The sequence below is a fragment of the Pseudomonas mohnii genome (assembly GCF_900105115.1).
Taxonomy (GTDB): Bacteria; Pseudomonadota; Gammaproteobacteria; order Pseudomonadales; family Pseudomonadaceae; genus Aquipseudomonas; species Aquipseudomonas mohnii.
Genome location: NZ_FNRV01000001.1, coordinates 1 through 115,343, shown reverse-complemented (window position 1 = coordinate 115,343; position 115,343 = coordinate 1). Strand labels below are relative to the sequence as shown.

The window sequence follows — 115,343 nt, the reverse complement described above, 5'->3', positions numbered from 1 at the left end:
CATGCAACTGCGCTTGCGCACTGTCGGGCGGCATGCACCAGATCTCGGCACCGAGCACGCAGCCTTGAGCATCGACCACCAGGCGTTTCGCCGCCGCTTGCAGCAGCGGCCGCGCCCCGGCACGCAAACACGCGGCCTTGAGGTGGCCATACAGCACGGCTCCGCACTGCCCCTTGCCGACGGTACGATGCCCCCGGGGTGCCGGCGGCAATGGCCCGCCGTGTTGCGGGACCAGCTCGTTGCCGGAGTAGTAGAGAAAATAGCCATCCGGCGGGTACGAGGTCTTGCCTCCCGGGGGCATCCGGTGACCATAGGGCGCTCCGTGACTTTCCAGCCATTGGAGGTTGCTGACGCTGTCGGCACAGAAGCGCCGCAGGGTGTCGTCGCTGACCACATTTCGGGTTTCATGCTTGAGGTAATCAAACATCGCTTCGGGGGTGTCGTTATAGCCCGCGGCCTGCTGATGCCGAGTGCCGCCACCGGCGTAGACTACCCCGCCGCTTTTAGCGCTGGCACCGCCACCGGTAAAGCGGTCGGCAATCAACACATCCGCGCCCTGGGCACGTGCCTCGAGCGCCGCGCAGGCCCCGGCTGCGCCCCAGCCAATAATCAACACATCACAATGCTCGTCCCACACCAATGCACCGCTGTCGGCGACTTGCAAGGGTGTCTGGATCGGGGTGCAAAAGCTGTCATCGAACGTCGCCATACCCCCTCCTATCGCTGGCTGGCCAAGTGGTTGGCGGCCACATAAGCGAAGGTCATCGCCGGCCCCAGGGTGCCCCCGGCGCCCGGATAGCTGGTCCCCATCACCGATGCCGAACAGTTGCCGATCGCGTACAGCCCGTCGATAGGCGCGCCGTCCTCGCGGACCACCTGTGCATGTTCGTTGGTCAGCAAACCACCCTTGGTGCCAATGTCTCCCGCATCCAGGCGCATGGCGTAGTAAGGTCCCTTGCGCAACGGTGCCAGGCACGGATTAGGCTTGATGGTGCTGTCGCCATAGTAACGGTCGAACACATTGCCGCCGCGCCCGAAGTCCGAGTCCTTGCCCGTGCGCGCGTACTCGTTGACCTTGACCACGGTGGCTTCGAGACCGACGGCATCGACACCGATCTGCCTCGCCAGCCCGGTCAGGGACTCGTCCTTCCAGTACAGGGTGTTCAGCCATTCCTTGCGCAAGCGGCTGTCGGGCATGATCTGCGCCGGCATCAACGGTCCCATCGCATAGTTGAAACGGAAATGCCCGTCGAAAATCACCCAGGCCGGAACCGACTTGCCACCGGTGAGTCCGTTGTCGCGGTACATGGCATCGACGAATTCGAGGTAGGGAGCGGCTTCGTTGACGAAGCGCTGCCCCAGGCTGTTGACCACGATGGCGCCAGGGAACGCGCGCTCGGCAAAGATCCCCCGGGGTTTTTCCTCGCCCGGTACGGCGATGGTCGGGGCCCACCAGGCCCAATCCATCAAGGCAGTGGCCGCCCCCTGCGCCAGCCCGGCCTCCAGTGCCGCGCCGGTGTTATTCCCCGGAGGGGTTGCACTCCAGGCCATGCGGGTCGGTTGCGGCAGATATTTTTCACGCAGTGCCTGGTTCTGTTCAAAACCACCGGACGCCAGGATCACGCCATGGCGCGCGTGCAATTGCATCTCGGCCCCGTTACGCCGCACAGTGACGCCGTTGACCCGCCCGCCTTCGGTGAGCAACCCGGAAAAATCGGTGTTGAGCCACAACGGCACATGGCGGTCCATCAGCGAGCGTCGCAGCGACGCCACCAGCGAACTGCCCAGCGAAGCACGCCGATCTATCTTGCTTTTACGACGCCATTTGAAGTCCAGTTTGTATCGCAGCATCAGGCGCATGATGAGCAGGCGCCAGCCAAAACTGCGCGCCATGACCTTGTGCGCATCGCGGGCGGTCCAGGCGATGCACCCCATGAGCAACGTCGAGGGCGATGGTTTGCGCAGGTTGACCAGTTCGTCACCCAACAGGCTGGTATCGAAGAATTCCGGATCCAGCGTCCTGCCGCCCGGCAAGGCGCCCGGCAGGTGCGGGTAATAATCGGGGTATTTGGAGGCCACCGCGTAGCGCACCCGGCTGGTACGGGCCAGCGCTTCGATCATCTTCGGTGCGTTGTCCAGATAGGTGCGAAGGCGGATTTCCTCAACCTGATCGCCCGCCGCGGCCTTCAGATAACGCAACGCCGTGTCGTAATCGTCGTTGCCGTTCAGGCGTGCAAAATAGTGGTTGTTGGGGATCCAGATGCCGCCGCCGGAGATCGCCGAGGTGCCACCGTACTTATCGCTTTTCTCCACGATCAGCACGCTGAAACCCTGGTCGGCGAGGAACACCGCCGACGTCATTGCACCTGCTCCCGAACCAACGACAATCACGTCGTAGTGGGTCTGAGACTGAACTTGAGCCGTCATTATTATTGTGCCATTAGCTGAGGTCAGAAATAACCGCCATCGACGCTGCGCGAACGCGGGCGGAGTGCAACCCATGATCGGGGCTGCACGGGCCGTGCTCATCGTCAAAGCGGACTAGGAAGGCGTGTGTGCGTAGGGCGCTTGCTGGTGCTGCGAGGGATGGCTTGGGGTGACAGCGCTTTTTTGTGGCGAGGGAGCTTGCTCCCTCGCCACAACAGGTGTGCGTTGTCTCAGAGGACTGCGCGCCTTGCCGCCCAGGGGCGGTCTTGTTCCAACTGGTGGGCCAGACGCAACAGTCCATCTTCACCTCCCAGGCGGGCGGTGAACATCATGCCCACGGGCATGCCGCTGTCGCTCTGTCCCAGGGGCAGGGAAATGGCCGGTTGCCCACTGACGTTGGCCAACACGGTGAAACCGGCGCTACCCATGGCGTGATGGGCATAGCTGTCCCAAGGCTGATCCAGCGTCAACAGGCCCAGTTGCGGGGTCAGGTTGGCGGTCACCGGTGAGAGGATCACATCGAAGCGCTCGAAGGGTTGCTCCATGGTCGCGCCGATGCTTTCGAACGACTGCCGGGCGCGATACAGGGCTTCGCCGGTGGTCATCTTGGCTCGCCCAAGGTTGACCAGGGTGATTTGCTCCAGGTCCTGCGCGGTGGCAGCCCGCCCCAGCACTTGTTCACGGTCTTGAATGGCCGTACGCAAGGCTGTGCCAATCACCGCGCCGTGAGCGCCGAACAACTGGCCAGGGTCGATGTTCAGCGTCAGTTCCTCGACTTCATGCCCCAGCCCCAGCAACTGCTTGATGGTCTGATCCAGCGTGGTCGCAATCGCCGGTTCCAGCGCGGCACCGGTCAGCGACTGGCGAACCACGGCGACTCGCAACTTGCCCGGTTCGCGCTGCAATTCTTCGACATAGGGCCGCAACAGCGGTGGGCTCCAATAGGCACTACCGACCTCATGGCCCTGGCCCGCGTCGAGAAACAGCGCGGTGTCACGCACCGAGCGCGAGACGACGTTGGCGACACTGGCACCGAACCAGCCTTCGAAATGCCCCGGACCGCTGGGGGTGCGATAGCGGCTGGGCTTGAGTCCCACCAGACCGCAATAGGACGCGGGAATGCGGATCGAGCCGCCGCCGTCGGTGGCATGGGCGACGGGCACGATGCCGGCCGCCACTGCGGCCGCCGCGCCACCGGAGGATCCGCCGGCGCTCATGGCCAGGTTCCATGGGTTGCACGTCTGCCCCCACAGCTTGGATTCGGTGGTGGTGGTCAGGCCGAACTCGGGACAAGTCGTCTTGCCGAAGGGCACGGCGCCGGCCTGTTCGTAGCGGGTGATCAGGGTACTGGTCCGGGGAGCGGGCGGCGCGTCCTTGAATAAACGGCAACCGTTGCTGGTCGAGGTGCCTTGCAGATAGGTATTGAGGTCTTTGATCAGTACCGGAACCCCGGCCAGCGGGCCCTGCTTTTCAGTACCAGCGGCGCGACGCTGGGCCAACAACGCCCTGGCGTAGTCCTCGTGCAGCATGTTCACCGCCTTGACCCGGCCATTGACCGCCTGGCAGCGCGCCAGCGCGGCCGCCAGCAAGTCGGCCGGTTGCAGCTCGCCACTACGGATCGCCTGGCCCATCGCCCAGGCGTCCAGCCCCTGGTAGTCACTGTTGGACAGTCCTTCGGAGCGGGCATCGGCGAATCGCCCGAGGAGGCCGACCCCCACGGCCAGGGCGCCGGCCTTGAGCACGCTCCGACGGGGCCAGCCACTCTGCGCAGCGTCGCAAGCAGTGGATGGCTGGGCAGTCATGAATCGGTATTCGTCGTTTTGCATAATGGTCTCGCGCCCTGTCAATTATTGTTTTAGGGGTGATTAAACGGCTTTTTTCTTTCGGCGAACAACCCTGTCCCGCCAGGCATTCAAACCACATTGAAGCGTGACGACAGCTGATCCAGCTCTTGCGCCAGTTGTTCCAGATCCAGCGCGGCAATCGCACTTCGCCCGGCGCCGGCCGACAGCGCGCCGGTGCCCGCCGAGACACTGTCGACCCGCGCGACCATTTCCCGGGTCACCCGCACCTGTTCAGTGATTACCGTGGCAATGGTGTCGACACTTCGGATCACGTCATCGGTGCCACTGCGAATCTGCGCCACCGAGTCGCCAGCTTGATGCGCCAGGCTGACCCCGTCATTCACCCGGTCCACCACCCGGCCCATACCGTCGACCACCGCCAGCGTACCTTCCTGGATGCGTTGCACCGTCAGATCGATCTCGCCAATCGAGCGGGCGGTACGCTGCGCCAACATCCTGACTTCGTCGGCGACCACGGCAAACCCACGCCCCTGCTCTCCCGCCCGCGCCGCTTCGATAGCGGCGTTCAGGGCCAGCAGATTGGTTTGCTCGGCAATGCTGCGAATCACATTGAGCACATGGCTGATTTCACCGGAAAAACCTTCCAGTTCGCGAATATGCACCGCGGTATCGCTGATCACATCGCTGATACGGTTCATCTCCCGGGCCATGTCGCGGATAAAATCTTCGCTTTTGCCCGAACGCGCCGCCGAGTGTTGGGTGATGCTGCGCGACATGCCCACATGATTCTCCACTTCGCCAATCGACCCCGACAGGTGTTCGACCGCGCTGGAGATGCCGCGCACCGCATCAGCCTGCTGCCGGGTGGCCAACGAGGCCAGTTCCGCCGACTCGGCCATGTGCCTGGCCTCAGAACTGACACGTTTGACCAGCACGCGCATTTGCGAGATCAGCCTGTGCAGGTTGTCACGCATCGCCGCGATGTCACCCAGCATCCGCGAGAACTCGTCATGCCCCTTGACCTCGATGGTCCGGGACAAGTCGCCAGCGGCGATGGCGCGGACACTGGCACCCGCCTGGGCAAAGGCACGCTTGAGCCGGGTCAGGGTGGAAAACGCGGTCAGGCTGCCCGCGAACACACCGAACAGGGCCAATGCCAGATACGCCATCAAGGTCGAGCGATAGCGTTGCTGCGCCGCTTCATACGCGTGCTCGGCCGCCGCCTGCTGGATCGCTTGCAACTTGCCCAGCTCAAGCACGGCGGCATCGCCCTCAGGCTCGGCCATGCGCAGGAATGAAAGAATGCCCGGCAATCTGAAGTCGCCGGCTCGAAACGTTTCCAGAAGGATTTGCAACTCGTCCTTCCAGGCCTGGTAATGCGCGGCAAAGGCGTCGGCCGCCTGTTGTTCCTCACTGCTCAGCGTGCGCTGGCGGTACTGCGCCCAGCGTAGATCAAGCGTCCGGTTGCTGGTCTCGATTGCGCTCAGGGTGGCTTCGACGGGACGGTCGAACGCCGCCACCAACGGGCCCTCGGGGTCTTGCTGGATGGCGAGCAGGACCTGGCGCCGGCTCTCATCGAGGCGCTGCCGGACCTCGCCAAACATCAGCAGCGTCGCCAGGTTGTCTTCGTTGATCGCTCGCAGGCTGTCGCGCGCCTGTTGCAGGCCGTGGGCGCCAAAACCGACCGCCAGCACGAACAACAAGGTGGCCAACAGCGCCCAAAGCCACAGACGCTGAGCGATCGTGATTGTCTTGAACATGAACAATGGCTTGTCTCGTGCAGCGTGCGCAGCGCCGGAAGCGCCCCGCACGGGGTCAGTCGGCAGTCACGCTGGCCAGCATGGCCGTCAGGAAGTGCTCGCTGTACGGCGGCAAGAGTCCCCATTCGCGACGCGGGTCATGGGCCGGCGCCTTGAACACGGTGCGCTGGTGGCTGAATTCGAGGAATCCTTCGTGGCCATGGTAATGGCCCATGCCCGAAGCGCCGACGCCGCCGAACGGCGCGTCGTGCATCGCCGCATGCATCATTACGTCGTTGACGGTGACCCCGCCGGACACGGTGCGATCCAGTACGTATTGCTGCTCTTGCGGGTCTTCGCCGAAGTAATACAGGGCCAGCGGACGCGGACGCGCATTAATGTCGTCCAGGACACAGTTGAGCTCGTCATAGGTGAGTACCACCATGGCCGGGCCGAAAATCTCTTCGCGCATGATCACGCTGTCCGGCGCCGGGTCGACTACCACGCGCAACGGACGGCGCCGATCATCGGCATTGGCCGCCACGGGTTCAGGCACGCTCTCGATGCGGGCGCCCCGGGCCTGGGCATCCAGTACATAGCCTTCGACCCGATCCAGATGCCGCTGGTTGACCACCGCCACCACGTCCGGGTTGCCAGCCACCGAAGGGTTGAGTTCGCGGTAGGTTGCACGCAGTGCGTCGAGGAACGATTCGAGCAGCGCCCTGGGTACGTACACCAGATCCGGATTGATACAGATCTGCCCGCCATTGCAGGCCTTGCCCACGGCGATGCTGAAAGCGGCTTTTTTCAGGTCGGCGCTGGCGGTCACGATGACCGGCGACTTGCCACCCAGCTCCAGCGTCACCGGCACCAGGTTCAGCGCAGCGTTGCGCATGACCAGCCGCCCGGTCGCGGTACTGCCGGTGTACACCAGGTGATCGAACGGCTGGGCGCTGAAGGCTTCGGCCAGTTCGACGTCACCGGTGACCACAGCGATCTCCAGCGGGTCGATGTGTTCGGCGAACAACTGCGCCACAAGCTCGGCGGTGCGCGGTACCACGTCCGACGGCCTGAGGATTGCCCGGTTGCCCGCTGCCAGTACCGAGGCCAGGGGACTGAACAAGGTATACAACGGCGCATTCCAGGTCCCGAGAATGCCGACCGTGCCCTTGGGTTGATGCATCACCCAGGCCTTGGCGCCGAGTTGATCGTAAGGCGCGAATGGCGCACGCGGTTCATCCTGCATCCAGTCTTGCAGATGGTCCCGCGCATATTTGAGCGAAGCCAGGGCACCCACCACGTCATTCATCAGCGTGAAACCGGCAGGCCGGCCGCCGAAATCCAGGTCGATCGCCTCGGTCAGCGCCCCATGGTGGCGCACCAGCAGATCGATTACTTGCTGAAGTCGGCGTCGGCGGGTATCCGCGCTCACAGCACCGGCGCTGGCGAATGCGTTTTTTTGCCGGGATAACAGGCTGGCAAGCCCCTCGACGGATGATGTGACGGAACTCATTCGTGCCCCCTTGCAGGTACTGGCCCCATGGCCGGGAAGCGCCCGATGCGCTTGCCATCACCCTAGCCCCGCCTGCCCCCGCGCCGCCTCGTCCGATCGGACGAGGCACGCCTGAATCTGTTAGTCCGTTGAGACGATGTTTAATAGCGTGCCGGAACCAATACTGGCCCTACGAAAATCCAACTCCATGAGGCCAGTCATGGCAACGCCAAACGTCAGTTTCGATCCCCAGGCTTTTCGTGCCGCACTCGGCACCTTTACCACCGGGGTCACGATCATCACTACCCAGTCCGAAGACGGCTCACCCGTGGGGATCACGGCCAACAGTTTCAATTCGGTTTCGCTCAACCCGCCACTTGTGCTCTGGAGCCTGTCCAAGCAGGCCCGCAGCCTGCCGGTGTTCACCAGCGGCAAGCACTGGAATGTCCACGTGCTGTCCACTGAACAGGAAACCCTGTCGGGACGCTTCGCCACCCAAGGCGAGGACAAGTTCTCGGAAATCCAGCTGGACAATGGCGTCAGCGAGGCGCCGTTGCTGCAGGACTGCACAGCGCGTTTCCAGTGCCGCACCGCGTTCCAGTACGAAGGCGGCGACCATGTGATTTTTGTCGGCGAAGTGCTTGCGTTCGATCACAGCGACCGCGCGCCACTGGCGTTCCAGAGCGGCCAATATGCCCTGGCGACCCGCAAGCCGCGCAGTGAGCTGCGTCTGGCCACCACACCGCCGCCTCCGGAATGCAGCTACACCGAGGACTTGCTCGGCTATCTGTTGGGTCGCGGCCACTATCAGGTGCTCAATGCCCTGCGGCAGATGCTGAGTCATCAGCAGCTGGACGAAATGGCGTTTTTCATCCTGTCCATTCTGTGTATCCGCGACAACCTGTCCCTTGAAGAAATCAATACCTTCGTGGCGTACACCGGCCGCGAAGTCACCCTGGCCAGCATGCGCTTCCTCGAACACCAGCGCCTGGTGGCGATCGAGGGGACAACCGATGCCTTGCGTTTTGTCCTGACCGCGCAGGGCCGGGAGGTGTCGCTGCATCAACTGGCACTGGCCAAGGCTGTCGAGGAAGACCTTTCGGTCAAACTCGGCGCCGCCGATGCACAAGCCTTGAAGGTCTTGCTCAAGCGTCTGATTGTGGTGAGCGACCCTGGCTTGCCGGATCTCTGGGCACCGCGATGAGCGCGAACCCGAGGAGCACGCTGCCACCGGCCAGGGTCGGTTGGCGCAGCCACGGTTTGCTGTTGCTGCTGGCCGTGGTGTTCGCCGACAACTTCGTCGGGCGACAGATACTCGCGGTGATGATCGAACCGATCAAATCGGAATTCGGCGTCGGCGATACGGCCATGGGACTGATTTCCGGCCTGGCGTTCGCGGCGGTGTATGCCCTCATGGGATTGCCCGCGGGACGGCTGGTCGATCGCATGCCACGCACCCGCTTGCTGGCCATGGCTTGCCTGCTCTGGGCAGGGGCGACCATGGCCTGCGGGTTGGCGGGGAGTTTCCTGGCGCTGGCCATTGCGCGCATGCTGGTGGCCGTCAGCGAATCGCCGACCACCTCGGCCTCGCTGTCGGTGATTGCCGATTTGTATCCCCCGCAACGGCGCTCCTTGGCGATCAGTTGCTTCACCAGCGCCCCCACCTTTTCTTCAATCATCGGCCTGAGCATCGGCGCCTGGGTGGTCGAACACTACGGCTGGCGCGCCGGGTTCATTGCCCTTGGCGCGCCGGCCGTGCTGTTCAGCGCCCTGCTCGCCTTTGTCGTCCGCGATCCACAACGAGGCCGCTGGGACCTCACGCCCCACGCACAAGCGCCTTCCCCGTTGCTGGGCATGAGGGCCGAAGCCCGTGAGCTCTGGGCTTTTCCGGCTTATCGCTGCCTGATCCTCGCCGGCGGCCTGACCACACTCAGCTCCTACGCCGTCGGCATGTGGAATACGAGTTTCCTGGTGCGCTCCCACGGCTTGTCGTTGCAACACGCCGGGCTACTGGCCGGGGTCATTTGCGGTATCTCGGCCGGGATCGGCGGGCTGTTCAGCGGTTGGCTGAGTGATCGCCTGAGCCGCCGTCACCCGCACTGGCAATTGTCCATTCCGGTGTTGGGCCACCTGACGGCGCTCGGTGCGCTGATACCCTACCTGCTCTGGTCAGACTCGGTGCTGATCCGCATCGGCGATGTGCCCATCCCCACGGCCATGCTCTGGTGCGCCCTGTACGCGTTCTTTGCCGTGTGGTGGGTTGCGCCGTCGTACAACCTGGTGACCCAACTCGTGCCCCCGGGTCGGCGCGGGAGTGCCATGGCCCTGCAAACCATCATCAGCACCCTGCTCGGAGTCGGTGTCGGTCCGCTGGTCGTCGGCCTGTTCAGCGACCTGCTGCTGCCGGTCTATGGCCAGGAGTCACTGCGTTATGCGCTGATGCTGGTAAGCCTGCCAGTGCTGGGCTCGGTGCTGTTGCTGGTACGCACGGCAAGCCATGCGGCCAGGACTGAGTACCGTCATGCGGTGACGGTTTCGTAATCGCCAGTGGTGCTCGGGATGCTGTTCACTACGGTGTAGATATCCGTGTCTTCGGTGATCGCTACTGGCGGCTTCGCTTTGACAGCGAGTGACTTGGAGAAGCGCCAGGCAACCAGGCGCTTTGGCGCCTGTCGTTCGGTGCCTCGCTCAGGTCCTGCCCCGTGAGCCCGCTACCGCTGCGGCGACAAATTCCCCCCTTCGATCCGGCCAACGCTCTAAACCTCGGCTATCTCAACCGCATCTACCGGACATTCAAGGACGCTATAGATCTCAGAAATCACCTGCATCGTTGCGTCTTCGATCGTTCCTTCATTACGGCATAGAACCCAGCCGTGATCCGCAATCGCTCGTTCGAACGCGTGGGTACAAGCGACCTGTTCTTCCAGCTTATGGATGACCGTACTGCTCAGCCCGCGCTGTCGTGCCGCTGCCCTGGCCCATGAAATATCAGGGGCGGTGACAACCCCGACATGCAGGTCTGGCACTCGCACGTTTCGCTCAATGTTTAACTGTAGAATTTCTGCAAACGGGATTATCCGGCGAAACGCCGCATCAGACGGGTACCAGCGATCAATCAAGATGATGCTGCCCGGTGGCTGTTTAGTCAGCACATGCCGGGAAATCCAGGCACGGCTATCGGCAAAGCGCTCACAAACCCCCCACTCCAACTCCCGGCCGGGATTTCTGACGAGCTGGTTGACGAGGGCCATTGTTTCACCCCTGCAGGGATCGCTTTTTTTCTCACAAAGCCGGATCACCATTTTATTGTCGGCCCTCAGTACTTTCGTAACGGCCTCCAACAGCGTGGTTTTGCCGGTTCCCTTGGGCCCATCGAGTGAAACAAACAGCGGACGATTCATTTTTCAAATAACGATTGATAGACGGTTTTTTTGCCCGGTTCGTTCGCTGGAAACGCTTGGCGCGACGATGCGAATCGAGTGGAGGGACCTTATGAACAGACATTTGATGAACACTCTAACCCGGTTTCCGGTTGACGGGTCTCAAATCCAGGGTCCGGTTCTCTTTCAACCCGCCAAACCTGCGTTCAATGATGTTGCGCTGGTCGCAATAGCGTCGCAGGTACTCAGCGCGGTAGCCCTTGTCCGCTTGCGACCAGCCTGGTCCATCGTGCGATTCCGCCGCTTCAGACTCGAGCGGGCGACACGATGATTTTGACGTTGTGCTCCTTGTTGTTGACCAGTTCCTCGAAGCCCTGCCCCACGATCTGCTCCAACTGAATGCGCCCCGTCACCAGCGGCGTGATATCCAGCCGACCATCAGCGATAAAGGCGATCACATCGGCGAACTCACCGTTATAGGCCAGCGCACCCAGCACCTGTTTTTCGGTAGCCACCAACTCGAAAAAGTTGAACTCGCTGGGCTCCTCGAAGATCCCCACCAGTACGCACTTGCCGGCCTTGCGGATCAGGTCGATTGCGAGCTTGGCCGTGTGTTTGTTGCCGATGCATTCGAAGCTGACATCCGCCCCGAGCCCACCCGTCAGGCGTCGCACTTCAGCCAAGGCATCGCATTCCTTGGGATCGAGCACATGGCTCGCCCCCACTTCCAGGGCCTTGGCCTTGCGCGCGCCAGACATTTCCAGAGCGATCACCTGAGCCGCACCGGCAGCCTTGGCGCACATGATGGTGCACAAGCCAATGGTGCCCGCACCCACGACGACAACGTTCTGACCGAGCAGGCTCCCGGCTTTTTTCACCGCGTGCATGCCCACCGCCAGAGGCTCGATCAGTGCCCCGGCTTCTGCTGGAAAGTTCGCCGGCAACTTGTACAACAGATTCGCCGGCACGTTGACCAGTTCGGCGAAGGCACCATTATTCATCAGTCCGGTGAAGGCCAGGTTCTCGCAGATGTTGTACAGCCCGTGGGTGCAGTAGTAGCAAGTGCCGCAATGTTGGCAGGCATCGGCCGCCACCGGTTCGCCGACGCTGAAACCCTGGACCCCGGCACCGAGCTCGACGATTTCGCCACAAAACTCGTGACCGAGAATGCACTGGCCCTTGATCCCGGTCAGGGGGTGCGGTGCGTCAACCGGTATGAACACCGGTCCGGCCACGTACTCATGCAGATCGGACCCACAAATTCCGCACCATTGCACACGGATCTGCACCCAGCCGGCCGGTGGCGCCACTGGCAGCGGAACGTCTTCGACACGGATATCGTGACGGCCGTGCCAGACAGCGGCACGCATACTGCGTTGAGGATTGATTGGAAGGCTCATAGCGACATCTCCTTGAAATAGTTGCTCCTGGCAGCCCGCGAGAGGCCACCAGGAGGGGCGTCAGTGCTGTTGCACAAACTTTAGAATCAATGGGTTGACTTGCTCGGCCGCTTCCATCTGCACCATGTGTGCCTGACCAGGCAGGACCTCGACCTGGGCCTTCAGCCCGGTGCTATGGTTTACTGGAATAATCGCGTCGTCACTGCCCCAGATCAGCAATACCGGCTGCTGGCCGTCCTGCACCACGCCCCGCAGATCGAGCTGTTGCGATCCATCTTTGAACAAGCCTGATACCAGCAGGCGCAGGGCCGCGCCCACGCCTTCCAGGCGCTTGTACTTGAGCATGTCTTCGAGCATCTGCCGGTTGACCAGATCGGGATTGGAGAACAGTTTCACCAACTGTGGCTTGAGGGCATTGCGGTTGGTCGCCTCGACAAAACCTTCCAGGTAATCACCGTTGATGCCCTCCCCCAGACCCGCGCTGCCGATCAAGGTCAAGGTCCGTACCCGTTGCGGTGCCAGACGCGCCAGGTTCAGCGACACCGCTCCGCCCATGGAGTGACCCACCAGATGCGCGGCGGGAATGTCCAGGTGATCAAGCAACGCGAGCACTGCGCTGCTCAGCTCATCCAGGTCTCCGCGCTCCAGCTGTTTGGTCGACTCGCCATGGCCCGGCAGGTCCAGAGCAATCACCCGACGCCCGGCGGCCAATGCTTCGTGGTTGAACATCCAGTTGTTCAGGTCACCGCCAAAGCCGTGCACCAGTACCAACGGCACCCCGCCTTCGCCGCGCTCGAAGTAACGGATCAACCGCCCGTCCAGCTCGACCTTTTGCGGCTTCGGCCCCAGGTCTTCCTCGGCACTGCCCCCGGGCACGAACGTGGCCTGAAACTGTTCGATAACCGCATCGATCTCGACCTCGCTGGCCTCGCCATCGACCACGATACCGAGCAACGCCCCCACCGCGAGGGTTTCATCCTGGCGGGCGATCTGCCGACGAAGCACCCCGGAAAAAGGCGCTTCGACACTGCTGGAGATTTTGTCGGTTTCGACGTCCAGCACTTCGTCGCCCTTGGCGATGGCCTGGCCCTCCTCCTTGAGCCAGACATCGACCCGGCCCTCAGTCATGGACAGGCCCCACTTGGGCATGGTCAACGTATGGATCTGGCTCATGAACGCTTGCTCCACTCGATCAGCTTGAGCACGGCGTTCTCGATCTTCGCCGCGTCGGGAATGTAGAGGTCTTCCAGAGCGTCGGAGAACGGAACCGGCGTATGCGGTGCAGTCACCATCTCGATCGGTGCCTTGAGCGAGGCGAATGCTTTTTGCGCCACCAAAGCCGAAATATCAGTCGCCATGGAGCAGCGCGGGTTGGCTTCGTCGATGACCACCAGGCGTCCGGTCTTCTCCACACTTTCCAAAATACTGTCTTCGTCCAGCGGGCTGGTGGTGCGCAGGTCGATCACCTCGCAGTCGATGCCACGCGCGGCCAGATTGCGGGCGGCGTCCATTGCGGTGTTGACCGTACGGCCATAGGAGACCAGCGTCACATCCTTGCCGTCACGCAGGAAATTGGCTTCGCCGAAAGGGATGGTATAGAGCTCTTCCGGTACTTCACCCTGCATGCTGTAGAGCATTTTGTGTTCACAGAAAATCACCGGATCGTTGTCGCGGATCGCCTGGATAAGCAACCCCTTGGCGTCATAAGGAGACGACGGGCAGACCACTTTCAGCCCCGGAATGTGGGTCCACAACGAAGTAAGCATCTGCGAGTGCTGGGCGGCGGCCCGCAACCCGGCACCGACCATCGTGCGGATCACCAGTGGCGTGGCCGCCTTGCCACCGAACATGTAGCGAAACTTGGCCGCCTGATTGAGGATCTGGTCCAGGCAGCAACCGGCGAAATCGACGAACATCAACTCACACACCGGGCGCACGCCACAGGTCGCGGCGCCCACGGCTGCACCGACATAGCCCAACTCCGACAAAGGCGTGTCCAGCACGCGCCCGGGGAATTGGTGATAGAGGCCCTTGGTCACGCCCAGCACCCCGCCCCAGGCATCGTTTTCACCGGGGGCACCGGCACCGCCGGCGACGTCCTCCCCCATGATGAATACGCTGGGATCGCGGCGCATTTCCTGGGCCAGCGCTTCGTTGATTGCCTGCTGATAACTGATTTTTCTCGCCATGATGAAGGTCTCGATTCTTGTTATAGGGGGCGTTCAGGGATAGGAAACGTAGACGTCGGAAAGCAGATCGGCCGCGCTCGGCTTGGGGTCGGACTTGGCCTTGCGCACGGCGTTCTCGATCAGCAGGTCCACCTCGCTGTCGATCTGGTCCAACTGGCTGGCCTGCACCCGCCCGGCGCGGGTGACGCGGTCACGGAACTGCATCAAACAGTCGTTGTGTTCGCGGAAATGCTTGACCTCGTCCGGCGCCCGATAGGTCTGGGCGTCGCCCTCAAAGTGACCGTAATAGCGCGTCAGCTTGACCTCGATCAGCGACGGCCCCTCCCCAGCCCTGGCCCGCTCCACGGCGGCACCGGCGGCTTCGTGAACGGCGAAGAAGTCGAAGCCGTCCACGGTGACGCCGGGCATGCCGAAGCCGGCTGCGCGGTCGGCGATGTGGTCGCAGGCCACCGACCAGTTGGAGGCCGTGGCTTCGGCGTAACCGTTGTTCTCGGCAATGAACAGGCACGGCAGATTCCACACCGAGGCCATGTTCATCGCTTCGAACACCGCCCCTTCGTTGGAACCACCGTCACCAAAGAACACCACCGCAACACTGTCAGTCCCCTTGAGTTTGGCGGCCAGGGCCGCGCCCACGACCAGCGGCGCTCCGGCCCCCACAATGCCGTTGGCACCGAGCATGCCCTTCTCGAAATCGGCGATGTGCATGGAGCCGCCCTTGCCTTGGCAGACCCCGGTTTTCTTGCCGTAGATCTCGGCCATCATTCCGTACACATCGACGCCTTTGGCGATGCAGTGGCCGTGACCACGGTGGTTGGAGGCAATGCAATCGTCATCACCCAAGTGGGCCATGACCCCGGCGGCCGAGGCTTCTTCGCCGGCGTACAGATGGACAAAACCGGGAATCTCACCGGTGGCGAATTCCACGTGCAGGCGCTCTTCAAAGACGCGGATGGTGCGCATCACCTGATAGGCATGCAGCAATTGATCAGCGGTCAGCTGTGTCGACATTTTTATTCTCCAGGGTGTCTTGTGGTTCAAGGTTCAGAGGGTGTTGCGGGTGCTCGCGGCCGATGGCCAGTAGTCGCTGTTGCGCGGCATGGGCCAGGGTCGCATTGACATCGATGCTCAGCGGACCGCCGGCATCGAGCGTGACCGTGGGCCGGTCATGGGCGTTGAATTCGATCTCGCGCTCGCCATCCAGGGCGAGGGTTCCGCTGGCCAGGCACAGACGATGGGCGACCCCGGGTTCAAGACTTCCAGCCGCGAGCACACCGCAGCCTTGCAGCAGGCCCGGCGCCAGCGGCACCAGCAGCGCTTCGGGCGATCGCGCATCAAGTCGCATCCAGGCCCCGCCAGGCGCCTGACGTGACACGGGGAACCACAAGCCGCAAAGGGCCGAGATGCCAATGGATTGAGGTTCGGCGAAAGTCACGAACACCTCGGCCAGATCGGTCCCGCGACTGATGGCCCGTGCGCCGACAAAGGGCAGCGAGGACACCGCCACGTCCACCAGGGCCATTTCGCACAGGCCACGACTCGGCTCGCGCACCAGCAAGCGTTTGTTGCGGCGCAAGGCGATCCCGGGCGGAATCCGCCCACTGACAAACAGTCCGCCGGCCAACCCGGCGCTGGTGGCTTCACGTAATTCCGGGAAGGCGTTATTGGTGCCGGTGGACAGCGTCAGCAGCGGAATGTCGCCCACTTCAGCGGCCACCGCCTTGTGAGTGCCGTCACCGCCCAGCACGGCAATCAGCGCAACGCCGCGTTCGGCCATCCAGCGTGCCGCGAGGCGGGTGTCCTCGACGCTTTGGCGCAGGGTCAGGTCGAGGAACTCCAGGGCCGGCCAGTGACTGCTGCGCGCCTGGCGGCCGTGGCTGTTTTTCAGCACGGCGGCGGCAATGCCCGTCATGTCCGTGGGCATCAGCACCCGATCGATACCCGTGGCGCCAAAGGCCGCCAGCAAGCGCTGGATCACCGAGACCTTGTCGGTACTGGAAAACAACCCGGCGTTGGCGGTCAGTCGCCGCACGTCGCGGCCGGAGGCCGGGTTAGCAATGATGCCTACGGTCTGCGGCGCACGACTCATGACGCCACCAACGGCAGATCAGGGAAAGGGTTTGGGCAGGACATCGGGCACCTCTTTTTATTATTGGGTGGCCAGTCGGGCTGGTTGCCAGAGCAAGAGCAAGGCCGGTGCCAAGTCTGCAAAAACGCCTGCATAACCGCGCCGTAGAGCGTTCCGATGGTCACCCATGGATGACCGGAATCCATCCCGGATGAGACGCGTCATGTCAGGCTGCACGAGGTGGCGGCGAGACCGTGAGACGTCGCGTCTCACCGCCGGCCCCGGTTGACCCAACACTTGTCTGTGGCCAATGAACGGCGCTTAATAGCCGCACAACTAAAAGAAGATGGAACCGGAGGCCTTAATGCTTTCCGCACACTCAAAGGCGCATGTGGATTGCGTCAGCCGTGTTTTGAAGAATGCCGGGCACCTGCCGCAACTGCCCGTGTCGGACCTGATTCTCGACTCCTGGCGGCGCTCCATGGAGCAACACCACCTGGATCCCGGCTCGCTACAAGGACCACGGATCCTCTCGCAGAACGTGTTGCAGGAATGCCGCGAGCGCTCCGAGTTGTTCTTGCGCATCGCCAGTGAAGAAGTCGCCCGCCTCCACGGTCGGGTCCGCGATGCCGACTACTGCGTCCTGCTCACAGACGCTCAGGGCCAGACCATCGACTACCGCGTCGAAACCTCCATCCGCAATGACTGCCGCAAGGCCGGTCTTTACCTCGGCACCTGCTGGTCGGAGGGTGAGGAAGGCACGTGTGGCGTGGCGGCGGTACTGACTGCGCGAACGCCGGTCACGGTTCACAAACGCGATCATTTTCGCGCCGCGTTTATCGGACTCACCTGCTCTGCCGCGCCGGTCTTCGACCCCAAGGGCGAACTGCTCGGAGTGCTCGATGTGTCGGCGGTGCGCTCACCCGACGACCGCCGCTCCCAGCACCTGATCCGGCAGATGGTGGTGCAGAGCGCGCGTGAAATCGAACAGGCATTTTTCATGAGCAGCGCCCAGGGTTACTGGGTGCTGCGGGCCCACGGCAGCCCGGGCTACGTCGACAGTCAACCCGATTACTTGCTCGCCTGGGACGACGATGGCTGCTTGCAGGCCTTGAACCCCGCTGCGCGGCAATGGCTGTTGCACAGTTTTGGTCAACTGCCGGAACACATTGGCCAGGTGTTCGATCAGCAGTTGCTGCATCGGATCAGTGACGAGTCGCTGTGCCTGTTGCACAGCCAGGTTGGCCACACGCAATTGCACGGTCGCCTGAACGTGCCACGGCGGGTGAAACGCAACGCTCCGCGACTGGCACTGACACCCGCCGAACTCGACCCGCGACTGGAAGAAAGCCTGCGCCTTGCCGTGCGGGTTAAAGACCGCAACCTGCCGGTGCTGATCCAGGGCGAGACCGGCTCCGGCAAGGAAGTCTTCGCCCGTCAGCTGCACCAGGCCAGTCAGCGCCGCGAGCGGCCGTTCGTGGCGGTGAACTGCGCGGCGATCCCCGAGAACCTGATCGAAAGCGAATTATTTGGCTATGTCGCCGGTGCCTTCACCGGTGCCTTGAGCAAGGGCATGCAAGGCCTGCTGGAACAAGCCGATGGCGGCACTCTGTTTCTCGATGAAATCGGCGACATGCCCCTGCCCTTGCAAACCCGGCTGCTGCGGGTGCTGGCGGAGGGTGAGGTGGCGCCTCTGGGAGCTTCACGCAGCAGAGCGATCGACCTTCAGGTCGTCTGCGCGAGCCACCGCGATCTGGAAGGATTGGTCGCCGCGGGCGAGTTTCGCGAAGACCTCTTCTTTCGTTTGAATGGTGCACGCTTCCAGTTACCGCCTTTGCGCGAGCGCAGTGACCGGCTGGCGCTGATCAACCGGATTCTCGCTGAAGAATCGACGCTGTGCGCGGAACGGATGCAACTGGGCGGTGCGGCTCTGGAATGCCTGCTTGGCTACCGCTGGCCAGGTAACGTTCGCCAGTTACGGAACGTACTGCGTTATGCCTGTGCGGTGTGCGATTCAAACCTGATTCAGGTCAGCCATTTGCCCGAGCAACTGCAGCATCACAGACTTGATGGCCCCACCATTGATGGCTGCACGAGCCCGGAACGCCAGGCGCTGCTCGACGCCCTGGTCCGCCACCGCTGGAAACCCACCGCCGCTGCCAAGGCATTGGGCATTTCCCGGGCAACCCTGTATCGGCGGGTGCATCAACACGGCATCGACATGCCTGGCAGAAGCCAGGTGTAAAGCCTGGGTGTCCTGGCAAACCGCTGTAACGAGCGCTGTATCGACCCGTTCAACGGACATGCGCTCATCACTGCCAGTGCGCACACAGTTTGACCAGCTCATCGACCGCCTACCTGACCTTCGGCCGCAGATGCGACACCTTGAGCCACACGGCATGCACGCTATAACAAGAATCCGGCCGATCGCTGGCTTCGCCAGTTGATGTTTGAGCTGTTTTCCGATCAAGACGCCTGAGCCGCGACGCCGACGCAGGATTTTTGTTCAAAAGCGATGCGGCAGCCATTGGGTCCCACCCGGGTGCTCGAACTGTCGAAAATAGGCCTTGGTGCCGTCGATTTCATCCAGCAACTCATGACTCGCTTGTGCCCTGATACAGGCTTCAGTCGCGTTAGCGAGCGTATCGCGGGATGTTGGTTTTTGATCCGGATCGGATGCTGCCCTGCACCTTTCAGCCGCAAACAAATCAATTCTGGCTATCCCCTGAGGCAGCAGTCGATCACGTTGATCAAAAGCAAAGTGGGCCGACACAACGAGTATGCCTGCTGCCAGAGCCAACCCGCCCATTAACGCGGGACATGACGCCAGGTGCGCAATCGCTTGCCATCGTAAACGACGCATTTTTCACTGCGCCTTTCGCTGAACAGCGGCCTCTGCGCCTGCGATACGTCCCAACACCGATCCCGATGTCAGCCCCGCCCCGCCGGCGTACTTGACGTAGTAGAGATTGCCCACCAACTCGCCTGCGGCGTAGAGCCCGTCGATCGGTCGATCCTCTTCGTCCAGCACCTGAGCCTGGCTGTTGACCTTCAAACCGCCGAACGTGAACGTGATGCCACAGGTGACCGCGTAGGCCACGAAGGGCGGACGATCCAGGGGATTGGCCCAGTTCGACTTGGGCAATGCCAGGCCTTGCGTCGCTCGACCGTCACGAATGGCCGGATTGAATGGCACATCGAGCTGCACGGCAGCGTTGTAGGTCTGCAGTGTTTGCAGCAGCGCGTTGCCGTTGACCCCCTCCATCTGCTCGACCAGCCCTTGCAGCGTGTCTGCCTGCAGGCGCGTCACCTGACGGACCCGATACTCATCGGGCAGCAGGTGGTGGCTGTGCTGGTCAAAGATCTGCCAGGCCACGCCCCCCGGTTGCGCCATGACGCTGGCGCCCATGCTGGAGTAGGTGTAGTTGCGAAAATCCTGGCCCTCATCAACAAAACGTTTGCCGTGCGCATTGACCACTACACCCAGGTGGAAGTAGTTTTTCTGCTGGTTCAGGCGGCTGAGGTCGCCCATCTGCGGCGCGTTGACGTCATAGAACACTGCATGGCAACCGGACCAGTTTCCGTGCGCGACGGCGCCCACCTCCATGGCCATGCGAATCCCGTCACCGGTGTTGTAGCGCGACCCACGGACTTTGGCCAAATCCCATCCCGGCCCCAGGTACTTGGTGCGCCACTCCAGGTTGGCATGAAAGCCGCCGGTGGCGAGGACCAGCGAGCGTGTGCAAAACTGCCGACCGTCCGCACAATCGAGTTGCCACAAGCCGTCTGGGTGGCGGCTGATGCGCTGAGTACGGCAGCCGTAGAAAACCTCCACCGCTTCCTTTTCGACGCGACGAAACAGGGCGTCGACCAAGCCCAGGCCACCGCCGGAAACCTCGATGGTCAGGCCACCCCAAAAGCGATACTTACCCTCGACCATGAATGCCTGACGCCCATAGATCGGCATGAAACGTACGCCCTTTCCGGTCATCCAGTGCAAGGTTTCCAGGCTCTGCGACACCACCGTGTCCAGCACTTCGGGATCGGAGCGGTATTGACTCATCGAGGCCAGCTCGGCAAAAAAATCATCCTGGCTGTAGGCACCGAAATCGCTGTTTTGCACCTCGGAATCCAACAGGTCCGGCATCAGCCGGCGCAAGTCGTCCACTCCCCGGTAGGCCACGCGAAACGCGCCGCCGGTATGGGCCGAGTTTCCGCCCCGCTGTTCCTGCGGCGCACGTTCGAGCAAGGCCACTCGGGCCCCTTGCTCGCAGGCTGAAAGGGCCGCGCAAAGCCCGGCATTGCCACTGCCCAGCACGATAACGTCATAAGGCTGCATATCCGCTCCTGATCATTGAAAGGCGTGCGTGATTATCAACAGAAGCGTGCGAGCGGATTGAGCCCGCACGGTCAAAGGGGCTTTTCAGCAAAACCGTAAAGTGGCGCACGACTCAACGTGCGCAGGCAGCGGATTTATGGCGCGGGCAATGCGTCGGGAAGCAACAGCAGTCGATCCCCGGCAAACGCTCCGACGAACACATCCCGACCGACCTGCAGTGCTGTCGACGCGCCGAACAACACCCCCTCTTGAACGCGCAGCAGTTCATGGCTGGTGCCATTTCGCGGATCGATCAACGCCACCACCGATGCACTGGGGCAGAACTCGTCGTGGCTGAGGAAACACCGGCGAAACGTCTGCGCATCCGGCACGCCCGCCGCCAGCAAATGCCCGTCCAATGTCCAGCTGAGGTTGTCAGGTAGAAAGTCCAGTGCGACCTTGCGTACGACTTTTTGCTGTTGCAGGTCGTACTGCCAGACTCCGTTGCCAGGCCAGGCCGAAAACCATACCGATTGGCCGTCCTGGCTGACTTGAACGCCGTTGGGCGCGGGAGCTTCGCTGGCAGTCAGGCGATGTAGCCCATGGGCGGAACTCCAGGCGAGCAAGTGTCCCGTCGCGCGACCATCCAGCAGCTGTTCCAGATGCGGATCAGCCTTCATGGCACTGAAGCTGAACATCGCCGTCACCACGAAACCGCCGTCAGGGGTGGCGGCGACATCGTTGAGCATACTGGCGTCGTGGCTCTCCACGCAGCCGCGCCAGATAGCCTTCCAGCTGTTGCCATCGCGCACCGGTTCTAGAAACTCCACCGACTCGCGACCGTTATGGTTGACCACCAGCAACTGCGCGCGGCCATCGGCTCGCGTGGACAGGTGAATGCCGTGAGCGCCCAGGGCAGCCAATGGCGCCTTGCACGACGCCTCTCCCCAACCCGGCTCAATCTGAGACTCGATGAGCATGTCGCTGACCTGGCGTGAAGCAAGGTCCATGATGCGCAGCCGACTGCGATGGCTGTTGGTCAAGCCGGGCGTGGTGCTAAGAAACAGGAAGCCGCCGTCCGGCGACCGTTCCAGATCCTCGGGCGGTGCCATGCCGCAGATCGGCGTGTAACCGTTTCCCGCCGCACAGGCGGGTACCTGCTGTGTGGCATGGGACGACACACTGGCAGCTAAGGCCAGGGCAACGCCCAACCAACGTAATTGAGTCATGGGCAAACCCCGATGTTGTTTGAGTCATGGGTTCGTTGGAGGCGCAAAAGCGAGGACTTTCGAAGGGCTGTCGTTGACGCCTTGCCTCTCGCCGCGATGGTAGCGAGAGGCAGGCCTCACGATTTAGTGCTTGAGGAAATCGATCACCAGTCGGTTGAACGCATCAGCGTGCTCCCACTGGGCCCAATGGCCGCATTGACTGAACACATGCAGGCGCGCGTCAGGCAGGCCGTTAAGCAGCTTCAGGCTCCAGTCGATCGGTACGAAGCGGTCGTCGCGGCCCCAGGTAATCAGGGTCGGGTGCTTGATGTCGGGCAAGTTGGCAGTGAAATCGCCCATCTGGAACTTGCTCAAATCGATGCTCTTGAGAAAATTTTCCAGGTGTTGAGGGTTGGCCAGAATACTTTTGTGACGCAGGTTGATCAGTTCCTCGGTGAGGGCGCTGGAGTCGTAGACAAACACGTCGAGCATCTTCTTCAGGTTTTCAAGGCTCGGGTCGCGGTACACCCCGAACAGCAACTTGATGCCTTCCATCGGCAGTGGCGTGAACAGGCTGGTGCGCCCTACTCCGCCCGACCCCATCAGGATCATCCTGTCCAGGCGCTCCGGGTATTGCACGGCAAAGCCCAACGCGCTGCCGCCGCCCATGGAGTTACCCACCAGGTGCGCCTTATCGATGTCCAGGGCATCCATCAAGGACTTGATCGCCCGGGCGTTGATGACAAAACGTGGTTCGGCCGTCACCAGCGGATCGGACTTGCCGAAGCCTGGGCAGTCCATGAGGATCACCCGGTAGCCTGCATCGACAAAAGCATCGACGTTGCGGTGGAAGTTGGCCCACCCGGTTGCACCGGCACCAGAGCCATGGACCATAATCACGACCGGCCCTTCACCGGCCTCGTTGTAATGCATTTTCCACTCAGGGGTCTGCACGAATTTACTGGTGTTTTCTTGGGTGAATCGACTCATGGAAATTAGTCCTTGTTATTGGGGGTGAAGTGGCAGCGAACACCGCGCAACACGCGGATGTCCTGGGAAAAGCTGCCTTTGTATTTGAAGAGAGCAACGACTGTGCCAGTCCGTTTGCGGAGCCTGATAATTAGAATAAATCCATATTTATCAATTAATTAAGCGTGGGCACCGCAACCTCTAAAGCACTGTCCGGTGGGTTCGCCTCGCGAACGAATTCAGAAGTTTTTGAAGGTTCATGAAAATCGACATGAAAAACATGAATCCGCCGAACTCGCTGTTGTTATCTCAATCAGGAGTGAACCCTGTGGGAGCGAGCAGGCTCGCTCCTATAGTTTTTGAGGTGCTAACGCTTGAGCAGATCCAGCGCCACGTCGACGATCATGTCTTCCTGGCCTCCCACCATCCGGCGCTTGCCCAGCTCGACGAGGATGTCGAGGGTCTTGAGGCCGTACTTCGCCGCAGCGATTTCGGCGTGGCGCAGGAAGCTCGAATAGACCCCGGCATAACCCAGGGCCAGGGTTTCGCGGTCGACCCGCACCGGCCGATCCTGCAACGGGCGCACGATGTCGTCCGCCGCGTCCATCAGCGTGTACAGGTCGGTGCCGTGGTTCCAGCCCAGGCGCTCGGCGGCGGCGATGAACACTTCCAGCGGCGCGTTACCGGCGCCGGCGCCCATGCCGGCGAGGCTGGCGTCGATGCGGTCGCAGCCTTCCTCGACGGCCGTGATCGAGTTGGCCACGCCGAGCGACAGGTTGTGGTGCGCGTGCATGCCGGTTTCGGTTTCCGGTTTGAGCACGGCTTTAAAGGCACGGAATCGATCACGGATGTCCTGCATGTTCATCGCGCCGCCCGAGTCGGCCATGTACACGCAGGTCGCGCCGTAGCTTTCCATCAACTTCGCCTGGGCGGCGAGCTGCTCGGCGGGGATCATGTGGCTCATCATCAGGAAACCGACGGTGTCCATGCCCAGCTCGCGGGCGTATTCGATGTGCTGTTTCGACACGTCGGCTTCGGTGCAATGGGTGGCGATGCGCACCACCCGGGCGCCGGCGTTGTAGGCCGCCTTCAGGTCATGCACCGTGCCGATGCCGGGCAGCAGCAACGTCGTGATTTTCGCGTGACGGATCACATCGGCCGCCGCTTCGATCCATTCCAGATCGGTGTGCGCGGCGAAGCCATAGTTGAAGCTCGACCCTTGCAGGCCATCGCCGTGGGCGACTTCGATCGAGTCGACTTTCGCCTTGTCCAGGGCGCGCGCAATGTCCTGCACGTTTTGCAGGGAATACTGATGACGCACCGCATGGCTGCCGTCGCGCAGGGTCACGTCGGAGATGTAGATTTTCTTACCGTTCATGTCGCTCTCCTCAGGCCTGTTGCATCGACTGCGCCATGCGCTCGGCGGTGGCCAAGGCAGCGGAGGTCATGATGTCGAGATTACCGGCGTAGGCCGGCAGGTAATGGGCGGCGCCTTCGACTTCGAGGAACACCGAGGTCTTCAGGCCGGAGAATGTTCCGAGGCCGGGGATGTTCAACGGTGCGTCGTCGGGAATCACGTCGAACTGCACTTTTTGCTTGAGGCGATAACCCGGCACGTAGGCCTGCACGGCGGCCGCCATTTCGACGATGGACGCTTCGACCAGTGCCTGATCCGCCGCTTCGGACAACACGAACACCGTGTCGCGCATGATCAGCGGCGGCTCGGCCGGGTTCATCACGATGATCGCCTTGCCCTTGGCCGCGCCGCCGATGACTTCGATGGCCTTGGAGGTGGTTTCGGTGAATTCGTCGATGTTGGCGCGGGTACCGGGACCGGCGGATTTGCTGGCGATCGAGGCGACGATTTCGGCGTAATGCACCTTGGCCACCCGCGACACCGCCGCGACCATCGGGATGGTCGCCTGGCCGCCGCAGGTGACCATGTTGACGTTGAGCTGATCCAGATTCTGCTCCAGATTGACCACCGGCACGCAGTACGGGCCGATGGCGGCGGGCGTCAGGTCAATCAGGCGGATGCCGGGGTTGATCGAGCGCAGGAACGCATCGTTCTTCACGTGGGCGCCGGCCGAGGTGGCATCGAAGACGAAGTCGATGTCCTTGAACACGTCCATGCGGGTCAGGCCTTCGACGCCTTCGTGGGTGGTGGCCACGCCCATGCGCTGGGCGCGGGCCAAACCGTCGGAGGCCGGGTCGATGCCGACCATCACCGCCATTTCCAGGTGCTTGGCGTTACGCAGGATCTTGATCATCAGGTCGGTGCCGATGTTGCCGGAGCCGATGATGGCGACTTTGAGTTTCTTGTTCATGATCGTGTAAACCTCAATCAAAACGCACTGAACAGCTGCCAATTCCCGCGATGCTGACCCGCAGGTTGTCTCCCGCCACCACCGGCACCATCGCCGACAAGGCACCCGAAAGAATCACTTCACCGGCCTTGAGGCTCATCCCTAAACGGCCCAGCGTATTGGCGAGCCAGGCCACGGCGATCGCCGGTGAACCCATGGTCGCGGCGCCTGCCCCAGTGCCGACAATCCGGCCGTTTTTCTCCAGCACCATGCCTGTGGTGTAAAGGTCCAGATCCCGTGGGCTGACCAGCCGATCGCTGAGCACAAACACACCGCACGAGGCGTTGTCCGCCACGGTGTCCTGGATCTTGATTTTCCAGTCGCGAATGCGTGAATCGACAATTTCGAAACACGCCATCACGCCTTCAGTGGCGCGCAATACGTCGGCCACCGTGATGCCCGGTCCGGTCAAGTCGTGCTTGAGCACAAAGGCGATTTCGCCTTCGGCTTTGGGCTGGATCAGCCCGGCCATGGCCACGCTAGCGCCCGGATTGACAACCATGGCGTCGGTCAATTGACCGAAATCCGGCTGACGCACGCCGAGCATGTCCATCACCGCTTGACTGGTCACACCGATTTTCTTGCCAACGATTCGCTCACCGCCGGCCAGGCGGCGGCTAATGAGGTGTTGCTGGATCTGATACGCCTGCTCGAGGGTCAACTCAGGATGGCTTTCGGTCAAAGGCGCGATGGCCTGTGCCTCGATCAAAGCGTTGAACAACTGGTCACCCAGGTGCTGCGGATTGAGTGTTGATGGGTTCATGGAACGACTCCTGACAGTAGGCAAAATTATCGGCGCAGGTGTTGGGTAATGGCGTCGTAGCCGGCCATCGCACATTCGCAATCCTGGTCTTCACTGGCGCCGGAGACACCGATTGCACCGACCAGGCGGTCGCCCAGTTGCAGCGGCAAGGCTCCGCCCATGGGCACCAGTCGCGGCCGCAGAATCAAACATTGGCGGACATGCTCGGGGGCATCACGCAAGCGCTTGCCGACATCGGCCGTGGGCAAGGCGAAAGAAACCGCGGTCAGGGCCTTGTCCTGGGCCAGATCGATGGTGTGCAACGGCGCCCCGGCGCTTCGACCGAACGCAAGCAGGTGCCCGCCAGCGTCCAGTACCGCAACGCTGACTCGCCAGCCATGTTTGCCGGCATACAGCAGGGCCGTATCCAGCGCCAACCGGGCAGCCGCCATGCTTAACGGGTCGGCCAACTGGGTATCGGCAAACGAAGTGTCCAGACTCATACGCAGATTTCCTTGAGAGAGGTTGCCGGCTGCGCGATCGGTTTCGCCGGATGGAGCAGGTAGCACGCCAACGCCGGTACCAGGACCAGTGCCACCAGCATGTTGCACAGGAACATGAAGGTCAGCAGCACACCCATGTCCGCCTGGAACTTGATCGGTGAGAAGACCCAGGTGACGACCCCCAGGGACAGCGTCAGACCGGTGAAGACCACCACCCGCCCGGTGAACATCAGCGCCTGCCGATAAGCCATCGCCAGGCTCTCGCCACGGCGTAACCAGAAGAGCGTGACGCTAAGGATGTACAACGCGTAGTCCACGCCGATCCCTACGCCCAATGCCACCACCGGCAAGGTCGCGACCTTCAGCCCCATGTCCAGCTGGACCATCAGCGCCTCGGCCAGCAATGACGTGAGGATCAACGGGAGCACCGCGCACAGCACCGCGCGCCATGAGCGGAAGGCAATGAAGCACAAGAGCGTCACCGCCAGATACACCCCCAGCAGCATCCGCGTGTTGGCGCTTTTCACCACAATGTTGGTCGCGCTTTCGATCCCGGCATTGCCGGCGGCCATCAGAAACGTGGTCTGCTCGTCGTTGTATTTTTCAGCGAAGGCGGCGCTGGCCTTGACCACGGAGTCGAGGGTGTCGGCCTTGTGATCCTTGAGGTAGGCATAAATCGACAGCAAGCTGCAGGTGCCGTTGAACAGCTCGCGCGGTGAACGCATGGCGGCGGCGTTGATCATCGATTGGTTGGGCGGCAACTCATCCCATTTGAAGTTGCCTTCGTTCATCCCGACGTTGATCTTGCGCGACAACCCGGCGATGGATTTGGTGGTTTCAACGCCGGGCAGTTCGCGCAGGCGCCATTCCAGCTCTTCGACCTTGCGCAAAGTCGAGTAGTCGACGCATCGGCCGGCCGGGGTTTCGACCATGATGACGAACACGTCACTGCTGGCCTGGTAGTGCTCAATGATGAACCGGTTATCAAGGTTGTAGCGCGAATCGGCGCGCAGCTCTGGCGCCCCCGGATCGAGGTCGCCAACCTTCAAATCCTTGCCCATCCACAATGCGCCGAGCCCGACGGCTACCGCCACACCGATCGCCACGCCTGCCGAACGCCGATGGGTGAAATGCCCGAACAGACGCACCAGGAGTTGCGGCGCCTGTCCTGCGACCGGGGTCTCATGCTTGAGACTGCGGGCGGCCGCGCGCGGTGAGACACCGGTGAACGAGAGCATGATCGGCAACAAGGCGAGGTTGGTGAACACCAGGATGCCTACACCCAGACTGGCGATCAGCGCCAATTCCTTGATCACCGGCACATCGACGATGGACAGCACCGCAAACCCCACAACGTCGGCCAGCAGCGCGGTCATCCCTGCGGCAAACAAACGGCGGAAGGTGTAGCGTGCCGCGATCAGCTTATGAGTGCCGCGCCCAACATCCTGCATGATGCCATTCATCTTCTGCGCACCATGGCTGACGCCAATGGCGTAGACCAGAAATGGCACCAGAATCGAGTACGGATTCAGTTCATAACCCAGCAGCGGCAACAGGCCGATCAGCCAGATCACGCCGATCAGCGTGCAGCTCTGCACCACCAGGGTACTGCGCACGCAACGGGTGAATTGATAGAGGATCGCGCTGGTGATCAACACCGCCGTGGCAAAGAACGCCAGCACCGCATACAGGCCATCGATCAGGTCGCCCATGACTTTTGCGAAACCGATGATGTGGATGTCCACACCCCGTTGTTGATAGGTGTCGCGCAACGTTTCCAGGCTGTCGGAAAGTTGCTTGTAGTCCAGCGCCTGACCGGTTTTCGGGTCTATTTCCAACAGTGGCAAGTAGATGATGCTCGAACGCAGGTCGCCCGCCACCAGTTGGCCGATTTCTCCGGAGCGCTCGACGTTGGCGCGCAAGTCCTCCAGGCTTCGGTCGTCGCCGTCAAAGCCGTCGGGAACCACGGGCCCACCGTCGAACCCTTCTTCGGTCACCCCTTGCCAGCGGGTCGCCGGGGTCCAGAGCGAACGCATGAAGGCTCGGTCGACACCGTTGAGCAGGTACAACTCGTCGTTGAGCTGGCGCAGGGTTTCCATGTAACGGGCATTGAAAATATCGCCCTCATCACGCATCGCCACTGCCACTCGTAACGCATTGCCGGTGCCTTTGAGGTCGCGGGCATGCTCCAGATAGTTGAGCGTAAAGGGATGGTGCGCGGGGATGGTTTTCAAGTAACTGGCATTGAGCCTGACCTGGCTGGCGGCAACGGCCAGCAACACCGTGACCATCAGGCAGAAGCCGACCACCAGGAACCGGTGATTGAACAGCACGCGTTCCAGGCGATTGCCTGAATACTTGTCGAAGTCCGACAGGGAGGCGATAGCGGTAAAGCCATCTGAATTGCTGATAGCCATTGTCAGTTTCCTTTTTCTATACCGCCCGACTCAGCGCAACGCGCTCGGCGGGAAACGAGTGATGCCCTGGGTACCGACAGCCAGGCTGCCGCCATCGGGCAAGGCCAACAGCGCGATCAGCGGGAAGCGTTGCTCAGGCGCCACCGGCCGAAAGCTGCGACCGTCGTCATGACTGAGCCAGCCTTGCCCCGACTCATCCGCCAACAGCAGCGAGCCGTCGCGCAATTGAGTCGCCGCCGTCAGGCTCTTGCTCGATGCCACGGCCACCGACTGCCAACTGGCGCCCTGATCGCTGGAGCGGAACACATGCCCGCGCAGACCAAACGCAAGCAGGCTGTTGTTACGCGTGGCCAATAGGCCAAAAAAGCTGCCGTCATAAGGGCTGGCGAAACGCTTGAATCCTTGCAGGTCATGGTCGACGCGCATCAGAGCGCCCTGCTCCCCGGCCAGATAAATCCGCCCACCCAACGCTTGCACCGCGTTGAGGTGTTGTGACTCGCTGCCGTTGAGTAACGCCAGCGCAGGCTGCCAGCTCTGACCAGCGTTTTGTGTGCTGAAGGCCAAGCCGTAAGCCCCCAGGGCCAACACGCGTCCATCGCCCAGGCACTGCACGGCCAGAAACGGTTTGTCGGCGCCTTCGACCACCAGGCGGCGCGCTTCATCAATCTGCCCGGGGTCCTGGCGCACCTGCAAAATCGCCTGGGCGGCTTGCTCACCCTGCAGTTGCCGGGCCCAGTGAGCCCCACCATCGCGGGTGGCGAGGATCACCCCGCGATGGCCGACAGCCCAACCATTGAGGGCATCGGTAAAGCAAAGCCCGGTCAGGCTGACCGAGACCGGAACACTGGCTTGCTGCCAGTGCTGGCCTTGATCATCGGAGTAAAGAATGGCGCCCCGCATGCCGGCGACGACCAGTCGCTCGCCGGCCATCGCCGCGGCATTGAGTGAGGAATGGCTGGCCAGCGTTGAGAGTGGCGCGTTCTGTTCCAGCGTGTCGGCCACCTTCCTGCTACCGGTGCTGTTGGCAGCTGATGCCAGTTCACCAATCACGCCCAGGAGTAGCAGGCACGCCAACGCATATTTGTGTGTATTCACCGCATACCTCCGGTCAGACAGGCGAGCCCCGCCGCGAAGCCAGGGCTCGCTAAGAACATCAGCGTGCGCTCATCTTGGTCAGCGACTCGGGCGAGAAGAAGCTTTCACGACGACGATCGGTGATTGCGTATTGCTCGTTACCCGCATCCCCCAGCGCGCAGTTGTACATCCAGGCCTTGGTACGATGGTCATGGAAGAAACCGGTGCAGTAGTTCACAGTCGCCGGGATGTCCGGAGCCACGAACGGCGTCGTCATGGACGTACGCCACAACGTGCCTTCGGCGTCCCAGCCGTCGATGATCGCGTTACCCCAGTTGTCTTCGTCGTAGTAGAACTTGCGCTTGGGCACCGCGTGACGTTTGCCCGCCTTGAGGGTCGCCTCGACCACCCAGACCCGGTGCAATTCCCAGCGCATGTAGTCCGGGTTGACATGACGCTGTGCCATGACTTTCTCATCGGCGTTGGCCAACAGCTGGTTGCTGTTGTACGGAATGAGCATTTCCTTCTTGCCGATCAGCTTCCAGTCATACCGTTCCGGCGAGCCGGACCCGCCAAAGTTTTCATCGACGAAGTTGACGCCAGAGGCCACGGGGTTAGGCGTGTCGAAGTTGATGCTCGGGGCACGACGTACCCGGCGTTGGCCCGACAGGTACTGCCACAACGTTCGACCCTGCACGTAGTCCGTCACGTTGTGAACCATCAACGCCTCGCCCGCACGGAAGGCCGGAGCGTATGTCAGCTGGATGGCCATCATGTAGTTGATGCCCGAAGACTCCGCCGAACCCTCCTTGAAGTAGTAGGGATACTGGGCTTCGTCTTCGGCTGCCGTGGCCAACACTCGCTGGCCGTCGGCAGTGGTGGTCCAGACCTTGTACTTGCTGTGGGTCGACTCGCCACGCCACAGCAGTTGGTGATTCCACTGCACTTCTATACCGGACTTGGGGATCGGGAACGGCACACCGCCGTAAGCCCCGTGAACCACCAGACCGTCACTGTCGAGCGTGGCGTTGGTCGCGTTTTTCAGGGTGTTGTCGTACACCCACTGCGGAGCCGATGCGGTGCGACGTGTGGGGAACACGTCGATACGGAAAGTCTGCGGATTGTCCTTGAACAGCTGGATCACGCCGTCGCTGAGCTTGTCCTGATACTTGGCCAGGTTGGCTGCGGTGATGGTGTACAACGGCTTGTCCTGAGCGAACGGGTCGAATGTTCGATGGCCCTGTTGAAAGCCCGCCGGCACCGTAGAGTAGCCACCGGTCCAGGCTGGAATGCTGCCATCCGCATTGCCCGCACGCTCGGCGCCCATCGGCGTCAGTGTGCTTTTCAGTGCCTGGGCGTCCACCGCGCTGACAGCTGCACAGGCAGTCATGGCAGACAGGGAGAGCGTGAAACAGGTCAACAACTGAGCGATTTTATTGTTATGCATTGTTCAATCCTCAGAACGTGTGGGAGACGCTGAAGGACACGAAATCCCGATCAGCATTCGTCTGTTTGTAGGTTTTGATGCCGTTGATGTTGATAGGCGCTGAAGCACCGTAATAGCCGTTGTAAGCCAGGGTGAAGGTGACCGACTTCAGGTAGTCCGCCGTCAGGCCGATGTTGTAATCGCCGCCTTTGGCCTGGCTGAAACCGCCGACCGCTGATGAGCGCCCGTCTATGCCGTAGCTCAAACCCATTGGCACGGAGAGGTCGACGCCGTTCATGACCTGGAAGTAGGTCGGGGTAAAAGCGACACGAATAGCCGTGGCATCGCGCGTGGCATTGGGGTCAAGGTTGTCGAGATTCTTCTGGACACTCAGGGTGCGGTTCCAGGCCAATTCTCCCAGCAGGCTGGCGGTATCCCAGAACGCACTGGTCGGCATGATGTAAATCATGTTGACCTGGGCGTGGGCGGTGCGGCCCACGGCATAGAGCGGGTTGCCGTCGTTATCGCCGTCGCCCGCCAGGTCGGTCATGGTCAGGCTGACCAGCGGTGCGTTATCGCGCACCGAGGTTTCAAACCCGATGTTGACGTCACCAAAGCCGCGATTGGCGCTGAAGCCATAGGCGCGGATGTCCTCGGGAAACACCAGCATGTATTCACCGATCTGGTCCGGGCGCCCGCCCGCACCGATACCCGGACGCAGTTGGGTCTGGAAGCTCTTGTCGTGGTAGTTGATGGCGTACAGGCCGAAATCGGTGTCCAGGGCCTCGGAGCGGTAGCGCAACTGCACGCCCCACTGACCGCTGTCACGCGCTTCGATGTCTTTACCGCGATAGAAGGAAGCCGCTGGTACGCCGTCCGGCAGACGCCCCACGACGATCCTTTCACCGCCTTCGTCGAGCAGGTCGGCCGGGCTGAAATAGCTGCCGGCCCCGGGAATGCGGGTACGTTCCCACTCGAACTGGTAGTAACCGCCGACCGAGATCGTTGGAGTGATCTGCAATTGGGTGGAGAACTGTTTGACCGGTAGCGCAAGCTCCTTGAACTGAGAGTTTGGAACAGTCAGCGCACGCACCGCATCGATCGGTTGCTGGCCTGCGGCGATGCCGTTGTTTCCGTAAAACAGGCTTTCGCCATAGATCAACGAGTGCTGGCCAAGGCGCGACACGCCCCACATTTCATCGCCGATGTCATAGTTGGCGTAGACAAACGCATCGCGAAACTCCGCGTCTCGCCCGTGCAGGTCGCGGGTATCCTTGGTGAACTGGTCGTAACGCACGCTGTAGGAGTTGACTGTACCCGGTGAGGCGTTGTCGTTGCCCTTGTTGTACACATCGTCATACCAGGCCGCGCCGGTGACGCGCGCGCCGACCTTCTGGTAAGAGACGTCAAACTCCGAGAACAGGTCCAGGCGATTGGAGATAAGGCCTTTGTTGAAATTTCGGTCGCCATCATCCAGGTTCGCATCCGCGACCAATTTGTCTTGCCGGTCCTTGACGCGCCAGGCGCTGGAGTATTTGACGTTGGTATCCAGGCGAACCTTCAGGTCGGGACTGCCGGTGTCAAACTCCATCGCGTAGGCGCTGGATAACACTGAACAGCCGAGCAAGGTCGCCGTCAGGCGAGTAAGCCGTAGGCGCTGCTCAACCGCCCGCTGGGTGCCGGGCACTTGTTTTTGATGTTTAGACATGCAAAGACCTCTGCGACAGTAAGCCGTTTTTTGTTTTTATGAGTGACCGCCGAATGAGCGGAAGTCGGGTCCCGCCGGGAGGAGCACGCCCCCTCCCGGTCCAGCGACTCAATCGTTGAGCGATACGGGCTCCAGACCGAACAGCATCGGTGGCAACTGTTGCCCCAACAGATAAGCCCCGAGCATGCCCGCCGTGTCATCCGCGTTCTGGGTTATGTGGTTGGCCGCGGCGATGACGTCGCGCAGGATTCGCTGGAGTGGATTGCTCAGGTAAATGCCACGGGCCGATGTGGCCTTGAACAGCAGCATCACCGCCTCTTCGCAATCGCGACCGACACGGGCGATGTCGAGCATGTAATGCACGCGGTCAGAGACCGGCACCAGTTCGCGCCGCTCGACATAGGCGCTGCTCTCGGCAAGCATTTGCAGCAGCCGCGCACGGGCAGAACGCACCCGAACCACCGCGTTACCCAGGCGATCCTTCACATACGGGCTCAGTGCCGCGCCCGCGCCGTCGGTGGTGTTGGTGCGCACACTCATCTGGCGCACATACTCATCGATCCCACCCTGGGCGATGCCCACGATCAGCGCCGAAACGGCACCGAAGAAGATCTGGTTGAACGGATACAGGTAGTTCGCCGGACGCTCGCTGTAGGTGTACTGAATCAGGCTGTGGGCGCGGTGATGGGGAACGAACGCATGCTTGATCACCAGGCTCTTGCTGCCGGTGCCCGCCAGGCCGAAGGTGTGCCAGTCGTCTTCGATCACCCATGCGGAGCTGGGCACCAGCATCGACAGGCGATCAATCACCTGACCGCTGGCATCACGCCGCAGGCCTCCGAGGAACGCCCATTGGCCGTGATCGCAACCGCTGGAGGTTTTCCAGGTACCGCTGATATTGAAGCCGCCTTCGACTTCCTCAACCTTGCCGAACGGCGGGTAAGACGAGGCAGTGATCACCGCGTTGTCTTCGCCCCAGGCATCCAGGCAAGCCTGTTCTGGCAAGGAGCCGTATTCCCACTGGTGGATGCCCAGGATCATCATGTTCCAGGCGCTGCTGCCGCAGCCACGACCCAACTCCATCAGGACTTTGTAGAACACCGCGGGATTCATCTCCCAGCCGCCATATTGGCTGGGTTGGAGGATCTTGAAGAAACCGGCGTCAACGAACGCCGCGATGGTCTCTTTGGACACCATGCGGTTCTGTTCCACCGAATCGGCTTTTTCCATCAGCATCGGGATCAACCCGCGCGCGCGCTCCAGCAATTGCGCTTCGCTCGGAATCGCTTGGGTATCCACAGGCTCGGTTGGCGTGACGAAGTTGTTCATAGGTCTGTGATCTCTTGTTTATTGTTGTATTTGCATGTCGCAAGTGGTCAGGTTTCACTTGAGCGCAGCGAACCTGCTGTTGAAGTACACCAAGGGGCCGTCCTGCTCCTGTTGCCCCCGGACGCCGACCACTTCTCCGATGAACATGTCGTGAGTACTGGCCGGAATCACTTGTTCCAGCCGGCACTCGAAACTCACCAGTGCGTCTTCGAGCAACGGCACGCCGGTGACCCCCGACTCCCAGCAGCCTTCGGCAAAACGCGCTTCGCCGCTGACGCCCTCGACCATCCCGGCAAAGCGCTTGGCGATGAACTCCTGGTCATGGGCCAGCACATTGATGCTGAACGCGCCGGACCGTTGAATCACTTCATGGGCGCGAACATTGCGGTTCACGCAGATCAGCAGGCGCGGCGGGTCGGCAGTGATCGAACACACCGCCGTGGCGGTCAGCCCGGCTCTTTCGCTGTCACTGCCGCTGGCGATCACGACGCAGGCACCCGCCAGATGGCGCATGCCTTTACAGAAGTCAGCGGTAGCGACTGTGGGCGCAATCACCGATGGCGTACCGCTCGATTGAATGGCGTTTAACATCTGGAAAACCTCGCTGTTGCGCAGCCACGGATGGCCTTGAATGCTGTTCACTGCACGGTCAGGCCGGCAGCTCGCTGCTGGTCAGAGAACGATGTTGCGTTTGTGACCCCAGTCGCTCATCTTGCTGAACGCCTTGACTTCCCAATGCCGGTCGTCGATGACCACCCCGCCCCAACCCATTTCGAAGTTGAAACCCGAAGGGGTCTGGGCATAGAAAGAAAAGGTCTTGTCGTTCGGGTGATGACCCAACTCAAGAATGATCGGGACACCCGCCTTGACGCAGCGGTCGTAGGCCATGCCAACGTCGTCCATGTTCTGGACCTGCACCATGAAATGGTTCAGCACCTTCGGCGCGGGGGCCTGAGCGGTGGCAATGGAGTGATGGCGGCCTGTGGCGGTGTGAAAGAAGGTGGCGTCGACCACCATGCCAGGCTGTACTTCCTCGCGGATGTAATCGCTGACTCGCAGCTTCAGCACATCGGTGTAGAACTTCACCGTCTGCGGGCCGTTCTTGGCAAACGGCAGGATGTGGCCAATGCCCAGTTCGCCGGTGACGAAACCACCTTTGAGCACTGTCGAATGGAACACATCATTGAGGCCCGCTTCGGCGTGACCGAAGAAAAACTCGTGGGTGAAGCCGTTCGGGTCCTGGCAGCTGTAAGCCTTTTCGACCCGACGACGTTGCAACAGCTCCCTGGAGAGCGGCTCAATCTGGACGCCTTTGTCGCGCAATTCTGCGACATAGCTTTCCAGCTCCTGCTCCGAGCGCAGTTGCCAGCCAGCCACCAGAATGTCGTCAATCGGATTCTTTTCCAGGAAGAATCGCTGGGCGTATTCATCCATGCGCAGGGTCAGACCCTGCTCATCGCGGCTGGCGACTTGCATGCCGATAATGTCTGTGGCGAGCCACTGCCATTTATCGAGATCGCTTACACCAAATCCTGCATAGGCCAACGAGTGAATTTCTGCCACTTGCCTGTACCTCTTGTTGTTTTTGTCGTGCTGCCCTGGCGGGGGAGTTCCCGTTGATGAGCAGTGGTGACAGGACAAGAGCAAGCGCTGTGCCAGACGATGAAATTCATTCAAACCAATTAAATACTCCTTTATATTCAATGCATTAAACATGGTTCTACGAGTTTCAAGCTCATCAAGTGCTGTGCGGGCGAACCCTTCGGGCAATACGAAAATTCAGAATGTTATGAATTTCATGTAAGGATTTTCGTGATTTGCCCTGGTTCAAAGAAAAACCTTGCGAGAACCCCAGTAAGCGATACCGTAGCAACCATCTCTAGCATCAGCGCCGGCGGCTATTGGCGAGCGCCTGGCATCGAGTTTGCCTTCAATAAATAAAAAACATGGGCTCATCAGATGACGACTTCCCCGATCGATGACACCGAGGCGCCACGCCAATCACGCAGCCGACACGGCATCAACATCATCACTGACCTGCGCTTTCCGGACATGCAGGACCTGGTTGATCGACTCTATTTCAACCCCAAGGAAGGTTTGATCTGGCTGGGCGATAAACGCATGATGCTGATGCACGTCGAATCCTTTGGGGCGTTGCGTCAGGAACTGCTGGAAAGCAACGGCGTGGAATTTACCCGTGGTCTTTTGACTCGGGTCGGTTACCTGACAGGCCAACGTGATGCTGACCTGGCGATCCAGGCCCGTGGCACGGGCAATGAACTGGATATCTGCGCCGCAGGCGGCCAGTTGCATGCCCTGTCGGGGATCGTCGAAGTCGAACCGGTGTGCATCGAGTTCGATCAGGCCAAGGGCTACAAGTACGGTGAATTCACCTGGAAACGCTCAGTCGAGAGTGATGTGCATATCGCCGCCAACGGCGTCAGCACTGACCCCATTTGCTGGATGGAAGTCGGCTACAGCTCGGGCTTCATGAGCCGCCTGATGGGGCGCCACTTGCTGGCCCGGGAAATGGAGTGTCAAGGCTGCGGGCATAGCCGCTGCAGGGTTATCGTCAAGCCGGTCGAGGACTGGGATAACACTGAAGACGATCTCAAGTATTTTCAGCCAAGGGTCACCGATCATCGCCGCGCGCAGCCGACCAGACCGGTCAAGGCCACCACCCTGCCCACCCCCTCGCCCTTCGGCCTGGAGGACAGCGGAACCGCGCAAACCGATTTCGACCGCCCGGTGGGCAGTTCCTCCGCCTACCACATCGCCATGCACAAGATCCTGCGGGTGGCAGGCACCAACGCGACGGTATTGTTGCTGGGCGAGAGTGGCGTGGGTAAAACCATGTTCGCCCACGAGCTGCACCGCAACAGCCTGCGCGCCAACACGCCATTCGTTGAAATCAACTGCGCGGCGATCCCCGAGCAGTTGATCGAGTCAGAGTTGTTTGGTGTGCAGCGTGGCGCTTATTCGGGGGCGACCGATCCCCGACCCGGGCGTTTTGAAATTGCCGATGGCGGTACGATTTTCCTCGATGAAGTCGCCACCTTGAGCATGACGGCCCAAGGCAAACTGCTGCGCGTACTGCAAAGCGGTCACCTGGAGCGCCTGGGCAGTAACAAAACGATCAAGGTCGATGTCCGGGTGATCGCGGCCACCAACGAAGATTTGGCCAGCGCGGTCAAGGCCGGGCGCTTTCGCAGCGACCTGTTCTATCGCCTGAATGTGTTCCCGATCACCATCGCCCCGCTGCGCGAGCGCAAGGATGACCTGCCGCTGCTGCTCGACAGCGTCATGCGTCGGCTGAGTACCCGGCATGGTCGGCAACTGGCCGGTGTGACGCCACGTGCCCTGCAAGTGATTCTGGACTATCACTGGCCAGGCAATATTCGTGAATTCGAAAACGTCATCGAACGCGCAATCATCCTCGCCGATGACGGCGACTTGCTGGATATCCGCCATCTTTCGGGGCTGGACGCCCTGGGTGGGCAGCTCGAGCGCATCGGCACAGTGAGTTGGGATACCGGTCCGGCCATCGGCATTCGCATGCCTGACGTCGTCCCTCCCAGCGTAGGAGCAGCCCAGCAGGGCAATGCCAGTCACGATCAGTTGCTGGCCCTGGTAAAGCGCACGCTACAGCGAGGCCCTGTGCGCCTGAGCGAAATCGAAGAGGTGTACATCGAAGTGGCTATGCAACTGAGTGACAAAAACATCTCTCGTGCAGCCACCCTGTTGGGATTGAGCCGGGCGCAGCTCGACTATCGACTGAAGAAGATGTCGCTGGACGAGTCCAGTGTTTCCCCGTGAATGACCAGCGCCGGGATGATCGCCCGGTGTCGGGATGTTCACTCGACAAAACGCCCCGGCCGAGGCCAGGGCGTGATCAATCGGAAAACTCAGTTGAATGCATTGGCGGAATCAATGCTGGTACAAAAGCGGGCGATGCTGGCCATGGAGTTTTCATGCTCCTGCGCTGATGGCGAAGCGCAGCAATCTTCCAGCACCACCACATCAAAGTCACGGTCATGAGCATCGCGCACCGTGGCCTGAACCACGGCCTGGGTACTCACGCCGCTGCAGTAAATGCGCTCGATGCCTTGACCGCGCAACAGTACTTCAAGGCTTGTGGCGTAGAACGGCGAAACCCGGTGTTTGACGATGTCCCATTCGCCAGCCAACGGCGCCAGGTCATCATGCACCGCACCGCCCCAGGCATCCTTTTTCAGAATGCCGTTTTTAGCGATCGCGCCGAATACCTGCGAGTTGGGGTTGGCTTCGCGATGATCATCGGAAAACGCCACCCGCACATAGGCCACGGCAATGCCTTTGGCTCGCGCCTTGGCGATCGCCGCCGCCGTGCGGGCTATCACTTCGCGGCTACGCACCTGCTCGCCCAGCGGGCCTTTGCCACTGGCACCGTCGGGGTGAACCAGATCGTTTTGCATGTCCAACACCAGATAAATGCTTTTCATTTTTTGTTTCCCTTGGCTTGAATCAGTCGCACCACAGTGCACCGTTGATGTCGAGGATTTCCCCGCTGATAAATCCGGCTTTGTCCGACAGCATGAAGCTGACGGCCGCCGCCACTTCGTCGGCGCGGCCCATGCGCCCCAGGGGGATCAGGGCCCGCAAATTCTCGGGAAAGGCAGTGGTCATTTCCGTGGCGATGGGGCCTGGCGCCACCGCGTTGACCCGCACGCCGGCACTCGCCAGCTCCTTGGCCAGGAACAGGGTCATGCTGTGCACCGCCGCTTTCGACATGCCGTAGGCAACGCCGCCGGCTCGCGTCTGTTCGCTGGAATCCAGCCATGGACGGGCATTGCCTCCGTTCTTGCCGACCACCGAGCCGATGTTGACGATGCTGCCCCGCTTGCGCTCAGCCATGAGCTGGCCAATCAACTGACAAGGAATTAACGTGCCCTGTACGTTGACCCGCATCACTCGTTCAAACTCGCTGACTTTGAGTTCCAGCGCACTGCCGGTGGACAAGACGCCCGCGACATTGACCAGTGCGGTGATGGGGCCCATGTGATCCTCGATGTCCTCGACCACATCGCGTACGGCGATGCGCGAGGCCACGTCGCAGGAATAGAAGCGCATGTTCGGGCCGAGCATCCGCGGCTCAGCCAGGTCCAGCGCCGCTACCTGCCAGCCTTCACTTTCCAGCAGCTTGCACACGGCACTGCCAATGGCGCCACCGGCGCCAGTCACCACCGCGACGTTCATTGCACACCCCGCTGCTGCGCTGCGGCCTGACCGGCAAGACGGCCGAACACCAGCCCCTTGAGTACGGAAGTGCCGCCCGCGTAGTTGCCAAAGTACAAGCCCACGGTTTCACCGGCTGCGTAAAGGTTGCCGATCGGCTGGCCCTCCGCGTTGATCACCTGCGCTCGCTCGTCGACCTTGAGGCCACCGAAGGTGAAGACGTTGGCAGAGATGATCGGGTAGGCAAAATACGGTCCCGCATCCAATGGCAGGGCCCAGTTGCTTTTGGGTGGTTCAAGACCGACCGTGGCCACGCCATCGAGCTGCAAGGGTTGGTAATCACCGGGACGGCAGGCGTCGTTGTAGCGGCTCACGGTGTCTTGCAAAGTGTTCGCGCAGATACCCAGCTTAGCGGCCAACTCGACCAGGCTTGCGCCTTCTATCGCGGCCTGATCAGTGCGGATTGCCAGGCGGTAATTAGGTACGTCCTTGACCTTCTGATCGAGAATCACCCAGGCAATGCCTTCATCCTGCTGGTAAATCTGCCGCGTCACGCGCTCGTACCAGGCATCGACCGTTCCCGGTGCTTCGTCCGTGAAGCGTCGCCCCTGCTTGTTGACCAGCACGCCATAAGGGAAGACAAAGATCGACGGCTCGGAAATGCCCGAGCGCGGGTCCACCGGCTCTGCGTGATAACTGCCGTATTCACCGCTAGGCGCCGCCCCCATGTCCAGCGCCATCTGGATGCCTTCGCCGCGGTTGTAATAGGCCCCCTTGCACACCGGGCGCAGATACACCGATCGTGGCCCGAGGTAGCGGCCAAGCATTTCGGTGTTTCCTTCAAAACCACCACTGGCCAATACCACCGCACCGTGGAAAACCAGATCGCCGTGCTGGCGCGACAGCGCCCGGATGCCAGTGACCGTGGCGAAGCCTTCAGTCAACAACTGGCGCCCGGAAGTTTCATAGAAAAACTCCGCCCCCAGGGCCTCGGCCTTGGTCGCCAGGGCTTCGACAATGGCTTCACCACCCCCCACCGGCAACAGGCGCGGCTGGGTGCTGGTCAAAAACTGAGTGGGCAGGAAGTCAAACTTCACCCCATTGCCCTTCAACCACTCGATGGTGCCCGGTACTTGTTCGGCAAAGGTACTGATCACCGAGGCATCAACCGAACCCAACGCGCGAGTCTGTGCCGACCAGTCGGCACGATCGGCGAGGGTTTCAGCGACAAAATCAGGGTCCTGGTAATACCCGGAATGCTCGGCCAGGAATGTATCGAAATCATCGGTCACCTGCGTATGGCTCTTCATTCGCAGGTAAGCTTCGGTAAAGCGACTCTGCCCGCCGCGTTCTTCATGGCTGGCCCGTTCCAGAACCGCCACGCGCAAGCCACGTTCGGCCCCCGCCACCGCTGCCGACAAACCGGCGACACCGCAGCCCAGCACAATCAGATCGAAATTCAACTCAGCCATAGGTAGTTCCTCACTTGGTGGCTGGTACTATAGAAATCGCTGCCCCAGGGTTCGAGCGTGACGCGGCTAATGGGCTATTAGAAAAAGGTGAAAACCGATGGACAGACTCTGGGCAATGCAGGTGTTCGTGCGGGTAGTGGAATGCGGCAGTTTCAGCCGCGCCGCCGAATCGCTGGATATCGCCAATGCCACCGTGACCTCCAGTGTGCGTAACCTGGAGAACTACCTAGGGGTGACGTTGTTGTCGCGCAATACACGCTCGTTGCGCCTGACCGATGACGGCGAAGGTTACTTCGAGCAGTGCAATCAGGTACTGCAGCAAATTGCCGACATGGAAGCCCAGGTCAGGCAAAAGAAAGGCGAGATCAGCGGACAGTTGTGCATCGAGTCACCGGCTGCCTTCGCCCGCGCCCTGCTATGCCCGGCATTGCCGGCCTTTACTGCGCAACACCCCGGATTGTCCGTGGCGCTGCGCCAGACCGACCACGCCGAGGACCTGATCGCCACCGGCACCGACGTGGCCATTCGCATCGATTCTGTCAATGACGCCGACCTGGTCGCGCGCCCCCTGTATCAGGCGCACTACGTGGCCTGCGCCGCACCCGGCCTGCTCAAGCGCATCGGCACGCCAGAGCAACCGCAGGCGCTGTTGCCACAGCATTGCCTGGGCATTTTTGGCGCCGGTCGCTATATCGTGTCGGACTGGACGTTTGCCCGCGAGGGCGAGCATCACCAACTGACCCCGCGGGGCGAACTGCACTTCAACAGTACCGACGCAATAATCCAGGCTGCCCTGGCCGAGCAAGGCGTCATTTACGTGCTGGACGTGTTCGTCAACGGGCTGATCCGCAGCGGAGAGCTGGTGGAGTTATTCCCCGACTGGAGCACCGGCAGCCGCAACTTCTACACCGTAACCCCCAAGTCGCGCTTTGTTGCGCCGCGTACACGCGCCTTCATCGAGTTCATTCTGGCTACGCTGGACGCTCAACGCCGCCCCCCTTCCGGTGCCAGCATTGCCGTTCGCCAGGGGCGTCGCGGGTTGATCTGAGACACGGGCGACGACGAAAAAAAATGCCAGCCCACTGGGTGGCTGGCATTTTTGTTCAACGCTTGCAGCGGGCTCTATCCGGGCAGCGACTGACCCAGACCGTCAAGCAACGCCGGCAGCAACGTCTCCCAAGGGGCGACGATGCCCAGGCTGGCGACCTTGAAAATGTCCGCCTCCGGGTCCTGGTTGACGGCCACGATGCAGCTGTCGAGGCTGACCCCGGCCAGATGCTGCAACGTGCCGGAGATGCCCACCGCCACATAGATCTGCGGGCTGACAAACTTGCCTGAGACACCCACTTGCCGCAGCACCGGCACCATGCCCGCATCCACGGCCGGCAAACTGCCGCCCAGGGTGCCGCCCAGGCTTAACGCCAACGCCTCGAGCAAGGCAAAGCCTTGTTCATTCACCCCGCGTCCACCAGACACCACCAGCCTGGCGCCCTCCAGGGGCGGCAGGCGCTGTCCGCTTTCGCGTTTGTCCAGACTCAATGCCTTTGGCAGGCTGCCATGCAGTTCGAGGTTAAACAGTTCCGCCGAGGACTCGGCCTCGAGCTTCGGCCGGCCAGCGCGCAGACAGGCGAACGCCGGTCCGCTGGCCGCCCGAAGCGCCAGGCGCATGCGCCCGCCCCAGGCCGCTCGCTCGGCCAGCACCGCGTCATCCTCAAGCCGCAGTGCGACACAACGGCCCAGCGCCTGCCCATCCAGATAGTCTGCCAACAATGCCGCCAGCTCCTCACCCTGAGGACCGGGCGGCAGCAACACCAGAGGCACTTCACTGCCCAGACGGGGAATCGCCCGCAGCGCTTCGGCCACCGCGGCCACCAGGACCTGAGGCTCGTCACATTCGCCCAATGCCGCGTGCACGGCCTGATATACCAATTGAGCGCCTGCCCTTGTCGCCAATTGCGCGTGCTCGGCACTCGGCTGGCTACTGACCAGCACCACCGCAAAAGCCTCTCCGGCACCGACCTGCTGCGCCGCACCGAGTGCAGCTTCCAGTGCCTCCGCCCCCCAGGCTTGAGGAATAACCGCTAGCAGTCTGCTCATGAATTGACCCCTTGTTCTTTTAGCCAACCGATCAGCGCCGCGGCCTGCTCGGTTACGTCGCCGCTCAATAGCCGGCACTGCCCGCCTCGCGCAATCAGCGGCGCAGTCTCCAGCTGCGACAACGACAGCCCCGCACGCGTCGGCGCCGATGCCGTGACTTGGGTGAACGTCATCCGCTTGGCCTGCATGACATTTTTCAACAACGGGTGACGCAGCTTGTTGCGTCGATCATTGGTCACACTCGCCAACAAGGGCTGATCGACCTTCAGCCATTCTTCGCAGGTACCACGTTCGCGCATCAGCCACAGCTGCGCGTCCTGCCACTGGCCAAACTGAGCCATTGCCAGTTGCGGTCGACCCAACCGACGCGCCAGCAGTACGGCAATACTGCCTTCGTCCAGGTCGCCCAACTCACGCCCCAGCAGCACCAAATCATGCGCAAGATAATCGCGCTTGATCAGCCCGGCGATCTGCGTCGCTGTCTGTCGGGCATCCCATGGCTGGCAGGGTTCAAGCTGCAGGCATCGCAATGAATCAGGGCAGAACGCCGCGACACTGCGCAACAGGTTTTCACTGTTGCAGCCGTCGAGCAGCAACACGTCTATCTGTGTGTCAGGCCGGGCATCGCGCAGTTTTAGCGCCACCTCCAAAGCAGCCTCGTCGAACGGGCCGAGCAGGCGTCGGGGGGATCCTTGCTCCTGGATCAACGACTCGCTATTCAAACTGACGGGATGTAACGGGAAACGGATATCTGCCACACCCGCCAGCAGGACCAGAATTTTCATATTCAGCCCTCACTCGCATTGCCCAGGCTGGCACCGGCCAGGCGCCCGAATACCGCCGCCTTGCCCAGGGCCGAACCGGTCATGTAGGCAGCGCCGTGGAAGCCGCCGATCATCTCGCCCGCCGCCAGCAGCCCGGTGATCGGTTCGCCGAAAACATCGAGCACGTGCAAATCCCTGTCGACGATCACACCGCAGTAGGTGCCGAAAACCGCCGCCGTTGATGGGTAGGCATAAAAGGGGGGACGCTCAATGGTGCGCAGTTGACCGTGATGATGCACCAGGTGTTGACGACCGAACGCCGGTGTTTGCCCCTGGCGCACGGCATCGTTGTAGGCAGCGACTTCGGCGAGTAACACGTCCTCGGGCACTTCGATCAGACGCGCCAGTTGTTGCAATGTCTGCGCCTCGACGAACAGCCCCTCCTCCAGGCGCCGGGTGAAGTCCAGGATTCGCACCTGATTGTCACCGCTGAGCAGGATGTCCTGATCCAGGATCTGATAGCCCACACCGTAGCTCTGTTGCATCACGGCATCGCCGAGCAACTTGTAGGACTGTGATTCGTCGACAAATCGCCGACCTTCCTGGTTCACCGCGATGGCGCCCTTGTAAACCGCCAGGCAAGCGTGGTGGTTGTGCTCATCCATGGGGTGCTTGCCGAAGGTGCCCTTGATGTACGGCAGGTCACGCACGTCCGCGCCCAAGGCCCAGGCCATGCGCAGGCCGTCGCCTTCATTGCCTTCGCCACCGATGAACACCGCATTGTCGTACTGCGGGACAAAGCGGTGGATCAACGCCCGGTCCTGAACAAACCCGCCGCTGGCCAGCAGCACCGCTCTACGAGCCATGACGTCAACCACTTCGCCGTTACGCTCGACACTCGCCCCCCACACCCGGCCACCGTCCCCACGCAACAAACGGCGGGCGCGGCTGTGCAGCCAGACCTCGACCTGTTGCGTTGCCAGCGCCGCCTGTTGCAGTTGCCGCACCATGTCGGCCGGGTCCACATTGTGCACCCGTGGTACCGACTGCCCGGAGGCGGCCTCGATGACATCGGTGAACACCACGCCGTTGTCCTTGAGCCACTGGTAGGTCTGCAGTTGGTGATCGGTGTACAGCTTGACCAGTGCCTCGTCGCATTCGCCCTTGCCCACCTCGACGAGGTCGTCGAACAGCAATTGCGACGAATCTTCAATACCGTGCGCACGCTGCAGGTCGGTGCCGGCGAACGCCAGGCAACCACCACTCATGGCCGATGAACCACCGGTTTGTGCGGTCTTTTCCAGCACGATCACCTGCAAGCCCGCCTGGGCTGCAGCCAGGGCCGCGCTGAAACCCGCCAGCCCGCCGCCGATCACCAGCAAATCACATTCATAACGATTCATGCCTGATCTCCTGCTTGAATAAACGAGCCCAAGCCATAGAAGTCGAAGATTTCCCGAACCCGCTCAGGCTCGGGTTGGGCTGAGAAATATCCACGATTGCAAGTGCGTGTGCCGTTGGCGCGCCGCAAGTCCACCATGCTTTCCGCCTGTTTGACCCAGGCACCGAGCGAATCGAGCACTGGCACACCGTCCACCTCGTTAATGCCATGGGTGGCCAGCAGTACGTTCAGCGGGGCTTCGCCGGGAATGATCACTTCAGCGCCACTGGCGATCAGGCCGCGCGCCGCGCTGCGAAAACGTTCGATCAGTTCAGCGGGATCGGTGAAGCCTGCCAGCACATCGGCAAAGCGAAAGCCGACATGCCGCACCTCCGTCAACCGCCCGGCGAGACCATGGCGCGCAGCGTTTTCAGTGACCTGCTCAGCCAACTCGTCAATGAACACCAGAACCCCGAACGTTCGCCCGAGCATGCACGCGGTCAGCATCGCCGATTCGCCATAGCCCACCACTGGAATATCCAGCAGGCTGCGCGTTTCCTTGAGTGCCGGTTCCGGCAAGGTGCTGATGGCGTAGGCGTCGAAACCCTGATGCTGGGCATTGATGCCCGCCGCCATGAACTGCAGGCCATGCAGGTACTGCAGGGCCGAATACTTGATGTCGTCTCCCGGATAGTGGTTGCGGTAGGTACCCGGGCGCATCCCATGCATATGGATCTCGGTGTCCGGCCGGGCCACCCTGCGAAAATGCGCACGCAAGGCCTCGTCGTAAGCGCCCAGGTCGCTCAGTACGGTGAAACTTTGATGCCAGATACGAATGCTCATGTAAGTCCTCATTCAAAAGCCCGTCACTGAGTGCGCCAACCTTGCGGCCAGCTCACCATGCAACCCAGGCGAATATGCAATGAGGGATTATCGGCAGAGTGTCGCCGCGTAGAGTAGGTGCTGACGTTGAAGGGGCTTTTTAGAAAAGCTGCATGATCGGCGAGCGGCCAGGTACCCAAGCAGCACGGTTGATCTTTTTAGCTAGCTCATTCCCCAGTGCCGAACATCGTTCGCGATGACCTCATGTCCGGAAAAAAGCCCAGGCAACTCGGCCTTGAGAAAGTCCACCCAGGTCCTGACCTTGGCATCCAGAAAACGCTTGGAAGGATAGAGTGCATAGACGTTGCGCTCCCTGAGCCGGTGGTCGCCCAGCAGGCGCAGCAAGGTGCCCTCGCGCAGTGACCGGGTGGCGGTGTAGAACGGCAACAGGCTGATGCCCATCCCGGCCTCCGAGGCATTGACCATCGCCTCGGGAACGTTGCTCTGGAAGGTCTTGCCGGGCACCACGCAATGCTCGCCCTGCTCGTCACGGAAGACCCACTCATCGCCGTGCAACGGGTCGATCATGCGCAGGCAGCAATGTTCATTCAAGTGTTCGGGGCGGGTCGGCAGGCCCCGACGCGCGATGTACGCGGGCGATGCGCAAGGCATGCTGAAGATGCGCCCTACCGTTTGGGCAACGAATTGTGAATCCGCCAGGTCCTGGGCAATGGAGATGACCACGTCGTGCCCGTCTTCAAGGGGGTCGGGGTTGCGTTGCGACAAGGTCATCTCGACCACCACGTCCGGATAGAGCTCGCAGTAGCGGGCAATCAGCGGCGTCATCAGCACACCCAGCCCGGTCAAACAGTGCAGACGCAACCGGCCATTGGGCTCCAGGTGAGCGCCACGGGCTTCTGCGGTGGCCTCGGCCATGTCATCCAGTATTTGCCGCGCCCGCAACAGGAAGCGTTCGCCGGCTTCGGTCAGGCTCAAACGGCGGGTGGTGCGTTGCAGCAGACGCGCCTGCACGTGCTGTTCAAGTTCCGCCACCAGCCGAGACACTTGCGCCGTGGAAAAGTCCAGCGCCTGTGCGGCGGTGGTAAAGCTGCCTGCATCGGCTACACGTACAAATACGCGCAGGCTGTTAAGCAAGTCCATGGACCCTCCGGCGACAACGACTGTTGCATCTGATGTAACGCTGCATCAAGTACGGCCCTCTTTATCCCTATCTGTAGAAGAATAGAATTGACTCATCGAAACACCACGGAGAAGAAACCATGAAGACTTTGTTAAGCGTCCTGTTGGCCCTGACCACGACCGCCGTCATGGCCGGTGAAGGCAACCCGGCCACAACACCTCCATCCCTGGATATCGCAAAGGTCATCTCGGTCACCGATACCTCGACTGCCTGCGACGTCGTACCGGCGACCATGGTCTACATCGACCATCAGGGTGAAACCCACCAGTTGACCTACAACGTGATGGGCAGTTGCTCGGGCGTGTGAGAGACCGCAAAGGCACCTCGTTCACGCCGCTATCCGGGTGGCCTGCAGGGCCAACTCGTGCAAATCGGCCAACCGCTGCATGACGCGTTCGACCACTTCCAGCCTGGCCACCGCGCCACTGCGTAACTCCCCCATCGACTGCAACGCGACCTCGGCCTTGTCCAGGCCCAAACGCGTCGAATCGGTCAGTTGTTCAAGACCCTGGCGGGCATCCTGTGCCGACTTCTCCAGGCCCGTGGCAATCTGCCGGATCTGCGCACTGGAGTCCGCGGCCTGGCGCGACAGATTGCGCACCTCGTCCGCCACCACGGCAAAGCCCCGACCATGATCACCGGCCCGCGCGGCTTCGATCGCGGCGTTGAGCGCCAACAGGTTGGTCTGCCGGGCGATGTCCTGGATGCTGCCGACAATCGCACCGATGCGTACCGACTGGCTGCCCAGCTCATCGAACACCTGATCCAGGCGCTGCAGGTACTGATCAAGATCCCCCAGCACGGCAGCCGAAGACTGCATGCTCACGGCGCTTGCCTGTACCCGCTCGCCCGCGCCACGCGCCAGTTGGTTGGCAAAGCGCATGTCGTCTTCAGTCTGCTGCACCACTTGAGTCAAGTGTTCGAGTGCCACCTTTACCTCGGCGCCCGGCCAGGCGGGCTCGACCACCGGCAAGGACGGTAGCGGGACCGGTGCACTGGACACCACGGGATCCGGCTCCCGCTCCACGAGTACTTCGACCACGCGCATTGGCTGACGCTGATAAAGCACCGCCGCCGCCAGCAGCAACAGGTCGATGACGCCGGCATACATCAGGTGCATGCCGTTGCCGACAGCGAGCAGCACCACTGCGCCGCCGGCTGTAATCAGGGCCAGTCGTGCCCAGGCTTTATTGCTCATACTCGCCCCCAGTTCGCTCACAGCAACGTCCAGGTGTAGCTCAGGATCAGTCGGTTCTCGTCGATATCGGTGCGGTAATTGGAGCGCGCCATGGCATTGCGCACCCGGATCCCAAGCCCCGCGAAGGTGCCGCTCTGCACGACGTAACCGAGGTCCAGGTCGCGTTCGCGGTCCTTGCCTTCAAAGCCCTTGCCGGTGTTAACGTTGTTGCCGGTGATGTAGCGCACGGTGCTGGTCAGGCCCGGCACGCCGAGGGCGGCAAAGTCGTAGTCGTAGCGCGCCTGCCAGGAGCGCTCGTCGGTGGAGGCGAATTCATAGGTCGGCACTTCGTTACCCAGCGGCGAGATGTTGGCAAATACCCGAGGGAACGCGCTTTCACCAAACATGCCCTGGTAGCCGACGTAGAAGGTATGGCCGCCGTACTTGGCCGACAGCAGGGAGAAGAACGCCTGGTTGTCGATATTGCCCAACAGCTTCTTGCCATCCTCCCTGGCATCGAAATACCCGAGGTTGGCGCCCAGGGTCCAACTGCCCAGGGGCTGGCTGTGTTTCAGGCCCAGGAAGCCTTGATGGTAGATGTCTTCCAGTTGCCCGTACCAGGCACTGACGCTGGTGTGTTTGTCGTTGAAGGCGTAATCGCCGCCACCATAGTTGAACGCGTCACTGCTGGCCTGGCGCTGAGGCACGTAGCTGAGCATCGCTTGCATCTTCTCGTCGCCGGCCTCGTTGCGCAGGTGAGTGGAGCTCAGATGGCCGCCCTGCAACGTCAGGCCATTGATCTCTGCAGACGTGATGCTCGCCCCTTGGTAACTGGGTGGCAGCAGACGGATGTCACTGAAAACCAGCACCGGCAAGTTCGGTTGCAGTTCGCCAACGCGCAGTTCGGTTTTCGAGTAACGCAGCTTCAACGTGCCTTCCACGCGGCTGTAGTCATCGGCCGCGCGACCATCGCTTTGCACCGGTAACAGGCCGGTGTTGACCCGGTCCGGGCTGCTGTCGAGCTTGAGCCCGAGCAGGCCGATGACATCGACGCCAACGCCGATCGTCCCTTGGGTGTAACCGGACTTGGCGTTGAAGATAAAGCCCTGGGCCCACTCCTCGGCCTTCGACTGCTTGTTAGCGCCGACAATGTCCGAGTAGTCCCGGCTGAAGTAGTAATTGCGTGCCTGCAAGGTGGCGGTGGCGTCCTCGATAAAACCGCCCTCGGCGGCCATCAACTGGCTGGAACAACCCAAGGCGACAGCCGTGGACAAAAGCGTACGAGTTGCATGAATGGTTGACTTCATCGATGTGCTCTTATTGTTGTTATGAATAGGTAAGGCGTGGCGGATACAGGTCAGCGCGCCACCTCCCGGGCGCTGCTGGACGTGGCATGGGGCGGCCGCCGCGCACCCGACAGCAGGTGCGCGGCCATGCCGAAAATCAGCCCCCAGAACGCGGCGGACAAGCCGAACAGCGACATGCCCGAGGCGGTGGTGAGGAACGTCACCAGCGCCGCTTCGCGGTCATGGGGTACGGCCATGGCATTGGCCAGGGCGCCGGCAATGGCAGCGAACAGGGCCAGGCCCGCCAGGGCGGCGATCAGTTCTTTGGGGAAAGCGGCAAACAACGACACCAGGGTCGCACCAAAGATGCCCAGTACCAGGTAACAGAGACCGCCGACCACACCGGCGACATAGCGTTTGCCCGGGTCTTCGTGGGCCTCGCGGCCAGTGCAGATGGCGGCAGTGATCGCCGCCAGGTTGAGGCCATGGCAACCAAACGGCGCCAACAGCGCCGTGCCCAGCGCGCTGCAGGCGATGATCGGGCTGGCCGGCGTGGCGTAACCCGAGGCGCGCAACACGGCCATGCCCGGCACGAACTGCCCGGTCAGCGCCACCATCACCAGTGGCAAGGCGACGTTCAAGGTTGCACTCAGGCTGAACTGCGGGGTGACCCAAACCGGCGTCGCCAGGCCGATCACCAGGGCTTCGCGGTGCAATTGGCCGGTGAGTATGGCGATGGCACAGCCCACCACCAGTACCGCCATCACCGCGTAACGCGGCAGCAGCCGTTTGCACACCTGGTAGGTGACGAACATGGCCAGCACCAACCCGGGCTGACCTTGCAATGACACGAACAGGCCAGTGCCGAAACGCAACAGAATCCCCGCCAGCATGGCCGCTGCGATGGCGCCGGGCAGCTTGCTGATAACGCGGTCGAAGGCGCCCGAGATGCCGACCAGAAAGATAATCAGACTGCTCAGCAGATAGGCACCGACGGCCTCGTTCATCGAGATGCCCGGCAGCAACGCCACCAGCAGGGCCGAGCCGGGTGCCGACCAGGCAATGATGATCGGCACGCGGTAGCGCAGGCTCAGGCCGATGCCCAGCAGCGCACTGCCAATGGAGATCGCCCAGACCCAGGACGACAACAGCTCGCGAGACAGATGCGCGGCGTCCGCCGCCTGGAAAATGATCACCAGTGGGCCCGCATACGAGATCACCGTGGCAATAAAGCCCGCCACCGCAGCGGACAGCGAAAAGTCACGCATCAAGCCTTTCATCAAACAGCTCCTTGCGCACTCAAGCCTTGGCCGTGGACAGTGGCGCGGTCACCCTGGAGGCGTTTCGCTCGCTGCTGATGGCGTACAGGGTCATGGCGAGGGCGGCCACCGCACCCGGCAGGGCGAACGCCATGAAGTTGAGTTGCAGCGGCAAACTGATTCCCAGCAACGCACCGCCTAACAAAGGACCGACAATGGCGCCGTTACGGCCGATCCCCGACGCCCAGCCAAGCCCCGTGGAACGAATGGCCATGGAATAGAACTGCGCGGCACAGGCATACAGCAGGATTTGCGAACCGATGGTGGTGGCGCCGGCGATTGCGATCAGCAGGTACAACACAGGGGTCGGGCTTTTGAATCCGAGCAAGGTGATCGACACCGCGGCAATGGCGAAGAACACCGCCAGCACCCTTGGAAGGTTGAGCTTGTCGCCCAATACGCCACCGCCCACCGCACCGAAAATCGCGCCGAAGTTCAACACCAGCAGGAAGGACAAGCTTGAGCCCAGGCTGTAACCGGCGTTGGCCATGAGTTTCGGCAGCCAGGAACTCAGGGCGTAGACCATCAACAGGCAGCAGAAAAACGCCAGCCAGAGCATCAGCGTGCGCATGGCGCGGCCTTCGCGGAACAGCTGCAGTACTGGCGTGCCGGTGCCCTTCACTTCCGCCATGTGCAGGGTATCGCTGGCCTGGGCAACATAGGCCGGGTCAACGCGTTGCAAGACAGCACGCGCTTGCTCGTTGCGGCCTTGACGCAACATGAACCCCACCGACTCAGGCAGGAAGTACATGATCAGCGGCAACAGCAGCAAAGGCAGCCCCGCCACATAGAACACCGCCTGCCACCCGAAGCTTGGAATCAGCACGATCCCCAGGCCCGCCGAGAGCATGCCGCCCACCGAATAACCGCTGAACATGATGGCGACCAGGGTGCTGCGAATTTTCTTCGGCGCGTACTCGTTCATCAGCGCCACCACGTTGGGCATGACGCCGCCGATGCCAAGGCCGGCAATGAACCGGCAAATGCCAAAGGTCGTGGGACTCGTGGCAAAGCCATTGAGCACGGTGAAGCCGCTGAAGAGCATCACACAAAGGGTGATGGTTTTCTTGCGCCCGATCTTGTCGGACAGCGGGCCGAAAAACAGCGCACCGAACATCATGCCAAACAGCGCATAACTGCCCAGCGCCCCGGCCTCCAACGGGCTCAGCCCCCACTCTTTCATCAGCGTCGGCAAGACCACCCCGTAGATCACCAGGTCGTAGCCGTCGAAGATGATGATCAGGGCGCACCAGAACAACACCATCCAGTGAAAGCGGTTGAAGCGTGCGTTGTCGATAACCTCGTGTACATCGATTTTTCGCATGGCATGGGTCTCTTGTTGTTATTTTTTATTGTTCGTTTGGGCGTTTCAGCGTGCTGCCGTGAGCGGTGCAGGCAAGGGTCCACCAATGGCGGCCGCATTGTTACGCGCCATGCACAGCACTGTTACGCGGGATGCAAATGGAGGGTATTGAGACCGGCAGAGTGGCAATATCCGCTTTGCGCATATCGCTATCCGTTTTGTGCAGAGGGGTGATATCGGCGCGTTGCCATGACCCACGAGCGATTTGTCAGGGGCTCACTCAGGCCTCGTTGATTTAGCTCAATGTCTTCGCCCTGCTCAGGCGTAAAAAAGAACCGGGTTCTGGCGACCTGTAATGGGGTACGGGCAGTGCCGAAACAGTCCAGGTCCAGCAGGAAAAAGGCACCGGCTCAGTGGATGACATCGTCCTGAGAAACCTGCCTTGTCGACCCCCCTTGGTGCGGACCTCCACGCATCCGTCATCACCGGAGAATCGCCATGCTGGCAGTCACCTTGATCAACACGCTGGTGGTCATCGTCGTCGTGGTGATCCACTACGAATGCCTTTTACGCCTGAATGACTGGCTTCCGCGACTCAAGCTCTGGAGCCGCTTCAGGATTGTCGTCGGGGTGTTCGGTGCACTGGTGGCTCACGCGCTGGAAGTCTGGTGCTTTGCGCTGGTCTATTACCTGATGGTGCGCTCCGGCGACTGGGGCGGTCTGACGGGCAACTTCGATGGTTCGCTGCTGGACTGTGTTTATTTTTCCTTCACGACCTACACGACGATCGGTTTCGGCGATATCTCACCCGTGGGCAATCTCAAGTACCTGACCGGCCTGCAAGCGTTGACCGGCCTGGTGCTCATCACCTGGACGGCCTCGTTTCTTTTTCTCGAAATGCAGAAATACTGGAAGAGCAAATAGCGAAGGGTCGGACGTTGCCCCTCGCTATCACAGCCCTGCCCCCTCTGGACCTCAGCCAACGGCCACAGGCGTCCACTGCCAATTCAGCACCTCGGGCATGTCTTGCCCGTGTTCGATCAGGTAGAGCTTGTGTTTTTCCATCGTCGACCAGTACCGCGACCGCGCGTTTTGCAGTTGATCATGCAAGCGGGGTACTCGCTCGATGACGTCCAGTGCCAGTTGATAACGATCCAGGTTATTGATCACGGCCATGTCGAACGGCGTCGTGGTCGCGCCCTCCTCCTTAAAGCCGCGGACGTGAAAATTGTCATGATTGGTGCGTTTGTACAGCAGGCGGTGGATCAGCGCGGGATAGCCGTGGAAGGCGAAAATCACCGGTTTATCGACAGTGAACAGCTCATCGAACGCCGTGTCAGGCAAACCATGGGGGTGCTGGAAGGACGGCTGCAGCACCATCAAGTCGACCACATTGATGACCCTGACGCGCAAATCAGGCACGTACTCGCGCAACAAAGTGACCGCCGCCAGGGTTTCCAGGGTCGGCACATCACCGGCGCAGGCCATCACCACGTCCGGGTCCTGATCATCCCGGCATGCCCAGTCCCAACGACCGATGCCCGCCAGGCAATGTCGGATGGCGGCATCAATATCCAGCCACTGCCACTCCGGTTGTTTGCCGGCGACGATGACGTTGATGTAGTTGCGACTTTTCAGGCAGTGGTCCGCCACCGACAACAGGCAATTGGCATCGGGCGGCAAGTAGATCCGCACCACGTCTGACTTTTTGTTCGCCACCAGATCGATGAACCCCGGATCCTGATGGGAAAAGCCATTATGGTCCTGACGCCAGACATGGGACGTCAGCAAAAAATTGAGCGAAGCAACCGGCTTGCGCCACGGCACCTCGGCGGCGGTTTTCAGCCATTTGGCGTGCTGATTGACCATCGAATCGACGATATGGATGAACGCCTCGTAACAGGACAGCAGGCCATGGCGCCCCGTCAGCAAATAGCCTTCGAGCCAACCCTCGCACACCTGTTCGCTGAGGATCTCCATCACCCGGCCATCGACTGACAGGTTCACATCGTCGGGCTCCAGCGGCTCCATCCATGCCTTGGCGCTGACCTCGTAGACCGCATCCAGCCGGTTAGAGGCTGTTTCGTCCGGACCGAACAGACGGAAGTTATTCGAGGCCAGATTGTTTTTCATCACGTCGCGCAAAAACGTACCCAGTACCCGCGTGGCCTCGGCGCGCAGGCTGCCGGGAACCTCGAGCTTCACTGCATAGTCGCTGAACGACGGCAGGTCCAGGGCGCGCAACAGCCCGCCACCGTTGGCGTGGGGATTGGCACTCATGCGCCGATGCCCGGTCGGTGCCAGCGCGGCGATTTTGGGCAGCAAGGCGCCATTGGCATCAAACAGCTCGCCGGGACGGTAGCTGTTGAGCCACTCCTCCAGCTGCTGTAGATGAACGGGCTGCTGAAAGTCGGCCAGGGGCACCTGATGGGCGCGCCAGGTCCCTTCGACACGATGACCATCGACGAATGTCGGGCCGGTCCAGCCTTTAGGGGTGCGCAACACCAACATGGGCCAAAGCGGCCGCTCCAACCCGCCGGACTGTCGGGACTGGCGCGCGTCGCGCTGAATCTCGCGGATTTTCAGCACCATCGTATCCAGCGTCCGGGCCAGGGCCTGATGCACCTGTGCCGGATCATCGCCTTCAACGAAATAGGGATCGTAGCCATAGCCATACATCAGGGCCGACAACTCATCCTCACTGATTCTGGAGAGCACCGTCGGGTTGGCGATCTTGTAGCCATTGAGGTGCAGGATGGGCAACACCGCGCCGTCACGCCTCGGGTTGAGGAACTTGTTGGAATGCCAACTGGCCGCCAGCGTACCCGTTTCGGCCTCGCCGTCACCGATCACGCAGGCGACGATCAGGTCCGGGTTATCAAACGCGGCACCATAGGCATGCGCCAGGCTATAGCCGAGTTCGCCGCCTTCATGGATCGAGCCCGGAATCTGCGCCGACACATGGCTGGAGATTCCGTATGGCCAGGAAAACTGTCGAAAAAGGCGCAGCAGGCCGTTGGCATTGCGCTCAACCGAGGGGTAAAGCTCGGTGTAGGTGCCTTCGAGGTAGGTCTGCGCCACCACCGCTGGCCCGCCATGGCCGGGGCCGGCGACAAAGAGCACCGTGAGGTCATACTGATTGATCAGCCGGTTAAGGTGCGTGTAGATCAGGTTGAGTCCCGGCGTCGTGCCCCAATGGCCCAGCAAACGCGGTTTGATGTGTGCCTGTGTCAGGGGCACGTTCAGCAAAGGGTTGTCCTTGAGGTAGATCTGCCCCACAGCCAGATAATTGGAGGCCCGCCAATAGGCATCCAGCCCTTCCAGTTGCTCATCACTCAGAAAATCGCTCATGAAGTTCTCCGCCAGCGTCCGGCCTGCTGAAGTTGTTGGTCGATTCTGGGAGCCTGAAACGTTCAAGACTTGATTTACATCAAATGTCAAAGCCGACGTTCAAGCTCAATGCCGTTGGAATCCATCGATATCGACCCAGCGGTATGCGCGTTTTCCCCGTTCGTCACTTATCCCGCCAAATGACCGAATGAGGGACGCATCCCGATGACCAACACCTATGCTTAGTACACCTCCCAATAAGGCTAATGCCGATCAGTGAAGTGATTGAACGAGCGAAGAGTCAAGTGTGGCAAGGGAGTTTGCTGCTGCCGGGCAGCGAAGCAGCCCCAAAAACACGGACGGTTCGGCATTCCGACAAACTCCCTTGCAACAGATTGAAGGGCTGCTTAACTGACTGGCGTTCCCTAACAAGGCGTCATGCCCCATGCCTGAAATCCACCCACTTCACGTTCATTATATGAAGGCTGCCTGTTCCAACTGCAGCGTGCTGGAATTGTGCCTGCCGATTGGCATGAGCAGCCTGGAGGTCGAACGGCTGGATACGCTGATCGTGCAACGCTTCAAGGTCAAAAAGGGCACTGCGTTGTACCGTACGGGAGATCCCCTGCGTTCGCTTTACGCGGTCCGTATCGGTTCCTTCAAGACCAGCGTGCTGTCTGTCGATGGGCGTGAACAGGTCACAGGCTTTCACATACCCGGCGAGATGCTCGGCCTGGACGCCATCAGCGCCGATCAGCACGCCTGCAATGCGTTTGCCCTGGAAGACAGCGAAGTCTGCCCCATCCCTTTTGCGCAACTGGAGAAACTCGCGCAAAACCTGCCATCGCTGCAACACAACCTCAACAGGCTCCTGAGCCGTGAAATCGTGCGTGATCACAGCATGTTGATGCTGATGGGCAACATGAACTCCGATGAGCGGCTGGCCGCTTTTCTGCTGAACCTGTCGCAACGTTTCAGCATCCGTGGCTATTCCGCCAAGGACTTCGTGCTGAAAATGCGTCGCGAAGAAATCGGCTCCTACCTGGGGCTGCGGCTGGAAACCATCTGCCGGGGGATCGCGCACCTGCGGGACCAAGGATTGGTGGAGGTCGCAGGCCGAGACGTCAAGATCCAGAACCTGGAAGGGCTCAAGCAACTGGTCGCCGGATGCAATCGCTCTGTGCGCTAACCCTTGCACATCTGGAGAATCGTCATGCGCGCCATGGTGCTACGTACTTACGGCGAACCACTGCAGCTGGAAGAACGCCCTGTCCCCACACCCGGCCCGCACCAACTGTTAATCAAAGTCCTGGCCTGCGGCGTCTGTCGCACCGACCTGCACCTGGTGGACGGCGAATTGGCGCAAGCGCAACTGCCACGGGTCCCAGGCCACGAGATCGTCGGTGCAGTCACGGCGGTGGGCGCCGACGTCGCAGCGGACTGGATCGGCCAGCGGGTCGGGGTTCCGTGGCTGGGGTGGACCTGCGGCCAGTGCGAATTCTGTCTGTCGGGCCGGGAGAATCTTTGCGACAAGGCGCAGTTCACCGGTTGCCATCTGGACGGCGGTTACGCCGAATACACCGTTGCCGACGAGCGTTTCTGCTTCCCGATCCCCCAAGTGCTCTCGGACATTCAAGCGGCTCCGCTGCTGTGTGCCGGGCTGATCGGCTTTCGCGCGTTGCAGATGGCCAGGGGCGCGCGCCACCTGGGCCTCTACGGGTTCGGCGCGGCGGCGCATCTGGCGATTCAGGTGGCGCGGGGCCGCGGGCAAAAAGTGTATGCCTTTACCCGACCGGATGACCATGACGGTCAGGCTTATGCCCGATCCCTGGGGGCCGAATGGGCGGGCGCATCGGATCAACCGCCACCGCATTTGCTCGACGCCAGCCTGATTTTCGCGCCCGTCGGTGCTTTGGTGCCGATGGCACTGACGGCGACGGTCAAGGGCGGCTGTGTGATCTGCGCCGGCATTCACATGAGCGACATTCCCGCGTTTCCTTATCGGCTGCTCTGGGGCGAACGCAGCGTTCGTTCAGTGGCAAACCTGACCCGCGAGGATGGCAGCGCGTTTTTTCAAGAGCTCAAACACACGCCCGTGCATTGCGACGTCACTCTTTTTGCCCTGGACGACGCCAATCAGGCACTCGCCTGCTTGAGAGCCGGGCAGTTCAATGGCGCGATCGTGCTCACCCCGTAACGCCCGTCCTGACCGCCAGAATGCTGCCCGGCACCGAGTACAGCGCACGTTCAGTGTTACTGCCGATCAAGCGATCGATTCCCACTCGGTGCACGGTCCCCATCACCACCACATCCGCCACGTATTGTTCGACAAACTCACTGATCACCGGCACGGGCAAACCCATGACGAAATGCCGCCGCTCAGGCGGCACCCCATGACGATCCGCGAGGGTCACAAAAGCCTGGTGCAGGGACTGACGCAGTTCCTCGATGAAGTCCACCCCCCAACCACCGCCCACCAGCGGCGAATCGGCATTGAAGGCCGGCGACAAATCGTAGGCATACAGCAGGTGCAACGGCGCATCGCATTGCAAGGCCAGGGCATTGGCGGTTTGAATGATGGTGTCGTTCAGGCCGTTGATTTGCGTGGAAGGATCGAACGGATCGACGGCAGCCACGACCCGGTGCGGCAAGCTGTAGCGGGCCTGGTTGACCAGATGCACGGGAACCGGGCATTCGCGCAGCAGGTGGCAATCGAGCGGCGTGATGAACACTCGCTTGAGTACAGGCTCCAGGGTGACATCCTTGATCAACAGGTCGGGCTTGAGTTCTTCGACCGTTTTCAAGATGTCCAGCAGTGGATGGGTCGTGAAAACCACTTCCACCGAGACATCCAGCCCTTGTCCGCCAAGTTGTTCGACCTCGTCTGCAACCCAGCGACGATAGCGGCGCATGTAACGCTGATACCCGGCGTCGTCCGTTTTCTCTTCCCACAAATGCACGACCGGCACCGGTTCGACAAAGGCTCTTACATCCAGCCCCGCCCCGCTCACCTTGGCCAGCGCAACGGCGCGCAGCAGGGCGGGAGATTGTTGCAGGGTTTGGTCGGCAATCAGCAATAAACGTTGATATTGACCCATCACGCACCTCCGCTCGGTTCCGGCCCTTTAGCGCCGTCAGGTTCCAGACTGCGCTCGTTACCCCCTGCCCCACGTTGATTTACATCAAACACGTGCAAATCTGCGCCGTCGGCAAGAGTCTATGATCCAGATCAGATTCAAGCGCCGCCGACGGCGTAGAAAGGAATGAACCGTACGGTTCGTCACCGTGCGCCTGCCTTTCAAACCGGATGGAGGATTACCCCATGCTCACCGTCAAAGACCACAACGATCGGGCCGCAGCGGCCTACTCCACAGTCACCGGACAACACTGGATCGAAGCGCTCAAGGACGGCCGCCATGTATTGATCCGGCCGCTGACGGAGAAAGACCGCGAGCGTGAATACGCCTTCATCAAGCGGCTGTCGCCCGAGTCCCGGCACATGCGCTTTCTCTCGCAGATCAGTGAGCCCGGCACCGAGATGCTCGACCAGCTGATGGATACCGACAATAAGCAGCGCACCGCCTACGTCGCGCTGGTCCACGAAAACGGCCAATTGATTGAGATTGGTGTCGCCCGCTATGCCGCTACCTCCGAGCATGAATGTGAATGCGCCGTGACCGTCGCCGATGAATGGACACATCTGGGCCTGGGCACATTGCTGATGGAGCACTTGATCAAGACCGCACGCAAAAACGACTTTCACCAAATGTATTCGGTGGACGCCTCAAGCAACGCACCGATGCGGGACCTGGCCAAATCCCTGGGTTTCGAGACACGCAATGATCCCGATGACACTCGCCAGGTCATTCATCGGCTGCACCTGTAATACATCGCCCCGCGATGTACCGGCCAACGGTTCATCGCGGGGCGATTGAGTACTCAAGATTGCAAGTCCCTCCCCCGTTCAATCGCCTGTTTCGGTCTCAGCGTGATTCTGTCAGTCAGTCCACAAGGTCGGCGCTAATCCTTGCGCCCCGGGTATGACCAGATTGCCCCCCGGGGAATGGACGTGTGAAAGAAGTCCGGCCGGTGCGGGCAGGCCAGACATGCGGCGCATCGATTCGCGCCTTGAGTTGGTCGACAAACGCCTGGGCGCCTTCCAGGCTGTTGAAGTCCACCGCCAGGTCGTCCATGCACACCATCCAGACATCGGTTGCCTGCTTCTGCGTGATCTCAATAATCATCGAAAACCTCCCGAAAATGCCCTCGCACCCAACTGCCGGACGCTTTCGTTCCAGGTGCGCAAGCGATAAGCACGAACTCCAGATTGCGCCAGGGTGACTGAGCAAAAGTTGATCACGGTCAACAATTTCAATGACTGAACGCGCCACGCATGACCGGACGTCGGGCGGCATCGTCGTAACTCCCCGGGTTTGACAAAGATCAAGCCCGCTTCCCCGGATAGACGCAGGATGAATGCAAGGTTTCACGCCCCGATTGCACCGCAGCCGTTGGACCCAATACTTGCAAAATGACTAGAGGAGACAGGTCATGTCGGATCAATCACGTTTCATGTTGGTCGTCTCGCCCTTGATGGAAAACAGCCCCGCCTTCGATCGGGCCGCCGCACTGGCCCATGCATCGAACGCGGCACTGCACATCGTGGCGTTCGACTATCTCGAAGGGCTGGCGACCGCCGGCATGGTCAATGAGCAAGCGCTGGAACAGATGCGGCTCGGGTACGTGGAACGCCATCGCCAATGGCTGGAAGATCAGGCTCGGCCGTTGCGCAAAATCGGGGTGCACGTGACCACGGAAGTGGTCTGGGTGGAAAAACCCTTGCAGGAAATCCTGATCCATCTCAAAGAGCAGCCCATGGCTGTACTGATCAAGGCCCTGGCACACGAATCGCGTCTGTCGCGCCTGTTGTTTACGCCGCTGGACATTCATCTGCTGCGCGAATGCCCGGTGCCCTTGCATTTTGTCAGCCACATGCACCACGCCTTGCCGCGCAAGATAGTCGCCGCCATCGACCCCTTCCATCGCGAGGGGCAATACCAGGACTTCAATGACCGGATTCTGCAAGAGGCTTCAAAACTGGCGATTACCTGTCATGCCGAACTGGACGTTGTCTATGCCCATGACCTCTCTTCCATCAGCGCAGACGAATTCGGCTTCGAGAATGCCTCGACGTTTTTCTCTTCCAGCAAAGCCAAAACCCTGTTCGATGCACAGGCTGATGCCTTCCGCGAACTGTCGGAGCGCAACGGCATCCCGCCGGAGCACCAGCGCATGATCATGGGCAATCCGGCGAAGGTGCTTGCCAGCTACGCAACCGCCTATGACATCGACATGATCGTGATGGGCCGGGCCGGGCATCGTGTCATGGACCGGTTGGTCGGCAGTACGGTGGAACATCTGCTGTACAAGATGCCGTGCAGCGTCTGGGTGGTTTCGCCACAGGAATTGAATGAGGAATAAAGGAAGTAACGTGGGCGCCGTCCTTTGTAGGTCGAACCGTGTCGCCGGCAATGGACAGGATGGTTTTGCGCGACCGCACGTAGAGAAGCCTGGCCAGCCTCTACTCGCGAGTCTCGCCAATTCTTCCCGTTTTGCGGTGCAACACTGGCGTGCGTGAATCCATGTTCTAAGGTTATCCGCAGGCAACCCCTCGCAAACGAAGAACATGATCTTGCGATAACTGACCCTGCGCAAAAGCGATTCACGTGGTTAGCGGTAACGACTGAAAAGTGGTGGGTTAACGAAGGCCTCAGTGCTCGGGCAAAGGCGTTGCGCATATCAAGGAGTTCCGATGGCCGACTCAAGCAAGAAGATGAGCCTCATGGGGCTTACCACGCTGGTGACCGTGAACATGATGGGCTCGGGCATCATCCTGCTGCCGACGAGCATGGCGCAACTCGGTGCCATTTCATTGCTCTCATGGCTCGTCACCGCCGTCGGCTCCATGGCCATCGCGTATTGCTTTTCCCAGTGCGGCATCTACTGTCCGCGCTCGGGCGGGCTGTCCGCCTACACCGAAGAGGCTCATGCCAAATCGGGCTTCTTCCTCTGCTCGTATCTGTATTTTCTCTCCCTGGGTATCGCCAATGTGGCCGTCGCCATTTCTGCGGTGGGTTACATGACAGCGTTCGTGCCCTGGCTCGGCAGTGGCGCCATTCCCCTGTTCATCGGTACGGTCGGCCTGCTCTGGCTCACCACCGTGGCCAACTTCGGCGGCCCGAGCATCACGGGCAAAATCGGTACGATTACCGTGTGGGGTGTCATCATCCCGGTGGCCGGCTTGAGCATCATCGGTTGGTACTGGTTCAGGGCCGATGTGCTGATAGCCGCCTGGAACCCCAACAACCTGCCGATCTCCGAAGCCATCAGCAAGGCGATTCCCCTGACCCTGTGGGCTTTTCTGGGTATGGAGTCGGCGGCGCAGGCGTCTGATGCGGTGGAAGATCCCAAGCGCAACGTGCCGCTGGCCTGTCTCTTCGGCACACTGGGCGCGGCGGTGGTCTACATACTGTCGACGACGGTGATCCAGGGGATGATTCCCAATGCCGAACTGGCCAACTCATCCGCGCCCTTCGCCCTCGTGTATGCCCACATGTTCAATCCCACGGTCGGTAACATCGTCATGGCGCTGGCCGTGATGGCTTGTGTCGGGTCGCTGCTGGGCTGGCAATTCACCCTGGCGCAAACCGCCAAGATGACCGCGGACCAAGGGATGTTCCCGAAATTTTTCAGCAGGGTCAGTACGCGGGATGCCCCGATTATCGGCATGCTGGTCTGCGGCGTGCTGCAGACCTTGATGGCGCTGTCGACCATTTCACCCAATGCCAGCGAGCAGTTCGGCAAACTCGTCAGCCTGGCGGCCGTGACCAACCTGATCCCCTACGTGACAGCCGCCACGGGCCTGCTGGTCATGATGTACAAAGCCAGAGTCAGCAAAGGGATCTACACCCGCAACACCTCGCTATTACTGATCGCCGTGGCCTATTCGCTGTACGCCCTGTATGCCTGTGGCAAGGATGCCGTATTCGGTGGCCTCATCGTCCTTGCATTTGGCTACCTGCTCTATGGCTTCGTCTCCATACGTTTTGTCGATACGCCTCCCGCCGCCCAGACCAGTGCCGGCAGTCCTCAGCTGTAATTTTCAGGCAACACAGACATTCGAATGCGGGGCGCCAGGATATGAACGTACAAAGGATCAAAGCCACCCACTTGCTGCTTGTCAGCCTGCTCGCCATGGCGCCGGCACTGGCCGATGCCAATACCCTTGATCGCGTGCGCACGAGCAACACCTTCACGCTCGGCTACCTGCCGGATCTGGCCCCATTCAGTGTCCAGGCAGGCGACAAGGCCAGCGGTTATGCGATCGAGCTTTGCCAGAAAATCGCTGACAGCGTCAAAGTCGAACTGGGCTTGCCCGACCTGCAGGTACGTTACCAACCGGTCTCCCTCGACGACGCGATGACGGCCGTGAGCACGGGCAAGATCGACATCCTCTGTACGCCCAGCCCACCTACCCTGGCGCGTCGCAAGCAGGTGAGCTACTCGGTGCCGATCTACACCGCGGGCCTTTCGGTGGTGGTGCGCCAGGAAGCCCCCGAGGCGCTGATCAATGTCCTCAACGGCAAAGTCGCCCGTACCGGGCCGACCTGGCGGGCGACGGTCAATCATGGGCTGTCCGATCAAACCTATGCCACCACCGCTGGCGGGATCACCGAGACATGGATCCGCCAGCAAATGCGTTTGCTCGGCGTGGTGGCCAACCTGGTCACGGTCAAGAACACTGAAGCGGGCGTCAACCTGGTCGCCGAAGGCAAGGCCGATGCCTTCTTCGCCGAACGCATCATGCTGAGCAATCTCCTCGCCACGCACCCATCCGCGGCAAAGCTGGTCTTGCTGGATCGGGTATTCGAGTATTCACCGACCGCGATGGCCCTTGATCGAGACGACGAAAATTTCCGCTTGCTGGTTGATACCGCTCTCAGCGAAATGTACAGATCGGGCGAAATCGAACAGGCCTGCAATACCTACCTGGGAGGCATCAGCGACATGGCGAAAAACCTGTTCAAGGTCTACGCGATTCCCTAAAAGAGCGCCGCAATGATCGGGGCACCATGATCCGTCGCGGGAGCTGCTACGCTTGAAACAATGTACTTCGGCGCTTTCAGGAAACCGGCACACGCACTTTCTGTGGGCTGATGGAGCAGTCGCATTCCCGGATCCCGTGCCCAAGCGAGTCTGACTTCGTTGAGCAAAGGAGTGGACATGCCTCCCCGCAAAAATAGCCCCGCCCATGGCAAGACAGCGCAATCGGAAGACCACGGGGACGAGTGGGTCTTTCACTCGCGCAAGGAGCGTCTGTACCAAGGTGAACAAATACGCGAGCGCGTGCCCCATGCGGATCACGCCGTATGGAAACCACCGCGCAAACATCGTGACCCCATCGAACTCCTCGAAGTCTCCAACCGCTATCGATTGCCCAATCTGGTACCGGTGCGATACGGCCGCATGTCGCGCAGTCCATTCACTTTTCTGCGTGGCTCTGCGGGATTGATGGCGCATGACCTGGCCACGACCCCGACCACCGGCATTCAGGTGCAAGCCTGCGGCGATTGTCACCTGCTGAACTTCGGGTTATTCGCCACACCTGAGCGCAATCTGATTTTCGACATCAACGATTTCGACGAAACGCTTCCAGCCCCCTGGGAGTGGGATGTCAAACGCCTGGCGATCAGTTTTGCCGTGGCCGCAAGGGATAACCGCCTCAGCGATAAAGAGGCACGGGGCATCGCCGTCGAAAGCGTTCGTGCCTATCGCGAGCGCCTGCGTAAATTTTCGAAAATGAGCCCACTGGATGTCTGGTATGACCGACTGGATGCCCAGTCGATCATCGACATGGCGCCCAACTCAGAGATCAAGAAGTTTCGCGAGCAAGTGATCGCAAAGGCCAGGATGCGCGTCGGCGATTACCTCTACCCCAAGATCAGCAGTGAAGTCGGCGGACGGCGGCGCCTGATCGATCAACCCCCGATACTGTTTCATGTGTATGAAAAAGGCTTCATGAAAAACGTGCGCCTGACGCTGCAAGACTATCGATTGTCGCTGCCCCATGAACGGCGGGTGCTCTTCGATCGCTATCGCCTCGAAGACATTGCGGTCAAGGCCGTCGGTATCGGTAGCGTCGGCACCTATTGTTTCGTCGGCCTGTTCTTTTCCGCGGAAAATCACCCGTTGCTCCTGCAATTCAAGGAAGCCTGTCCCTCGGTGCTGGCGCCCTATGCGGGCAAGAGCGAATACGAAAACCAGGGCCAACGCGTCGTCACCGGGCAGCGCCTGATGCAGTCGTCCAGCGACATCTTCCTGGGCTGGACACGCAGTCAGAACGGTCGCTACTTCTTTGTCCGTCAGCTACGCGACATGAAGATGTCAGCGCCCATCGAGGGTATTTCCGCCGCGAGGATGAAGATGTATGCCGAGTGGTGTGGCCTGACCCTGGCCCGTGCCCACGCCAAATCAGGGGATGCCGCACTCATCAGCGGCTACCTGGGCAAGACGGATTCCTTCGACCAGGCCATCGGCAAATTTGCCATCGCCTATGCCGATCAGACTGCAAAAGACCATGCCATGTTGCTGGCCGCAGAAAAATCGGGACGGATCAATGTGTTGAGGGAAGAAGAGTAATGAGCGCGCAGCGGACTTTAGCCGGTCCGCTGCCAATGCGGATGTCCCGTTGAGCTTACCCCTGCCTGACGATGTCGACCGAGATCTCACACGCCGCGACCGTTCCCCTGTTTTCAAGCCAGTGGGTGGTGTTCCGGTCTTCAGGCCAGCCCACTCCCGGCCCGTAGTCGGTGGCCGTTCCATTTCGATGATCGGTGATCGTTCCTTGCAATATGTAGACGATGCCCGGCCTGTCGACATGGTTGTGCACCGGCCCGAACACGCCTCCAGGCTCGATGGTCACCAAACGCATCCTGAGTTGGCGCCCGGCCATGCCCTCGATCTCGGGACCCAGGTCGATCGTTGCGAGTAACTGCACCGCAACACCTTTCGTTTCGGGTGCCATTTGTTCGTTGCTCATCATGCGCTCCTCTTTGTATCTGCAGGCCCTGATGAGCAGTAGACACCTTAAAAGGCCTGAGCAGTCGAGAGGCGACCAAGGGTCGATTTCGTGGCGTCGTGAAAGGCGAGGCTTGAACCAAGCCTCGCCCTGACACTTACAAGGCAGGCTTGAAGCAATACGCCGCCAGCTTGTTGCCGTCGAGGTCGCGGGCATAGGCCGCATAGGCGTTTGGCGCCCAGCCGCGAGGACCCGGTGCGCCTTCGTCGGTGCCGCCATTGGCCAGCGCGGCGGCGTGGAAGGCATCGATCGCGGCGCGATCCGGCGCTTCAAAGCTGACCGTGACACCGTTGCCCAAGCTCGCCGGGGCGCCGTTGGCCGGTTTCAGTACGAAGAAGGACGGGGCGTCCTGGCCCCAGATCGAGCCATTGTCATCCAGGTCGGCGAGGCGCTTCTGGCCCAGTGCGCCGAGGACTTTGTCGTAAAAGTCGCGGGCTTTTTGCAGATCGTTGGTGCCGACGGTGACATGGGTAAAGATGCTCATTGTGATGTTCTCTCGGGTAAAAACACGGTGGGTGGTAGTGGTTGAATCAGCGATCGAAATGAATGACTGTGCGGATGCTGCGGCCTTCATCCATCAGGTCGAAGGCCCGGTTGATGTCTTCCAGGCCCATGGTGTGGGTGATGAAGGTCTCCAGCGGGATTTCGCCCGTGCGGGACTTCTCGACATAGCTGGGCAGTTCACTGCGCCCTTTCACGCCACCAAAAGCCGAACCGCGCCAGACGCGACCGGTCACCAACTGGAACGGACGGGTACTGATTTCCTGCCCGGCACCGGCGACGCCGATAATCACCGACTCGCCCCAGCCCTTGTGGCAGCACTCAAGTGCGGCACGCATCAGCTGGACGTTGCCGATGCACTCGAAGGAGTAATCGACGCCGCCCTCAGTCATTTCGACGATCACTTCCTGGATCGGCCTGGCGTAATCCCTGGGGTTGATGAAGTCGGTGGCGCCCAGTTGCCTGGCGATCTCGAATTTGGCCGGGTTGATATCGATGGCGATGATGCGGCCAGCCTTGGCCATGGTCGCACCGATGATCGCCGCCAGGCCGATACCGCCCAGGCCGAAGATGGCCACGCTGGCGCCCTCTTCCACCTTGGCGGTGTTAAGCACCGCACCGATGCCGGTGGTCACGCCGCAACCGAGAAGGCAGACCTTGTCCAGTGGTGCATCCTTGGGGATCTTGGCCAGGGAGATTTCCGGCAGCACGGTGTATTCGGAAAAAGTCGAGGTGCCCATGTAGTGGAAGATGGGCTGCCCCTGATAAGAAAAGCGGCTGGTACCATCCGGCATCAGGCCCTGGCCTTGGGTGGCACGGATCTTCTGGCAGAGGTTGGTCTTGCCGGACCGGCAGAATTTGCACTCGCCGCATTCCGGGGTGTACAGCGGGATCACATGATCGCCCACCGCGAGGGAGGTCACCCCCTCACCCACGGCTTCGACGATACCGCCGCCTTCGTGGCCGAGAATCACCGGAAAGATACCTTCCGGATCGGCACCGGACAGGGTGAAGGCATCGGTATGGCAAACACCGGTTGCCACGATCCGGACCCGTACTTCCCCGGCTTGCGGGGGTGCCACGTCGACTTCGACAATTTGCAGGGGCTGGTTGGCCGCGAACGCCACAGCCGCTCGTGATTTGATCTTGTTCATAAAATTCCGCACGCAAAAAAGGCTGCCTCTGGATAGAAGCAAGAAAGTCAGTCGTGAATTCGGTGTTGCGAAAGGCGTTATGGCTGGCGGGCGTCCTTGCCCTGATTGCCGATTAAAGCGCCGCCTGGATTTTGCTGGCGACCGCATCATCCACCCAGGCATGCCACACTTCGGGGTGTTCCTTGAGGAAGATTCGGGCCAGTTTGGGCGACTCGATGCGTTCCCTGGTCATCCTCGCCAGGTTCTGATTCAACAGTTCGATGGGAATATTGACCTTCTCCAGCACCGCCACCAGTTCGGGCGCCTGCTCATGGAAGGCTTTGGAAATGCCGACTTTGGTCACCACGTTTTTGTCGACACCCGGCTTCTCTTCCAGCCGTATCGCATCGATCTGTCCCATCAGTGGCGTCGGCGACCAGTAGTAGAACAGCACCGGTTCCCCGCGCTTATAGCTGGACAGTACCGCGGCATCCAGGGCTGCACCGGTTCCCGGACGGAAGTTGACGAAGGTGTTTTCAAGACCGTATTCCTTCAACATCTCCGTGTTTTCCTGTTCGCAGATCCAACCTGCCGGACAGTTGTAGAATCGCCCTTTGGATGGTTCTTCCGCGTCGCGAAAAACCTCGGGGTATTTGCTCAGGTCAGCGACCGTCTTCAGGTCTGGCGCCCGCGCCGGCTTGTTGCGTTTCGCGTCCCCTTCAACCACGTAACGCGGCACGTACCAGCCCTGAACGGCGCCGATGATCGGCGAGCCGATCGCCACGACCTTGCCGGCCGCCGCCGCCTTTTTCCAGACTTCACTACGCTCCATCCACTCTTCGCCGAATACCTGGATGTCGTTGCTGGCCAGAGCGGTCTCGAGAATGATGGTATTGCCGACCAACTCGTCGGTTGCACAGCCGTACCCTTCCTTGAGCACAATCTTCATGATGTCGGTGAGCAGCATCCCGCTCTCCCAGTTCAGACCGGCAAACTTCACCGACTTGCCCGAGTCGCACCACCCTGATGCCTGGCTTGAAGCACTGGCAACCAGTACGCCAAGGGTCAGTAACGAGGCCAGCAAGTTCTTCCTGTATTTCATGATCAGACGCTCCGAAATTATTATTGGGGGCAGCGAGCTGTTGCGTGCTGCACCTGCAAAACGAGACCCACCGATCAAAGGTGGACAAGTGCCTGTGCAAACACGTGAAGCGAAGAAGTGAATCGACTGTTTTTATTGTGAGTGCTGCTGAACTTAAACCAATGGCTCTACCGACGTGCGTCCGTAGAACAATTTACGTGCATAGTCGCTGAACTCGACATTGGGCTGATCCACGTAGGCAAATACCGCGTTGAGCCTGAGCCTGTCCCCCACCACCGGCGTCACACGGTGCAGTGAATAACGGCCACGGAACAACGTCAGCGTTCCGGGCACCTGCGGCAGCACTTCTATTTTCTGTGTCGCGGGGTTGTCGAGGAATTGCCCGACCGCGTCATAGCAATCGTCGTTCTCGTTACGCAGCATGCGCACATACTCAAAATCGCCACCGGCAGTTGCCGCCTGAAGCGACAGCGTCACGCTGAAGTCTGAACGATCAAAGTGCCAGCCCAACTGTTGCCCCGCCGAGAAACCTTGCAGATTAAGCGCCGCCAATGGATCTGCATGGCGATAGAGCACGTCCAGATTCAGTACATCCCGAATGAACGAAAGTACGTCGTCCGATTGGTAAATCTGCCGGATCAGATGGTCTGTCGGGATATCGGCGTAGGCGACCGTATCTTTTTCGGTGCTCATCAATCGCCGCAGCGGGTGCGTCGGTTCAACGCTGTCGTCCTGCGGCTTGAAATACACCGTGTGGTTTTCCCGGAAAGGGAACATGCGCGGGTGCAGCGCAAGGGTTTGATCCGCCATCGAGGCGACCACTTCATCGCGGACGAACCCCGGAAAGATCGCAACGCCTTCTTCGCCCAGCAACGATTGGCTGCGGGCGACCAGTTGCTGATACGCCGGATGGCTTCGATTGGTGATGGGATAACGCTCGAGGTCGACGATATCGCCCAGAGTGACTGCAGGGGTGAAAGCAAGCTTTGACATGTTGTTGTTCTCCGGTGGGCTGTTGCTGAAACCAGATTGCACCGGAGCAAAAAACAAGTCACGCTCATATTTTTACGCAAATTTGTGAATTATTTTCAGGTCGCGCCTACCTATGAGACTCACTCTGGATCACCTCGTCATGCTGCAAACCCTGTCGGAAGTCGATTCAGTGACGGCCGTTGCCGAGCGCCTATGGCTGACGCCCTCCGCCGTCAGTCACCGCATACGCGAGGCGGAACGGCGACTGGGTGTGAGCCTGACAGAACGATCCGGAGGAAAACTAAGACTCAGCCCTGCCGGCGTGCGCCTGGAACGAGCCGCCAAGGACATCATCGCGATACTGAATGAAGCCGAGTCCGAAGCCCGGTCCATGGCTGGAGGCGTTACAGCGTTTGTTCGTATGGGGGTCACCTCCTACGGACCGTTTCGCTGGATCCCCAAATTCATCAAGCATTATTCAAACCTGCGCCCGGACATCGAAATCACACTGGTGACGGTGCCGCGCAACGACGTTTATGCGAGCTTGATGCAAGGTCGGCTTGACGTGTCCATTATCGATGACGGCATGGTGCCCAGCGGCGTCGCAAAGTTGCCGCTGTTCCGCGACGATTTGATTGCGATCATGGCCACCGACCATCCCCTTGCGGGAAGGAAAAATATCTACGCCGAAGACTTCAAGACCTACAACCTGGTGACCTACTCAACCGATCGCGCCAGTGGCTGGGAATATGATCGGTTCTTCGCCCCCGCCAGCATCTTGCCACGGCGCATGATCACCGTGGAGTTGATCGAAGCCATCGTCGAACTGGTTCGTTCAGGGTACGGAATCAGCATATTGCAACGGGATTTGGTGACCCCCAGCCTGGAGCGTGGGGAGCTGGCATGGGCGGCCCTGAATGACGGCCTCGACATCGCCTGGAACGCCATCGTTCGCCCCTCCGAGCGGGAAGACAGCGAGGTCAACAAAATGGTTACGGAACTGAGCACCTGGATTAAAGATACTGGAAATCCTGAACTACGCTAATTCAGGCCGGGGCGCATGCACCGGGAAAGCAGCGATCAGTGAAATGTCATCCCTCGACCCAAACTTTTCGCTTCGCCGAGCGTCTTTTCTTTAAGAATGCCGACATGGCTTTGTAACCCCGGACAACTGACCTCAATCAAGGACTGGTGATGACCTTTTTCATTTTTCTTCTCGCCTGCGCTGCTGCCGCCACCACCGGCCTGCTGTTCAAACCGGGCCCGTGGTACGAGTCTCTCGTCAAACCCGGCTTCACACCGCCCAATTGGGTGTTTCCCGTCGCCTGGTCGTCTATCTATCTTCTGCTCGCCTGGGCCGGATACCGGTTGAGCCTGATCCCTGGAAGTCAGGCGGTGCTGGCTTTATGGGCGGCGCAGATCGCACTCAATACACTCTGGACACCGGTGTTCTTCGGCGCTCATCGCCTCTTCGCCGCCATGCTGATCCTGACACTGCTCTGGCTGGTCGTCGCGGCAATGGTGTTGATGGCATTGCGGCTTGACGTCATCACCGGCCTGATCCTCTTTCCTTACCTTGCATGGCTGTGTGTAGCGGCTGCGTTGAATTTTTCCATCTGGCGCAATAACCGCTGACGGTGAATTGCGAACGTCCGGGGGACCAGATCCTCTCGTTCTAATGCGCGTAAAGCCGGTGGCGTCAATCTCACCGGCTCGTCAAGAAACGCAGCTCAGTAGAACATCGTAATCACGGCTTTTTTTTGAGCCAAAAACGCCCCTCGCCACTGGTATCCAAAGCAATGCTAGCTACGCTTGCTTCATCGACCTGAGGGAGCATTGGTATGGGTGGCGTGAAATTTTCCAGCGGTTTCGGCCTGCCAGTTGCCAGTCTGCTGGGGATTTGCGTCCTGTTGGCCGGCTGCGGAAAGGAACCGGTTTCCCCGGCGCGCAAGCCGCCTGAAGTAACGGTCATGACGGTCACCGCCCGCGACACGCCAGTGACCTTCGAATTCGTCGCCCAGACCCAGAGCTCCCGCGAGGTGGAAATCCGTGCTCGCGTGGCCGGATTCCTGGAGAAGCGGCTGTACACCGAAGGCGATGTGGTGAAAGCCGGGCAGACACTGTTCCAGATGGACCGTAAACCCTTTGAGGCCGCGCTGCTGTCGGCCCAGGGTCAACTGGCCCAGCAACAGGCCCGCTGGGAAGTGGCCAAGGCTACGCTGGCCCGGGTCAAGCCACTGGCGGCGCAGAATGCAGTCAGCAAGATGGACCTGGACAATGCCGTGGGCAACGAGCGTGAAACCCGTGCTGCCGTGCTGGCCGCAGAGGGTACTGTGCGTACCGAACAGTTGAACCTCAGTTACACCACCATCGCCTCGCCCCTCAACGGGCTTTCCAGCTACGCCAAGAAGCAGGAAGGCAGCTATGTGACGCCAGGCGAGTCGGGGTTGCTGACGTCGGTGTCACAGATGGACCCGATGTACGTCAATTTCAGCCTCTCGGAAAACGAAACCCTGAAGTACCGCGACGAAATCGCCGCCGGCCATCTCATTTTCCCGCCGCGCAGTGAATTTATCGTTGAGGTAGTTCTGGCGGACGGCACCGTGTTCCCCAACAAGGGCAAGTTGAATTTTCTGGCGCCTTCCTATAGCCAGGGCACCGGCACCTTCCTGGTTCGCGCCGTGCTCGCCAACCCCGATGGCCTGCTCCGCCCCGGCCAGTTTGTGCGAGCACTGGCCAAAGGGGCCTCCCGGCCCAACGCCATTCTCGTACCGCAAAAGGCCGTGCTCGAAGGTGCCAGAAGTCACTTCGTATGGGTCCTCAATGCCGAAGGCAAACCCGAGCAACGGGTGGTTGAAGTGGGTGACTGGCAGGGTGACAACTGGTTCATCAACAAGGGCCTGCGGGCCGGCGAGCGCATCGTGGTCGATGGCGCGATCAGGGTCACGCCGGGCGGGCCGTTGAATATTGTCGATGCGCCTGGCGCCGCTTCCACAGGCGCCGCCGACGGGCAACCGGCAAAAGCCAATGGCGGGAAAAGCCAATGAGCATTTCTCACTATTGCATCGATCGGCCCATCTTCGCCTCGGTGATTTCCATTATCATCACCCTGGCCGGTGCAGTGGCCATGCTCAAGCTGCCCGTTGCGCAGTACCCGGACATCACGCCGCCACAGATTACGGTGGCCGCGACATACCCCGGGGCCGATGCACAGGTCGTGGCCAATAACGTGGCCGCGCCCATCGAGCAGCAGGTCAACGGCGCCGACAACATGATCTACATGAACTCGTCGAGCTCCGCGACGGGCAACATGACCCTCAACGTTTTCTTCGAAATCGGCACCGACCCGTCCCTGGCCCAGGTCGACGTGCAGAACCGGGTCAACCTGGCCTTGCCGCAACTGCCCTCTGCCGTGCAGAGCCAGGGCATCCAGGTACAGAAAAAATCCTCGGCTTTCATGATGGTGCTTGCGGTGTATTCCGCCGGCGAGCGCTACGACAGCACCTACGTCGCCAACTATGCCAACCTCTATATCCTCGATGCGATCAAGCGGATTCCGGGGGCGAACCAGGCCAGTATCTTCGGCACCCCGGACTACGCCATGCGGATCTGGCTCAAGCCTGACCGCATGGCCCAGTTGGGCATCACCGCTGCCGATGTGCAGAAAGCCGTCGCCAATCAGAACCAGCAGTTCGCCGTCGGCCGGGTCGGCCAGTCGCCAACGGGGCAACCGGTCGAGCAGTCGTTTGCGGTGACCACCAAGGGGCGCCTGACCGAGCCTTCGGAGTTCGAGAACATCATCCTGCGCGCCAGCAACAACGGCGCGGCCATCGTTCGACTCAAGGACGTCGGCCGCGCCGAGCTCGGGCAAAAAGACTATTCCCTGCGCAGCACCTATCAGGGCCGGCCGGCGACGCTGATTGCCGTGTATCAGCAACCCGGCGCCAACGCCCTCGACGTGTCCGCAGCGGTGACCAAGACCCTGTCGGACATGAAGGCCACGTTTCCCGAGGGCATCGAATACAAGATCGTGATGGACACCACGGACTTTACCCGCGCTTCGATTACCGAGGTGATTCGCACCTTCTTCGAAGCCCTGGTGCTGGTGGTCATCGTGGTCTACGTCTTCCTGCAGAGCCTGCGGGCCACGCTGATTCCAGTGCTGGCGGTGCCGGTGTCGATCGTCGGCACGTTCATCGGCATGTCCGCCCTCGGGTTTTCGGTGAACATGCTGACGCTGTTCGGCATGGTGCTGGCCATCGGTATCGTGGTCGACGACGCGATCGTGGTGATCGAAAACGTCGAACGCAACATGCATGTACACAAGATGACGCCCAAGGACGCGGCGAAACGGGCGATGGATGAAGTGGCAGGCCCCGTGGTCGCCATCGTGCTAGTGCTGTGCGCGGTGTTCATTCCGGTGGCCTTCATGGGCGGTATCACCGGTCAGCTCTACAAACAGTTCGCGATCACCATCGCCATTTCCGTGGTGATTTCCGGCCTGGTCGCCCTGACCCTGTCCCCCGCCCTCGCCGCCCTGCTGCTCAAGCCACAGCACGGCGACAAGAACGCCTTTTTCCGCTGGTTCGAACGCAACTTCGAGCGCCTGACCGAGGGCTATTCACGCTCGGTGGCTTTCATGATCAAGCGCTTCGTCCTGGCGCTGCTGCTCTTTGCCGGGATGATCGTGCTGATTTTGTTGATGGCAGAGCGCATCCCCAGTGCATTCCTGCCACCTGAAGACCAGGGCTACTTGCTTGGCGCGGTGATCATGCCCGACGCCGCCAGCCTGGATCGCACCGCTGAAGTGGGCAAAGTGGCCAGTGACTTCTTCATGAACGACGAGGCGGTCGAAGGCGTCGCCATCGTTAACGGCTACAGCCTGCTGGATGGCCAGAACAAGAATAACGCGGGTGCGTTTTTCGTCGGTTTCAAGGATTTCGAGGAGCGTTACAAGGACTCCGAAACCATCAAGACCCAAAGCGCCCCGGCGGTGATCCAGAAGGCCGCGCGGGCGTTTTCCACGGTTCAGGGCGGGATCATCCTACCGGTCAACCCACCGTCCATTCCCGGGCTGGGCACCACCGGCGGCATGGAGGTCTGGGTTCAAAGCAAGGGCGACGGTAACGCCGATCAACTGGCGGAAATGGTGGGCAGTCTGCTGGCGAAGGCCAAGGAACGTCCGGAGCTCGGCGTAATCACCTCCACCTTCAACGTGTTTTCCCGCCAGTTGATGGTCGATGTCGACCGGGAAAAAGCGGAATCCCTCGGGGTGCCGGTGGAAGATGTCTACAGCGCCATGCAGACCATGTTCGGCTCGCTGTACGTGTCCCAGTTCAACAAGTTCAGTCGCCTGTGGCAGGTGATTTTGCAGGCCGAACCGGCCTATCGCTTGAAAGCCGAGGACCTGCAGGAGATCTTCGTGCGCAGCAAAAACCTGGACATGGTGCCGCTCAAGGCCCTGCTGACCACCCGCTACGTCACCGGCCCCGACCTGCTGACCCGTTTCAACAACTTCCCGGCGGTCAAACTCACGGCGAACCCCGCACCCGGTTATAGCTCTGGCCAGGCGCTCAAGGCCCTGGAAGAAATCAGCGCCGAAATCATGACCAACGACTACGCGCTGGCCTTGAGCGGCGAGGCGTTCGAAGAGAAAAAGAGCGGCGGCGCCTCTTCCCAGGTGTTCATCTTTGGCCTGGTGATGGTGTTTCTGATCCTCGCCGCGCAGTACGAAAAATGGTCGCTGCCGATCGGTGTACTGCTGGCGGTGCCTTTTGCCTTGTTCGGCGCTCTGCTCGCCGTCCTCCTTCGAGGCTTGAGCAACGACGTGTACTTCCAGATCGGACTGACCATGCTGGTGGCGCTGGCCGCCAAGAACGCGATCCTTATTTTCGAGTTTGCGGTACTCAACCGGGAGAGTGGCATGTCGGCCTATGACGCCGCCATGACCGCCGCAAGAGAGCGTTTGCGCCCTATCGTGATGACGTCCCTGGCGTTCATCCTCGGCTGCGTTCCGCTGGCCATTGCCGTCGGCGCCTCCGAAAACAGTCGCCACTCCATCGGCACGGGGGTGATCGGCGGCATGCTGGCGGCGACGGTGATCGCGATCTTCTTCATCCCCCTCTTCTATTACTTGGTGGAGCGAATGTTCGGGGAAAAGGACGCCGTCCAAAAACCTGCCAAACCCGCTGCACTGACACAGGCTCCGCAGCTTCCCGACGGCGCGGCGCAGAACAGACATGAGGGGGATTGAGATGCTTAAGCCCCCTTTCCCACTGTTGTTGTGCCTGGGCCTGGCGGGTTGCATGGTGGGACCTGACTACCAGCACCCGACAATTGAAACCCCGGCGGCCTACCGTTACGCGGACAAGGAAGCGAAGAATCTGTCGAACACGCTGTGGTGGGAGCAGTTCCAAGACCCGGTCCTGAATGATCTGATCCGCACCGCGCTGCTCGAAAACAAGGACATCAAGATTGCCGCCGCGCGAGTCGAGGAATTCCAGGGGCGTTACGGCCAGACCCGCTCCCTGCTGTTTCCACAAGTCGGGCTGGGCGCCCAGGGTCAGCGGTCCCGCTCGCAGCGAGACAACGGGCCGGTGCCGCTCGATCCGTCGGTGGACCCGGTGTTCAACAACTACCAGGCGATTCTCAGCGTGAACTGGGAACTGGATATCTGGGGCCGTTTGCGCCGCCTCGACGAATCCGCCCGTGCCGATCTGCTGGCGTCGGAAGAAGGCCGTCGAAGCGTCATATTGAGCCTGGTGGCGTCAGTCGCGTCGAGTTACGTGACGCTGCGTGATCTCGACCGGGAGCTGGAAATCGCCCGCACGACCGCCAAGGCGCGCGGTGAATCCTACGAAATATTCAAACTGCGCTACGGTGCCGGCACCATTTCCGAAATGGAATTGGCGCAGAATCAGTCCGAATACGAGCGCACCCGGGCGTCGGTTGCGCAATTCGAACCCCTGGTCGCACAACAGGAAAACGCCCTGGCCGTTCTGCTCGGGCGCAACCCGGGGCCGATCATCCGCGGGCGTGACCTGGCCCAACTGAATCTGCCAACGGTGCCTGCCGGCCTGCCGTCGGATTTGCTCGAACGGCGACCTGATTTGCGTCAGGCCGAGCTGAACCTGATCTCGGCCAATGCCCAGATCGGCGCAGCCAAGGCCCAGTACTTCCCGACCATTTCCCTGACCGGGCTGCTGGGCTCTGCCAGCAACCAGCTGTCGAACCTGTTCACCGGGCCCGCGTCCACCTGGTCCTATGGTGTTGCGGCGAGCATGCCGATTTTCACCGCCGGTGGTATCGCCGGGCAGGTGCAACAAGCCGAAGCCGTCCAACAACAAGCGCTGCTGATCTACCAACAGTCGATTCAATCGGCGTTCAGGGACGTGGAAAATGCCTTGGTCGCGTCGAGCAAATCCAGAGAACAGATGGCCTACCAGGCCAGGCAGGTCGAGGCACTGAGCACTTACGCCCACTTCGCACGGTTGCGCTACGACAACGGCTACACCAGCTACATCGAAGTGCTGGACGCCGAGCGCAGCCTGTTCGACGCCGAGTTGAACTACACCCGCACCCGTGGCTCGGTGTTCACAAGCATGATTGATCTGTACAAGGCTACCGGCGGCGGCTGGGTGAATCAGGCAGACAAACTGACCGCAACCGATGTGCCGAAAGCGCAGCCATGATCAAACCGCCAGGGCCCGCCCTATCGCCATCGTGATGGCTTACTCGAGATCCAGGTCATTTCCCTCCCGATGCTCTACGGGATAGCGTTGGAGGTAGTGGCTGACGGCGGAGCCCACCGTCGGGAAGAACGCCGACTCGCCAAACTTCTCGAGAAGCCCGAATCGCTTCAGCTTGTCCTTGACCGGGTCCTTCATTTCCGCCACGCACAATTCGATGCCGGCTTCGTACAAGGTCTGGTGCAGCTCGGCGAGCATGTCGGCGGAGGTCACATCGACACTGGTCACCGGCTCTGCCGCCACCACCAGCCAACGCACGGGCGTCGGGGATGCGGCCACGGCGTCCAGCACGCGGTCACTGAACAGCTCGGCGTTGGCGAAAAACAACGGTGCGTCCCAGCGAAACAACACCAGTCCGGGCAGCATACGCGCGCCGGGATAACGCTTGATGTCGTGAAAGCCTTGCACGCCTTCGGCGCGTCCCAGAATGGCAGAGTACGGGCGCCAGGCGTCCCACAGGAACTCGATGACCGCAATGACGATCGCCAGGCCGATGCCCTCGATCGCGCCAAACACGGCCACCCCGACCGTACAGACTATCGAGAGCCAGAATTCCCATTGCTGAATGCGATAAATTCGTCGCAGGTCGGTGACCTCGATCAGGCCAATCGCCGAGGCAACCACCACCGCCGCCAGCGCACTGGTCGGCAGGTTGTGCAGCAGGTCCGGCGCCACCATCAGCAACACGGCGACCGCCAGCGCACCGACGACGCCGGCCAGTTGGGTTCTGGCCCCCGCCGCTTCGGCCACGGGGGTGCGCGATGAACTGCTGCTGATCGGGAAACCTTGAAACAGCCCACCCGCCAGATTGGCGACGCCGAGCCCCACCATTTCCTGGTTCGGGTCGACATAGGAACGGGTGCGCGCCGCATACACCCGGGAAAGCACACTGGTGTCGGCGAATGACACGAGGGCGACGGCGCAACCGCCGATGAGCACCGGGACGATATCGTCAGTGGTGATCCACGGGATGGCGAATGCCGGCAAGCCTTGCGGCAGTGAGCCGAGGATCGCGACGTTGTACGTCGCCAGGTCCAGCAAACCAACGGCAACGGTGGCGCCCGCCACCGCAATCAGGATGCCCGGCACACGCTTTTTGTCTTTGAGCAGCAGGATCACCGCCAGGGTGGCGGCGCCAATCGCAAACGTGACCCAATTGGTCTTTCCATTCATCACGGCGGTTGCGATGGCCCAGAGGTTTCGCAGGGGGCCGTCCGACTCGATCGAAAAACCGAAAAACTTCGGTAGCTGACTGATCAATACCGTCAACGCGATCCCGTTCATGTACCCATAGCGAATGGGTTTGGACAACAGCTCCGTGACGAAACCCAGGCGCGCCACACCGGCCAGGATGCACACCGTCCCCGAGACGATCGCCATCATGCCCGCCAGGGCGATCGCGCGCTGCGGGTCGCCGCCGGACAATGGCAGGACCACGGCGAGGATCACCGCCGCCAGCGAGGAATCGGGCCCCAGTACCAGAATCCGGCTGGGCCCGAACAGCGCATAGGCGAGTAGCGGCACGATGGTCGCGTAGAGGCCATAGATACCGGGGACCCCTGATGCCACCGCATAAGCGATACCGACCGGCACCAGCATGGTCGTGAGCACCAGGCCGGCGACGATATCGTGCTGCAGCCAGGCAGCCTTGTAGCTGCGCAGCACTCGCAGGCCCGGCAGCCAGCGGCTCCAGCCAGGTTGGTCCGCGCCTGTTTCCTTGCGCGCAATCCGCCCCGGCTCGGGTGGCGTCGTATCCGATTGATTCATGGGACATCAGCCCTCTGGCGATGGCGCAGGTTCGCGCGGACGTACCGGTCAGAATTTTTGCGGGATTTTCCTGTAGGGATAATCCGGTTCGCGATAGCCATCAGGCTTCTGCCGCTTGGGCAACTTCACCTTCTCGCGCGGAACACTCTGGTAGGGGATGCGGCTGAGCAGGTCGGTGATGATATTGAGGCGCGCCCGGCGCTTGTCATTCGAGTTCGCAACAAGCCACGGCGCAAACTCGGTGTCGGTTGCCTTGAACATCTCGTCACGGGCGCGCGAGTAGTCGTACCAGCGACTGTAGGACTTGAGATCCATCGGGGAAAGCTTCCAGATTTTACGTCCGTCCTGGATGCGCGCCTCGAGTCGACGGGTCTGCTCTTGCTCGCTGACCTCCAGCCAATACTTGAGCAGGATAACTCCGGAATTGACGATGGCGTGTTCGACCATGGGGGCCGTTTTCAGGAAGGCTTCCACCTGCTCTTCGCTGCAGAACCCCATCACCCGCTCGACGCCCGCACGGTTGTACCAACTGCGATCGAAGATCACCACTTCACCGGCCGCGGGCAGGTGCGGCAGGTAGCGCTGCACATACATCTGGCTTTTTTCACGGTCGGTCGGGGCTGGCAAGGCCACTACCCGAAAGACCCTGGGGCTGACGCGCTCGGTCAGCGCCTTGATCGTCCCGCCCTTGCCGGCACCGTCGCGCCCCTCGAAGACGATACAGACCTTGACGCCCTTTTTCTGGACCCACTCCTGCAGCTTGACCAGTTCGACATGCAACAGGCGCAATTGCGCCAGATACGCTTTGTTTGTCAGTTTCGGGCTTTCAGCGGAAGCGCCCTTGGAGCTGCCTTTTTTGTCCTTTGCCATGTTCAAGACCTCACGAAGAAGAGTCACTGACTTACAAAAGTTCGCCCCGGCGGAGGCGTACTGCAAGCATCGTCCGTTCAAGCCTCAGAAACGGGATCACCCACGGCATTCAAGTTCACGGGCTTGCGCTGATCCCGGCCTTTCGACAGGGCAATTCCAGCCCTGTGAGTGTAGTTTGAATCGATATTGCTGCCGTATTCACGCGAGCAAACCCCGGTTGTGTTCGAAGCGCGGGCTACACTCCCCCGGTAACCACGCACTGGCTTAGCGTTACCCTCGATAGCCGACTTGAAGAATCAGGCCCCCCTGACGTCAACCTTTCGCCTTGAGCCTCACTGGCGCGGCGTTGTGGCCGCCCCCAGTACCGTCACGGAGTCTCCATGTTTGTCAGTCTGATCATCATCCTCACCTCCTCGCTGGTCGTCATTTCCCTGTTCTATCGCCTGCGATTGCCACCGGTGCTGGGTTATCTCTTTGTGGGCCTGATCGTCGGCCCCAAGGCGTTCGGCTGGGTGGATGACAGTGAAGCGCTACCGCTGCTCGCCGAACTGGGCGTGGTGTTTTTGCTGTTTTCGCTCGGGCTGGAGTTTTCCCTGTCGAAAATGATCGCGCTGCGCCAGGTTGTCTTTGGCCTGGGCAGCCTTCAAGTGCTGGTGTCCGGGGCAGTGCTGGGCGCATTGCTGATGCTCGCCGGCGTGCCGACCACGCCCGCACTGTTACTCGGCGGCGGCCTGGCGCTGTCGTCCACGGCCATTGTCAGCAAGGAGCTGACCAGCCTCGGCGAGATTTTCAGCAGCCACGGCCAGAATGCCATCGGCGTTTTGCTGTTCCAGGACGTGGTCGCGGTGTTGTTGCTGACCCTGGTGCCCGTGTTCGCCGGCACCAGTGATCAAGCCTGGTATTGGGCGCTGCCCCTGACCCTGGGCAAAACCGTGGTGTTGTTCTTCGGGCTGTCCCTGGCCAGTCGCTGGGTATTGCCGCGCCTGTTCCATGAGGTCGCGGCGGCTCGCTCGGCGGAATTGTTCGTCTTGCTGGCCCTGGTGATCGTCCTGCTGACCGCCGGGCTGACGCACCTGATCGGTCTCTCCCCTGCCCTGGGCGCATTTCTCGCCGGCATGTTGCTGGGGGAAAGCCACTACCGGCACCAGATCGAGGCCGATCTGCGGCCGTTTCGCGACATACTGCTCGGCGTGTTTTTCATCAGCATCGGCATGCTGATCGACTTGCGCCTGTTCGCCAGTCATGGCCTGCTGATCCTCGGGCTGACCCTGGCGTTGTTGCTGATCAAGGGCAGCGTGGTCGCGCTATTGGTCAAATTACGTGGCAGCGACCGGGAGACCGCCTGGCGCAGCGGCCTGGCGTTGGCTCAGGGGGGTGAATTCTGCTTTGCATTGATGGCGCAGATGCAGCAAAACGACCTGATGCCCGCCGGGCTCGGCAGCTTGCTGCTGGCGGCGACGTTTTGCTCAATGGTGGTCACTCCGTCGCTGCTGCGCGCTGCGCCCTGGATTGCCGCACGTCTGCACCGCAAGCCCAACGAAGAGGCGAAGCTGGAGGAAATCAGCGCGCTTAACGCCGGGGTGCAGGGCCATGTGGTGATTTGTGGTTACGGTCGCGTCGGGCAATCCATCGGGCGCATCCTGCACAAGGCCCGGCAGCCCTACATCGCCCTCGATAATGACCCGGTCCGGGTTCGGGAAGCCGCCGTCGCCGAAAGCGCGGTGCATTACGGCGACTCTCATCGTGGCGAGCTACTCGTCGCCGTGGGCCTGGAACGTGCCAGCCTGGTGGTCATAGCCGTCGACAAATCCGAGGTTGCCCTGCAGGTGGTGAAGGAGGCGCGCCGCATCAATCCGCACGTGCCGATCCTGGTGCGTACGCGGGACGACAGCCAGAGTCCCGAGTTGAAAGCGGCCGGTGCCAGCGAAGTGGTGCCCGAGTTACTCGAGTCCAGCCTGATGCTCGCCTCCCATGCCCTGATCATGCTGGGCTTCCCTGAGCGTCAGGTCCTCGACCGCATCGCTCAGGTACGGCATGACCGCTATCGCCTGCTGCATGGATTCTATCCCGGTGCCGAAGACGAGGAGGTTTGAACACGCCTCATAACGACAGAAAACCGCTGTACAACCCATATCCCGCCAGGCCGGCACCGGTGATGACGCAGGTAAAAATGCCCTTCTCGAAATGGGTAAACAGGTGTTCGCCCTGCTCGTGCTTGGCCTTGGCGAACAAGATCACCCCCGGTGCATACAGCAAAGCCGAGAGCAGCAGGTATTTCACGCCCCCGGCATACAGCAGCCACACCGCGTAACTCAACGCGATGCCGCCGATCAACAGATCCTTGGTCCGCTCCGCCGAGGCATGCTCATAGGTTTCCCCGCGCCCGCTCAACAGCACCGCATAAGCCGCCGACCACAGGTAGGGCACCAGAATCATCGAAGACGCGAGGTAGATCAGGCTGGTGTAGGTCCCTGCGGAAAACAGCGTGATCAGCAAGAAAATCTGGATCATTGAATTGGTCAGCCACAAGGCGTTGACCGGTACATGGTTGGCGTTCTCCCGGGTCAGGAACGCCGGCATGGTCTTGTCTTTGGCGGTGGCAAACAGGATCTCCGCGCACAGCAATGCCCACGACAACAAGGCCCCAAGCAATGAAATCGCCAGGCCGACGCTGATCAGTACCGCCCCCCCAATGCCCCACCACGTGCTCCAGAACAGCGGCCAGCGACGGGTTCTGCAACGTCGCCAGTTCAGGCTGGCTCATGATCCCGAGCGACAACACGTTCACCAATACCAGCAGCGCCAGGACACCGAGGAAGCCGATCACCGTCGCCCGCCCGACATCCGCGCGTTTCTCTGCCCTGGCCGAATAGATGCTGGCGCCCTCAATGCCGATGAACACGAACACCGTCACCAGCATCATGTTGCGCACCTGGTCCATCACGCCGCCGAAGTCCGGATTGCTCTTGCCCCAAATGTCGCGAGTAAAGACTTCGGCCTTGAACGCCACCGCAGCAATCACGATGAACATGATCAGCGGGACGACCTTGGCCACGGTGGTCAACTGGTTGATGAACGCCGCTTCCTTGATCCCGCGCATCACCAGAAAGTGCACCGCCCACAGCAGCACCGAGGCGCAGCCGATGGCGATCGGTGTATTGCCCTGGCCAAATACCGGAAAAAAATAACCGAGGGTGCTGAACAGCAACACGAAATAGCCAACGTTGCCCAGCCAAGCACTGATCCAGTATCCCCACGCGGACGAGAAACCCATGTAGTCGCCAAAACCGGCCTTGGCATAGGCATACACCCCCGAGTTCAGCTCCGGCTTGCGATTGGCCAGGGTCTGGAATACGAAGGCCAGGGTCAACATGCCCACGGCGGTAATTGCCCAGCCAATCAGGACCGCGCCGGCATGGGCGCGTTCTGCCATGTTCTGAGGCAAAGAGAAAATACCGCCACCAATCATCGAGCCCACCACCAGGGCGATCAATGCACTGAGTCGAAGCTTTTGCGTCGGTAGCGACATTCCTGGGTCTCCATGTATTTCCCGATGCGGCCGGGTGCTGGCACAGCCATCAAACCGTCACTTGGTTGGCATTAACTAACATGGTCAAAGCGTAATTACGTTTATTAAATAACGCCAAATCCGGGATCCGTTTATTTATAGCCGATCAGAATATAGGCGCCTTGCTAAGAACACTTGGGTTGAACGAAACCGTTAATCCACAAGCGCTACTGGAATCGGATGTCAAAAATTTGCGAAAACCAAAAAACGAACTAGCTTAAAAACTCAAAGCAATACCGGGTATTGCCGCTTGTTCTGTCAAAGCCCTCTGGATAAGGCCTTTCCGGAGAAATCACTATGCCAATGAAATGCGCATAAGTCCTTCAAATTACGATGGAATGTACCCATGTACTGATCTAAGTCAGATGATTGAATTGCTAACAGAACTAATCTGTTGTCTCTCTTCTCCTGCATTGGAGTCATGCAATGTCTGAATCCCCCGGAAAACTGAAACTTGGCGCACTGGTTGCCTTGGTCGTCGGCTCGATGATTGGCGGCGGCATTTTCTCTTTGCCACAAAACATGGCCGTGAGTGCTGACGTCGGCGCCATTCTAATTGGTTGGGCAATTACCGCCGTGGGCATGTTGACCCTGGCCTTCGTGTTCCAGACCCTGGCCAACCGAAAGCCTGATCTGGACGCCGGGGTTTACGCTTATGCCAAGGCCGGTTTTGGCGACTACATGGGTTTCTCGTCCGCCTGGGGATACTGGATCAGTGCCTGGCTGGGCAACGTCGGTTACTTCGTTCTGTTGTTCAGCACGCTGGGGTATTTCTTCCCGATCTTCGGCGAAGGCAACACCGTGGCCGCCGTCATCGGCGCGTCAGTGCTGCTGTGGGCCGTGCATTTCCTCGTGTTGCAGGGGATCAAGGAAGCGGCGTTCATCAACCTGGTGACCACTGTCGCCAAGGTCGTGCCGCTGATGCTGTTCATGTTGATTACCTTGTTTGCCTTCAAACTGGACATCTTTACCGCTGACATCTGGGGCCTGAAAAACCCCGACCTGGGCAGTGTGATGAACCAGGTGCGCAACATGATGCTGGTCACCGTGTGGGTGTTCATCGGCATCGAAGGTGCGAGCATTTTCTCGGCGCGGGCGGAAAAACGCACCGATGTGGGTAAAGCCACCGTGATCGGTTTCATCACCGTGCTGCTGTTCCTGGTGCTGGTGAACGTACTGTCGCTGGGCGTCATGACCCAACCGGAACTGGCCAAGCTGCAGAACCCGTCGATGGCCGCCGTGCTGGAACACGTGGTGGGCCATTGGGGCGCGGTGCTGATCAGCGTCGGTCTGGTCATTTCGCTGCTCGGTGCGTTGCTGTCATGGGTGCTGCTGTGCGCGGAAATCATGTTTGCCGCGGCCAAGGACCACACCATGCCGGCGTTCCTGCGCAAGGAAAACGCCAAGCATGTACCGGTCAACGCCCTGTGGCTGACCAACGCCATGGTGCAACTGTTCCTGATCATCACCCTGTTCTCGGCCAGTACTTACCTGTCACTGATCTACCTGGCGACCTCGATGATCCTGGTGCCGTACCTGTGGTCGGCGGCCTATGCGTTGCTGTTGGCGGTACGCGGGGAGACTTATGAAAACGCGGCGGCCGAGCGCCGCAAAGACCTGCTCATCGGTGCTGTCGCCCTGATTTACGCGATCTGGCTGATCTACGCCGGCGGCGTCAAATACCTGCTGCTGTCCGCCCTGCTCTATGCCCCCGGCGTGATTCTGTTCGCCAAGGCCAAGATGGAACTCAACAAACCGGTTTTCACCAACGTCGAGAAGCTGATTTTCGCAGCCGTCGTCGTGGGCGCCCTGGTGGCTGCCTATGGGCTGTATGACGGCTTCCTGACCATGTAATAGCTGAATAATTGTCATCTGGAGGATCACGGTAATGACCACGGAAAAAGTTAAGTACGGCGTCCATTCCGAAGCCGGCAAGCTGCGCAAAGTCATGGTTTGCTCCCCCGGCCTGGCCCATCAGCGGCTGACCCCGAACAACTGTGACGAACTGCTTTTCGATGATGTGTTGTGGGTGGCACAAGCCAAGCGCGACCATTTTGACTTCGTCACCAAAATGCGAGAACGCAACGTTGATGTGCTGGAAATGCACAACCTGTTGACCGACATCGTTGCCATTCCCGAAGCCCTGGACTGGATTCTGGAGCGCAAGATCACCGCCAATTCGGTCGGCCTGGGTCTGGTCAATGAAACGGGTTCGTGGCTCCGCAGCCTGGAACCGCGCAAAATCGCCGAGTACCTGATCGGCGGCGTGTCGGCCGATGACCTGCCGGACAGCTTCGGTGGCAAAACCATCCAGATGTTCCGCGACTTCCTCGGCCACTCCAGCTTCATTCTGCCGCCGCTGCCCAACACCCAGTTCACCCGGGATACTACCTGCTGGATCTACGGCGGCGTGACGCTCAACCCGATGTACTGGCCGGCGCGCCGCCAGGAGACGCTGCTGGCGACCGCCATCTACAAATTCCACCCGGAGTTCACCAACGCCGATTTCCAGATCTGGTACGGCGATCCTGACCAGGAACACGGCAGCTCCACCCTTGAGGGCGGCGACGTCATGCCAATCGGCAACGGCGTGGTCTTGATCGGCATGGGTGAGCGCTCCTCCCGTCAGGCCATTGGCCAACTGGCGCTCAATCTGTTCAAGAACAAAGCCGTCGAGAAAGTGATCGTCGCCGGCCTGCCAAAATCCCGTGCAGCGATGCACCTGGACACGGTGTTCAGCTTCTGCGACCGCGACCTGGTGACCATCTTCCCGGAAGTGGTGAACCAGATCGTTGCCTTCACCCTGCGTCCGGACGAAAGCAAGCAAGGCGGCATCGACATTCGTCGCGAAGAAACCAACTTCCTCGACACCGTGGCCAAGGCCCTCAATCTGAAAGCACTGCGCGTCGTGGAAACCGGCGGCAACAGCTTCGCCGCCGAACGCGAACAGTGGGACGACGGTAACAACGTGGTCGCCATGGAACCCGGCGTGGTCATCGGCTATGACCGCAACACCTACACCAACACCCTGTTGCGCAAGGCCGGGGTCGAGGTCATCACCATCAGCGCCGGCGAACTCGGCCGCGGCCGTGGCGGTGGCCACTGCATGACCTGCCCGATCATTCGCGACCCGATCGACTACTAACCTATAGACCTCGGTCCGTACTTACCGAGTGCGGACCAAGGGGATAACCGACACCCTGGAGATCCAAAATGGCGTTCAACATCCATAACCGCAATCTGCTGAGCCTGGAACATCACACCCCTCGCGAATTGCGCTATCTGCTCGACCTGTCTCGCGACCTCAAGCGGGCCAAATACACCGGCACGGAACAGCAACACCTCAAGGGCAACAACATTGCGCTGATCTTCGAAAAGACCTCGACCCGCACCCGCTGCGCCTTCGAAGTCGCTGCTTATGATCAGGGCGCCAATGTCACCTACATCGATCCCAACTCTTCGCAGATCGGCCACAAGGAAAGCATGAAGGACACCGCCCGGGTGCTCGGGCGCATGTACGACGCCATCGAATACCGTGGCTTCAAACAGGAAATCGTCGAAGAACTGGCCAAGTTTGCCGGCGTCCCGGTGTTCAACGGCCTGACCGATGAATATCACCCGACGCAAATGATCGCCGACGTGCTGACCATGCGTGAACACGCCGACAAGCCGATCCATGAAATCAGCTACGCCTACCTCGGGGATGCGCGTAACAACATGGGCAACTCGCTGCTGCTGGTGGGTGCCAAGCTCGGTATGGACGTGCGCATTTGCGCGCCAAAAGCCCTGTGGCCGGCGGACGACCTGGTGGGTCGCTGCAAAAAATACGCGGAAGAAAGCGGTGCCCGCATCACCCTGACCGAGGACCCGAAAGCTGCGGTCAAAGGCGTGGACTTCATCCACACCGACGTTTGGGTATCCATGGGCGAACCGGTCGAAGCCTGGGCCGAACGCATCAAGCAACTGCTGCCGTATCAGGTCAACGCCGAACTGATGAAAGCCACCGGCAACCCGCGCACCAAGTTCATGCATTGCCTGCCCGCGTTCCACAACAGCGATACCAAGGTCGGCAAGCAAATTGCCGAACAGTATCCGCACCTGGCCAACGGCATCGAAGTGACGGACGACGTGTTTGAGTCACCGGCCTGCATCGCCTTCGAGCAAGCGGAAAACCGCATGCACACCATCAAGGCGATTCTGGTGTCGACTCTGGCTGACTTGTAACAGCTGACTCGGCTCCTTGTGGGAGCTGGCTTGCCAGCGATGGCCGCACCTCGGTGTCTCTGATAGACCGCGGTGTTCCCATCGCTGGCAAGCCAGCTCCCACAGGAGACAGAGTCGCCCGCTTACTTCTCTTTTTGAAGGACATGCACCATGCGTATCGTCGTTGCTCTGGGCGGTAACGCCCTGCTCCGCCGGGGTGAACCGATGACCGCTGACAACCAGCGCGCCAACATCCGGGTCGCCACCGAACAGATCGCCAAGATCCATCCCGGCAACGAACTGGTCATCGCCCACGGCAATGGCCCTCAAGTCGGCCTGCTGTCGCTGCAAGCGGCGGCCTACACCTCAGTGTCGCCTTACCCGCTGGACGTGCTGGGTGCCGAAACCGAAGGCATGATCGGCTACATCATCGAACAGGAACTGGGCAACCTGCTGGACTTCGAAGTGCCCTTCGCCACGCTGTTGACCCAGGTCGAAGTGGACGCCAATGACCCGGCGTTCCAGAAGCCCAGCAAACCCATCGGACCGGTGTACACCAAGGCCGAGGCGGAAAAACTCGCCGCCGAAAAGGGCTGGGCCATCGCTCCGGACGGCGACAAATTCCGCCGCGTGGTCGCCAGCCCCAGACCGAAGCGCATCTTCGAAATCCGCCCGATCAAGTGGCTGCTGGAGAAAGGCAGCATCGTGATCTGTGCCGGCGGTGGCGGTATTCCGACCCTGTACACGGCGCCCGGAAAACTCGAAGGCGTCGAAGCGGTGATCGACAAAGACCTTTGCTCGGCGCTGCTAGCCGAACAACTGGAAAGCGATCTGCTGGTGATCGCCACCGACGTCAATGCGGCGTACATCGACTTCGGCAAGCCTGGCCAGAAAGCCATCGCCCAGGCGCACCCGGATGAACTGGAGCGTCAGGGTTTTGCCGCCGGGTCAATGGGGCCAAAGGTGCAGGCAGCCTGCGAATTTGCCCGTCATACTGGAAAGGTCGCGGTGATTGGCTCACTCTCGGACATCGAAGCGATCGTCCAGGGCAAGGCCGGCACTCGCGTCAGTATGGCGACACCCGGTATCAGCTATCGATAAACGTTAAGTCGCGGGCCGGCAGCAGGCCTGCCCGCCTTCAAGGCCTGTTTGCAGGAGAGATGACAATGGCTAAGTTCGAGCCCGGTCACTTACACATCGAGCGTCACGCGCTGACCAGCGACGACGTCAGCTACAACGTGTACATCGACTATGAAGTCACTCAACATCCCGATGAAGGCAAAGGGATGCAGTTCAAGATGCACGGCACCATTCAAGGCAGGGAGTTCGAAGAGACGTTCTATCTGCCCAAGGACCAGGCCTACAACTTCGCCAGCAACGTCACGAAAATTGCGGAGAAGTACGGCATTCCCAAGACCCACAGCCAGATCGGCTCGATCCACAAGCATTACGACCTCATGTTCGAGGATGTACGGGTGCAACTGAACATGCAGTCGGGCGACCCGGTCAAACCCGAACACCTGGGATGACCCACCGCCCTTGTAGGAGCGAGCCGGCTCCGGGCGGCGTTCCGACGATGAACTCGAAGACGCCACGGGGTGTCAGGTTCCCCGCGTTTTCGTTGACCACCATCGCGAGCAGGCTCGCTCCTACAAAGGCACATCGTCGGCTATTGGCTTAATTCCTGTTCACGAATCAGCCGCTTGTTGATCTTCCCGACACTGGTCTTGGGTATGTCGGCCACCAGCCTGATCTGCCGGGGAATCGCCCATTTGTTGATGCGACCACTCTCTACATACTGATGCAGATGAGCCACCAGCATTTCGGCCGTGATGCCTTCTGACACCACCAGGGCCACCGGTCGCTCACCCCACTGCGGGTCCGGAACACCCACGACCGCGACCGAACTGACGGCGGGATGCTCGCTGATCAGGCTCTCCAGTTCCAGCGAGCTGATCCACTCCCCGCCCGTCTTGATCACGTCTTTGATCCGGTCCCTGATCTCCACGACGCCCATGGGGTCGATGGAGCCGATGTCACCGGTATGCATCCAGCCGTTTTCCCACAGTTGCGCGCCTTGCTCGGGTGCATTCAGGTAGCCCTGGGTCAACCACGGCGCACGTACGACGATCTCGCCGAGTGCCTCGCCGTCCTGTACCACTTCATGGCCACTGGCATCGATGATGCGCAAGTCGACCATCGGCACTGCCACCCCGGTCTTGATCCGAGCGGCCACCTGGTCTGGCGCCGGTTGTCCCAGCTCGGTCTCACTCTGGTGCGTCAGGCACAGCAGTGGACAAGTCTCGGACATCCCGTACCCGCTGTGCACACGCATGCCCCGTGCGGTCGCCTGGGCGGCCAGGCCATGGGTCAAGGCGCTGCCGCCCAGGAGCATTTTCCAGCCGCTGAAGTCAGTCGCGGCGGCTTCGTCGCAACCCAGGATCATTTGCAGGATCGTTGGCACGCAATGGGAAAAACTGACCTTCTCTTCGCGGTACAACCTGACCAGGCTATTGGGCTCATAGCGCCCGGGATAAACCTGCTTGATCCCCATCAATGTCGCGACATAGGGCACGCCCCAGGCATGCACATGGAACATCGGCGTGATTGGCATGTAGACATCGTCGGAGCGCAACAATGGCAAACCCTGATAGACGCCGAGGGTGCCGACGGCATTGAGCGTGTGCAAGACCAACTGGCGATGGGAGAAGTAGACGCCCTTGGGGTCGCCCGTCGTGCCGGTGGTGTAGAACAGCGTGGCCACCGATTGTTCATCGAAATCAGGAAAATCAAAGTGCGGTGCAGCCTGCGCCAACAGACTTTCGTATTCCCCCAACACCGGTAATGCAGTCGACGGCGCTCCATGATCGGTGAGCTGAATGTAGCCTTTGACCGTTGTCAGCTGATCGTGGACCTGCTCCATCAGCGGCAGAAAATCGTCATGCACCAGCACCAGGTCGTCTTCGGCGTGGTTCATGGTGTAGAGAACCTGGTCCGCAGACAGACGGATATTCACCGTGTGCAACACCGCGCCAAGCATCGGCACGGCGAAAAAACACTCCAGATACCGATGGCTGTCCCAATCCAGCAGGGCCACGGTATCACCGGCCTTGACGCCCGCTTGCGTGAGCGCGTTGGCCAATCGCTGGATGCGCTCATTCAGCGTCCGGTAGCTGTAGCGCAGCTTGTCCGCATAGACAATTTCCTGATCGGGCGCATAGCGTGCGCCCGAGAGCAACAGGCTCTTGATCAACAAGGGGTAGCTATAAGCGCCTGGCGCGGGGGCGAGTATTTTTGTTTTCACCACGGTGAAGTCTTCCTGATGCGGTTGATTGGAGATCATCTCCGGTTCACGGGGTCAGAACTGATCGGCGTCGAGCAAGTACAGTGAATCGCTACCGGCCCTGACCGACGCGGCCAGCGACTGAACGCGCGGCAGCAGGCGAGCGAAGTAGAACCGCGCCGTGCCCAGCTTGCTGGCGTAGAAGTCGTCCTGCGCTTCCCTGCTCACCGAAGCCTTGGCCATCAGCGCCCACATGTAGGCGTAGGCGGTGTAGCCGAAGGCGTGCAGGTACTCGACCGACGCCGCGCCGATTTCGTTGGGGTTGTTTTTCGAGCGGTCGAGCAGCCATGCCGTGAGTTCGTCGAGGTTGTCCAGGGCGCTGTTCAACGGTCTGGTGAACTCCGCGAGGTCGGCGCAAGCGGTGGCGGTGAAATGGCGAATCTCGTCAGCGAACAGTTTGTACAGCTCACCGCCAGTGCCCACCACTTTGCGTCCAACCAGGTCCAGCGCCTGAATGCCGTTGGTGCCTTCGTAGATCTGGGTGATGCGCACGTCGCGCACCAGTTGCTCCTGACCCCATTCGCGGATGTAACCGTGGCCGCCGAAGATCTGCTGGCCATGAATCGTGGTCTCCAGCCCCATGTCGGTGAGGAACGCCTTGGCCACCGGGGTCAGCAACGCCACCAGGCCTTCCGCGCGCTGGCGGGTTGCGGTGTCTTCGCTGAACCTGGCGGTGTCCAGTTGCATGGCCACGTACGTCGAGAAGGCACGGCCGCCTTCATTTGCGGCTTTCATGGTCAACAGCATGCGCCGCACGTCCGGATGGACGATGATCGGGTCGGCCACTGTGTCTTTGCTCTGCGCGCCGCTCGGCGAACGACTTTGCAGACGATCACGGGCGTATTCAACGGCGTTCTGATACGAACGCTCACCCGTGGCCAGGCCTTGAATGCCGACCCCCAGACGCTCGTAGTTCATCATGGTGAACATCGCCGCCAGGCCCCTGTTCGGCGCATCGATGATCCAGCCGGTGGCGCCGTCAAAATTCATCACACAGGTGGCGGACGCCTTGATCCCCATCTTGTGTTCGATCGAGCCACAGGACAGCGCGTTTCGCGACCCCAGGCTGCCATCGGCATTGACCATGAACTTCGGCACCAGGAACAGCGAAATGCCCTTCGGACCCGCCGGGGCATCCGGCAGTTTGGCCAGTACCAGGTGAATGATGTTTTCGGTCAGGTCTTGCTCGCCGCCGGTGATGAAGATCTTGGTCCCGCTGACCTTGTAGGAACCGTCGGCCTGAGGTTCGGCCTTGGTGCGGATGATGCCCAGGTCGGTGCCCGCGTGCGGTTCGGTCAGGCACATCGATCCGGCCCAGATGCCGGCGTACAGGTTCGGCAGGAAGGCGGACTTCAGTTCTTCGCTAGCATGGGCCTTGATCGCCAGACAGGCCCCAGCGGTGAGCATCGGATACAGGCCGAAAGACAGATTGGCGCCGTTGACCATTTCCTCGACCTGCGCACCGATCACCTTGGGCATGCCCATGCCGCCGTAGGCCGGGTCACCACCGACACCGCCCCAGCCGCCTTCGGCAAAGGCGCGATAGGCCTGCGCAAAACCGTCAGGGGTGGACACTTCGCCATTGTTCCAGGCGCAACCCTGCTCGTCGCCACTGCGACTGAGCGGTGCGATCAGTTCTGCACTGATCTTGCCGGCTTCTTCAAGGATCGCATTGGCGGTTTCTTCATCCACCACCTCGGCCAGCGCCGGCATCGCCGCCCACAGGCGGGAGACTTTGAAAACTTCGTTGAGTACGAAACGGATATCGCGCAGGGGCGCTTTGTAGTCAGCCATATTTGAAATACTCAGGCAATGTCAGGGCATTCAACATGCCCTGGTCAATGGAAGTGCGAAGGGTTAATGGTTTGCGCCCACAAGCTCCGCGGTGCGTTCGGTGGTGCTTGCGGGTACGGGGGTGATGTTGCGCAGCAAGAAACAGGACAGCGCCGGGATCAGGATCAATGCGCCGAGCATGTTCCAGATGAACATGAAGGTCAGCAGGATGCCCATGTCGGCCTGGAACTTGATCGGCGACCAGGCCCAGCACACCACACCCGCCGCCAGGGTGATGCCGACCAGCCCCACCACCCGGCCAGTGAAGGACACGGCATTACGGTAGGCCTGTGCCAACGGCATGCCCTGGCGCTGGTAGTGCAACTGCACGCTGAGCAAATACAGCGCGTAGTCGACACCGATCCCGACCCCCAGCGCGATCACCGGCAGCGTCGCGACCTTGACGCCGATCCCCATGATGACCATCAACGCTTCGCAGAGAATCGACGTCAGCACCAGCGGCAACAGCGCCACCAGCGTGGCACGCCAGCTGCGGAAGGTGATCAGGCAGAACAGTGTCACTGCTGCGTACACGTACAGCAGCATCGTGTGGTTGGCCTCGCGCACGACGATATTGGTCGCCGCTTCGATACCGGCGGTGCCGGCAGCCAGCAGGAACTGGCGATCCGGGGTGCTGTTTTCCCGGGCGAACTTGTCGGCGATGGCGACCACCGCGTCCAGCGTCTCGGCCTTGTGGTCCTTGAGGAAGGCGATTACCGGCATCACCGAACAGTCGGTGTTGAACAGTTCCGGGGCATTGACCGAGGCCTGCTGCGCCGCGTAGTTCAGCACGTTCTGGTTGCGCTGGATGCTGTTGAGCTTGGGATTGCCCTCGAACGATCCGGCGGTGATCTGCCGGACCGCGTTGACCAGCGAAGACGTCGCCTGCACGCCCGGGTATTGCTGCAGCTCCCAGGCCAGGCGGTCGGCCAGAATCAGCGTCTGATAATTGAGGCAACCTTCGGGTGCGGTCTTGATCATCACCGCGAACAGATCACTGGACAGCGCATAGTGGCTGGTGATGTAGGCGTTATCGCGGTTATAGCGCGAGTCGGCGCGCAGCTCCGGGGCGCCGCTGTCGAGGTCGCCGATCTGCAGGTGCTGACTGACCATGAAACCCGCGATGCCCAGCGCCACGGCGCCGAGCACGATGCCGGTGGCCCACTTGCGCGTGGTGAAGCGATCGAGCAAATCCCACAGCTTGCCGAAGCCGCGGCTCTCGTCGGCGCGGGTGTCGATCTTCAGCGCACGTTCGGCGGCCTTGCGCCCGACACCGATGTAGGACAGCGCCACCGGCATCAGTAGCAGCGAGGTGAAGATCAACACGGCCACGCCGATGCTGGCGGTAATGGCCAGGTCCTGGATCACCGGAATGTCGATCAGCATCAGCACCGCGAAACCCACCGCGTCGGCCAGCAAAGCGGTGACCCCGGCAATGAACAAGCGGCGGAAGGTGTAGCGCGCCGCGATCAGTTTATGGGTGCCACGGGCGATGTCCTGCATGATGCCGTTCATCTTCTGCGCCGCGTGGGAGACACCGATGGCGAAGATCAGGAACGGCACCAGCACCGAGTACGGATCGATGGCATAGCCCAGCCAGGCGACAATGCCCAATTGCCAGACCACCGCCGTCAGCGAACAGAAGATCACCAGCAGCGTGCTGCGCAGGCAGCGGGTGTAGAGGTAAATGATGACGAACGAGGTGACCACGGCCAGGCCGAAGAACATCATCACCTGGATCAGGCCGTCGATCAGGTCGCCGATCAACTTGGCAAAACCGATCACCCGCACCTTGTACTTGCCCTTGCCCTCCTCCCCGGCCTTGCGTGCCTTGCTGTCGCCGGCAAACTCGATCTTGTCACGCAGCTGTTGTTCGAGGAGTTGCGCAAACGGGTAGTAATTGATGCCGTGACCGGTCGCCGAGGCTTTGTCCAGCAGCGGCACGATCAGCATGGTCGATTTGAAATCACTGGCCACCAGGCTGCCGACGATGCCGGCGCGGTTGATGTTCTGGCGCAGCTGTTCGATGTCTGCGGGCGAGCCCTGGTACGCGTCGGGCATCACCGGACCACCCTGGAAGCCTTCCTCGGTGACTTCATTCCAGCGTACCGAAGGGCTCCACAAGGACTTCATCCAGGCGCGGTCGACGCCTTCGGTGAGGAACAGGTCATCGTTGACCTGCTTGAGCACCGCCAGGTATTCGGGGTCGAAAATATCGCCCTGGGTGTTTTCCACCACCACCCGCACCGAGCTGCCCAGGCCGCGCAACGATTGGCGGTTCTCCAGGAAGTTCTGAATATAGGGCTGGCTCTGCGGAATCATTTTTTCGAAGCTGGGGCGCAGTTCCAGGCGAGTGGCCGCCATGTAGCCCAGCACCAGGGTTATCAAGGCCATGACCAGCATGAACAGCGGACGGTAGTTGAAGACCCAGCGCTCCAGGCGATTGCCGGAGTTACGATCGAAGTCACGCATGTGGCGGATCACCGGCATGGTGTCTTGCTTGAGGTTGCCCATGTCAGGGTTCTCGCTCTAGTGAATCCAGTTCTTATTTGACGTCGAGTGCGCGCACGCCACGGCTGCCGACCAATACCAGCCCGCCGTTGGGAGCTGTGATCGCGCCGGCGGCCGGCGAGATGTCTTTTCGGGGCTGCGGCTGGAGGCGCGCGCCATCGTCGGTGCTAACCAATAACTGTCCTGCCTGACTCAACAGTCGGTAGTGCCCTTCGGCATCCAGAGTGGCCGCCGTGAGGCTGACTTGCAGGCCGGTACTGAGCGCCGTCCAGCTGGCGCCACCGTCGACGCTGCGGAACACGTGCCCGCGCAGGCCATACACCAGCACTTCGCCGGGCTTGCCGATCACACCGAAAAAGCTGCCCTGGTAGGGCGAATCCAGCGCCACGAAACGCTGCTTGGGTTCATCCCATTTGAGCAGCAGCCCCTGTTCGCCAACGATGAACAGCCCATCCCCCGTGGAGGCGATGGCGTTGAGGTGCAGACTTTGCGGGTTATCGGTGCGGTCCTGAAACGGTGTCCAGTGCTGACCGCCATCCTCGGTACGCAGAATCAGATTGAATACGCCCACCACATAGCCGACTTTTTCATTGGCGAACCAGACGTCGAGCAGCGGCTTGTCGGCGCCCTCCTCGACCAGCCGCTGACCATCCGCGGCCAGCTGCGCCCATTGTTCGTTGGCCGGTTCGGCACTGGCCAGCGCACTGTAATGCTTGACCAGCAAGGCACCGATCTGGCGGCCGTCCAGTTGCTTGTTCCAGGTCGCGCCGGCATCGCTGCTGTGCAGGATCACGCCGTCGTTACCGACCGCCCAGCCCTGGGTGGGCGAAGGGAAGCTCACGGCGTTGAGGTCGGCGCTGACCGGCACGGCGGCCTGCTGCCAGGCGTTGCCGCTGTCATCGGAGTAGAGAATGTGGCCTCGCTGCCCGACCGCGACCAGTCGCTCACCCGCGCGGGCCGCGCCGAGCAACGGGCTGTGCGCGGCCAGGGCGCTGGGCCGGGCTGGCAGGTCCAGCACGTCGACGTAACCGGCCGCCTGGGTGAAGCCCTGGAGCACAGCCAGTGTGGCGCCCAGCGCCCACTGCAGGTACTTCTTGTACGAACACATACTGCGTCCTCTTGGAAAGACCGCGCCGGGCGCACCTCATGTGCACCCGGCGTCCAACACGGCGCTTAGCGAATGCCGGCGCCTGCCAGGGACTCCGGCGACCACTGCGCCTTGGACAGCGAGTCGATGTAGCGGATACCGCCGTAAGGCCCGACCACACCGTTGATGTTGTAGGAACCACCGACCAGGTCGTAGATCATGAAAGGCGTGGAGTCCGGCACTTGCTTGTCATAGCTCTGGCTGAGGAACGCGAAGGAACCACGGTAGAGCTGACCCCGTGCGTCGTATTGATCGGAGGCCAGAGCGGCCCAGCTGTCTTCATCCAGGTAGAAGCGACGCTTCTGGTAGACATGGCGTGCGCCGGCCTTGAGGTTGCCCTCGACCACCCACACGCGGTGTTTCTCCCAGCGCACGAAATCGGGGGCAAGGTGGTTCGGCGTGGTCAGGCTTTTCGGGTCCTGGGCGTAGGTCAGCTTGTAGGTGTTGTACGGCACGATCATTTCCTGCTTGCCGACCAGCTTCCAGTCGTAGCGATCCAGCGCACCGTTGAAGACGAACACGTCGTCGTAAGTACCGGCACCGGCGGTACCCGGGTTCGGCGTGTCGTAGGCCAGGTTCGGTGCCAGCTTGACGCGACGCTGACCCGGCAGGTACTGCCATGCGCGGCGCGGCTGCTGCAGCGGGTTGGCGGCGTCCTTGAGCATGATCGACTCACCGGCGCGGCGCGCCGGCCCGGTGTAATACAGCTTCATCTGGTAGTACACGTCGGCACTGCTGATGGTCTGCGCCAGGTTTTCGTAGATCGGGTAAGTGATGAACGCCTGCCCGGTGGTCGCCAGGCTCGGTACACCGGCCGAGTCGACGTTCCAGGAGTCGTACTTGGAGTTGATGTTGACGCCCTGATAACGCAGCAGGAAATTCCACATCGCCTCGCTGCCCGATTGCGGGATCGGGAACGGCACGCCCGGCAAGACGTTGTCGATGGCCAGGCCGCCTTCAAGGGACTTGGCGCCGCTGGCGTTCTTCACGCTGTTGTCCAGCACCGCCTGGGGCAATGCAACGGTGCGGTGGGTCGGGTAGACATCGACACGGAAGGTCGGGAAGCGCTTGGCCAGCTCCACGGTGGTGGCAGTGAGCATGCCTTTGTACTGATCAACGTTTTTACCGTCGATGACCAATACCGGCTTTTCACTGGCGAAGGGGTCCGGGCGCATGCTGTCGCCTGCCTTGAAGCTGGCCGGGGCCGTGGTCAGCCCGCCGGCATAGGCGGGAATGGCACCATCGGCGCTGGCGGCCTTTTCGGCCCCCACCAGGGTCAGGCTGCTGCCCAGTTTGGCGGCCTCCTGAGTCGAAACGGCGGCCTGCGCCTGGGCGCCAATGGCCATGACCAGGGAAGCGGCCAGCAAGGTTTGCACGAATTTCATGGGGTCATACTCCTGCTTAGTGACTAAGCATTGGGTGAATCAAAAGGTGGTTTTCAGCGTCAGGTACAGGGCACCACGGTCTTCGGTGGTCGCACCGCCACCCGAGAAGGCTGAATAGCCACCGGCGTAGCACGCATAGTTTTCGTTACCGCTGAAGGCGTTCGGCGTGGAGCCGTCGCCGCTTCCGGCATTGGCAGCACCGGTGCTGTTGCCGCTGACATTGCACTTGTCGGTCTTGCCGAAGGAGTCCACGTACTTGAGGTCGACGAAGTACTTGTTGTACACCGCGGCACCGACGCCGAACGCGTAGTTGCCGGTGTCCTTGGCGCCGCCGCCGGAGACCGGGGACACGCCAGCGAGGCCGACGTTGACCGACATCGGCAGGCTCATGTCGACGCCCGGAAACACCTGATACCAGGTCGGGGTGAAGTTGACGGCGATGCCCCAGTTGTCGCGGGTAGGCGCATCGATACCGCGATAGGTGCTCTTGCCTTTGTAGAGCGCCTCGTTCTTGCTATCGAGCTTGAGCAGGTTGCTGTAATACAGCTCGGCGAGCAGGGTCGCCGAATCGTATACCGGCGTTTTCGACAGGCTCATCAGACCGTTGAGTGTCCAGTGCAGCGTGTCACCGGTGGCGCTCATGCTGTCGCCATCGTGCGGGGTGTCATAGATCACGCCGCTGGCCGCCGAACGCGCTGGCAACAGGCCAAGACCCTGCCCCAGTCCGAGCGGGCTGCTGGTGCTGACGATCGCCGGAATACTGGCCAGGGGCATGTTGTGCCGGATGTTCAGGTCACTGCCGACGCTGATGCCGCCGATGTCCTTGGACAGGCTCAAGCCGAAGATGTCGATCTTGTCGGAATAGGCCAGTTGATAGGTGGCGGTGCTCAGGGAGTTCAGGGTATTGACCACCGCCGGCACCTGACCCGCTGGCCGCGTACCGTTCGGGTTGACCGAGCTCACGCCTCGGGCGTCGAGCCAGGCTTGCGGCAAGATGTCCGACGTCTGGCGGTAGTAGAAGCCCAGCGTACCGTCCAGCCAGGCGGGCGACCATTTGGCCATGACGCCCCAATCGCCTGAATTGCGCGGTGTCAGGTCATCGCCGCGGCGCACGTTGGTCAGGCCGTTGCAAGGCGCGATGCCACAACCGAGCGGGCTGCCCGGCGTCACGGAGTTGGTATTGCCCAGCAGGAACGACTGCGCGCCGAAGCCCACCAGATCGGAACCGCCATAGTAGGTCCCGGCCTCGGGCAGGCGCGCCGCATCCCAATCGAGGAAATACTGGGCGCCCACCGTCAATTCGGGATTGAGGGTGAAGGTCATCGAAATCTGATTGCGAGGAACGAACAGTTCCTTGGCCTCGGTCCCCGGCGATGCGGCCAGCTTGGCTAGGTCCAGGCCAGACTGGCCGTAGCTGATCGAATGCACCGGGTTGAGGATGGTTTCACCCCAGAACACGTTGTGTTGCCCGGCCTTGACGCTGAACATCGACTCATCGCCCACTTCGGTGCTGTAGAACACGAAGGCGTCGAGGATTTCCCCGGAAGGTCCGTTGTAATAACGCTGGGCATAGTTGCTCAGGTGCGGGCTGCCGAAGCCGACGTTGTCGTTGGTAACCGCCGCCAGGCGCGGGTCATTGGCGACCAGGCCGGAAGTGCCGCCATTGCCGTTGACGAACGGGTTGGAATTGGAACCGGTGTTTTCATACGCCTTGTCGTACCAGCTCGCGGCACTGACCCGAAAGCCCATGCTTTGCTGGTAGACCACATCCATTTCGGTCAACAGATCGACGCGGTTGGTGATGTTGGTCCCGGCCTTGCGAAAGTTGTAATCGCCGTCGTTATTGTTGGGGGTCGCCAACATGCGCTTGTCGGCGCCTTCGGTGCGCACGCCGTAGTTGTACTTCACGGTGTTATCGAAACGTACCGACCAGTCAGGGTTGCCGGTATCCACTTCGACGGCGTGAGCGACCGGCATGGACGCCGCCAGAATGGCCAGGGCCAACAGACTGTGTCGCGAAGGAAGTGTGTGGCTGTGACTCTTATTGTTATGCATTACGTTGTCTCCGCCATGTTGTACTTGTTTTTTAAGCGCAGCTTTCCATGCACAGGCCCTGCTGAGAGGCCTGCGTTTTTTTCACGCGTTAGAGCAATTGCCGGACGGATCGCGCCCGGCCAGGTGCCTGATTAGCGATCCAGTTCCAGAATCAGGGCTTCGGCTTGCGGCCAGTGGCCGAAGCCCGAAGCAGGATTGAGATGGCCGACCTCGCCGAGGTTGACCAGTTCGCTGCCCCAGTCGCGGGCCATGCGGGTGACGGCCTCGAGACTGGCCAGGTGATCGTTGGTGCTGCCCGCCACGAGACTGCGAAACGGCAGCGCACCGGCAGGCAGAGGGGCCCAGCCGTTGGCTTTGAGGGTTTCAGGGGACGGGTAGTTTGCCGGCCAGGTGGCATTGAGGTCCGGCGGCGCGGCCAACAGAGCGCCCTTGATCGAGCCGCTGTGGCGGGCGGCCCAGTGGGCGACCATCAGCACGCCGGCGCTATGGGCGACGAGAATCACCGGGCCGTCGATTTGTTCCAGTTCATGCTGGATCGCCCGGACCCGGGCAGCGCAGTCGAGCTTGTCGGTTTCAAGCGGCGGGACGCTGCGTACGTTGTTCAACCGGGCCTCAAGCAGCGTTTGCCAATGCTCGGCAACGTGGTCGCGCAGACCCGGTACAATCAGAACGGTAGCGGCGGTTTGCAGTTTGTTCACTTGAACACCTCACCTTCTCGGTAGCTCGCCTGGCTGTTTCGCCAGAATCTTTTTGTAGTACCGACATTAAAGAGCGCCCACCCGCTACGCTTTTCATTTGACGACACCGACTTTTCTTTTGATGACAGGACAGGAGCGCCTGATTGGTGGTCGTGTGGACGCGCAAAACATGGCTTCAAAAACTTTTCATTTCATGATGTGCTGGATATAGTCCGCCCCGCTCAACTCCATCGAGACGCTCCAGGGATGACCTCTTCATGACCAAGCTCGTTCGCGCCGCTGTCTTGACCAACTACCTGGATGTAGCCCATTACCTGGGGTTCAATCCGCATGATGTGCTGGCGCAGGTCGGCCTGAGCAAGGCCCGCCTGCTGGCCCCCGAACAACGCATTCCAATCGATTCCGCGGTGCGTCTGCTGGAGCTTTCGGCGACCGCCAGCGGTTGTCAGACCTTCGGCCTGAGCATGGCCGAGTCGCGTCAACTCTCGGACTTTGGCGTGGTCAGCCTGCTGCTCACGCATCAGCGGACACTGCGTGATGCGTTGCAGGTGCTGGTGCATTACCGCCATCTCATGAACGACTCGTTGGCGATCTTCGTCGAGGAAGCGGGCAAGATGGTGATCATCCGTGAAGAGGTGGTCACCGAGTCTCCGATGTCCTGCCGGCAGGCCAATGAGCTGGCCATCGGCGTGATGTTCCGTCTGTGCGCGGCCCTGCTGGGAACGCATTGGCATCCGTATAGCGTCAACTTCACCCACCAGGCCCCGGAAAACCTGCACCTGCATCGCCGCCTGTTTGGTTGCAACCTGGAGTTCGGCAGTGAGTTCAATGGCATTGTCTGCCCAGACGCCAGCCTCGACATGACCAATCCCCATGCCGACCCGGCCATGGCCCGTTACGCCCAAAGCTACCTGGATTCGCTACAGAGCCACGAAGGGCCGTCGATGCTGTTTGAGGTGCGCAAGGCCATTTACCTGCTGCTGCCGATGGGGCGCGCCACGATCGAGCAGATTGCCCAGACCCAGGGCATGAACGTACGGACCCTGCAACGTCGCCTCAAAGAGGATGGCTGCGCGTTCAACGACCTGATCAACGATGTGCGTCGCGACCTGGTGCTGCGCTATCTGGACAACCCCAATTACTCGCTGAGCCGAATCGCCGACATGCTCGGCTACTCCATGGCGAGCTCGTTCACGCGCTGGTTCATCAGCCAGTTCGACATGCCGCCAGCCGTTTGGCGCACCACTCATAAGCCTGGCAGTGCCAAGGCGGCAGACAGCAGCGTCCTTTCCGATCCAGAGAAACCCTGAACACGCGCAGATCTACCTGTAGGCAGCCTCCAAATAAAAAAACGACGACTGCTGGTACAGTCGCCGTAAAGGAACCGGTGCTTATGACGCCGGTCGAGTGCCGCACTGCGTCGGAGTGAACACAATGTGGCGCCGCTTGTTGAATGCGGTCGCGAGCAGCCGGGTTTACATCCCCCAGTGCAGCAACAGCAGCACAAGAACCACCAGGAACACGGTCTCCCCCACCATCAGCAGGATCGGCTTGATACCGACGGCCGCCAGTTCCTTGAGCTGGGTTTTCATGCCCAGCGCGCTGATGGACACCACCAGGCACCAGCGCGACAGTTCATTGACCGCGCCCTGCACCGCCGGGACCACCCAGCCGGTGCTGTTGATGCAGGCCAGTATCAGAAAACCGACCGCGAACCACGGCAGTAGCGGCGGCCGTTTGCCGGTGGGATCGGCGCCTTGCATGCGGGTGATCATCGCGGCGCTGACGATCACCGGTAGCAGCATGGCGACGCGCATCAGCTTGACCACTGTGGCGGTGTCGCCGGTCTCGGTCGACATGCTGTAACCGGCCCCGACGACCTGGGCGACGTCATGGATGGTGGCACCGAGAAACACACCGGCCACTTGCGGCGACAAGGCCAGCCAATTGGCGATCATCGGATAGACGATCATCGCCAGGGTCGACAGCGCCGAAACCCCGATGACCGTGAACAAGGTAGCCCGCTCTTTCTGCGGATGGTTGGGCAACGCCGCCGCCAGGGCCAGCGCTGCCGATGCGCCGCAGATCGCCGTGGCCCCGCCGGTGAGCATGCCGAACAGGCGCTGGAACCCCATGGCCTTGGCCGCGATCACCGAGACACTAATGGTCACGACCACCAGAATCACCACCAGGGCCACCGGTTTCCAGCCCAGCGCGGCCATTTGTTCCAGGGTGATGCGCATGCCCAACAGCGCGACGCCAATGCGCAACACGCTGCGAGCGGTGAACTCGATGCCGGCCTTGCAGGCGCCGTCACCCGCCAGAAAGTTGAGCGCCATGCCCAGCAGCAACGCGAACAGCATCACCGGGGCACCGTAATGCTCGGACAAAAACGACGCGGCGGCGGCCACGATCAGACTGACAACGAACCCCGGTGCCAATTCGCGGGTGCGGCTATGGATACGGGTAAGAGCAATGGCGCTCATGGCGCGGACTCCTCGGAAATGATGATGAACGCCTGGTCGTCGATGATCTCGACCGGGTAGTGGGTGACCTTGACCTGGGTGGAATTGAGCAGGTAGCCGCTGAGCAGGTCGAAGCGCAGGCCGTGGGCGCGGCACTGGATCACCCGGCCCTCCAGGCGCCCGCCACAGAGCGACGCGCCTTGGTGCGGGCAGCTGTCGTCGATGGCGAACAACTGCCCGTCGACGTTGAACAGCGCCAGGCTTTTGTCCTCGAACTCGAACAGCGCGCGACCACCGGCCTGCGGGTGTTTGCCGGCCGGTACGGGGATACGTCTGGTCATGCCGGTTGCCGCTCGCGCTCACTTTCCTTGAGCGCTTCGCTCATGGCCCCGAGCAACGCCTGCGCGGGTTGTGCCCCGATCACGGTCATGCGCCGGTCAAACTGAAAGCTCGGCACGCCACTGGTCGCACCGGGGGATCCGGCAAAGGGCGTCGCATCGCCCTTCAGGCAATCGAGCACACTGTCCGCATCGACGCCGCAAGAGCGGGCTATGGCGAGCAAGGTCTCTCGGCAACCCAGGTTTTCGCCTTTGCGGAAATAAGCGGCGAACATTCGTTCGAGCAACATTTCACGCTGGGTGGCATTGCCCAGCACGCTCGCACGCTCGAACAAGCGATGGGCATCAGCGGTGTTGGGCATCGTCGCAATGCGGCTGAGGTCGATGGCCAGCCCAACCGCCGAGGCAGCCTGCTGTACCTGGGCCTGACGCATGGTCATGGCCTCGGCATTGCCCAGACGCTTGCGATAGAAATCGGCGAAGGGCTCACCTTCCACGGGCAACTGAGGCAGCAACTGCACACCATGCCACACCGTGGTGATCTGCACGTCCGGATAGCGACTGCGAAACTGCACTTGCGCATGCTCCAATTGGCGTTTGCCGATCAGGCACCAGGGGCAGATGAAATCGAAAAACACATCAATGGATAAGCGACGACTCACAACTTCACCTCTAACCCGGCTGCATTGACAGGATCAGGCACGTGCTGACCCTGAAGGCGGGCAATATCTCTGTGGTAATGACACTTGGCATAAAAGAACACCGCGGCTGCCCCGAGGCTGACCAGAGGCACCCACTGGAAGGCCGCGTGCAGGCCGATCAGGTCGGACACCCTGCCGGTGATGAACGGCCCCGGCGCCAGGCCGAGCATGTTGTTGGCCAGGGTCAGGGTGGCGAACGCTGTGCCATGCAATGAATACGGGGTCAGGTTGGCCACCATCGCCCCGGCGGGACCGGTGGTGCCAGCGGCAATCAACATGCCCAGGCAGATCAGCGCCAGTTGCCCGGGCCCCGCCGGCAGGGCGAACGCCGCCGACAACAGCAGGCAACTGCCCAGGCAATAGGCAATGGCCAGGGCCACCTTGCGCTCCGGCGATTGCCGGCACAGGCGATCACTGAGCATGCCGCACAGAATCATCCCGGCGCCGCTGCACAGCACGATGATGGCGGCCATGCCTCCGGCCTTGTCCGTGCCCATTTCGTAGTAGCGGTTCAGGTAACTGGGCATCCACACGATCACGGTGCCGCCGACGAACAGCTGCAAGCCGCTGCCGACGTAGGTCGCGATCACCGAACGGCTGGAAAACAGCGTACGCAACGGTTGCTTGACCTTGGCAGCAGCCATGTTGGCCATGCGCCTCGGTGCGATGCGGGCTTCCTTGACGATGATCGGGTACAGCACCGCCAACAGCAGGCCAAACAGCGCCATCCCGGCAAACGACCAGCGCCAGCCCAGTTTGGCCGCGATGGCTCCGCCCAACGCCATGCCCAACACGGAACCGAACATGCCACCCGCCATGAAGGCGCTGGCCAGGGTGGCCCGCATGTGTTTGGGAAACACGGAAATCACCACCGCGATACCGACACTGCCGTAAGCCGCTTCACCGACCCCGACCATGAACCGGGCAATGAACATCTGCTGGTAATCCTGGGCCAGGGCACAACCCAGAGTGGCCACACTCCACAACAGCGCCATCAGGGCGAGGCTTTTGACCCGGCCGAAGCGGTCCGCCAGCAACGACAGGGGAAACGTCAGCAAGCCGACCATCAGGGCGACAACGCCACTGAGCAAGCCGAGCTGACCATCGCTCAAGGACCACTCGCCCTTGAGCATCGGGAACACCGCGTTCAGCACCTGACGCGACATATAGTCGGAAATCAACAGGCCGAACGTCAGTGCAAAGACGATCCAGGCATATTTGCGCGCAACGCCGACGCCACTGCAGTCGTCATCGTCCGCAGCGATTGGATGAAAGGCCATGCAGCCTCCTCAAAGCTTCGTTTTATTGTTGTTATCAAGCGTGTTGCATGCAGTGAGCGAGAGGCCAACGACCTCTCGCCGCCACTGCCGGTCAGCCGCGCTGCGGCACACCTTTTTGCCCGGCCTTGCGGTTGGGGGCCATGCCGTTGGCCAACAGGGTTTCTTCGATGCTCTGGTATTGCACACCGATGCGATAGATCTCACGGGCTTCTTTGCCGGTGGCGATCTCGCGACCCAGTTCATGGGCGATGCGCACGGTCTGCTCGATCTGTGCGACCGAGCCGAAACGTTCGCCCTTGTGATCAATGATAGTGTCTTCGTTGCCCACACGCGGGTGCATGCCCATGGCCATCGACATGGTGTTGAACGGCAGCACGTTCTTGAGCAGCGATTCGGAGGTCAGGGTGCAGCCGTTCGGAACACGGTGGATGAAGTTGAAGAAGTTGAACGGATTCGGACCGTCGAAACCGCCACCGATGCCGATCCAGGTCAGGTTCAGCGGGCCCATGTACACGCCTCTGCGCACCAGGCGCTCGAGAGTTTCCAGGGCATGCATGCCGGTCAACTGGAAGTGTGGCTGGATGCCGTTGTCCATCAGGCGCTTGAGGTGTTCGGCCACCCAGGCTGGACCGGCCGGCACGGTCATTTCGCTGTAGGCGGCCTGGAACAACGGATTGGCCAGGGAGGTGCCTTCCAGGTATTGCGGATACAGCAGCTCCATGATGTTCATCTGGGTGGTGTTGATCGCCACCGTGACCTGATCCGGTTTTGGCGTCAGCTCGGCCAGCATGTGGCGAGTGTCGTCGGACAGCCACTTGGCCGCTTCGCCATCGCTTTCAGGGGCGAAGGAAATCGAGCCGCCGACCTGGATGATCATGTCCGGCACGGCTTCGCGCACACCGGCGATCAGCTCGTTGAACTTGGACAGGCGCTTGGACCCCTTGCCATCGAGTTCGCGCACGTGCAGGTGCAGGACCGTGGCACCGGCCTCGTAGCACTCGACCGCTTTCTGCACCTGCTCGTCCATGGTCAGCGGTATGTCTTCAGGAAAGTCTTCCGGCATCCATTCCGGGCCGTAGGGGGCCACGGTGATGACGACCTTTTCCATGTTTTCGGGGTGCAGGGAATCGTCGAAGAATTGCATGGTTTACTCCTGTTTTTATGATTGTCCCGTCCACCCGGGATCGTGCCGGGCAGACGTGTTTACGAGTGCGTATGCAGAAGGGGTCGATCAGTAAGTCTTGTCGCCGATGATCCCGGCGCGCTCCATCTTGCGATGGCACGGCGGGTAATCCATGACGGCGTAATGCTGGGTACTGCGGTTGTCCCAGATGGCAACGCTGTTGGGCTTCCAGCGCCAGCGCACTTGATACTCGGGGATGTACGCCTGGCTGATCAGGTAGCGCAGCAGCTCGCTCGCGCCAGGGTTAGCGTCCTGGCCGAAACGCACCCGCTCGGGGGTGTGGTAGTTGCTGAAATGGGTGGTGAAGGCGTTGACGAACAGCACCTTCTCCCCGGTTTCCGGGTGGGTGCGCACCACCGGGTGCTCGGCGTCCGGATACAGGGCCTTCAGCGCCAGGCGTTTTTCGATCGGCATGGCCGCGCCGAAGCTCGCTTCGATGCTGTGGCGGGCGCGCAGGTCGGCAATCTTCACCTTCACGTCATCGGGCAGGTTGGCGTAGGCCTCGACCATGTTCGCCCACATGGTGTCACCGCCGACCGGCGGGCACTCCACGCAGCGCAGCACGCAACCCATGGGCGGCGCTTCGCGCCAGGTGGCGTCGGTGTGCCAGGCGTTTTCGTAGCGGTCCATCGGCTGGTCCGGCTTTTTGTAGATCTGCACCAGGCCGGGGTGATCCGGATCACTGCCGGCCACCGGGTGATCTTCCAGCTCGCCAAAGCGCCGGGCGAACGCCACGTGCTCGGCGCGACTGATGTTCTGGTCGCGCAGGAACACCACTCGATGGGTGAGCAACTGGGCCCGAATCTCGGCAAAAAGCCCCTCGTCATGGATCGCGTCGGCAAGATTGACGCCGATCAGTTCCGCACCGATGTTGCAGGTCAATTGTTCGACTTTCATGGCAGCGGACTCCCTTAAATGACGAAAATCGACGAGCCAGTGGTCTTGCGCGATTCCAGGTCCCGGTGGGCCTGTACGGCATCCTGCAAGGCGTAGTGCTGGTTGATCTCGATCTTGATCCGGCCATTGCCGACGTGGTCGAACAATTCACCGGCCAGGGCCGCTTTTTCCGCAGGGTCGGCGATGTAATCGGCCAGCGCCGGGCGAGTCAGGAACAGCGAGCCTTTCATCGCCAGCATCACCGGGTCGAACGCCGGGATCGGGCCGGAAGCCGTACCGACGCAGACCATCAGGCCGCGGCGCTTGAGCGAATCCAGCGAACCCATGAAAGTGTTCTTGCCGACGCTGTCGAATACCACGTTGACGCCGACACCGTCCGTCAGTTCGCGAACGCGCTGGGCGACATCTTCATGGCTGTAATTGATGACATGGTCGCAGCCATGGGCCCGGGCGATTTCGCCCTTGACCTCGGTGGATACGGTGCCGATCACGGTCAGGCCCAGCAGCTTGGCCCACTGTGAAACGATCAGGCCGACCCCACCGGCGGCAGCGTGCAGCAGAATGCTGTCGCCGACCTTGAAATCGTAGATGCGGCGCATCAGGTACGACGACGTCAGGCCGCGCATGGTCATGGCCGCGGCGGTCTCGAAACTGATGGTTTCCGGGAGTTTGATCAGCGGTGCCGCCGGGATCAGACGCTCGGTGCTGTAGGCCCCCAGCGTATTGAGAAACCCGGTGTAGGTGACGCGATCACCCACTTGGACATTGGTCACCCCTTCGCCAACGGCCTGGACCACGCCGGACGCTTCGACCCCCATACCGTTCGGCAGCGGGATCGGGTAAGTGCCGTTGCGAAAGTAAGTGTCGGCATAGTTCAGGCCGACCGCCACGTGACGAAGACGAACCTGGCCCGGGCCCGGGTCCCCCACTTCGACCTCTTCGTAACGAAGCACCTCGGGACCACCGGTTTCGTAAAAGCGAACGGCTTTGGCCATTTTTTCTTATTCTCCAATCTGCGTTTTGGCGAGTGCGTCGAATTGCGCTGATTGGACTGTAGGTCTGCGGCTCAGTCATCGCTTCTCATCAGACGACAACGGCTTTTCATTTCATGACAACCAGCCTGTTGTGCCAACGTTTACGATGCCCGCTGCGGGTGACTTATCGACTGCCGCTCGATAACCTTGCGCGCCGCGAGTGCCTGACGCTGATTCAGGTCAAATCACACCCCATCCAGACGAGCGCCCCATGAAATCCCCCGCCGGTTTGCTGCTGTCGGGCATTGAGCTGGACCGTGCCAGCGCCATGCCCCTGTACCGCCAACTGTATTTGCAGATTCGCAAACAGATTCTCAGCGGGCGACTGCAAGGGGGCGTGCGCCTGCCATCGACCCGCACCTTGAGCAAAGAGCTGGACCTGTCGCGGATCACCATCCTCAATGCATTCGATCAACTGATTGCCGAAGGCTTTCTGGCGTCGCGGACCGGCGCCGGCACCTATGTCGGCAATGAGTGGGAAGACCGAGGCCTGACCGATGATCAGCCGCCACCCCAACCGCCGCGCCTGTCCGATCTGAGCCGCTCGATGCTGTCCATGCGCAGCCGTCATTTCCAGGGGGTGTCCTATGCCGGCTGGGCCGCCGGGACCCCGACCTCCTTCCTGCCGAGCCACAGTGCCTACGACGCGTTCCCACAAGCGGTCTGGAAACGTTTGATGAACCGCCATCTGCATAAGCCCACCAAGGCAATGCTTGGCTATGGCGAGCTGCAGGGTTTAACGGACCTGCGCAAGGCGATTGCCGACTACGTGTTTGATGCCCGTGGCATTGATTGCACTGCCGAGCAGGTGGTGATCGTTTCCGGCGCCCAGCAAGCCTTCAACCTGTTGGGCATGCTGCTGCTCAACCCGCAGGACAGTGTGTGGATGGAAGATCCGGGGCATATCGCGGCGCGCATTGCACTGCAGGCCCAGGGTGGCTTGCTGGTCCCCTTGCCTGTCGATGAACAGGGCATCGATGTCCAGCAAGGCTTGGCCCGCTGTCCTGATGCCCGCCTGGTATTCACCACACCGTCGCGCCAACACCCGCTGGGGGTCACCATGAGTTATGGGCGACGCCAGGAACTCATCGACTGGGCCGCGGCCCATCAAAGCTGGATCATCGAAGACGACTGCGACAGTGAGTTTCGCTACAGCGGCCGCCCGTTGCCTGCGCTCTATGCCATGGATCAGTGGGCCCGGGTCATCTATGTCGGCACCTTCAGCAAGGTGCTCTTCCCATCGCTGCGCCTGGGCTACGTGATCCTGCCGCAGGCCCTGGTCGAACCCTTCTGCACCTTGCGCGCGGTCATGGATCGCAGCCCGCCCACCCTGCTGCAGGCGGTGACAGCTGACTTCATGGGCGAAGGCCACTTCATCGGACATATTCGCCGCATGCGCGCGCTGTACCAGGCTCGGCAACAGGCACTGGTCGAGCAATTGCAGCGGCAATTGGGCGGATTTTTCCGGATCACGCCGGTGGAAGCCGGCATGCATCTGATCGCCTGGCTGCCACCCCAACTGAATGACGATGAGATCGCCAAGGAACTGGCCCGGCACAACATTCATACCTATGCCCTGAGCGACTACTGCCTTGAGCATGTGTTACCCCCTGCCCTGTTGATCGGCTTTGCCGGAACCCCCGAGGACCAGGCGCAAGCGCGCGTCGAAGCGCTGTTTCAGGCCTTGAGCAAAATGGGCTGCCTGCAACAGGCCCCTTGAAGCGCGGCAAGTGGTCTTATCAATTAACGGATAATGGATCTATCGAGAGTTCCTGACTGGCGCGATAAAGACGGCGCCGGTAGACCCGGCGTCTGAACCAGGAATGACTCGAATGAACAATAAGATCCAAGAGCGATTCAATGCCTTGCTCAGCCACAAGGTTGACGAGGCCGCAACCCCGCCCGCACTGACCGAGACACTGGCCCGCCAGTTGCTCGATCGACTGGCCCGACTGCGTCTGTTTGCGCATGCCTACCCCCTGCTGACCAATCTCACCCACGGCCGGGTCAAACCCGCCGATCTGCTGGACTTCGCCTATCGGCACGAATTGCAGGGGCTCAGCCTGCACCTGCTCGATGGCGAGGAAAACAGCCTCAGCCAAATGACGCCCGCGCAATTGCAGGCATTCGCTGACAAGGCCAAGTCGCTGGCGCTCGATGTACACCTGGAAATCAGCAGCACGCGCAAACAAGACGTCGATCAGGTCATCGCCATCGCCAAGGCCCTGGGCACCCGCAACATCCGCGTGTACTCACGTTATGAAGGGGCACTGTCCCGGGTCATGGACGTGATCGAGTCGGACTTGCATTACCTCGCGCAACAGGCGGACGCCCATGACCTGTTCTTTGATTTCGAGCAGCACGAAGAACTCAAGAGCGCCGAGATCGCGCAACTGCTGAACCGACTCGACCACCCTCGCCTGCATGCCTTGTTCGACTTCGGCAACATGATCAATGCCTGCGAACAACCCCTGCAGGCGCTGCGCACCCTCGGGCCGCACATCCGCCAGGTCCATCTCAAGGGGGTGCGCATCGTGCCCGAGCACAACGGCTTCGGCCATTACGGCGTGCTGCAGGGCTGCGACGAGGACGATCTGCCCAACGCCCGCATGTTGTTCGAACTGCTGATGCTGGGCGACTCAACCCCACAAGTGATCGCGTTCATCCTGGAGCAGGAAAACCATTACGTGGCGCCGGCGTTCCGCCAGACCAATGAAGCCGCCGATCCGTTTATCGCCTACCGGGAAATGAGTGAAACAGCGCTGCCGGCGGGCTACTCGCTGGAGCGAATGCTGGCCGACGAACACCGCTGGGCGAACAACCAGGTCGCATACGTACGGGGTTTGCTGGCCGAGTTTCGAACCTTGGCCGAATTGACCCTGGCCCACGGCACCCAAGCCTGAACCTGACACTGCGTCCCTGATTTCGCCTGGAGAACAAAAATGACAACTCGTGACAAGGCCAAATGGCTCAGATTCCTGATTCTCATCCTCGGTGGCGGCACCATCTACAAGCTGGCCAGCCTCAAGGATGCCTTCTATGTGCCCATGCAAGAGTTCATGGGCTTGAGCCACACTGAAATCGGCTTGTTGTTGAGCGCCAATGCCATCATTGCCACGGCGCTGTTTGTCGTGGGCGGCATGCTTGCCGACCGATTCGACACACGCAAGTTGATTCCCCTGGGGCTGCTGGGCACCGGCAGCCTTGGTCTGTACCTGGCCACCTTTCCTCCGTTCAGCAACCTGCTGATCGTGTTCTGTCTGCTGGCGGTCTGCGCCGATTGCATCTTCTGGCCATCGCTGCTCAAGGCGATCCGCAACCTTGGCGACGACAACGAACAGGGACGGCTATTCGGCCTTCTGGAAGGCGGGCGTGGCGTGATTGATACCGTGGTCGCCTTCTCCGCGCTGGGCGTGTTTGTCGCGATGGGCTCCGGTGAGGCCGGCCTGAAGTCGGCCATCCTCTTCTATTCGGTCATCGACATGATTGCCGGAACCCTGACCTGGTTCCTGCTCAAGGGCGGCACCCCACAGGCAGCCGCCAAGGCGAAGAACGGTTGGTCGAACCTGCTTGAAGCGGTCAAGGTACCGGGCATCTGGCTGGTCAGCCTCAACGTGTTCATGGTCTATATCGTCTACTGCGGGCTGACCTATTTCATTCCCTACCTCAAGGAGATGTATGGACTGCCGGTGGCACTGGTGGGCGCCTACGGCATCATGAATCAGTACTTCCTCAAGATCCTTGGCGGACCTGCCGGTGGCTTCATCGCGGACAAGCAGTTCAAGAGCACCAGTCGTTACTTGAAATGGGCATTCCTGGCCTTGTTGCCGCTGATGGGCGTGATCCTGCTGATCCCGAAAAGCCCGAGCTTCATCTACGCGGGCATGGCTGCCACGCTGTCTTTCGCACTGATTGTGTTTTCCATGCGCGGCGTGTTCTGGGCGCCCATGGGTGAAGTCGGCATCCCTCAGCACATCACGGGCTCGGCCTTCGGCATCGGTTGTCTGATCGGTTATGCGCCAGGCATGTTCGCTTATGTGATCTACGGCACCCTGCTTGATCATTTCCCTGGTCAGCAGGGCTACAACTATGTCTTCAGCCTGATGAGCGTGTTGGCCATTGTTGGCTTCATGGTGTCCACCCTGCTGTACCGAACCGTGCAGAAAAAATCACCCGCTTGCGCGGGCGTGGCGGTACCTCAAGGGTAAACCTTCGCGGTACGCCGGAAGTGACCTGGACAGGGTCGCTTCCGGCAGCGCGCTGCCAGGTGATACGGCGCGATCAACGTTCCTTCGGTTCCTGGGCAGGGGCCGAATACCATTTCTCCCTCGGCACCCACTTCTCTTGTCGCGGGTCGCCAAGGTAGTGCGGCGACATGATTTGCACGCCGTACTCGTTGAACACATCCTGGATATTGGCGTGCAGCATGCTGAGCAATTCGGCACGCGGGCGCGGCTGGCTGGGGATAGCCTGGGCCACGAGGCGATACTCCGGGTAGAAATCCGACAAAGCGGTCTGAAACACTTGGGGCGTCGGCACTGCGAGAATCCCGGCGGTGCGTCTGGCGGCCTCCAGCAGCATGGCTTCGACCTGCCGCCACGGCGTGTCGTAGCCGATGGTCACCACTGTATCGACCACATAACCGGCGCCCTGCACGATCCGCGAATAGTTCTTGGTCACCGAGTTGGTGATCATCGAGTTGGGCAAGGTCAGCACCTCACCCAGGCCGGTCCGGATGCGCGTGGTGAACATGCCCAGTTCGGTCACCGTGCCTTCGTATTCGCCGATGCGCACGAACTCCCCCGGTCGCAGGGTGCGTGTGTAGGTCAGAATCAGCCCCGACGCCGCCTGGCCAACCACACTGGTGGCGCCCAGGGAAATCATCAGGCCGAGCAGCACCGACAAACCCTTGAATGCATCGGTGCCCGCCCCCGGCAAGTACGGATAGGCCATGGCCAACGCAAACAACCAGATCGCCAGGGACATCAGCCGGGTGGTCGGCTGCAGGGTTTCCTCATTCAGCCAATTCAAGATGCCGGGGCCGGCCATGCGCCGCAACACTCGCTTGCTGAATGCGCTGACGCCCCGGGCGATGAAGAAAATCATCAGGGCCACGCCCAGCCCGGGAATCGCGCTGATAATGCTTTGGAACAGGTAGGTCGCGACCTCCAGCAGGTAGTTATTGAGGCTTTCGCCCCACGGCCGGGTGTAGGGAAAACGCGACAGGACAAATCCCAGCCACTCGTAGGTCAACAGCAACACCACCAACCAGCGCAGAAACCACAGCACACGGCTGACCAGCGGGTAGAGGAAATTGGCATCGATGAGCTGCACGCGCCCCACGCTCAACGCCTTGGTGTGCCGATGCATCAACTCCGGGAGTTTTTTCAACAATTTGAGCCGCAGGTAAACCATGCCCCACAGCAGCGCGAAATAAAGGGTGGTGGCCAGCGTGACGGCGATCAACGCCCTGAGAATCAGCCGCAGGCTGCGTGCTTCCTGGGTTTCAGCGACTACCTGACGCAGGTTCTGCGCCGCTTGCTCGGCGGTCTCCAGAACTGACGCAGTGCCCAGGCTGTCGACGTCTTTGGGTGAGACAATGAACGCGCGCCGGTTGCCCAACAGCACCAGGTAACTGTTCTGGATCGGATCGATGCGGACGTTGAGATCGTCGGCTTCATCCAGCGCTTCGCGGATCACTGCGCCAGCACGCTTGACCCGCGATTGCGGCGGTTCTCCGAGTACCGTGGCACGGAACACCATGACACTGCGGTTGGCCACTTTGAGTTCGGCGGACGCGTCCGGGGCCTTGGGTGCGTCCTCGGCCCACAGATGCACCGGGCTCAATAAACAGAAAATGGCGATGACGACGGTGAGTCCCCTGATGCGCATGCTGAGTTCCTTCCCGCACAGGTTCAGAGTAATGGCTGATTTTCATCCTGGGGCCGATCTTCCACCCACTGCCAGAACAACTGATAGCCGACCGCAAGCACCACCGGGCCGATGAACAAGCCGAGGATGCCGCTGGTGACCATGCCGCCCAAGGCACCAATCAGTATCACCGGCATCGGCACGTCCACACCGCGCCCCAGCATCAAGGGTTTGAGTACGTTGTCCACCAGCCCCGCAACGAACACATAAATGGCGAATACGATGGTGCCGGTATTGGGGCCTTCAGTGGCGAACACATAAACGATGACCGGGATGGTGATCAGTGTCGCCGGCAGCTGCATGATGCCCAGTAACAACACACCCAATGCCAGCAACCCGGCAGCGGGCACGCCCTTGAAGACAAACCCCAGGCCCACCAGCAACATCTGGATGAAGGCGATGCCGACCACCCCGAGCGCCACGGCACGGATCGTTGCGGTGCACAGCGCCGCGATACTCGGGCCCCGGTCCGGGCCGCTGATGCGCGAGGCGATCTGGACCGCGCTACGGCTGCCGGCTTCGCCGTAGGCCATGAAGATGCCGGCGATGATCAGCGCAAAGATGAAAATGAGAAAGCCCATGCCGATTCCGGCCAGTTTACTCAGCAGCCCCAG

92 protein-coding genes and 2 pseudogenes (1 of these 94 running past the window's edge) are annotated in these 115,343 nt (G+C 61.0%); 29 read left to right on the top strand and 65 right to left on the bottom strand.

Annotated features, from left to right (window positions below; genetic code table 11):
* From BLV61_RS00465 to BLV61_RS00445, 5 genes are all read right to left on the bottom strand, one after another.
* Positions 1-709 carry the 5' portion of an FAD-binding protein gene (locus BLV61_RS00465; RefSeq protein ID WP_090461748.1) on the bottom strand. 989 nt of this gene lie to the left of the window's left edge, so 709 of the gene's 1,698 nt are visible here — the first part of the coding sequence; the start codon lies at positions 707-709; the stop codon falls past the left edge of the window.
* Between the two features lie 8 nt (positions 710-717).
* The gene (locus BLV61_RS00460; protein WP_090461746.1) at positions 718-2,427 is read right to left on the bottom strand and encodes an FAD-binding protein; all 1,710 of its coding nucleotides are present in this window, start codon (positions 2,425-2,427) and stop codon (positions 718-720) included.
* Between the two features lie 230 nt (positions 2,428-2,657).
* Complete coding sequence (locus BLV61_RS00455) at positions 2,658-4,229, bottom strand: amidase (protein WP_090469650.1); 1,572 nt, start codon at positions 4,227-4,229, stop codon at positions 2,658-2,660.
* A 110-nt stretch (positions 4,230-4,339) separates the two neighbouring features.
* Positions 4,340-5,992: a methyl-accepting chemotaxis protein gene (locus BLV61_RS00450; protein ID WP_090469647.1), complete on the bottom strand. Its 1,653-nt coding sequence runs from the start codon at positions 5,990-5,992 to the stop codon at positions 4,340-4,342.
* A 55-nt stretch (positions 5,993-6,047) separates the two neighbouring features.
* On the bottom strand, positions 6,048-7,484 hold the full coding sequence (locus BLV61_RS00445; protein WP_047529020.1) for a coniferyl aldehyde dehydrogenase: 1,437 nt from the start codon (positions 7,482-7,484) through the stop codon (positions 6,048-6,050).
* A 199-nt stretch (positions 7,485-7,683) separates the two neighbouring features.
* Here BLV61_RS00445 and BLV61_RS00440 point away from each other — a divergent pair, with 199 nt between their 5' ends.
* Positions 7,684-8,667 (top strand): flavin reductase family protein, encoded by a 984-nt coding sequence (locus BLV61_RS00440; protein WP_047529018.1) that lies wholly within the window; start codon positions 7,684-7,686, stop codon positions 8,665-8,667.
* Positions 8,664-10,004, top strand: a complete 1,341-nt coding sequence (locus BLV61_RS00435) for a spinster family MFS transporter (RefSeq protein ID WP_052193523.1) — start codon at positions 8,664-8,666, stop codon at positions 10,002-10,004. The genes BLV61_RS00440 and BLV61_RS00435 overlap by 4 nt, the downstream gene beginning before the upstream one ends.
* 215 nt (positions 10,005-10,219) lie before the next feature.
* Here the strand turns inward: BLV61_RS00435 and BLV61_RS00430 are convergent, their stop codons facing one another.
* The 6 genes from BLV61_RS00430 to BLV61_RS00405 all read right to left on the bottom strand — a co-directional run bounded on the left by BLV61_RS00430 (position 10,220) and on the right by BLV61_RS00405 (position 16,521).
* Positions 10,220-10,864, bottom strand: coding sequence for a dTMP kinase (locus tag BLV61_RS00430; protein WP_047529016.1), 645 nt, complete (start codon positions 10,862-10,864; stop codon positions 10,220-10,222).
* A gap of 284 nt (positions 10,865-11,148) precedes the next feature.
* The gene (locus BLV61_RS00425) at positions 11,149-12,213 is read right to left on the bottom strand and encodes a 2,3-butanediol dehydrogenase (protein WP_236693142.1); all 1,065 of its coding nucleotides are present in this window, start codon (positions 12,211-12,213) and stop codon (positions 11,149-11,151) included.
* 90 nt (positions 12,214-12,303) lie between these two features.
* A complete protein-coding gene (locus BLV61_RS00420; RefSeq protein ID WP_047529012.1) occupies positions 12,304-13,416 on the bottom strand; it encodes an acetoin dehydrogenase dihydrolipoyllysine-residue acetyltransferase subunit in 1,113 nt (370 codons plus the stop codon).
* Positions 13,413-14,432 (bottom strand): alpha-ketoacid dehydrogenase subunit beta, encoded by a 1,020-nt coding sequence (locus tag BLV61_RS00415; protein WP_047529010.1) that lies wholly within the window; start codon positions 14,430-14,432, stop codon positions 13,413-13,415. The genes BLV61_RS00420 and BLV61_RS00415 overlap by 4 nt, the downstream gene beginning before the upstream one ends.
* A 33-nt stretch (positions 14,433-14,465) precedes the next feature.
* The gene (locus BLV61_RS00410) at positions 14,466-15,443 is read right to left on the bottom strand and encodes a thiamine pyrophosphate-dependent dehydrogenase E1 component subunit alpha (protein WP_047529008.1); all 978 of its coding nucleotides are present in this window, start codon (positions 15,441-15,443) and stop codon (positions 14,466-14,468) included.
* Positions 15,421-16,521 carry an ATP-NAD kinase family protein gene (locus BLV61_RS00405; protein WP_090461743.1) on the bottom strand — a complete coding sequence of 367 codons (1,101 nt, stop codon included), beginning with the start codon at positions 16,519-16,521 and terminating at the stop codon, positions 15,421-15,423. The genes BLV61_RS00410 and BLV61_RS00405 overlap by 23 nt, the downstream gene beginning before the upstream one ends.
* A gap of 343 nt (positions 16,522-16,864) precedes the next feature.
* On the opposite strand from BLV61_RS00405, the gene BLV61_RS00400 reads away from it, so the two are divergent.
* The gene (locus tag BLV61_RS00400) at positions 16,865-18,745 is read left to right on the top strand and encodes a sigma-54-dependent Fis family transcriptional regulator (RefSeq protein ID WP_090461741.1); all 1,881 of its coding nucleotides are present in this window, start codon (positions 16,865-16,867) and stop codon (positions 18,743-18,745) included.
* Between the two features lie 261 nt (positions 18,746-19,006).
* On the opposite strand, the gene BLV61_RS30605 is transcribed toward BLV61_RS00400, so the two are convergent.
* From BLV61_RS30605 to BLV61_RS00330, 15 genes are all read right to left on the bottom strand, one after another.
* The gene (locus tag BLV61_RS30605) at positions 19,007-19,363 is read right to left on the bottom strand and encodes a hypothetical protein (protein WP_139213585.1); all 357 of its coding nucleotides are present in this window, start codon (positions 19,361-19,363) and stop codon (positions 19,007-19,009) included.
* Between the two features lie 3 nt (positions 19,364-19,366).
* Positions 19,367-20,839 carry an FAD-dependent tricarballylate dehydrogenase TcuA gene (gene tcuA, locus BLV61_RS00395; RefSeq protein WP_047529003.1) on the bottom strand — a complete coding sequence of 491 codons (1,473 nt, stop codon included), beginning with the start codon at positions 20,837-20,839 and terminating at the stop codon, positions 19,367-19,369.
* Between the two features lie 134 nt (positions 20,840-20,973).
* Entirely contained in the window at positions 20,974-22,047 is a 1,074-nt protein-coding gene (locus tag BLV61_RS00390) for an SMP-30/gluconolactonase/LRE family protein (RefSeq protein WP_090461739.1), read from the bottom strand.
* Positions 22,048-22,170: 123 nt separating this feature from the next.
* The gene (locus tag BLV61_RS00385; protein WP_047528999.1) at positions 22,171-23,016 is read right to left on the bottom strand and encodes an alpha/beta fold hydrolase; all 846 of its coding nucleotides are present in this window, start codon (positions 23,014-23,016) and stop codon (positions 22,171-22,173) included.
* Positions 23,017-23,362: 346 nt separating this feature from the next.
* A complete protein-coding gene (gene dmpG / locus BLV61_RS00380; protein ID WP_090461737.1) occupies positions 23,363-24,373 on the bottom strand; it encodes a 4-hydroxy-2-oxovalerate aldolase in 1,011 nt (336 codons plus the stop codon).
* 10 nt (positions 24,374-24,383) lie between these two features.
* The gene (locus BLV61_RS00375) at positions 24,384-25,322 is read right to left on the bottom strand and encodes an acetaldehyde dehydrogenase (acetylating) (protein ID WP_047528995.1); all 939 of its coding nucleotides are present in this window, start codon (positions 25,320-25,322) and stop codon (positions 24,384-24,386) included.
* A gap of 13 nt (positions 25,323-25,335) precedes the next feature.
* Positions 25,336-26,124: a 2-oxopent-4-enoate hydratase gene (dmpE, locus tag BLV61_RS00370; protein WP_047528994.1), complete on the bottom strand. Its 789-nt coding sequence runs from the start codon at positions 26,122-26,124 to the stop codon at positions 25,336-25,338.
* 26 nt (positions 26,125-26,150) lie between these two features.
* The gene (locus tag BLV61_RS00365) at positions 26,151-26,606 is read right to left on the bottom strand and encodes a GlcG/HbpS family heme-binding protein (protein ID WP_052193521.1); all 456 of its coding nucleotides are present in this window, start codon (positions 26,604-26,606) and stop codon (positions 26,151-26,153) included.
* Positions 26,603-29,023: an efflux RND transporter permease subunit gene (locus BLV61_RS00360; protein WP_090461734.1), complete on the bottom strand. Its 2,421-nt coding sequence runs from the start codon at positions 29,021-29,023 to the stop codon at positions 26,603-26,605. The genes BLV61_RS00365 and BLV61_RS00360 overlap by 4 nt, the downstream gene beginning before the upstream one ends.
* A 30-nt stretch (positions 29,024-29,053) precedes the next feature.
* Positions 29,054-30,118, bottom strand: a complete 1,065-nt coding sequence (locus tag BLV61_RS00355) for a WD40/YVTN/BNR-like repeat-containing protein (RefSeq protein WP_090461732.1) — start codon at positions 30,116-30,118, stop codon at positions 29,054-29,056.
* A gap of 58 nt (positions 30,119-30,176) precedes the next feature.
* Complete coding sequence (locus tag BLV61_RS00350) at positions 30,177-31,544, bottom strand: DUF1329 domain-containing protein (RefSeq protein WP_047528989.1); 1,368 nt, start codon at positions 31,542-31,544, stop codon at positions 30,177-30,179.
* A gap of 10 nt (positions 31,545-31,554) precedes the next feature.
* On the bottom strand, positions 31,555-33,231 hold the full coding sequence (locus tag BLV61_RS00345; RefSeq protein WP_090461730.1) for a DUF1302 domain-containing protein: 1,677 nt from the start codon (positions 33,229-33,231) through the stop codon (positions 31,555-31,557).
* 108 nt (positions 33,232-33,339) lie between these two features.
* The gene (locus BLV61_RS00340; protein WP_047528985.1) at positions 33,340-34,560 is read right to left on the bottom strand and encodes an acyl-CoA dehydrogenase family protein; all 1,221 of its coding nucleotides are present in this window, start codon (positions 34,558-34,560) and stop codon (positions 33,340-33,342) included.
* 54 nt (positions 34,561-34,614) lie between these two features.
* Positions 34,615-35,151 (bottom strand): flavin reductase family protein, encoded by a 537-nt coding sequence (locus BLV61_RS00335; protein ID WP_047538648.1) that lies wholly within the window; start codon positions 35,149-35,151, stop codon positions 34,615-34,617.
* Between the two features lie 81 nt (positions 35,152-35,232).
* Positions 35,233-36,123, bottom strand: coding sequence for a VOC family protein (locus tag BLV61_RS00330; protein WP_047528983.1), 891 nt, complete (start codon positions 36,121-36,123; stop codon positions 35,233-35,235).
* Positions 36,124-36,519: 396 nt separating this feature from the next.
* On the opposite strand from BLV61_RS00330, the gene BLV61_RS00325 reads away from it, so the two are divergent.
* Positions 36,520-38,376 (top strand): sigma-54-dependent Fis family transcriptional regulator, encoded by a 1,857-nt coding sequence (locus BLV61_RS00325; RefSeq protein ID WP_052193520.1) that lies wholly within the window; start codon positions 36,520-36,522, stop codon positions 38,374-38,376.
* An 89-nt stretch (positions 38,377-38,465) separates the two neighbouring features.
* Here the strand turns inward: BLV61_RS00325 and BLV61_RS00320 are convergent, their stop codons facing one another.
* Genes BLV61_RS00320 through BLV61_RS00310 form a run of 3 tightly spaced genes read right to left on the bottom strand, consistent with a single transcriptional unit; the run spans position 38,466 to position 41,246 of the window.
* The gene (locus BLV61_RS00320; protein ID WP_047528981.1) at positions 38,466-39,041 is read right to left on the bottom strand and encodes a cysteine hydrolase family protein; all 576 of its coding nucleotides are present in this window, start codon (positions 39,039-39,041) and stop codon (positions 38,466-38,468) included.
* Between the two features lie 22 nt (positions 39,042-39,063).
* Entirely contained in the window at positions 39,064-39,795 is a 732-nt protein-coding gene (locus tag BLV61_RS00315; RefSeq protein WP_090461728.1) for an SDR family NAD(P)-dependent oxidoreductase, read from the bottom strand.
* Positions 39,792-41,246 (bottom strand): FAD-dependent oxidoreductase, encoded by a 1,455-nt coding sequence (locus tag BLV61_RS00310; RefSeq protein ID WP_090461725.1) that lies wholly within the window; start codon positions 41,244-41,246, stop codon positions 39,792-39,794. Before BLV61_RS00310 ends, BLV61_RS00315 begins: the two co-directional genes overlap by 4 nt.
* Before the next feature lie 97 nt (positions 41,247-41,343).
* Between BLV61_RS00310 and BLV61_RS00305 the strand changes: the two genes are divergently transcribed.
* Positions 41,344-42,294 (top strand): LysR family transcriptional regulator, encoded by a 951-nt coding sequence (locus BLV61_RS00305; protein WP_090461724.1) that lies wholly within the window; start codon positions 41,344-41,346, stop codon positions 42,292-42,294.
* A gap of 74 nt (positions 42,295-42,368) precedes the next feature.
* Here BLV61_RS00305 and BLV61_RS00300 read toward each other — a convergent pair whose 3' ends face one another.
* The 5 genes from BLV61_RS00300 to BLV61_RS00280 all read right to left on the bottom strand — a co-directional run bounded on the left by BLV61_RS00300 (position 42,369) and on the right by BLV61_RS00280 (position 47,471).
* On the bottom strand, positions 42,369-43,343 hold the full coding sequence (locus BLV61_RS00300; protein WP_047528973.1) for an electron transfer flavoprotein subunit alpha/FixB family protein: 975 nt from the start codon (positions 43,341-43,343) through the stop codon (positions 42,369-42,371).
* Positions 43,340-44,128, bottom strand: a complete 789-nt coding sequence (locus BLV61_RS00295) for an electron transfer flavoprotein subunit beta/FixA family protein (RefSeq protein ID WP_047528971.1) — start codon at positions 44,126-44,128, stop codon at positions 43,340-43,342. Before BLV61_RS00295 ends, BLV61_RS00300 begins: the two co-directional genes overlap by 4 nt.
* Positions 44,129-44,130: 2 nt before the next feature.
* On the bottom strand, positions 44,131-45,510 hold the full coding sequence (locus BLV61_RS00290; protein ID WP_047528969.1) for an FAD-dependent oxidoreductase: 1,380 nt from the start codon (positions 45,508-45,510) through the stop codon (positions 44,131-44,133).
* On the bottom strand, positions 45,507-46,331 hold the full coding sequence (locus tag BLV61_RS00285; RefSeq protein ID WP_052193518.1) for an aspartate/glutamate racemase family protein: 825 nt from the start codon (positions 46,329-46,331) through the stop codon (positions 45,507-45,509). The genes BLV61_RS00290 and BLV61_RS00285 overlap by 4 nt, the downstream gene beginning before the upstream one ends.
* 201 nt (positions 46,332-46,532) lie before the next feature.
* Positions 46,533-47,471 carry a LysR family transcriptional regulator gene (locus BLV61_RS00280; RefSeq protein WP_090461722.1) on the bottom strand — a complete coding sequence of 313 codons (939 nt, stop codon included), beginning with the start codon at positions 47,469-47,471 and terminating at the stop codon, positions 46,533-46,535.
* 119 nt (positions 47,472-47,590) lie between these two features.
* Between BLV61_RS00280 and BLV61_RS00275 the strand changes: the two genes are divergently transcribed.
* Entirely contained in the window at positions 47,591-47,818 is a 228-nt protein-coding gene (locus BLV61_RS00275; protein WP_047528965.1) for a DUF2790 domain-containing protein, read from the top strand.
* 21 nt (positions 47,819-47,839) lie between these two features.
* Here BLV61_RS00275 and BLV61_RS31985 read toward each other — a convergent pair.
* The 4 genes and pseudogenes from BLV61_RS31985 to BLV61_RS00255 form a co-directional block, all read right to left on the bottom strand.
* A pseudogene (locus BLV61_RS31985) lies at positions 47,840-48,241 on the bottom strand (methyl-accepting chemotaxis protein); the annotation flags it as partial.
* Positions 48,242-48,726: 485 nt separating this feature from the next.
* Positions 48,727-49,995: an OprD family porin gene (locus BLV61_RS00265; RefSeq protein WP_090461720.1), complete on the bottom strand. Its 1,269-nt coding sequence runs from the start codon at positions 49,993-49,995 to the stop codon at positions 48,727-48,729.
* A 50-nt stretch (positions 49,996-50,045) separates the two neighbouring features.
* Positions 50,046-51,254, bottom strand: a complete 1,209-nt coding sequence (locus tag BLV61_RS00260; RefSeq protein ID WP_090461718.1) for a benzoate/H(+) symporter BenE family transporter — start codon at positions 51,252-51,254, stop codon at positions 50,046-50,048.
* A 19-nt stretch (positions 51,255-51,273) separates the two neighbouring features.
* The gene (locus BLV61_RS00255) at positions 51,274-52,617 is read right to left on the bottom strand and encodes an aromatic acid/H+ symport family MFS transporter (RefSeq protein ID WP_047528959.1); all 1,344 of its coding nucleotides are present in this window, start codon (positions 52,615-52,617) and stop codon (positions 51,274-51,276) included.
* A 477-nt stretch (positions 52,618-53,094) separates the two neighbouring features.
* Between BLV61_RS00255 and BLV61_RS00250 the strand changes: the two genes are divergently transcribed.
* Complete coding sequence (locus BLV61_RS00250) at positions 53,095-53,520, top strand: potassium channel family protein (protein ID WP_047528958.1); 426 nt, start codon at positions 53,095-53,097, stop codon at positions 53,518-53,520.
* A 51-nt stretch (positions 53,521-53,571) separates the two neighbouring features.
* On the opposite strand, the gene BLV61_RS00245 is transcribed toward BLV61_RS00250, so the two are convergent.
* Positions 53,572-55,947, bottom strand: coding sequence for a phosphoketolase family protein (locus tag BLV61_RS00245; protein WP_090461716.1), 2,376 nt, complete (start codon positions 55,945-55,947; stop codon positions 53,572-53,574).
* A gap of 424 nt (positions 55,948-56,371) precedes the next feature.
* Between BLV61_RS00245 and fnr the strand changes: the two genes are divergently transcribed.
* A complete protein-coding gene (fnr, locus tag BLV61_RS00240; RefSeq protein ID WP_090461714.1) occupies positions 56,372-57,115 on the top strand; it encodes a fumarate/nitrate reduction transcriptional regulator Fnr in 744 nt (247 codons plus the stop codon).
* Between the two features lie 24 nt (positions 57,116-57,139).
* Positions 57,140-58,123, top strand: a complete 984-nt coding sequence (locus BLV61_RS00235) for a zinc-dependent alcohol dehydrogenase family protein (RefSeq protein WP_090461712.1) — start codon at positions 57,140-57,142, stop codon at positions 58,121-58,123.
* Here BLV61_RS00235 and BLV61_RS00230 read toward each other — a convergent pair.
* Entirely contained in the window at positions 58,113-59,024 is a 912-nt protein-coding gene (locus tag BLV61_RS00230; protein WP_090461710.1) for a universal stress protein, read from the bottom strand. The genes BLV61_RS00235 and BLV61_RS00230 overlap by 11 nt on opposite strands.
* Before the next feature lie 224 nt (positions 59,025-59,248).
* Here BLV61_RS00230 and BLV61_RS00225 point away from each other — a divergent pair, with 224 nt between their 5' ends.
* Positions 59,249-59,812: a GNAT family N-acetyltransferase gene (locus BLV61_RS00225; protein WP_047528949.1), complete on the top strand. Its 564-nt coding sequence runs from the start codon at positions 59,249-59,251 to the stop codon at positions 59,810-59,812.
* Positions 59,813-59,927: 115 nt separating this feature from the next.
* On the opposite strand, the gene BLV61_RS00220 is transcribed toward BLV61_RS00225, so the two are convergent.
* Positions 59,928-60,170, bottom strand: coding sequence for a hypothetical protein (locus BLV61_RS00220; protein ID WP_090461708.1), 243 nt, complete (start codon positions 60,168-60,170; stop codon positions 59,928-59,930).
* A gap of 307 nt (positions 60,171-60,477) precedes the next feature.
* On the opposite strand from BLV61_RS00220, the gene BLV61_RS00215 reads away from it, so the two are divergent.
* From BLV61_RS00215 to BLV61_RS00200, 4 genes are all read left to right on the top strand, one after another.
* A complete protein-coding gene (locus BLV61_RS00215) occupies positions 60,478-61,407 on the top strand; it encodes a universal stress protein (protein ID WP_090461706.1) in 930 nt (309 codons plus the stop codon).
* 331 nt (positions 61,408-61,738) lie between these two features.
* Positions 61,739-63,085, top strand: a complete 1,347-nt coding sequence (gene potE, locus BLV61_RS00210) for a putrescine-ornithine antiporter (RefSeq protein WP_090461704.1) — start codon at positions 61,739-61,741, stop codon at positions 63,083-63,085.
* A 41-nt stretch (positions 63,086-63,126) separates the two neighbouring features.
* Entirely contained in the window at positions 63,127-64,032 is a 906-nt protein-coding gene (locus BLV61_RS00205; protein ID WP_090461701.1) for an amino acid ABC transporter substrate-binding protein, read from the top strand.
* Positions 64,033-64,452: 420 nt separating this feature from the next.
* Positions 64,453-65,625, top strand: a complete 1,173-nt coding sequence (locus BLV61_RS00200) for a DUF2252 domain-containing protein (RefSeq protein WP_341865095.1) — start codon at positions 64,453-64,455, stop codon at positions 65,623-65,625.
* 55 nt (positions 65,626-65,680) lie between these two features.
* Here BLV61_RS00200 and BLV61_RS00195 read toward each other — a convergent pair whose 3' ends face one another.
* From BLV61_RS00195 to BLV61_RS00175, 5 genes are all read right to left on the bottom strand, one after another.
* Positions 65,681-66,025, bottom strand: a complete 345-nt coding sequence (locus BLV61_RS00195; protein ID WP_047538635.1) for a cupin domain-containing protein — start codon at positions 66,023-66,025, stop codon at positions 65,681-65,683.
* Between the two features lie 136 nt (positions 66,026-66,161).
* Positions 66,162-66,548, bottom strand: a complete 387-nt coding sequence (locus BLV61_RS00190; RefSeq protein WP_090461697.1) for a VOC family protein — start codon at positions 66,546-66,548, stop codon at positions 66,162-66,164.
* 46 nt (positions 66,549-66,594) lie between these two features.
* Positions 66,595-67,719, bottom strand: a complete 1,125-nt coding sequence (locus tag BLV61_RS00185; RefSeq protein WP_090461695.1) for an S-(hydroxymethyl)glutathione dehydrogenase/class III alcohol dehydrogenase — start codon at positions 67,717-67,719, stop codon at positions 66,595-66,597.
* Between the two features lie 112 nt (positions 67,720-67,831).
* Positions 67,832-68,800, bottom strand: coding sequence for a glycine betaine ABC transporter substrate-binding protein (locus tag BLV61_RS00180; protein ID WP_090461693.1), 969 nt, complete (start codon positions 68,798-68,800; stop codon positions 67,832-67,834).
* 153 nt (positions 68,801-68,953) lie between these two features.
* Positions 68,954-69,793 carry a HalD/BesD family halogenase gene (locus BLV61_RS00175; protein WP_090469641.1) on the bottom strand — a complete coding sequence of 280 codons (840 nt, stop codon included), beginning with the start codon at positions 69,791-69,793 and terminating at the stop codon, positions 68,954-68,956.
* Positions 69,794-69,932: 139 nt separating this feature from the next.
* Here BLV61_RS00175 and BLV61_RS00170 point away from each other — a divergent pair, with 139 nt between their 5' ends.
* The 5 genes from BLV61_RS00170 (at position 69,933) to BLV61_RS00150 (ending at position 77,463) form a co-directional block, all read left to right on the top strand.
* Positions 69,933-70,817, top strand: a complete 885-nt coding sequence (locus BLV61_RS00170) for a LysR family transcriptional regulator (RefSeq protein ID WP_236693088.1) — start codon at positions 69,933-69,935, stop codon at positions 70,815-70,817.
* 149 nt (positions 70,818-70,966) lie between these two features.
* The gene (gene tspO, locus BLV61_RS00165; protein WP_047528929.1) at positions 70,967-71,407 is read left to right on the top strand and encodes a tryptophan-rich sensory protein TspO; all 441 of its coding nucleotides are present in this window, start codon (positions 70,967-70,969) and stop codon (positions 71,405-71,407) included.
* Between the two features lie 206 nt (positions 71,408-71,613).
* A complete protein-coding gene (locus BLV61_RS00160; RefSeq protein ID WP_244159756.1) occupies positions 71,614-72,819 on the top strand; it encodes an efflux RND transporter periplasmic adaptor subunit in 1,206 nt (401 codons plus the stop codon).
* Entirely contained in the window at positions 72,816-76,025 is a 3,210-nt protein-coding gene (locus tag BLV61_RS00155) for an efflux RND transporter permease subunit (RefSeq protein ID WP_090461691.1), read from the top strand. Before BLV61_RS00160 ends, BLV61_RS00155 begins: the two co-directional genes overlap by 4 nt.
* Position 76,026: 1 nt before the next feature.
* Complete coding sequence (locus tag BLV61_RS00150; RefSeq protein WP_090461688.1) at positions 76,027-77,463, top strand: efflux transporter outer membrane subunit; 1,437 nt, start codon at positions 76,027-76,029, stop codon at positions 77,461-77,463.
* 39 nt (positions 77,464-77,502) lie between these two features.
* On the opposite strand, the gene BLV61_RS00145 is transcribed toward BLV61_RS00150, so the two are convergent.
* Together BLV61_RS00145 and ppk2 are read right to left on the bottom strand one after the other, a co-directional pair.
* Positions 77,503-79,287 carry a SulP family inorganic anion transporter gene (locus BLV61_RS00145; RefSeq protein WP_090461686.1) on the bottom strand — a complete coding sequence of 595 codons (1,785 nt, stop codon included), beginning with the start codon at positions 79,285-79,287 and terminating at the stop codon, positions 77,503-77,505.
* A 48-nt stretch (positions 79,288-79,335) separates the two neighbouring features.
* The gene (gene ppk2 / locus BLV61_RS00140) at positions 79,336-80,157 is read right to left on the bottom strand and encodes a polyphosphate kinase 2 (RefSeq protein WP_047528921.1); all 822 of its coding nucleotides are present in this window, start codon (positions 80,155-80,157) and stop codon (positions 79,336-79,338) included.
* 380 nt (positions 80,158-80,537) lie between these two features.
* On the opposite strand from ppk2, the gene BLV61_RS00135 reads away from it, so the two are divergent.
* Positions 80,538-82,250 (top strand): cation:proton antiporter, encoded by a 1,713-nt coding sequence (locus BLV61_RS00135; RefSeq protein ID WP_047528919.1) that lies wholly within the window; start codon positions 80,538-80,540, stop codon positions 82,248-82,250.
* 7 nt (positions 82,251-82,257) lie between these two features.
* Here BLV61_RS00135 and arcD (BLV61_RS00130) read toward each other — a convergent pair.
* Positions 82,258-83,686 (bottom strand): annotated as a pseudogene (gene arcD / locus BLV61_RS00130) (arginine-ornithine antiporter).
* A gap of 465 nt (positions 83,687-84,151) precedes the next feature.
* On the opposite strand from arcD (BLV61_RS00130), the gene arcD (BLV61_RS00125) reads away from it, so the two are divergent.
* From arcD (BLV61_RS00125) to BLV61_RS00105, 5 genes are all read left to right on the top strand, one after another.
* Positions 84,152-85,579: an arginine-ornithine antiporter gene (gene arcD / locus BLV61_RS00125; RefSeq protein WP_090461683.1), complete on the top strand. Its 1,428-nt coding sequence runs from the start codon at positions 84,152-84,154 to the stop codon at positions 85,577-85,579.
* A 34-nt stretch (positions 85,580-85,613) separates the two neighbouring features.
* A complete protein-coding gene (gene arcA, locus BLV61_RS00120) occupies positions 85,614-86,870 on the top strand; it encodes an arginine deiminase (RefSeq protein WP_090461681.1) in 1,257 nt (418 codons plus the stop codon).
* Positions 86,871-86,938: 68 nt separating this feature from the next.
* Positions 86,939-87,949 carry an ornithine carbamoyltransferase gene (locus BLV61_RS00115; protein WP_090461679.1) on the top strand — a complete coding sequence of 337 codons (1,011 nt, stop codon included), beginning with the start codon at positions 86,939-86,941 and terminating at the stop codon, positions 87,947-87,949.
* A gap of 150 nt (positions 87,950-88,099) precedes the next feature.
* Complete coding sequence (gene arcC / locus BLV61_RS00110; protein ID WP_090461677.1) at positions 88,100-89,029, top strand: carbamate kinase; 930 nt, start codon at positions 88,100-88,102, stop codon at positions 89,027-89,029.
* A 65-nt stretch (positions 89,030-89,094) separates the two neighbouring features.
* The gene (locus tag BLV61_RS00105; protein ID WP_047528908.1) at positions 89,095-89,457 is read left to right on the top strand and encodes a DUF5064 family protein; all 363 of its coding nucleotides are present in this window, start codon (positions 89,095-89,097) and stop codon (positions 89,455-89,457) included.
* Between the two features lie 140 nt (positions 89,458-89,597).
* On the opposite strand, the gene BLV61_RS00100 is transcribed toward BLV61_RS00105, so the two are convergent.
* The 7 genes from BLV61_RS00100 to BLV61_RS00070 form a co-directional block, all read right to left on the bottom strand.
* A complete protein-coding gene (locus BLV61_RS00100; protein WP_090469635.1) occupies positions 89,598-91,235 on the bottom strand; it encodes a fatty acid--CoA ligase in 1,638 nt (545 codons plus the stop codon).
* Positions 91,236-91,286: 51 nt separating this feature from the next.
* Positions 91,287-93,065, bottom strand: coding sequence for an acyl-CoA dehydrogenase C-terminal domain-containing protein (locus tag BLV61_RS00095; protein WP_047528906.1), 1,779 nt, complete (start codon positions 93,063-93,065; stop codon positions 91,287-91,289).
* Between the two features lie 63 nt (positions 93,066-93,128).
* Positions 93,129-95,618, bottom strand: coding sequence for an efflux RND transporter permease subunit (locus tag BLV61_RS00090; RefSeq protein WP_090461675.1), 2,490 nt, complete (start codon positions 95,616-95,618; stop codon positions 93,129-93,131).
* 31 nt (positions 95,619-95,649) lie between these two features.
* Positions 95,650-96,723 carry a WD40/YVTN/BNR-like repeat-containing protein gene (locus BLV61_RS00085; protein WP_090461673.1) on the bottom strand — a complete coding sequence of 358 codons (1,074 nt, stop codon included), beginning with the start codon at positions 96,721-96,723 and terminating at the stop codon, positions 95,650-95,652.
* Positions 96,724-96,788: 65 nt separating this feature from the next.
* Entirely contained in the window at positions 96,789-98,147 is a 1,359-nt protein-coding gene (locus BLV61_RS00080) for a DUF1329 domain-containing protein (protein ID WP_047528900.1), read from the bottom strand.
* A 39-nt stretch (positions 98,148-98,186) separates the two neighbouring features.
* Entirely contained in the window at positions 98,187-100,202 is a 2,016-nt protein-coding gene (locus BLV61_RS00075) for a DUF1302 domain-containing protein (RefSeq protein ID WP_090461671.1), read from the bottom strand.
* Positions 100,203-100,333: 131 nt separating this feature from the next.
* Positions 100,334-100,900: an RBBP9/YdeN family alpha/beta hydrolase gene (locus BLV61_RS00070; protein ID WP_047528898.1), complete on the bottom strand. Its 567-nt coding sequence runs from the start codon at positions 100,898-100,900 to the stop codon at positions 100,334-100,336.
* 257 nt (positions 100,901-101,157) lie between these two features.
* Here BLV61_RS00070 and BLV61_RS00065 point away from each other — a divergent pair, with 257 nt between their 5' ends.
* Positions 101,158-102,210: an AraC family transcriptional regulator gene (locus BLV61_RS00065; protein ID WP_047528896.1), complete on the top strand. Its 1,053-nt coding sequence runs from the start codon at positions 101,158-101,160 to the stop codon at positions 102,208-102,210.
* Positions 102,211-102,375: 165 nt separating this feature from the next.
* Here the strand turns inward: BLV61_RS00065 and BLV61_RS00060 are convergent, their stop codons facing one another.
* The 7 genes from BLV61_RS00060 to BLV61_RS00030 all read right to left on the bottom strand — a co-directional run bounded on the left by BLV61_RS00060 (position 102,376) and on the right by BLV61_RS00030 (position 108,759).
* Positions 102,376-103,386, bottom strand: a complete 1,011-nt coding sequence (locus BLV61_RS00060; protein ID WP_090461669.1) for a YeiH family protein — start codon at positions 103,384-103,386, stop codon at positions 102,376-102,378.
* Positions 103,383-103,706 (bottom strand): Rieske (2Fe-2S) protein, encoded by a 324-nt coding sequence (locus tag BLV61_RS00055; RefSeq protein WP_090461667.1) that lies wholly within the window; start codon positions 103,704-103,706, stop codon positions 103,383-103,385. Before BLV61_RS00055 ends, BLV61_RS00060 begins: the two co-directional genes overlap by 4 nt.
* Positions 103,703-104,365 carry a DsbA family oxidoreductase gene (locus tag BLV61_RS00050; protein WP_047528891.1) on the bottom strand — a complete coding sequence of 221 codons (663 nt, stop codon included), beginning with the start codon at positions 104,363-104,365 and terminating at the stop codon, positions 103,703-103,705. Before BLV61_RS00050 ends, BLV61_RS00055 begins: the two co-directional genes overlap by 4 nt.
* On the bottom strand, positions 104,362-105,684 hold the full coding sequence (locus BLV61_RS00045) for an MFS transporter (RefSeq protein ID WP_090461665.1): 1,323 nt from the start codon (positions 105,682-105,684) through the stop codon (positions 104,362-104,364). Before BLV61_RS00045 ends, BLV61_RS00050 begins: the two co-directional genes overlap by 4 nt.
* Positions 105,685-105,775: 91 nt before the next feature.
* Positions 105,776-106,828: a beta-keto acid cleavage family enzyme gene (locus BLV61_RS00040; protein WP_047528888.1), complete on the bottom strand. Its 1,053-nt coding sequence runs from the start codon at positions 106,826-106,828 to the stop codon at positions 105,776-105,778.
* 87 nt (positions 106,829-106,915) lie between these two features.
* Positions 106,916-107,764, bottom strand: coding sequence for a TauD/TfdA dioxygenase family protein (locus BLV61_RS00035; protein WP_047528886.1), 849 nt, complete (start codon positions 107,762-107,764; stop codon positions 106,916-106,918).
* 14 nt (positions 107,765-107,778) lie between these two features.
* On the bottom strand, positions 107,779-108,759 hold the full coding sequence (locus BLV61_RS00030) for a quinone oxidoreductase family protein (RefSeq protein ID WP_047528884.1): 981 nt from the start codon (positions 108,757-108,759) through the stop codon (positions 107,779-107,781).
* Between the two features lie 250 nt (positions 108,760-109,009).
* Here BLV61_RS00030 and pdxR point away from each other — a divergent pair, with 250 nt between their 5' ends.
* From pdxR to BLV61_RS00015, 3 genes are all read left to right on the top strand, one after another.
* Positions 109,010-110,518 carry a MocR-like pyridoxine biosynthesis transcription factor PdxR gene (gene pdxR / locus BLV61_RS00025; RefSeq protein WP_090461662.1) on the top strand — a complete coding sequence of 503 codons (1,509 nt, stop codon included), beginning with the start codon at positions 109,010-109,012 and terminating at the stop codon, positions 110,516-110,518.
* 112 nt (positions 110,519-110,630) lie between these two features.
* A complete protein-coding gene (locus tag BLV61_RS00020) occupies positions 110,631-111,701 on the top strand; it encodes a sugar phosphate isomerase/epimerase family protein (RefSeq protein WP_090461660.1) in 1,071 nt (356 codons plus the stop codon).
* Positions 111,702-111,740: 39 nt separating this feature from the next.
* Positions 111,741-113,006 carry an MFS transporter gene (locus BLV61_RS00015; RefSeq protein WP_090461658.1) on the top strand — a complete coding sequence of 422 codons (1,266 nt, stop codon included), beginning with the start codon at positions 111,741-111,743 and terminating at the stop codon, positions 113,004-113,006.
* A 73-nt stretch (positions 113,007-113,079) separates the two neighbouring features.
* On the opposite strand, the gene BLV61_RS00010 is transcribed toward BLV61_RS00015, so the two are convergent.
* A complete protein-coding gene (locus tag BLV61_RS00010) occupies positions 113,080-114,690 on the bottom strand; it encodes a mechanosensitive ion channel family protein (RefSeq protein WP_047528879.1) in 1,611 nt (536 codons plus the stop codon).
* A gap of 23 nt (positions 114,691-114,713) precedes the next feature.
* On the bottom strand, positions 114,714-115,343 hold a 630-nt coding region (locus tag BLV61_RS00005; protein WP_139213583.1), incomplete at its 5' end, for an AI-2E family transporter.

Excerpts from the sequence above, each read along its gene's own strand:
- BLV61_RS00460 (WP_090461746.1), bottom strand. The coding sequence starts at position 2,427 with ATGACGGCTCAAGTTCAGTCTCAGACCCACTACGACGTGATTGTCGTT.
- BLV61_RS00455 (WP_090469650.1), bottom strand. The coding sequence starts at position 4,229 with ATGACTGCCCAGCCATCCACTGCTTGCGACGCTGCGCAGAGTGGCTGG.
- BLV61_RS00450 (WP_090469647.1), bottom strand. The coding sequence starts at position 5,992 with ATGTTCAAGACAATCACGATCGCTCAGCGTCTGTGGCTTTGGGCGCTG.
- BLV61_RS00445 (WP_047529020.1), bottom strand. The coding sequence starts at position 7,484 with ATGAGTTCCGTCACATCATCCGTCGAGGGGCTTGCCAGCCTGTTATCC.
- BLV61_RS00440 (WP_047529018.1), top strand. The coding sequence starts at position 7,684 with ATGGCAACGCCAAACGTCAGTTTCGATCCCCAGGCTTTTCGTGCCGCA.
- BLV61_RS00435 (WP_052193523.1), top strand. The coding sequence starts at position 8,664 with ATGAGCGCGAACCCGAGGAGCACGCTGCCACCGGCCAGGGTCGGTTGG.
- BLV61_RS00430 (WP_047529016.1), bottom strand. The coding sequence starts at position 10,864 with ATGAATCGTCCGCTGTTTGTTTCACTCGATGGGCCCAAGGGAACCGGC.
- BLV61_RS00425 (WP_236693142.1), bottom strand. The coding sequence starts at position 12,213 with ATGCGTGCCGCTGTCTGGCACGGCCGTCACGATATCCGTGTCGAAGAC.
- BLV61_RS00420 (WP_047529012.1), bottom strand. The coding sequence starts at position 13,416 with ATGAGCCAGATCCATACGTTGACCATGCCCAAGTGGGGCCTGTCCATG.
- BLV61_RS00415 (WP_047529010.1), bottom strand. The coding sequence starts at position 14,432 with ATGGCGAGAAAAATCAGTTATCAGCAGGCAATCAACGAAGCGCTGGCC.
- BLV61_RS00410 (WP_047529008.1), bottom strand. The coding sequence starts at position 15,443 with ATGTCGACACAGCTGACCGCTGATCAATTGCTGCATGCCTATCAGGTG.
- BLV61_RS00405 (WP_090461743.1), bottom strand. The coding sequence starts at position 16,521 with ATGAGTCGTGCGCCGCAGACCGTAGGCATCATTGCTAACCCGGCCTCC.
- BLV61_RS00400 (WP_090461741.1), top strand. The coding sequence starts at position 16,865 with ATGCTTTCCGCACACTCAAAGGCGCATGTGGATTGCGTCAGCCGTGTT.
- BLV61_RS30605 (WP_139213585.1), bottom strand. The coding sequence starts at position 19,363 with ATGCGTCGTTTACGATGGCAAGCGATTGCGCACCTGGCGTCATGTCCC.
- tcuA (WP_047529003.1), bottom strand. The coding sequence starts at position 20,839 with ATGCAGCCTTATGACGTTATCGTGCTGGGCAGTGGCAATGCCGGGCTT.
- BLV61_RS00390 (WP_090461739.1), bottom strand. The coding sequence starts at position 22,047 with ATGACTCAATTACGTTGGTTGGGCGTTGCCCTGGCCTTAGCTGCCAGT.
- BLV61_RS00385 (WP_047528999.1), bottom strand. The coding sequence starts at position 23,016 with ATGAGTCGATTCACCCAAGAAAACACCAGTAAATTCGTGCAGACCCCT.
- dmpG (WP_090461737.1), bottom strand. The coding sequence starts at position 24,373 with ATGAACGGTAAGAAAATCTACATCTCCGACGTGACCCTGCGCGACGGC.
- BLV61_RS00375 (WP_047528995.1), bottom strand. The coding sequence starts at position 25,322 with ATGAACAAGAAACTCAAAGTCGCCATCATCGGCTCCGGCAACATCGGC.
- dmpE (WP_047528994.1), bottom strand. The coding sequence starts at position 26,124 with ATGAACCCATCAACACTCAATCCGCAGCACCTGGGTGACCAGTTGTTC.
- BLV61_RS00365 (WP_052193521.1), bottom strand. The coding sequence starts at position 26,606 with ATGAGTCTGGACACTTCGTTTGCCGATACCCAGTTGGCCGACCCGTTA.
- BLV61_RS00360 (WP_090461734.1), bottom strand. The coding sequence starts at position 29,023 with ATGGCTATCAGCAATTCAGATGGCTTTACCGCTATCGCCTCCCTGTCG.
- BLV61_RS00350 (WP_047528989.1), bottom strand. The coding sequence starts at position 31,544 with ATGCATAACAATAAAATCGCTCAGTTGTTGACCTGTTTCACGCTCTCC.
- BLV61_RS00345 (WP_090461730.1), bottom strand. The coding sequence starts at position 33,231 with ATGTCTAAACATCAAAAACAAGTGCCCGGCACCCAGCGGGCGGTTGAG.
- BLV61_RS00340 (WP_047528985.1), bottom strand. The coding sequence starts at position 34,560 with ATGAACAACTTCGTCACGCCAACCGAGCCTGTGGATACCCAAGCGATT.
- BLV61_RS00335 (WP_047538648.1), bottom strand. The coding sequence starts at position 35,151 with ATGTTAAACGCCATTCAATCGAGCGGTACGCCATCGGTGATTGCGCCC.
- BLV61_RS00325 (WP_052193520.1), top strand. The coding sequence starts at position 36,520 with ATGACGACTTCCCCGATCGATGACACCGAGGCGCCACGCCAATCACGC.
- BLV61_RS00320 (WP_047528981.1), bottom strand. The coding sequence starts at position 39,041 with ATGAAAAGCATTTATCTGGTGTTGGACATGCAAAACGATCTGGTTCAC.
- BLV61_RS00315 (WP_090461728.1), bottom strand. The coding sequence starts at position 39,795 with ATGAACGTCGCGGTGGTGACTGGCGCCGGTGGCGCCATTGGCAGTGCC.
- BLV61_RS00310 (WP_090461725.1), bottom strand. The coding sequence starts at position 41,246 with ATGGCTGAGTTGAATTTCGATCTGATTGTGCTGGGCTGCGGTGTCGCC.
- BLV61_RS00305 (WP_090461724.1), top strand. The coding sequence starts at position 41,344 with ATGGACAGACTCTGGGCAATGCAGGTGTTCGTGCGGGTAGTGGAATGC.
- BLV61_RS00300 (WP_047528973.1), bottom strand. The coding sequence starts at position 43,343 with ATGAGCAGACTGCTAGCGGTTATTCCTCAAGCCTGGGGGGCGGAGGCA.
- BLV61_RS00295 (WP_047528971.1), bottom strand. The coding sequence starts at position 44,128 with ATGAAAATTCTGGTCCTGCTGGCGGGTGTGGCAGATATCCGTTTCCCG.
- BLV61_RS00290 (WP_047528969.1), bottom strand. The coding sequence starts at position 45,510 with ATGAATCGTTATGAATGTGATTTGCTGGTGATCGGCGGCGGGCTGGCG.
- BLV61_RS00285 (WP_052193518.1), bottom strand. The coding sequence starts at position 46,331 with ATGAGCATTCGTATCTGGCATCAAAGTTTCACCGTACTGAGCGACCTG.
- BLV61_RS00280 (WP_090461722.1), bottom strand. The coding sequence starts at position 47,471 with ATGGACTTGCTTAACAGCCTGCGCGTATTTGTACGTGTAGCCGATGCA.
- BLV61_RS00275 (WP_047528965.1), top strand. The coding sequence starts at position 47,591 with ATGAAGACTTTGTTAAGCGTCCTGTTGGCCCTGACCACGACCGCCGTC.
- BLV61_RS00265 (WP_090461720.1), bottom strand. The coding sequence starts at position 49,995 with ATGAAGTCAACCATTCATGCAACTCGTACGCTTTTGTCCACGGCTGTC.
- BLV61_RS00260 (WP_090461718.1), bottom strand. The coding sequence starts at position 51,254 with ATGAAAGGCTTGATGCGTGACTTTTCGCTGTCCGCTGCGGTGGCGGGC.
- BLV61_RS00255 (WP_047528959.1), bottom strand. The coding sequence starts at position 52,617 with ATGCGAAAAATCGATGTACACGAGGTTATCGACAACGCACGCTTCAAC.
- BLV61_RS00250 (WP_047528958.1), top strand. The coding sequence starts at position 53,095 with ATGCTGGCAGTCACCTTGATCAACACGCTGGTGGTCATCGTCGTCGTG.
- BLV61_RS00245 (WP_090461716.1), bottom strand. The coding sequence starts at position 55,947 with ATGAGCGATTTTCTGAGTGATGAGCAACTGGAAGGGCTGGATGCCTAT.
- fnr (WP_090461714.1), top strand. The coding sequence starts at position 56,372 with ATGCCTGAAATCCACCCACTTCACGTTCATTATATGAAGGCTGCCTGT.
- BLV61_RS00235 (WP_090461712.1), top strand. The coding sequence starts at position 57,140 with ATGCGCGCCATGGTGCTACGTACTTACGGCGAACCACTGCAGCTGGAA.
- BLV61_RS00230 (WP_090461710.1), bottom strand. The coding sequence starts at position 59,024 with ATGGGTCAATATCAACGTTTATTGCTGATTGCCGACCAAACCCTGCAA.
- BLV61_RS00225 (WP_047528949.1), top strand. The coding sequence starts at position 59,249 with ATGCTCACCGTCAAAGACCACAACGATCGGGCCGCAGCGGCCTACTCC.
- BLV61_RS00220 (WP_090461708.1), bottom strand. The coding sequence starts at position 60,170 with ATGATTATTGAGATCACGCAGAAGCAGGCAACCGATGTCTGGATGGTG.
- BLV61_RS00215 (WP_090461706.1), top strand. The coding sequence starts at position 60,478 with ATGTCGGATCAATCACGTTTCATGTTGGTCGTCTCGCCCTTGATGGAA.
- potE (WP_090461704.1), top strand. The coding sequence starts at position 61,739 with ATGGCCGACTCAAGCAAGAAGATGAGCCTCATGGGGCTTACCACGCTG.
- BLV61_RS00205 (WP_090461701.1), top strand. The coding sequence starts at position 63,127 with ATGAACGTACAAAGGATCAAAGCCACCCACTTGCTGCTTGTCAGCCTG.
- BLV61_RS00200 (WP_341865095.1), top strand. The coding sequence starts at position 64,453 with ATGTCGCGCAGTCCATTCACTTTTCTGCGTGGCTCTGCGGGATTGATG.
- BLV61_RS00195 (WP_047538635.1), bottom strand. The coding sequence starts at position 66,025 with ATGAGCAACGAACAAATGGCACCCGAAACGAAAGGTGTTGCGGTGCAG.
- BLV61_RS00190 (WP_090461697.1), bottom strand. The coding sequence starts at position 66,548 with ATGAGCATCTTTACCCATGTCACCGTCGGCACCAACGATCTGCAAAAA.
- BLV61_RS00185 (WP_090461695.1), bottom strand. The coding sequence starts at position 67,719 with ATGAACAAGATCAAATCACGAGCGGCTGTGGCGTTCGCGGCCAACCAG.
- BLV61_RS00180 (WP_090461693.1), bottom strand. The coding sequence starts at position 68,800 with ATGAAATACAGGAAGAACTTGCTGGCCTCGTTACTGACCCTTGGCGTA.
- BLV61_RS00175 (WP_090469641.1), bottom strand. The coding sequence starts at position 69,793 with ATGTCAAAGCTTGCTTTCACCCCTGCAGTCACTCTGGGCGATATCGTC.
- BLV61_RS00170 (WP_236693088.1), top strand. The coding sequence starts at position 69,933 with ATGCTGCAAACCCTGTCGGAAGTCGATTCAGTGACGGCCGTTGCCGAG.
- tspO (WP_047528929.1), top strand. The coding sequence starts at position 70,967 with ATGACCTTTTTCATTTTTCTTCTCGCCTGCGCTGCTGCCGCCACCACC.
- BLV61_RS00160 (WP_244159756.1), top strand. The coding sequence starts at position 71,614 with ATGGGTGGCGTGAAATTTTCCAGCGGTTTCGGCCTGCCAGTTGCCAGT.
- BLV61_RS00155 (WP_090461691.1), top strand. The coding sequence starts at position 72,816 with ATGAGCATTTCTCACTATTGCATCGATCGGCCCATCTTCGCCTCGGTG.
- BLV61_RS00150 (WP_090461688.1), top strand. The coding sequence starts at position 76,027 with ATGCTTAAGCCCCCTTTCCCACTGTTGTTGTGCCTGGGCCTGGCGGGT.
- BLV61_RS00145 (WP_090461686.1), bottom strand. The coding sequence starts at position 79,287 with ATGAATCAATCGGATACGACGCCACCCGAGCCGGGGCGGATTGCGCGC.
- ppk2 (WP_047528921.1), bottom strand. The coding sequence starts at position 80,157 with ATGGCAAAGGACAAAAAAGGCAGCTCCAAGGGCGCTTCCGCTGAAAGC.
- BLV61_RS00135 (WP_047528919.1), top strand. The coding sequence starts at position 80,538 with ATGTTTGTCAGTCTGATCATCATCCTCACCTCCTCGCTGGTCGTCATT.
- arcD (WP_090461683.1), top strand. The coding sequence starts at position 84,152 with ATGTCTGAATCCCCCGGAAAACTGAAACTTGGCGCACTGGTTGCCTTG.
- arcA (WP_090461681.1), top strand. The coding sequence starts at position 85,614 with ATGACCACGGAAAAAGTTAAGTACGGCGTCCATTCCGAAGCCGGCAAG.
- BLV61_RS00115 (WP_090461679.1), top strand. The coding sequence starts at position 86,939 with ATGGCGTTCAACATCCATAACCGCAATCTGCTGAGCCTGGAACATCAC.
- arcC (WP_090461677.1), top strand. The coding sequence starts at position 88,100 with ATGCGTATCGTCGTTGCTCTGGGCGGTAACGCCCTGCTCCGCCGGGGT.
- BLV61_RS00105 (WP_047528908.1), top strand. The coding sequence starts at position 89,095 with ATGGCTAAGTTCGAGCCCGGTCACTTACACATCGAGCGTCACGCGCTG.
- BLV61_RS00095 (WP_047528906.1), bottom strand. The coding sequence starts at position 93,065 with ATGGCTGACTACAAAGCGCCCCTGCGCGATATCCGTTTCGTACTCAAC.
- BLV61_RS00090 (WP_090461675.1), bottom strand. The coding sequence starts at position 95,618 with ATGGGCAACCTCAAGCAAGACACCATGCCGGTGATCCGCCACATGCGT.
- BLV61_RS00085 (WP_090461673.1), bottom strand. The coding sequence starts at position 96,723 with ATGTGTTCGTACAAGAAGTACCTGCAGTGGGCGCTGGGCGCCACACTG.
- BLV61_RS00080 (WP_047528900.1), bottom strand. The coding sequence starts at position 98,147 with ATGAAATTCGTGCAAACCTTGCTGGCCGCTTCCCTGGTCATGGCCATT.
- BLV61_RS00075 (WP_090461671.1), bottom strand. The coding sequence starts at position 100,202 with ATGCATAACAATAAGAGTCACAGCCACACACTTCCTTCGCGACACAGT.
- BLV61_RS00065 (WP_047528896.1), top strand. The coding sequence starts at position 101,158 with ATGACCAAGCTCGTTCGCGCCGCTGTCTTGACCAACTACCTGGATGTA.
- BLV61_RS00060 (WP_090461669.1), bottom strand. The coding sequence starts at position 103,386 with ATGAGCGCCATTGCTCTTACCCGTATCCATAGCCGCACCCGCGAATTG.
- BLV61_RS00055 (WP_090461667.1), bottom strand. The coding sequence starts at position 103,706 with ATGACCAGACGTATCCCCGTACCGGCCGGCAAACACCCGCAGGCCGGT.
- BLV61_RS00045 (WP_090461665.1), bottom strand. The coding sequence starts at position 105,684 with ATGGCCTTTCATCCAATCGCTGCGGACGATGACGACTGCAGTGGCGTC.
- BLV61_RS00040 (WP_047528888.1), bottom strand. The coding sequence starts at position 106,828 with ATGCAATTCTTCGACGATTCCCTGCACCCCGAAAACATGGAAAAGGTC.
- BLV61_RS00035 (WP_047528886.1), bottom strand. The coding sequence starts at position 107,764 with ATGAAAGTCGAACAATTGACCTGCAACATCGGTGCGGAACTGATCGGC.
- BLV61_RS00030 (WP_047528884.1), bottom strand. The coding sequence starts at position 108,759 with ATGGCCAAAGCCGTTCGCTTTTACGAAACCGGTGGTCCCGAGGTGCTT.
- pdxR (WP_090461662.1), top strand. The coding sequence starts at position 109,010 with ATGAAATCCCCCGCCGGTTTGCTGCTGTCGGGCATTGAGCTGGACCGT.
- BLV61_RS00020 (WP_090461660.1), top strand. The coding sequence starts at position 110,631 with ATGAACAATAAGATCCAAGAGCGATTCAATGCCTTGCTCAGCCACAAG.
- BLV61_RS00015 (WP_090461658.1), top strand. The coding sequence starts at position 111,741 with ATGACAACTCGTGACAAGGCCAAATGGCTCAGATTCCTGATTCTCATC.
- BLV61_RS00010 (WP_047528879.1), bottom strand. The coding sequence starts at position 114,690 with ATGCGCATCAGGGGACTCACCGTCGTCATCGCCATTTTCTGTTTATTG.